This window comes from Streptomyces sp. NPDC006925 (assembly GCF_042869575.1).
GTDB lineage: Bacteria > Actinomycetota > Actinomycetes > Streptomycetales > Streptomycetaceae > Streptomyces.
In genome coordinates, this window is record NZ_JBIAGB010000001.1 from 441125 (window position 1) to 550752 (window position 109628).

Sequence of the window (109628 nt, forward strand, 5' to 3'; positions counted from 1 at the left end):
GACGGCGCAGCGCGCCTACCCGGCCACGCCCCGGACGCCGGACGACACCTGGTGGCTGCCGGCCCACCTCGGCGGCAGCGCACCCACACCCGCGCAGGCCCGCACGCAGTGACCGGGTGACCGGCCCGGCGCACCGCATGGTCCCCGCCACCGGGGCCGCCATGGGGGCGCCCCGGCTCTCGGGGCGCCCCCGGCTACGGCGTTCGTGCGGACGGTCCGGACCGCGGAGCGGCCTCCCCCGCCCGCGCCGGGCCGGCCTCGTCGCTCGGCGCGGGGCCGGCGACCGGGGCCGCGTCCGCCACTGCGAGGCGCCGCGAGCGGAGCTGCCGGGCCCGGTCGAGGAGGATGAGCGGCACGGCGGCCGCGGCGAGGGCGGCCCCGATCAGGCAGACCGACGTGAGGGCGGCACCCCGCGCGAGCGAGGCGGCGGCGAGGACGGGGGTGATGCTGATGCCCAACTGGAAGGCCGAAACGGTGGTGGCACCGGCGAGGGTCGGCGCCTCTGCCGCGATGGCGAAGACCCGTCCGTAGAGAGCGGGGTTCAGGACGAACGCGGCGATGCCGGCCAGGAAGACCGTGGGCACCACCGCCCACACCCGGTGGATCGCGGCGACCATCACAACCGACAGGAGCACGGTCGCCGAAGCGCCGGTGAGGAGCGCCAGGTGCGGGCGCCGGTCGGAGACACGGCCGCCGATGGACAGACCGACGAAGGCTCCGAGTCCGAACAGCGCCAGGACCCCCGGGACGGCCGCCTCGGAGAGAGCGGTGATGTCCTCGAGCATCGCCGCCAGGTAGTTGAATGTGATCATGTAGGCCGCAGTGGTGAGGATCGTGATCCCGTAGATGCCCCACAGCGCCGGTCTCCGCATCGTGGCGAGCTCCCGCGGCACGCTCGGCCCGGCGGACCGCTCGGTGCCCGGAGCGGCGGCGGGGAGTCCGGACAGGCAGCCGAGGATCCCCGCGGCCGTCAGGGCCACGACGGCCCAGAAACCGCCGCGCCACTCGGTGAAGTGGCTGAGCAGCGTGCCCGCGGGACCGCCGGCGACCATGGCCACGCTCAGCCCGCTGACCACGACTCCGGAGGCGCGGGCGTTGCGGTCCGGCGTCACCAGGCTGATCGCGGTGGCCGACGCGACGGCGAAGTAACCCGCGTAGGCGATGCCCGAGAGCACCCTGGTGACCAGCAGGACGCGGTAGTCGCCCAGCAGTCCGACGGCGACGCAGCCGGCGAAGACGCTCTGGGTCACCACCAGCGCGGTGCGGCGGGGCCAGTGCAGGCTGAGCACGGCGAACGGCGGTCCGCCGACCACCACACCGAGCGCGAACGCGGTGATCAGGAAACCGGCCGAGGAGAGCGTGATGTCCAGGTCCTCGGCCACCGCCGGCAGCACGCCGGCCATCAGGAACTCCGCGCTTCCCATCGCGAACAGGCTGAAGCCCAGCAGGTACACGCCGAGGGGCAGCCTGTCGTGGCGGCCGGTGCGGGAGGTCTCCACGGTGCCCGCCATCAGAGCGCACCCCCCGGGGCCGGCTGCTCGCCCTGGACCGCGGCGGACAGCTCCCGCTCGAGGAGCCAGGCGCTCATGTTGATGGCGGCGGTCGAGCCGGCCCCCGCGGCCGTGACGACCTGCGCCCGGGGATTGACCACGTTCCCGGCCGCCCAGACCCCGGGGACGTCCGTGGCGCCCTGCGCGTCGACGGCGACGAGCCCGCTCACCGGGTCCCTGCCCGCTCCCAGCATGGCCAGGATCGCGTCGTGCGGCGCGGGGCTGGGCGCCACGAAGATCGCCTCGCACACGACGGACTCGCCGTCGTCCAGCTCGATGGCGACCGCGTCCCCGTCCCGGGCACCGGCGGGTGCTCCGACTCGCGTGACGCGCCCGTCGACCAGGCGCACCCCGTACGCCGTGAGGCGCTGCCGCTCGGCGGCGCCGACCTCGACGCCGTTGACGCAGAACGCCACCGTCGGGCTGTAGCGGCGCAGCAGCGCGGCCAGATGTACCGACACCGCCGCCATCGGGCTGCCGAGCACGGCGAGAGCGCGTCCCCGTACTTCGTAGCCGTGGCAGTGCGGGCAGTGGTGCACCTGGGATGCCCACCGCTCGGACAGTCCGGGGATGTCGGGCAGCTCGTCGGTCAGCCCGGTGGCGACCAGCACCGACCGGGTGCGCACCGCGTGCTCGTCCCCGAGCCGCAGCTCGAACGTCCCGTCCGGGGCGCGCCGCGCCCCGGCCACCGATGCCCGCAGGAGCGTCCCGCCGTACCGGCCGAACTCGCTCTGCCCGGTCGCGACGAACTCCCCCGGCGCCATGCCGTCCCGGGTCGGATACCCGTGCATGTGGTCGGCGGGCCCGTTGCGGGGAGCGCCGCCGTCGACTGTCAACGTCGCGAACCGCGCCCGTGCGAGCACGATCCCGGCCGCCAGACCGGCGGCCCCGCCGCCGATGACGACGGCGTCCCAGGTACTTCCTGCAGCGGTTGCTGCGTCCATAACGGATCACCTCCACCGACAGAATCGGGAGGACGTTCCACTTTCGACAAAGTCTCTTGCCGATTCCGGGACACATTGGTTTGACTGCGTCCATGGACCCGCAACCCAGCGTCGGCGCCGTGCTCGAACAGATCGCTCCCCGGCTGCGACGCGCCCGCCAGAAGAAGGGCGTCAGCCTGGCCGATCTGGCGCGCGCCACCGGCATCTCGACGAGCACGCTGTCGCGGCTGGAGTCGGCGCAGCGCAAGCCGAGCCTCGAACTGCTCCTGCCGATCACCGGTGCGCTCGGCATCCCGCTCGACGAGGTCGTGGCCGCGCCCCGGATTCTCGACCCTCGGGTACCGCAGCAGCCCACCAAGAAAGACGGCCGGGTGCTGATCCCGCTGTCGCGGCAGCAGGGAGAACCCCGCGCTTACAAGATGACCATCCCCGGGCACGACGATCAGCCCCATCTGCGGACCCACGCGGGCCACGAGTGGCTCTATGTGCTCCGCGGGCAGCTCCGCGTCCGACTGGGCGACCAGGACTTCGTCGCGGGAGCGGGCGAAGCGGCCGAGTTCGACTGCCGGATTCCGCACTGGTTCGGCGCGGCCGGACGCGGGGACGTCGAGGTGCTCAGCCTCTTCGGAAAGCAGGGGGAGCGCATCCACCTGCGCACCCCGCGCCGCTGACGCGGGAGCCCGTCGTGTGTCCGCCCGGGCGGCGCTCGCAGGGGAGAGGCCGGCGGGAGGCCGCGGGCGGAGCGGCAGCGGGCCGCCCATGACTCCCCTCCCGTGGGAGCGGGGAGGCCCGCCCCCGCCGCCGGGCTAGAGCGCCGTGTCGAGCAACTGCCACAGCCGCGCCGGACCCGTGGCCTGCCGCAGTGCCCGCACCACCACCGGGTGCGGCGCGGCGTAGAGCACCGGGTAGTCGCACTCCCCCTTCTCCTGCCACACCGGGAAGGCGAGCTGTTCGCGGTCCAGCCTGAACTGGGCGTTCACTCCCGGCTTGTTGCCCCGCGCGTCCTGCCGCACCCAGTGCCGCGAGCCGGGGAGCCGCACCGCGATCAGCCCGTGGAGGACGTTCAGCTTCTGGTAGCAGAACCCCGCGGGGACGCCCTCCGCACGCAGCAGGGCGACCAGGGCGTGGGACTTGGCGTGGCAGATGCCGACCCGCTGGGCGAGGACGTCCGAGGCCCGCCAGGTGATCCGCCAGTCCTCGACGTCGGCGGAGTGCGGGATGGTGTCGCGGACGAATTCGTAGGCGGCACGGGCGTACGCGGCCGGATCGCCGTCGGTGCCGGAGCGCAGCCGTGCCGCCGTCTCCCGCACCAGGGGATGGGTGTGGTCGACGACGTCGTCGGCGGCGAGGTAGGCGGAGTCGTCCGCGGTGACGGGGGTGAGCTTCATGCCGCGCCAGGGTACGGCGCGGCCCGCCGTAACTCAATACAATTACGACGGGCCGCATAAATATTCGGGCGAGTATGCGGGAAGTCCGGTGCGCTAGCGCCCCATCTCCTCGCGGAGCGCGGCGAGAAAGCCGTCCACGTCCTGCTCTGTGGTGTCGAACGCACACATCCAGCGCACCTCGCCCACCGCCTCGTCCCAGAAGTAGAAGCGGTAGCGCTTCTGCAGGCGTTCGCTCACCTCGTGCGGCAACCGTGCGAAGACGGCGTTCGCCTGCACCGGGTAGCGGATATCCACACCCGACACCTCACGCACACCCGCCGCCAAGCGCTGGGCCATCGCATTGGAGTGCCGTGCGTTGCGCAACCACAGGTCACCCGAGAGCAGGGCCTCCAACTGCACCGATATGAAGCGCATCTTGGAGGCGAGCTGCATCGACAGCTTGCGCAGATGCTTCATATGGCGGACCGCGTCCGGATTCAGCACCACGACGGCCTCGCCGAAGAGCATGCCGTTCTTGGTGCCGCCGAAGGAGAGGATGTCCACACCCGCCGCGTTGGTGAACGCCCGCATCGGGACGTCCAGCGCCGCCGCCGCGTTGGCGATCCGCGCCCCGTCGAGGTGGACGAGCATCCCCCGCTCGTGCGCGTGGTCGCACAGGGCGCGGATCTCCTCCACCGTGTAGAGCGTGCCCAGTTCGGTGTTCTGGGCGAAGGAGACCACCTGCGGCATGGCCCGGTGCTCGTCGTCCCAGCCGAACGCCTCCCGGTCGATCAGCTCCGGGGTCAGCTTGCCGTCCGGCGTGGGTACGGTGAGCAGCTTGAGACCGCCGACCCGCTCGGGCGCCCCGCACTCGTCGACGTGGATGTGCGCGGTGTCGGCGCAGATCACCGCGCCCCACCGGTCGGTGACGGCCTGCAGCGCGACGACGTTGGCGCCGGTCCCGTTGAAGACCGGGAACGCCTCGGCGCGCGGCCCGAAGTGGCTGCGTACGACCGTCTGGAGGTGCTCGGTGTAGTCGTCGGCGCCGTAGGCCGACTGGTGCCCGCCGTTGGCCAGCGCCAGCGCCGCGAGGATCTCGGGGTGCGCGCCCGCGTAGTTGTCGCTGGCGAAACCGCGGATCTGAGGGTCGTGGCGGCGCTTGGCGTCGGTGCCCGGCGACTCCCCGGGGCGGCCGGGTCGGTTCAGGGGTTGGGCGTCAGCCACAGGCGGGTTCCGTTCAGCTCTTCGGCGGGCTCGTTCCAGGTGCCGGCGACGGCCTCGGCGAGGTCCTTGACATCCGTGAAGCCCGCGAACTTCGCGTTCGGCCGGTCGGCCCGCATCTGGTCGTGCACCAGCGCCTTGACCACCAGGATGACAGCGGCGGCCGACGGTCCGCTCTCGCCCCCCGCCTTGCGGAAGGAGTCGCCGAGCGCCAGCGTCCACGCCTCGGCCGCTGCCTTGGAGGCGGCGTAGGCGGCGTTGCCGGCGGTCGGCTTGCTGGCACCCAGTGCGCTGATCAGCAGGAACCGGCCGTCACCCGCGCGCTTGAGTGCGCCCTCGAAGGCCAGGGAGGTGTGCTGGAGGGTGCGCACCAGCAGGTTGTGCAGGGTGTCCCAGTCGGACAGGTCGGTCTCGGCGAACGAGGACGAACCACGCCAGCCCCCGACCAGGTGCACCAGGCCGTCGATCCGGCCGAACTCCTTCTCCGTCTTGTCCGCCCAGGCCCGGGTCTCCTCCAGGCTGAGCAGGTCGACGGTGTCGCCCGTCACGGTGGCTCCCCCGTGCGCGAAGCGCGCGGCGTCCACGGCCTGGGCGAGGCGCTCCGCGTCCGCGTCGCAGGCGACGACGGTGGCACCCTCCTCCGCGAGCCGCAGCAGTGTCGCCTGCCCGGCGGGACCGGCCGCCCCGGCGACCGCGACCACCCGGCCCCGGAGGCTGCCCTCGCCGTTCCCCTCGTACCCGCGCCGTGTCGTGCTGTCCGTCATCTCCGTCGCCTCCTCGTGCTCCTGCCCACCGCTGCGCCCCTGGGGTGACCCGCTCACGCGGCGGCCCGGACCGGGCCGTGCGCGGTGATGCCCTCGGTCGATGCGATCACACCGCGGAGCTTCTTCGCGAGGGCTTCGTAGAACATGCTGAGCGGAAACTCGTCGGGCAGCACCTCGTCGACCAGCTTGCGTGGCGGAAGGGTCAGATCCAGCGCGTCGGGGCCCTTGGCCCAGGTGGAGCCGGGGTGCGGGGCCAGGTAGCGGGAGACCAGCTCATACGCCTTGAACCAGTGGACGATCTTGGGCCGGTCGATACCGGCGCGGTAGAGCTCCTCGATCTCCTCGCGCAGCGCGACGGTGACCCGGCGGGCGAGGTCCCAGTCGATGGAGAGCTTGTTGTCCCGCCAGCGCAGCGCGTCGTGCTGGTGGAGATAGGCGAACAGGAGCTGCCCGCCGAGGCCGTCGTAGTTGCGCCGGCGCGCTCCGGTGACCGGGAAGCGGAAGAGCCGCTCCAGGATGACGGCGTACTGCACGTCCCGGCCCTGCGGCAGGCCGTCGCCCTCGAGCTTGACGGCCTCGTGGAAGGCGGTCAGGTCGCAGCGCAGCTCCTCCAGGCCGTACATCCAGAACGGCTGCCGCTGCTTGATCATGAACGGGTCGAACGGCAGGTCGCCGTGGCTGTGGGTGCGGTCGTGCACCATGTCCCACAGGACGAAGGTCTGCTGGCAGCGCTCCTGGTCGGCCAGCAGATCGCGGGCGTCCTCGGGCAGCTCCAGGCTGGTGACCTCGCAGGCCGCCTCGACGACGCGGCGGAAGCGGGCCGCCTCACGGTCGCAGAAGATGCCGCCCCAGGTGAAGCGCTCGGGCGCCTCGCGGACGGCGATGGTCTCCGGGAAGAGCACGGCGGAGTGCGTGTCGTAGCCCGCGGTGAAGTCCTCGAAGGTGATCCCGCAGAAGAGCGGGTTGTCGTAGCGGGTGCGCTCCAGTTCGGCCAGCCAGTCGGGCCAGACCATGCGCAGGACGAGCGCCTCCAGGTTCCGGTCCGGGTTGCCGTTCTGCGTGTACATGGGAAAGACGACCAGGTGCTGGAGGCCGTCGGCGCGGTCGGCCGCGGGCTGGAAGGCGAGCAGCGAGTCGAGGAAGTCGGGCACGCCGAAGCCGTCGTCGGCCCAGCGGCGCAGGTCGGCCACGAGGGCGCGGTGGTAGTCGGCGTCGTGCGGCAGGAGCGGGGAGAGCTCCTGCACGGCGGCCACCACCCGGTCCAGCTCGGCCCGGATGTCCGCCCGGGCAGGAGCGCCCTCGGCGTCGAAGTCGATCGAGCCGTCCTTGGACTGGGCGGGCCGGACCGCCTCCACGGCGGCCTTCAGAACCGACCAGGCGGGGTGCGCGGCCACACTTTCGGCGGCTCCGCCCGAGGACGGCGAAACACCGCCCGGTGCGGGCGCGGGCGAAAGAATTTCCGTCATGTTGACCCCTCCACAGGAGAAACTCGCGTAGGAGAACCGTATCCGGACGGGCGTCCGCACTCAAGGGGAGGATGCAGAAGAATATCCTGCACGAACCCGGGGTAGACCGTTATTTTTTCGGCGCAGCGCCGGTGACGCCGCCGCCTTTCCCAGTTCCCTCCGCTGGGCGCGGTATGCGGACCGCCGCCGGAGCGGTGCCCGCGGCGGGTGGCCGCGGCGGGTACCCGCGGCGCCCGTGGGGCGGGGCCCGGGAGCGTCCGGCCCGCGGCGTCGTCCGTGCGAAGGGGCGCGGTCCCCGGGACGGGCGGCCACGGGACGGCGGCAGGACGGGCGGAGCTGCGGAGCCCCTCGGCGACACCCGCCGGCACCGCCGACGCCCCCGAGGTGGGCCGGGCACCCGACGCGCGGACCTGCGGACATGACCTAGGGTGGCGGCCACCGCCGTCCCCGCCGAAAGCGAGAGCGCCGTGCCACTGCTGACCGTCGGACACCGCGGAGTGATGGGCGTCGAGCCCGAGAACACGCTGCGCTCCTTCGTCCGCGCCGAACGCGAAGGGCTCGACGTCCTCGAACTCGACCTGCATCTGAGCAGCGACGGCGAACTGGTGGTGATGCACGACGCGGACGTGGACCGCACCACCGACGGCAGCGGGCCGATCGGCGGCCTCACCCTGGCCGAGCTGCGCCGGCTGGACGCGGGGCGGGGCGAGCGGGTGCCGGTCTTCGACGAGGTCGTGGACGCGGTGTCCAGCCCGCTGCAGGCCGAGATCAAGGACCGGGCCGCGGCACGGGTGCTCGCCGAGACGATCAGCAAGCGGGACCTGCACGACCGGGTGACCGTCATCTCCTTCCACGCCGAGGCGCTGCGCGAGACCCGCGAGCACCTGCCGCAGATGCCGCTGGTGCTGGTGGCCGGGCGCTCCTCGCCGACGGCCCCGGAGCGCGCCCGGGAGCTGGGCGCGGGGATGGTCTCGCTCGAGCTGCGGCACCTGGAGGCCGACATCGTCGAGCGGGCGCATGCCGCCGGGATCCAGGTCATCAGCTGGACGGTCAACACCGAGGCGGAACTGGCCCGCGCCCGGGAGCTGGGGCTGGACGGCGTCGTCACCGACCTGCCCGCGATCGGGCAGGCGGCCCGGCACCCGCTCGGCGGGGGACCGTACGGTGATCCGGCGCCCGAGGGCGCCGCCTCCTGACCTCGCGGCCTGCCACGTGCGAGCCGGCCCCGGCCCGGTCCGCACACGGTCACGGTACAGCCGCGCGGGGGTTCACTCCAGCGGCTTGACCAGCAGCTCGAAGGCCAGATCGGGCCGCTGCGGCAGACCGAACCGCTCGTCCCCGTAGGGGAAGGGGCTCAGCTCCCCGGTGCGGCGGTAGCCGCGCCGTTCGTACCAGGCGATCAGCTCCTCGCGCTGCCGGATCACCTGCATCCGCATCCGCTCGGTGCCCCACTCGGCGCGGACCGTGCGCTCCGCCTCGGCCAGGACCGCGCGGCCGACGCCGCCGCCCTGCAGCAGCGGACTGACGGCGAACATGCCGAAGTACGCCTCCGCGCCGTGGTGTTCGAGCTGGCAACAGGCGACGAGAGCGCCGTCCCGCTCGACGACCAGCAGGATGCTCTTCGGGTCGCGGACGACCGCGGCGACACCCTCCGGGTCGGTGCGCTGTCCGTCGAGCAGATCGGCCTCGGTGGTCCAGCCCGCCCGACTCGCCTCGCCCCGGTACGCGGACTCCACGAGTGCGGTCAGAGCCGGGATGTCCGCCTCGTCGGCACGCCGGAAAGTCAGGGGCAGCCCGCCCCGCTGTGCGGTGTCACTCATGTCAGCCGACTCTATCCGGAGCACCGCGGAACTAGAGTGCGGGCATGGTGCATGTACTGAGCAGCCGGGTATTGCTGCGGCCCACCGATCCGGACAGGTCGCGGGCCTTCTACGGGCGGACGCTCGGCCTGGAGATCGCCCGCGAGTTCGGCACCGGACCGGAGCGGGGCACCGTCTACTTCCTGGGCGGCGGCTTCCTGGAGGTCTCCGGGCGCAGCACGGAGCCGCCCTCCCGCACCCTCCAGCTCTGGCTCCAGGTCGCCGACGCGGCCGCGGCGCACGAGGAGCTGCGCGCGGCGGGCGCGGAGATCCTGCGCCCGCCCGTCCAGGAGCCCTGGGGCCTGATCGAGATGTGGATCGCCGACCCGGACGGGCACCGGCTGGTCCTGGTGCAGATCCCGGCCGACCACCCGCTGCGCCACCGGCCCGGCATCTGAGCCCTCAGGGACCGCGCGACGACCCGGCGGCCGGCAGCAGCCCGGCGAGCACCGCGACGCCCTCGGCGACGGACTCGCACACCGCAGACGAACCGGCCTGGTGGCGGCCCTGGCCCGCACGCTCGGCATCCTGCCGCAGGCGCAGGCGACGCTCTGCGGCCTGGCCGCGCTGCCGCACCAGCGCGGTGGCCTTCCAGGACCTCAAGTACGCGGACGCGGCCTGTCTGCTGCGGAGTGCGCGTGGGGGCACGTTGCGGGACACCAGCACGCTGAGAGCGCCGGACGAGCCGAGGGGGGGCGCTCCGCGCCCGGCGTCCCGGATGACCGGGTCCGCCGTTCTGCTCAACTGCTCAATCCGAAGCTGACGCTGCTGGTCTTCGCCGGCTACGGGCTGGCGACCCCGCGGCCACGCGCGACCACCTCGTCTCCCGGGCCCCTGGTGGTCCGGTGGCTGCGCCGCTCGTCCGCGGGTCGGGCGTGGTCCGGACGGCGACGGGTCAACGGATCGGCATGCCTGAGAGCGCTTCGTGGCGGGTTCAGCCGATGAGGTCGATGGTGCGGAGGTAGACACGTCGGATGGGCGGCGCGTCAATGATCAGGAGCGTGACGGAGGTGAATCGGAGGGTGAGGGTGCGCTCGACGTCTGCGGGGTTGTCGCCGTTGACAGGCTGGGTGGCGCCGTAGGGGTCCTCGATGGTGTCGAAGAGGGCGAGGTCGAGTTCTTCCCTGGCGTCGGTAGGGAGGCTGTCCCAGACGGCGGCGACGGCCGCGTTGGAGTGACGGAGCTTGTACACCCCGTAGAGGTTGTCAGATCACGCGGCTCCGCGTGACCGGATTCGGGCAGCTTCTGCGAGGACCTGGGCGGTGACGTCGACGGATCCTTCAGCGGGGCCTTCGCCGCGTTGCTCGCGGGCGATGATGTCCTGGTTCTCGGTGAAGGCTGCCTGCCGGTTCTTCGCGATGCTCTCCCACTTGGCGAAGACGTGCAGGAGCTGATGCGCGGGGGCTTCGTTGATCTCGCCGAGGAAGCGTTGTGCCAGGTCGGGGTCTCGGAGGGCGTCGCGGATGCTTTCGATGGTCCACGGCTGGTCACTCATGCCGACCCCTTCGTACTCAGACCCGCGGTACTCGACGCGCTAGCCAGGTGACTGTGAGCGATCAATATCCATTGGTCGCAGTGACACGACATTAGCGCGGGGACGGCGGCCGGCGCACAGGTGTGGGCACATGCGTCGAGACATCCTCCATGTTTTCGGCCGAGAGTTCCCGCGAAGCAAGTGCCGAGAGTTCCCGCGAAGCAAGTGCTGAGGATTCGCGCTCCGGTTCGCAGGCAGATCCGCGCGATGCCGGCGCCGTCGACGGTGGGCTGGGGTTCGCCGGATCCGTTGCCGTTGGTGAGGAGTGCTCCTGGCAGGCGGCGCGGGTGGCGGGCCGCGGGTCGCGGGTCGGCGGCTTCGAGGGCGCTCGGGACGTGGCCGGGCTGGTCCGTCCGCGCCGTGCAGGTCCCCCGGATCGACCGCCTCCGGGGGACCTGCACGGGCTGACTGGTCCATGCAAGTCCCCTTGCACGGACGCTTCAGCGGATCGGCATGCCCGCGAGGGTGCGGGCAATGACCAGGCGCTGGATCTCGCTGGTGCCCTCGAAGATGGAATAGATGGCCGCGTCCCGGTGCATCCGCTCCACCGGGTACTCGCGGGTGTAGCCGTTGCCCCCGAGGAGCTGGACGGCCTGCGCCGTCACCTTCTTGGCCGTCTCGCTGGCGAACAGTTTGGACATGGAGCCCTCGGCGGACTCGAACCTGCGGCCCGTCACCCCCATCCAGGATGCGCGCCACACCAGGAGCCGGGCGGCGTCGATGCTGGTGCGCATGTCGGCGAGCTGGAAGGCGACGCCCTGGTTGTCGATGATCGGGCGGCCGAACTGCTCGCGTGTCCTGGCGTAGTCGAGCGCGACCTCGTAGGCGGCGCGCGCGGTGCCGACCGCCATGGCGCCGACCGCGGGGCGGGACGCCTCGAAGGTGGCCATGGCCGCGTTCTTGACCCGCTCGCCGCTGCCCTTCCTGGCCCGCTCGCGGGCGCGGGCGAGGCGCTCGTCGAGCTTCTCCTTGCCCCCGAGGAGGCAGTGGCCGGGCACCCGGACACCGTCGAGGACGACTTCGGCGGTGTGCGAGGCGCGGATGCCGTGCTTCTTGAACTTCTGGCCCTGCGAGAGTCCCGGGGTGCCGGGCGGGACGATGAAGGAGGCGTGCCCCTTGGATCCGAGGTCGGGGTCGACGCTGGCGACCACCACGTGGACGTTGGCGATACCGCCGTTGGTCGCCCAGGTCTTGGTGCCGTCGAGCACCCATTCGTCGGCGGCCTCGTCGTACTTCGCGCGGGTGCGCATGGCGGCCACGTCCGACCCCGCGTCCGGCTCGGACGAGCAGAAGGCGGCGACCTTCACGTCCGCGGCATCGCCGTACATCTGCGGCACCCAGGTTCCGATCTGCTCCTCGGTGCCGTTGGCGAGCACGCCGACCGCGGCGAGACCGGTGCCGACGATGGACAGCGCGATGCCCGCGTCGCCCCAGAACAGCTCCTCCATCGCCATCGGGATGCCGAGGCCGGTGGGATCGAAGTACTGCTGGGCGTAGAAGTCGAGCGAGTAGAGGCCGATCTTGGCCGCCTCCTGGATGATCGGCCAGGGGGTCTCCTCGCGCTCGTCCCACTCGGCGGCCGCGGGGCGCATCACGTCGGCGGCGAATCCGTGGAGCCAGTCGCGGACTTCCTTCTGGTCGTCGTTGAGATCCAGTGCGAACTCGGTCTCGGCCATCGTCGGGGTCCTCCGCCTGTAGAGGTTCGTTACCATCGGTAATCCGCAGTCTGTTACCCGTGAGTAGGGGCTGTCAACTCCCGCTCACCACCGCATCCGTGCACGTGAGGGTGTTACGTTTCGGCGCGGCAGGAGCAGCGGACAGGGGCGGGGAGAAGCACCATGGGGACCACACCGACAGACCGGACCGCAGACCGGACCGCAGACCGGACCGACCGGTCCGAGAACACCGGGCAGCGCCGCCGGGAGCTGCTGGAGGCCGCAGAACGGGTCGTGCTCCGCGAAGGCCCCGGGGCCTCCATGAACGCGATCGCCGCCGAGGCGGGCATCACCAAGCCCATCCTCTACCGGCACTTCGGTGACAAGGGCGGCCTCTACCGCGCGCTCGCCTCCCGGCACACCGAAGCACTGCTGACCTCGCTGCGGGCCGCGCTCGACGCGCCCCGGGAGCGGCGCGAGCGCGTCGAGGCGACCCTGGACACCTATCTGGCCGCCATCGAGGCACACCCGCAGGTCTACCGGTTCCTGATGCATCCGGCGGAGGGCGGCTCGTCCGGCGGCGAGCGGGGGTTCGACGTGGGCCAGCACTCGGCCCCGCTGCTGCGGCAACTGGGCGAGGAGCTGGGCGAGGTGATCGCCGAGCGGCTCGACCTGGGTCCGGAGAGCGAGGAACTGGCCCGGGTGTGGGGGCACGGCATCGTCGGCATGATGCACGCCGCCGGGGACTGGTGGCTGCGCGAGAAGCCCTGCGACCGGGCCCTGCTGGTGCGGCACCTGGCCGATCTGCTGTGGGGCAGGCTGGCCGCGGCGGGCGACCGGGTGGGAAGCGCCCGGTTCTGACCGCCGCGCGGCCGTCCGGCTCCGAGCCGGAGCGGGGCCGCTTCGGGGACGGCCCGCTCCGGGGACGGCACCTCTGCGCGACGAGCCGTCAGCCGCGGCCCGGTTCCTCCGCAGCCGGGCGCGACCACGGCGCCCTGCGCACCGCCCGCAGCGTACGGCGCCGGGCCGGCCCGGTGAGCCGCTCGGTGTAGATGCGGCCCTCCAGGTGGTCGCACTCATGCTGGAGGCAGCGGGCGAAGTAGCCGGTCCCCTCGATCCGCACCGGAGCCCCGGTCAGGTCCTCGCCCTCGACGACGGCCAGGTCAGCGCGGGGAGTGCGGGCCTCGAGGCCGGGCAGCGAGAGGCAGCCTTCGGGACCGCGCACGGTCACCCCCTCGACACGCACCAGCCGCGGATTGATCACATGGCCCCGATGGCGTCGGTCCTCGTCGTCGGGGCAGTCGTAGACGAACACCCGCAGCGGCACCCCGATCTGGCAGGCGGCCAGCCCGACCCCGCGGGCCGCGTACATCGACGCGTACAGGTCGTCCACCAGCGCGGGCAGCGCCCGGCGGGCGTCCCCGTCCACCGGGCGGCCGGGGGTGTGCAGCACCGGGTCGCCGTAGGTGCGCAGCGGATGCACCGCACCCGTACTGCCGGGAATGGGGCCGCGTCGCATGCCCGCCAGCCTACGCCGGAGCCCGCGGTGCCGATCTTCCCAGGGTGGCGCGGTCAGGGGTGCGGCCGGATCTCGGTAGGCTTCTCTTCTACGCGAGGGGCAAGGAGGTTCACACACATGGCAGGCAACACGGAGCCGCTGTCGCCGCGGTCCCGGCTGGCCGTGACGGCGGGCAAGGCGGCCGCGGCGGTGTCGCGGGCTGCGGGCCGCGGCAGCGGGTCGGTGATCGGCGGCAAGGTGGCGCTCAGACTCGACCCCGACCTGCTGCAGCGGCTCGCCCAGCACCTGGACGTGATCCTGGTGTCCGCCACCAACGGCAAGACGACGACCACCCGGCTGATCGCCGAGGCGCTGCGCGCCAACGGCGAGGTGGTCTCCAACGCGCTGGGCGCCAACATGCCTGCCGGTATCACCTCGGCACTGGCCGGCGGCTCCAGCGCCCGCTACGGCGTCATCGAGGTGGACGAGAAGTATCTGTCCGGTGTGGCCAAGGACGTCACCCCCAAGGCCATGGCGCTGCTGAACCTCTCGCGTGACCAGCTCGACCGCGCCGGTGAGACCCGGATGCTCGCCGAGCGCTGGCGCGAGGGCCTCTCGGGGCAGCAGGCAGTGATCATCGCCAACGCGGACGACCCACTGGTGGTCTGGGCCGCCTCCTCCTCACCCAATGTGGTGTGGGTCGCCGCGGGCCAGGAGTGGAAGGACGACGCCTGGTCCTGCCCGGCATGCGGCGGGGTGATGCAGCGTCCCGGCGACGACTGGTTCTGCGCCGAGTGCGGCTTCCGCCGCCCGACGCCGACCTGGGCGCTCTCCGGCGACCAGGTCCTGGACCCGCACGGTGCGGCCTGGCCCATCCACCTCCAGCTCCCGGGCCGCGCCAACAAGGCGAACGCCGCCACCTCCGCGGCCGTGGCCGCCGCCTTCGGGGTGCCCCCGCAGGTCGCGCTGGAGCGGATGTACGCCGTCAAGGCCGTCGCGGGACGGTACGACGTGGTCCAGTACCAGGGCCGGGACATGCGGCTGCTGCTGGCCAAGAACCCCGCGGGCTGGCTGGAGACCTTCTCGCTGATCGACCCGCCGCCCACCCCGGTGATCCTCTCGGTGAACGCGCGCAGCGCCGACGGCACCGACACCTCGTGGCTGTGGGACGTCGACTACGGGCGGCTGGCCGGGCACCCGATCTGCGTCATCGGCGACCGCAAGCTCGACCTCGCGGTCCGGCTGGAGGTCGCGGGTGTGGACTTCCAGGTGTGCGAGAGCCCCGAGGACGCGGTGCGCCGCTGCCCGCCCGGGCGGATCGAGACGATCGCGAACTACACCGCGTTCCAGGACCTGCGGCGCGCCGTCGGCAACTGATCACCCGTATCTTGGGGACTCGGGCCTCGCACGCCCGACCCATTCGACCCGCTCAAGGAGACTGGCGGCATGAGTGACACGAGTCTGCGTCTGGTATGGGTCTACCCGGACCTGCTGAGCACGTACGGCGACCAGGGCAACGCGCTCGTGGTGGAGCGGCGGGCGCGGCAGCGCGGGCTGGACGTCCAGCGGCTGGACGTCCGTTCCGACCAGCCGATCCCGACGTCCGGCGACATCTATCTGATCGGCGGCGGTGAGGACCGTCCGCAGCGGCTGGCGTCCGAGCGGCTGCTGCGGGACGGCGGGCTGAACCGGGCCGTGGACAACGGCGCCATCGTCTTCGCGGTGTGCGCCGGATACCAGATCATGGGCCACGAGTTCGTGAACGACCTCGGGGAGCGCTCCGCGGGGCTCGGGCTGCTGGACGTGGTCAGCGGCCGCGGCGAGGCCGAGCGGTGCGTGGGCGACGTCCTCGGCGACGCCGACGAGCAGCTGCGCCTCCCCCAGCTCACCGGCTTCGAGAACCACCAGGGCGTCACGCACCTCGGCCCCGGGGTGCGCCCGCTCGCCCGGGTACAGCTCGGCCACGGCAACGGGACCGGCGACGGGACGGAGGGTGCCTGGCGGGACACCGTCTTCGGGACGTACCTGCACGGTCCGGTGCTGGCCCGCAACCCGCAGATCGCCGATCTGCTGATCAAGCTGTCGCTCGACGTGAACGCGCTGCCCCCGACCGACGACACCTGGTACGAGGCACTGCGCCAGGAGCGGATCGCCGCGGCGACACAGCCCGCCTGACCCGCGCCCGGCGCTGCCGGCCGGAATGCGGTGCCGACCCGCCCGTGTCGGCCGCCCCCGTGCGGGCGGCCGACACGGGCGGGTTCTAGTCTGGTGCGGGCTTATCGGTCGGTTGCGGGAGAGTTCGGATGGATCACGGCGAGCACGGCATGACGATGGACCTGCCACCGTTCACGGTGGCGCGGGGGCTGGAGTTCACGGGTGAGCCCTTCTTCCTGGTCGGCTGTCTGCTCGCGCTCGCGCTCTACGGCTGGGGTGTGGTGCGGCTGCGCCGCCGCGGCGACGCCTGGCCGGTGAGCCGTACGGTGGGCTTCGCGACGGGTGTGGCGACCGTGGCGCTGGTGATGTGCACGGGGCTCAACGACTACGGCATGGTGCTCTTCAGCGTGCACATGGTGCAGCACATGGTGATCAGCATGCTCTCGCCGATCCTGCTGCTGCTGGGCGCGCCCGTCACGCTCGCACTGCGCGCCCTGCCCTCGGCGGCACGCAGCCAGGGGATGCGCCGGGGCCCCCGGGAGGTGCTGGTGGCCCTCCTGCACAGCCGCTACGTGCGGGTGATCTCCCATCCCGCGTTCACCATCCCGCTGTTCATCGCCAGCCTGTACGCGCTCTACTTCACCCCGCTGTTCGACCTGCTGATGGGCTCCATGGCCGGGCACATCGCGATGATGGTGCACTTCCTCGCGGTGGGGCTGGTCTTCTTCTGGCCGATCATGGGCGTGGACCCGGGCCCGCACCGGCCCGGGTACGTGATGCGGATGCTGGAGCTGTTCGCGGGGATGCCGTTCCACGCCTTCTTCGGGATCGCGCTGATGATGGCGTCCGAACCGATGACGGAGACCTACGCGGACCCGCCCGCCTCGCTGGGGGTCAGCGCCCTCGCGGACCAGAACGCGGCCGGTGGCATCGCGTGGGCGTTCAGCGAGATCCCCTCGGTGCTGGTGCTGATCGCGCTGGTCTTCCAGTGGTACGTCACCGAGCAGCGGCAGGCCCGCCGCCGTGACCGCCGGGCCGACCGGGACGGCGACAAGGAGCTGGCGGCCTACAACGCCTACCTCGCCGCGCTGCAGACCAAGGGGTGACCACGCGGGCTCCGGGGGTCGCCTCTCGGGGCCGCACCCGCGTTCCCGGGCCGGAGGCCGGAGGCCGGAGGGGGCGGGGCCGACCGTCCCGGGGGCGCGGTGGCGCACAGGGCCCCGAACGGGTGACGATGGAGGTCGACCGCGGCCCCTGTGCGTGCGCGCCGTGCATCCCGGGGCCGCCGGGAGGAGGCGGTTGTCATGGCTGGGTTGACGCGGATGCCGGTGTCCACGAAGGCGATGACCGTGTGCACGGTCGTGGGCCTGGTGGTGGTGACGGCCTACACCGCGGCACTGGGGAGCAGCGGATGGCTGTGGTTCTGCTGGGTGGTGCTGGGACTGGTCACCCTGGGTGTGTTCGCGACCCGGGACTGAGCCGGGGCCCCGGTGGGCGAAGACCGCGGCCGGGCCGCGGGCTGCCATGGCCGAGCCCGGCGCCCGACGGCCTGGCCACAGCGGCCTCCGGATGAGCGGCCACCGGGTGAGGCCGCACGGGGAGCGGGCCGCCCGGATCACGGCCCGTCCGGACGCGCATGCCGGACCATCCCGGCTCCGGAACGAGTGAACGAGTGAACGAGTGAGAGGCCGGGCCCGCACCCTCTCGGCAGGGTGCGGGCCCGGCCTCTCGCACGTCGCGGGCGACCGACCGTCCGTCGGCGCCCGCCGCCACGGGCCGCCGGTCAGCCCCCGGCGGCGAACTCGGCCAGCAGCGCGTTGTCGAATGCCTTGAGGTCGTCCGGCTTGCGGCTGGTGATCAGCTTGTTGGCGCCGCTGTCGCAGACCTTGACCTGCTCGTCGACCCAGGTGCCGCCCGCGTTGCGGATATCGGTGCGCAGGCTGGGGTACGAGGTCAGGGTGCGCCCGCGCACCACGTCGGCCTCGATCAGGGTCCAGGGGGCGTGGCAGATCGCGGCCACGGGCAGCCCCGCGTCGAAGAACCCCCTCACGAACCCGACGGCGTTCTTGTCGGTGCGCAGCAGGTCCGGATTGGCGACGCCGCCGGGCAGCACGAGCCCGTCGAAGCGGGTCGGATCGGCCTGGGAGACGAGTTGGCCGACGGGGAAGGTGTCGGCCCGGTCCAGATGGTTGAACGCCTGGACGGCCTCCCCGCGGGTGGAGAGCAGGACCGGTGTGCCGCCCGCCTGCTCGACGGCCTCCCACGGGTCGGTCAGCTCGATCTGCTCAGCGCCCTCGGGCGCGACGAGAAAGGCCACTCGCACGTGCCTCACGTCCTTTCCGTCGTCTCCGTCGTCTCTCACGTGCGTCTCCGGGTCCCCCGCCGAGCGGACACCTATGCCTCCGCACCCTGAATCCGCGCCGTCCTCCGGTGGCGCCGAGCCGGCCCCGGGACCGCCGGGAGGGACCGGAGGGAGGGACGTCAGCCGATCTCCCGCTGCCCGCTTCCGGGTGCTCCCGCTGCGTCGCCCGCCTCGGGGTCGTGCTGCTTCCCGGACGGCAGCACCGGGTGGCGCCCCAGAATGAAGACTCCGACGACCACCGCCAGCAGCCCGATCACCTCGCCGGCCAGCGCACCCGGCGTGAGCCGGATGGAGTCCCCCAGGAAGCCGATCCCGCAGGCGATCCCGGCCAGCGGTTCGGCCGCCGTGAGAGACGGCAGCGACATCCGCAGCGGGCCGCCCTCGAAGGCGCTCTGCACGAGCACCAGGCCGACCACGGCCAGCCCGACGATGGTGTAGGCCTGCCAGCTCAGCAGCACACCGATCACCCCCGACGCGCTGTAGATGTCGCCGACTACCCGGGTCAGGGCGTCCTGCAGACCGTAGAGCGCCCCGGCGGCGGCAGCCAGCAGCGGCGGCTCCTTGAAGAGTTCGAGATGCCGCGCGATGAGCACGAGGACGAGCGCGATCCCGGCGAGACTGCCGAACACCAGCCAGTGGCGCAGGGCACTGGCCTGGTACTCCGTGCCCTCCGGCCGGCCCGCCACGATGAAGGCGGTCACTCCCCCGCTGAGCAGCACCACCCCGGCCCAGCCCGACCACCCCAACCGCTGGCTGCTCAGCCGCCGCGCGAACAGCATCGCGAAGAGCAGGTTCGTGGCCAGCAGCGGCTCCACCGTGGACAGATGCCCCTTCATCAGGGCGAACGCGCTGGTGAGCTGGCCGACGACCATGCTGCCGATGCCCAGCAGCCAGCGCGGCACCCGCACCAGGTCCAGGAGCAGCCGGAAGGAGAGCACATCGGCGGTGGGTGCACGGGCGGCGGCGTCCTGTTGCAGCACGAAGCCCAGGCCGAGGAAGCAGGCGGCGACCAGCCCGTAGACGTAGACAGCCACGGGACGCCCCTTTCCACCGACCGGACGGTACGCGTGCCGGTCGACTGCGCTCGCACGCGCGCCCGCCCCTTCGCCCGGGAACAGCGCCGCCGAGACTAGGCGCCCGCACGGGGCGACACCACGCCACCCGCCCCGGTGGCGGGCGGCACGCCCCCTAAGCATGAAAGTCCCAGGTCCGAATGGCGCTTCACCGCCCGCCGGAGCAGCGCCCCGTGGTGCACGACGGGCAGCCGCCGCGCGCCGCGCACCTCCGGCCGTGCCGTCATCCCGCCGCCGCGCGCACCTCCGGGTGGGAGCCCGGCAGAGCCGGCCCCGTTCGCCGGCCGGCCCCGTTCGCCGAGCCCGGGCCGAGGGCGGCTGTAGCCCCGGCGAGGATGCTGGCACCCGGAGCCTCGGGCCGAAGGGACCACCGACCATGACGGGAGCCGGGAAGTGAGAGCGGAACCGTTTCCTCGGGAGCGGCGGCACACCGCGTACTTCCTGCGGGGGGTCCGTGCCTGCGCCCCGGTCTTCCTGGGAGCGGAGGTCGACATGACCGCCGTGCGGCACCACCGGAAGGCCGGTGCCGCCGGTGACCCGGGCGGGAGCTACTCGACCGTCACCTACGTGCTGTACACGGCGGCGCGGGTGCTGGCCGCCCATCCCGAGGCGAACGCCGCACTCCGCGGCGGCCTTCGGCCCCGTGTCGCCCACTACGGCACCGTGGCCGCGAAGCTGGCGTTGGACAAGAGGATGGGCGGGCGCCGCGTCGTCCTCTCGGCGGTGCTGCCGGACGTACACCTGATGAGCCTGCGGGACATCGCTCAGAGCACGGCTCGTTTCCGCGACGGCGACCCGGATGCGATGCCGGAGTTCGCGGGGGTACGGATCCTGCAGCGGCTGCCGGGGCCGCTGGGGCGGCTCGCCCACCGGGCGGGAACGCGGCCGTTGCGCCGCCGCCTCGCCACCACCGGCACGTTCTCCGTCACCTCCCTGGGACACCGGCCCCTCACCTGGTTCCACTCCGTCGGCGGCACCACGGTCACCCTGGGCCTGGGCGCTGTCGCCGACCGCCCGGTGGTGCGCGGCGGCGCGGTCACCGCGGCGCCTGTGCTGCCGCTCTCCCTCACCTTCGACCACCGGGTGATCGACGGGGCCGAGGCGGCGGATGTCCTCGGCGAGATCAAGCACGCATTGGAGAACTTCGGCCGGTCCGGCACGGACGGTGGTGGCTCCGTGGGAGGAAGGGGACCCGGGTCCGGCCCGGCGGGCCTCGCCCGTCGGTGTCCGTGAGGCTCACGTCCGGTGGGACCCGAGCGTGCTCATCGGGGGCGGAACGGAGGGGGTCGACCTGTCGGCGGCGGAGTTCGGCACGGCCGGGGGCGCCGTCGGCCGGGAACGTGCGGTGCCCCCGTCGGCGGCGGCAACTCCCCTCTCGTACCCCCCGGTTGGTCACGCCCTCTAGGCTGGGAGGCGAGAGCGTCCGATCTGCCCATGACACCCACACCTTCCGACGGAGCGCGTATGACCACGGCGTCCGGCAACGCGACCGGCCACACCTCCTCCGGCGGTCCGCGCGCCGGTGGCACCGACCGCTGGCTGCGCCGCATGGCCGCCGCACCGAACGCCCGTACCCGGCTGATCTGCTTCCCGCACGCCGGAGGTTCGGCCGGTTTCTTCTTCCCCCTCCTGAAGTCCCTGCCGGGCACCGTCGAGGCGTACGCCGTGCAGTATCCGGGGCGCCAGGACCGGCTGGCCGAACCGAGCCTCACCTCGGTGGACGAGCTGGTCGACGCCGTCTGTGAGGTTCTGCCGCAGGAGCCCGCGATGCCCTTGGTGCTGTTCGGGCACAGCATGGGTGCGACTCTCGCCTTCGAGGTGGCGCGGCGCCGGGAGCGGTCGGGATCCGGGTCCCCGCTGGGGCTGATCGTCTCCGGCCGCCGGGCGCCTTCCCTGCAGCGCACGGAGACCGTCCATCAGCGCGACGACGAGGGTCTCGTCGCCGAGATCCGCCGGCTGAGCGGCACGGACGACTCGCTGCTGGACGATCCGGAGATCCGCAGGATGTTCCTGCCCGCCCTCCGTGCCGACTACCGGGCGATCGAGACCTACCGCATGGCGCCCGGACCTCCGCTCCGGTGTCCGCTGAGTGTCTTCGTCGGGGACGCCGACCCCCGTGTCTCCGTCGCCGAGGCGGAGGCGTGGCGCGGGCAGGCGGGCGGTGAGATCTCTCTCCAGGTCTTCCCCGGCGGTCACTTCTACCTCAGCGACCGGCCGGAGGAGTTCTCCGACCGCCTCACCACGGAGCTGACCAGGTTCTGCGGGCCCGTCGCCGGGGGCCGCTGAGCCCCCGGAGCGAAGGCCCGGCGTGAAGTCCCGGAGTGGACGTGCCCCGGGTGTGTACGGGGGTGGCTTCGGTGCGGAGATGCCGGTCCCCCGGGATCGGCGTCGACCGGACGCCTCTCTCCGCAGGCGCTACCATCGTCCCCGATCACACCAACTGATCGTCAGTCAGAAGAGTCGGTGAGGAGTCAGTATGCGTCCGATCGGATCCGGTCGCGGACGGTCAGCCGCCCGCTGCGCCTCGACTCCCCCGCGGACCGGTCCGACCTGCGGAAGACCCTCCGCTGCGCCGAACCGGCAGAGTCAGAGGTGACCCCTTGTTCTATTACGTACTGAAGTACGTGCTGCTGGGGCCGCTGCTGCGGCTCGTGTTCCGGCCCCGGATCGAGGGCCTGGAGAACGTGCCCGACGAAGGGCCCGCGATCGTGGCGGGGAACCATCTGTCCGTCTCCGACCACTTCGTGATGCCGGCGATCCTCCGGCGCCGGATCACCTTCCTGGCCAAGGCCGAGTACTTCACCGGGCCGGGACTCAAGGGCCGGCTGACCGCCGCGTTCTTCCACAGCGTGGGCCAGATCCCGGTCGACCGCTCCGGAAAGGGCGCCGGACAGGCGGCCATCGACGAGGGGCTGGGAGTGCTGGGCAAGGGCGAGTTGCTCGGCATCTATCCGGAGGGCACCCGCTCCCACGACGGACGACTCTACAAGGGCCGGGTCGGGGTGGCGGCGATGGCGCTCGGCGCCGGGGTGAAGGTGATCCCGTGCGCCATGGTGGGCACCTTCGAACTCCAGCCGCCGGGTCGCAGACTGCCCCGCATGGGGCGGGTGACCATCAGGTTCGGCGAGCCGCTGGACTTCTCGCGGTTCGCCGGAATGGAGCACGAGCGCGCAGTGCTGCGGGCGGTGACCGACGAGATCATCCACGAGATCATGCAGCTGTCCGGCCAGGAGTACGTGGACATGTACGCCCCCGACGCGAAGGCGGCGCAGGCCGGGGACGGGGCCCGCGGCAAGCAGCCCGGGAGCGGCCGGCAGCGCTGAGACCCGGGCCCCCGCGCGGCGGCGTCGCGGCTTGGACCGCCCCCGACGCGCCGTCACCGCGCCCGGCTCGACGACCCGTTCGAGGTGGCCCGCGGGTCGGACCGCAGGCCGGGGCCCGGAGCCGTCCGGGCCGCCGGTCGGGCCCCGCAGGTCCCGCTGCCGCCGAGGATTCGCCGTCACGCCGTATCGGGGGCGAGCGGCGCGGGACCGGGCGAGGCCGGGCGACACCGGTCGGGCCGGGCCGGATCCCGGATCCGGCCCGGCCCGCACGCGGGATCGGACTGTCGAACACGCCGTCAGCGGCGGACCGCCCCGGCGCCGGCGCCGAGATCCGTCAGGGGACCATCGTGGGCACTGCCGCGGCCTCGGCCTTCGCCGCCGCCTTGGCAGGGGACTTGACCGGCTCCGGGGTCGCGTGCGGAGCGCAGGTCACATCCTTGCGGTCGACGGTTCCCTCCAGGAGGTAGGCGTCGACGCGCTCGTTGATGCAGGGGTTCTTCAGGTTGGTGATGCCGTGCGAACCCGCGCCCTTCTCGGTGATCAGGCGGGAGCCCTTGAGCCGCTTGTGCAGCTCGACACCGCCCGGGTAGGGCGTGGCGGCGTCCCGGGTGGCCTGGACCATCAGCACCGGGTAGGAGGTCTTGGCGCGGATCTCCAGCGGCCGGTGCTGCTTGACCGGCCAGACGGCGCACGGGTAGTTCATCCACGCGTTGGCCCAGGTGAGGAAGGGATACTTCGTGTGCAGCCGGGTGTTGTCCCGGTCCCAGGTCCGCCACCTGCTCGGCCACTTGGCGTCGTTGCACTCGACGGCGTTGTAGACGGCGTTGCCGTTCTCGCTCGCCTTGTTGCCCGCGACGTCCGACATGTCCGGTGCCCCGGCCTCGATCAGCGGCTGCTCGTCGCCGTTGAGGTAGGCCGACCACACCGAGGCCACCCGGGCCCAGGCCGAGTCGTAGTACGGCGCGCTCTGGAAGACGCCGAGCAGTTCGGCCGGACCGACCTTCCCGCCGATGGGGTGCTTCTTGGCGGTGGCGCGCAGCTCCCGCCACGCCGCCTCGACCTTCTCGGGCGTCGAGCCGATGCCGTAGACGTCGTCGTGCTCGGCCACCCACTTCTTCCAGTCGTTCCAGCGGGTCTGGAAGGCCACGTCCTGGTCGAGGTTGACGTCGTACCAGATCTTGCGCCGGGACGGGTTGACGATGCTGTCGGTGATCATCCGGCGGATGTGGCGGGGGAAGAGTTCGGCGTAGACGGCGCCCATGTAGGTGCCGTAGGAGACGCCGAGGTAGTTGAGCTTCTTGTCGCCGAGCGCGGCGCGGATCACGTCCAGGTCGCGCGCGGCGTTGGGCGTCGTGAGCTGCGGCAGCAGCTCACCGCTGCGCTCCTGGCAGCCGTCGGCGTACTCCTTGGCGAGCTTGCGCTGGGCCCGCTTGTCGGCCTCGCTGTCCGGGACCGGGTCCGCCTTGGGTGCCTTGACCCACTCCTGCGGGTCGGCGCAGGAGACGGGGGCCGAGTGCCCGACACCGCGCGGGTCGAAGCCCACGAAGTCGTAGGCGGTGGCGGCCTTCGCCCACAGCGGGTTCTTGTCCGGGATCCGGGCCGGGAAGTACAGTCCGGAGCCGCCGGGGCCGCCGGGGTTGTAGACGAGGGAGCCCTGCCGCTTCGCCTTGCCGCCGGTGCTGCGTGCCCGGTCGACGGCGAGCCGGATCTTCTTGCCGTTCGGCTTGGCGTAGTCGAGGGGAACGGTGACCCAGCCGCACTGGACGCCGTCCCTGATGCCCCAGTCCGCGGGGCAGTCCTTCCAGTCGATACCGGCGCGCGCGGCCCGGGCCGCAGCCTTCCTGACGCCGCGCGCCTCGGCGGCGCCCGCGTGCTTGCCCGAGCGGGCCTGCGGGCCGCTGCTGCCCTCCGCGACGGCGGACGGCACGGATATGAGCCCGGCCGTGAGGGCTCCGGCGGCGATGGTGCCGGCGGCGGCTATGGCCGCCTTCCGTCTGTTCACGTGTTCCCCTCCGGGTACTGCCGACAGTGACGGCGGTGGTCGTGGACCACGACAGTGATGGGCGACCACGGTGGTGGTCTTCAGAGGGATCCTTCATCCTCGTCGGCGGTAGGGGACAGGGCGCCGGATCGTTCTTTACCAAGAAGTGAACGTCAGTGCGGAATCGAGGACACGGCGCAGCCGGAGCGCGTCCGGCGCGACTGCGGTGACCAGCACGGCGGGCCCGGCCAGCGGGGTGACGACCGCCGACTCCCCCGGATTCCAGGCCAGAAGCGGCTGCTCCTTTGCCTCCTCCGCGCCCACCAGCAGGAGTTGGCCCACCGCCCGGCATCCGCCCAGCACGGCGCCGCCGTCCCAGCCCGGAGCTCCCGGCCCCAGGTCCAGCTCCTGGTCGAACAGCGGGCGTCCGCCGTACCGCACGGTGACGCGGCTGCCGAGCCGTCCGGGCTCCTCCCCGGCGCGTCCCAGGACCTGTTCGTCCCGCACCACCAGGCGCCCGCCCCGCGCCACCTCGGCCCGCAGGTGCTGGCGCAGCCCGCTGCCGCGTACGGAGACCAACTGCTCGGGCAGCCAGTGGAGTCGGCCCCCCTCCCCCACTTCGAGCCGGATGTCGTAGCGGGCGGGCTCCGCCGTACGCCCCGGCAGCGCGAGCGTGGCGGCACTGCCGTCCACCCGCAGCGCGGCGCCCGCCTCGGCGCGGACCTCCAGGGCCAGCCGGTCCCCGCTCAGCGGCGCGCTCATCGCACCGACCAGCGTGACCCGGGCGGCGGCCGGGTCGGCCGAGCGGGTGCGGCGCGGCGCGAGGGGACCGGACCCGCTGAGCAACGGCAGCGCGGTGCCGCCGCGTCCGTCGGGTACCGCGGTGATCCGGGCGCGGGCGCTGACGCTCGCGGCGGACCCGGGCGCGGCTGCGGCCACCGTCATACCGGCAGCACGGCCGAGTCCGAGGCGGCCGCCCGCTCCGCCGTCGTCCAGCCGGCGCACTGCTCGCGCACCCAGTCCGCCAGCGGCAGCACGCCGGGCTCGGTGCGCAGCGACTGGAAGAGCACGGGCAGTGCGCCGCGCTGCTGCTCGGCGTCCCGCGCCATGCCCGCCAGGTCGGAGCCGACGTACGGCGCGAGGTCGGTCTTGTTGACGACCAGCAGGTCGGCCGTGGTGACACCCGGACCGCCCTTGCGGGGGATGTCATCACCACCCGCGACGTCGATGACGAAGATCTGCACATCGACCAGGCCCTTGGAGAAGGTGGCGGTGAGATTGTCACCCCCGGACTCGACGAGCACCAGGTCCAGCGGGCCGGCCTCGTCTTCCAGGTCCTCGACTGCTTCCAGGTTGGCGGAGATGTCGTCCCGGATCGCCGTGTGCGGGCAGGCTCCGGTCTCCACCGCGGTGATCCGCTCCGGCGGCAGCACGGCCTCGCGGAGGAGGAAGGCGGCGTCCTCTTTGGTGTAGATGTCGTTGGTGACGACGGCGAGCGAGAACCGGTCGCGCAGCGCGCGGCACAGCGCCGCGACGGTGGCGGTCTTGCCCGAGCCCACCGGTCCGCCCAGCCCGACGCGCAGGGCGCGGCGGCGGCCGTCGGGCAGGGTCGCCGAGGCGGTGTGGCGCTCTGGGCCGGGTGTGGCGTGGTCGAGATGCACGGGCTCCTCCTGGGGTCGGTGACCGGTCTGCGGTGACCGGGGGTCGTACTCGGCCGCCGACGACCGTCGGGCGGCCGTGGGCGGGCGGGGTCGGGGGCACGGGAGGGGGCCGGGGTCAGGAGGCGAAGAGGCGGACCTGCCAGGCGGCGTGCTGCTCGGCGGTGATCTCCAGCAGCGGCGCGGAGGCGGCGGGCAGATCCTCGACCGGCCCCTGGGCCGCGGCCTCGGCGCGCCGGGCCACCTCGTCCGCGGCGGGCGCGAGCCGGGCCAGTACCGCGGTCGCCTCCAACGGGTCGAGGCTGAGCAGCCGGACCACCGCGGTCGCCGGGGAGCTGATGCTCTCGTACGCCGCGGCATGCGCCGCGTCCAAGGGGGCGAGCCCCGCCGAGCGGGCGGCGAGTCCCAGCACGACGGGCTGGTGCGCGCCCTTGGGGCGGGCGGCGGCCAGCGCGTCCAGGTCCGGCCCGGGCCAGCTCGCCCGGGCCGCACGCATCAGCTGGCGGCCCAGTCTGCGGGCGGTGCGGCGCAGCGCCGCGGAGGGGGTGCGCGCGTCGGCCGCCTCGTCCAGCGCGAGCGGATCCCGCCCGGCAGCGGCGGCAGCGGCCAGGGCCGCGGCGGTCAGGCCGGTGGTGTGCAGCCGTCCGCGGCAGAACTGCTCCAGGTCGGACGCGCCGCGGACCCGTCCGGCCCGGACGGCCGCCTCCGCCCCGCCGGAGTGTGCGTGCCCTCCGGCGGGGAATCTGCCGTCGGCGAGCACCAGCAACGCGGCAGCACCGCTCATTCCGCAGGCCTCCACTTGTGCTCCGGGGACGCCGCTCGGCGCGGCTCCCTGCTGTCCGGTTCCCCGGTGTTCCGGCGGCGCGGGGACGGGAATGACGTGCGCCGACGGTGCCGGTCCCGTCCCCCGGCCCGCTTCCGGCCCCCGGCCCGGGCGGTGGACGGCGAGCGGCCCACGGGTCAGAACAGGAAGTAGCGCTGGGCCATGGGCAGGGATGCGGCAGGTGCCGGGTCGACCGGGGTGCCGTCGATGGTGACGGTGAAGGTGTCCGGATCGACGCGTACGTCCGGGCGGGCGTCGTTCTGCCGCATGTCGGCCTTGGTGACGGGACGGGTGTCGCGGACGGCGACGAAGCGCTTCGCGAGGGGAAGCCGGTCCGGCAGCCCGTCGTCCAGGGCGGTCTGCGTCACGAAGTTCACGGAGTTCGCACCGGGAGCGCGCCCCGTCCCGCCGAACATCCGCCGCGGCAGCACCGGCTGCGGGGTGGGGATGGAGGCGTTGGCGTCCCCCATCTGCGCGGAGGCGATCTGCCCGCTCTTGAGGACGAGTTGCGGCTTGACCCCGAAGAAGGCCGGGTCCCACAGCACCAGGTCGGCGAGCTTGCCCGGCTCGACCGAGCCGATCTCCGCGTCCATGCCCTGTGCGACCGCGGGGTTGATCGTGTACTTGGCCACGTAGCGGCGGGCGCGCAGGTTGTCGGCGCGGGTGTCGCCCGCGAGGGCGCCGTACCGCTCCTTCATCACATGCGCCGTCTGCCAGGTGCGCAGCACCACTTCGCCGATGCGGCCCATCGCCTGCGCGTCGGAGGAGATGATCGAGATGGCGCCGAGGTCGTGGAGCGTGTCCTCGGCGGCGATGGTGCTGGGCCGGATGCGGGACTCGGCGAACGCGAGGTCCTCGGGCACGGCCGGGTTGAGGTGGTGGCAGACCATCAGCATGTCGAGGTGTTCCTCGATGGTGTTGACGGTGTGCGGCCGGGTCGGATTGGTGGAGGAGGGCAGCACGTTGGGCTCGGCGACCACGGTGATGATGTCCGGCGCGTGCCCGCCGCCGGCGCCCTCGGTGTGGTAGGCGTGGATGCCGCGTCCGCCGATCGCGGCAAGGGTGTCGCCGACGAACCCGGCCTCGTTGAGGGTGTCGGTGTGGATGGCGACCTGGGCGCCGGTCTCGTCGCAGACCGACAGGCAGGCGTCGATGGCGGCGGGGGTGGCTCCCCAGTCCTCATGGATCTTGAATCCGACGGCTCCGCCGCGGAGTTGGGCGAGCATGGCGGCGCGCGAGACGGTGTTGCCCTTGCCGAGCAGTCCGACGTTGACCGGCAGCCCGTCCATGCCCTCCAGGGTGCGGGCGGTGTGCCAGGCGCCCGGGGTGACGGTGGTGGCCTTGGAGCCCTCGGCCGGTCCGGTACCGCCGCCGACGAGCGTGGTGATTCCGGCGGCGAGCGCCTCGTCGGCGAGCTGCGGGCAGATGAAGTGGACGTGCGCGTCGATGGCGCCGGCGGTGAGGATCCTGCCGTTGCCCGCGATGATCTCGGTTTCGGGGCCGATGACCAGATCGGGGTGGACGCCGTCCATGGTGTCGGGGTTGCCGGCCTTGCCCAGGGCGGCGATCCGTCCGTCGCGGATACCGACGTCGGCCTTCACGACACCCCAGTGGTCCAGGACGAGCGCACCGGTGATCACGGTGTCGGGAGCGCCCTCGGCGCGGGTGGTGAGGGCCTGGCCCATGGACTCGCGGATCACCTTGCCGCCGCCGAAGACCGCCTCGTCGCCCGCGCGTCCGGGCCCGCCGCACAGGTCGTCCTCGATCTCGACGAGGAGCGAGGTGTCGGCGAGCCGTACGCGGTCGCCGGTGGTGGGGCCGAACAGGTCGGCGTAGGCGGCGCGGGAGAGTTCACGCATCGAGGGGGCCTCCCGCTGTCGAGCGCAGTCCGGCGACGATCCGCCGGCCGCCGAGGGGCACGAGTTCGACCTCGACGGGGATGCCGGGTTCGAAGCGGACGGCGGTGCCCGCGGCGATGCCGAGGCGCCTGCCCCAGGCGGCTCCCCGGTCGAACTCCAGCCCGGGGTTGGCCTCGGCGAAGTGGTAGTGGGAGCCGACCTGGACGGGCCGGTCGGCGGCGTTGAGCACGGTCAGCCGGGTGGTCTCGGCGCCTGCGTTGAGGGGCACCGGTTCCTCGGCGAACCGGATCTCTCCGGGGATCATGGTGTGGCGACTCCTCGCGCGGTCAGGAGCGGTCAGGAGCGCTCAGGAAACAGGGTCGTGCACGGTGACGAGCTTGGTGCCGTCCGGGAAGGTCGCCTCGACCTGGACGTCGTGCAGCATCTCCGGGATGCCGTCCATGACGTCCTCGCGGGCCAGGACCGCGCGCCCGGACTCCATGAGTTCGGCGACGCTCCGGCCGTCGCGGGCACCCTCGAGCACGTGCGCCGTGATGAGGGCGACGGACTCGGGGTGGTTCAGCCGCAGTCCGCGCTCTCGGCGGCGCCGGGCGACGTCGGCCGCGACGTGGATGAGCAGCCGCTCCTGTTCGTGCGGGGTCAATTGCATCGTCTCCACCTCACCGTCGTCACCGGGCCCGGGAATGCCCTGGTCGCTCGCGGCGACGACCACGCCCGATAGGTGTATCACACATACGATTGTGTGCCGCCGACGGACCCGGAGATTACGGCAGCGCCGTTTCGGCGGCGTTAACCCACTTCACCTCCGTCAACTTCCCGGCCGCGGAACGCCCCGGCGGTGCTCGCACCCCGGACACTCGGCCGACGCGTCGACCTGCGCCGTGCAGGGCCGCGCAGGGCCGAGCAGGGCCCGCTCGAACCGAGCAGGAGCCTCGCGGTCGACGCTTGCACCTGCCATGACCCCAGCAGCAGGACGCCGGATCCGCGGACGGGGCGGACCTACACCCTCCGGTTTCCGCAACCCCTCGTCCGATATGCGCTCTTGACGGGGACGACGCCTCCCCCTGAGTCTCATGTCCACGTCACATCGCACCACTTCGTATCGCCGCTCCGGGCGATACCCCGCCGACTCGGCGGTCCCCCACACCCCCACACATCGGAGCTCACAGTGATACGCGGACACCGCAGACCGCAGCACCGTGCCGCCCTCGCCGCCGCGGCGAGCGCCGCACTGGCACTCACCCTGCTCGGCGCGGCCGACGGGACGGCACTGGCCACTCCCGACGGCGCCGGAGCACGGGCCGCCGAGGCGCCCGACATCGACGTCGCCGCCGTCCAGCAGGACCTCCGGGACCTGCAGTCGGTCGCCGAGGCCAACGGCGGCAACCGGGCGCACGGCAGCCCCGGCTACCGGGCCTCGCTGGACCACATACGCACGAAGCTGGACGCCGCCGGATTCGAGACCACCGTCCAGGAGTTCACCAGCGGCGGGGAGACCGGCTACAACCTGATCGCCGACTGGCCCGGGGGCGACACCGGGTCGACCCTGATGACCGGCGCCCATCTGGACTCGGTCCGCTCCGGACCCGGCATCAACGACAACGGTTCGGGTTCCGCCGGGATACTGGAGACCGCGCTGGCCGTCTCCGCCGCAGACCTGAAGCCCGCCAAGCACCTCCGGTTCGCCTGGTGGGGAGCGGAGGAACGGGGGCTGGTCGGCTCGGGCCACTATGTCGACAGCCTCTCGGCGGGCGAACTCGGCAAAATCGACACCTATCTGAACTTCGACATGATCGGCTCACCCAACGCGGGCCACTTCGTCTACGAGGACGACGCCGGCGTCGAGTCGGTCTTCGCCGACTGGTTCAGCTCGAAGGGCATCGAGACGGAGGCGTCCGAGGAGACCAACGGGCGCAGCGACCACGCCTCGTTCAAGAGCGCGGGCGTCACCGTCGGCGGCACCTTCACCGGCGCGGGCGAGCGCAAGACCCAGGCGCAGGCGGACAAGTGGGGCGGCACGGCGGGTCAGCCGTACGACCCGTGCTACCACTCGGCCTGCGACGACACCTCGAACGTCGACGAGAAGGCACTCGACCTGCACAGCGACGCGATCGCCCACGCGGTCTGGGAGCTCAGTTCCTGACGCACGCGGTCCGGGAGTTCACCTCCCGGCCGACGCGGTCCGGGAGTTCAGCTCCTGACCCACGGCCCGTACGGGCTCACCTTCCCTGGCCCGGCCGCCGGTCTCCGGCGGCCGGGCCGCGGTGCTCCGCGGCGATGCCGAACCGCCGCGTCTCACCGGGCACCGCCGCCCCACCCGTCTCCCGGATCCCGGAGACGGTGCTGATGATCTCCTCCGGCGCCTGCTGATCCTGGTCGGCGGCCTCCAGACGCTCCAGGTCCGCGGCCGAGACCAGCGCCGCGAGCGGCTTCCCGTGCCGGGTGACCACCACCCGCTCCTCGCCGTAGACGACCCGATTGATCAGCTCCGCCAGTTCGGCCCTCGCCTGCGTCACCGGAATCTCGTAAGCCATGCCCGCCATTCTAGGGCCGCCCACAGAACCGCAGGTCAGAGCGGATGCGCGGCAACACGGGGGCGATCCGCCGCCAGGCGGGCCGGCCCCGAGGACCGGGCCGGGCGCTTCGCCCGCAGCGGAATGCGCCCTGGACAGAGGGCCGTTGGAGCCCGTTCATGGCACGCTGCTCACCGTACGTTCTGTACAACCTGTACGTTTCTCGTGTGAGAGTGGAGAGCGACGCCATGCGGAACCAGCCACCAGCACCGACAGCCCGGTACGTCCTGCCGGAGTTCACCGAGCGCACCAGCAGCGGGACGCGGACGATGGACCCGTACGCGAAGCTGCTCCAGGAGCGGATCGTCTTCCTGGGCAGCCCGATCGACGACACCTCCGCCAACGACGTGATGGCGCAGTTCATCCACCTCGAACACGCCGCGCCGGACCAGGACATCTCGCTGTACATCAACTCACCGGGCGGCTCGTTCACGGCGATGACCGCGATCTACGACACGATGCGGTTCGTCAGCTGCGACATCGAGACCGTGTGCATGGGGCAGGCGGCCTCGGCCGCCTCCGTGCTGCTGGCGGCCGGAACCCCCGGCAAGCGGCTCGCGCTGCCGGGCGCGCGCATCCTCATCCACCAGCCGTCGCTGCACGAACCCGTGCGCGGGCAGGCCGACGACCTGGAGATCCAGGCACGGGAGATGGCGCGCACCCGCGAACTGCTGGAGGAGCTGTACGCGCGCCACACCGGCCGGCCCCGCGACCGCATCAGCCAGGACCTCGAACGCGACACGATCCTCACGGCGACGCAGGCCGTCGACTACGGCCTCGTCGACCGGCTGACCGCCACCCGGAAGCCGGCCCTCTCCCCGGTGCGGCGGTGAGCCGGGGTGCCCCGCGAATGGCCGCCGGGCCTGCCGCCGCTGCCCGCGCTGACCCGCGCCGAGGGTGAGCTGGTGGACGCCTATCTGGAGGCGCTCGACCTGGTCGGCCGGATCAACCCGGCGCGCGCCACCGACACCTACGGAGCGCTGCGCGCCGCGCAGGGCCTGGTCAGCAAGGCGGTCCGACTGCGGGACGCGCTGGCGCTGATGCACGAACGCGGCGAGAGCACGCTGCACGCCGGGACGCTGGAGCGGGCGCTGCGCGTGCTGGAGGGCGACCGGCGCGCGGAGCGGGTTCTGCTCCCGGCGCCGGAGCCGGACGAGCCCGGCGGCTGAGGCACCCGGCGCCCGCGGACCCGCGTCCGGCACCGGCGGCACCGGCGGCACCGAAAACCGGATGACGGCCGGGGCCCCGATGGCTAGGGTCCCGATCATGAACTCGGCTCTGCTGACTGTCTCCCCGCCCCCCGCGTAGGGCGGGCGGCCACATGCGACTGCCGCGGCGGACGGACGACCTCCGCCGCGGGGTCGGTGGTGCCCGCGAACGGGTCCATCCACCGACCTCTCCTCACGCGGAGCACTGTCGTGTCGACTTCTTCCGCCGGTTCCACCGGCTCCTTCGGCCTGCCCGTCGGGCAGGGCCTGCTCTTCCTCGCCGCCGCCGGTGCCACTTGGGGCACCACGGGCGCGGCAGTCGATGTCCTCCACTCCTCCAGCGACCTGGGGCCGCTGGCGATGTCCTTCTGGCGCTACGTCGGCGGGCTGGCCCTGCTGCTCGTGGGCCGGGCGCTGCTGCGGCGGCGGCCGGCCCGTCCCAGCCGTCCGAGCAGTGACACGCCCGAGCGCGGCCGGTCCCGGTACGTGCTGCGGCTGTCGACCGGGCTGTGCATGGCGCTCTTCCAGACCGCCTACTTCGCCGCCGTACCGGCCACGGGTGTGGCCGTAGCGACGATCGTGACGTTGGGCGCGGCACCGGTGTTCGTGACACTGGGCGCCCGGATCGTGCTGCGGGAGCGGCTGGGCCGGGGCGGGACGTGCGCCGTCGCGGCCGCACCCGCCGGGCTCGCCGTCCTCGTACTGGGCGGGGGCGGCGGCGAAGTGCGGCCCGCCGGTGTCGCGCTCGCCCTGCTCTCCGCGGTCTCCATCGCGGTCTCGGTGCTGCTGGCCCGGTGGGTGGGCAGTAGCGGTCTGCCGGAGAGCGCTTTCACCCTCACCGCGTGGTCGCTCGGCGTCGGCGCGGTGGCGCTGCTGCCGTGCGCGGCCGTGGAGGGAGTGCTGCCGCACACCGGGGAACCGCTCCGGGTGGCGCTGCTGCTCCTGTACGTGGGAGCGGTGCCGACGGCGCTGGCCTACCCGCTCTACTTCGCGGGTGCGGCCGTCGTCCGGGCGGCCACGGCCTCGGTGGTCATGCTGATCGAACCCCTCAGCGCGACCGTCCTCGCGGTGGGACTGCTCGGGGAGCGGCTGACCGTGCCGATGCTCCTGGGCGCCTCGGTACTGCTGGCCGCGGTGGTGCTGCTGACCCGGGCTGAGAGGGCATGCACCGCCTGCTGAGCGCCCGCTGCTGACGCGGCGCTACGCTCCGGTGGATGGACGCGCTGGCGAAGATCCTCGAGTCGGCCGCACGGGGCGGATTCCCGCCGCCCGACGGCGGACTGACCGTGCTCCCGCAGCCCTCGCCCCGGGACGCGGGAGTACTGGCACTGACCGGGCACACGGTCGTCTTCGCCGACGTGCCGCCGGAGTGGGTGCGGCGCCAGGTGCCGCCCGGTGACCTCGGCGCACCGATGGGACTGCCGTTCCTCAGCTCGCTGTGCGGCAGGACCGGCCGGGAGGCGGGCGGCATCGACGTGCTGCTCGTCCTCCCGCCGGGCACCGACCCCGCACCGCGGCGCGAGGAACTGCGGGAGATACGGAGCCCGGTCGAGACGCCGGATCCGGCGCATCCCCGGGTCGCCGACGCCCTGGCGCACCGTTCGCACGTCCGTGCCTGGACGACGGCCGACGGGGGCGCGCTGGTGACCGGAACGGGCGTGGCCGGGCGGTGGGAAGTGGCCGTCCAGGTCGAGGACGCGGCGCGTGGCGCCGGGCTCGGTCGTGCGCTGGCGGCCGCGGCCCGGGCCCTGGTGCCGCCGGACGAGGCACTGTGGGCGCAGGTCGCGCCCGGGAACGCGGCGAGCCTGCGGGCGTTCCTCGCCGCGGGATTCGTCCCGGTCGGTGCGGAGGTGCTGCTCCGGCCGACGGGCGACGGTGCCGGGACCGCCGGGTGACGAACCCGCCGGGCGCGTCTGCCGATTCCGCCCCGCGGCGGCTCATCCCGTCGGCAGTGGCAGCCAGGGAATCTCGACCCAGATGGTCTTGCCGCCGTCGGGCGCGGGTGCGACACGCACGCTGCCGCCGGACTCGGCGGTCAGCGTACGGATGATGACCAGTCCCCTCCCGTGGTCCTGCCGTGCCGCAGCAGGGAGCCGCCGCGGCCTGCCCGGATGGCTGTCGGTGACGCCCAGGCGCAGCCGTTCGGTCTCCTCCAGCCGCAGGTCGACGGTGAAGGTGGGCGATCTGCCGAAGGTGTGCTGGACGGCGTTGGTGGCGAGTTCGGAGACGATCAGGCGGAGCACGTCCATGGCGTTCGCGCCGTCGGGCAGCCCCCACGCGCGGAGCGCGTCGGTGACATGTCTGCGCGCGGCCGTGACGGAGGCCGGCGCACTCGGCAGGGTGATCGTCGCTTCCTGGTGGTCCGCCATGGCGAGGCCGTCCCTTTCCGGGGCCGTTGGCTCCTCCGTCGCGCGGCGGCGGGCTCGTTCTGCGCCCGCCCGGGAAGCGCGCGGAGCGCCCCGGGAACCGCTGCGCGACAGCGTGCCACTCCGTAGGGCGCCGTGCGCCCGATCGCCCTGCTTGCCGGGAGTTGTGTCGCCCGAAGCGGTGAACTCTGCCGCGCCCGGCCCAAGGGAGCCCCGCGGAGGGCGTATCCCGGTGCCCGCACGGGGTGGGCCCGGGGTGGGCGTGCGGGAACCGCGGGCGCAGCAGGCGCCCGGGGAACCCCGGGCTCAGCCGGTACGCGGCGCCGCGGCGATCACCGTGTCGGCGGCGTCGGCGAGCACCTGCTCGGCCAGGTCGCCGCGGGCGGTCAGGCGCAGCCGCGAGATACCGTCGGGCACGGACGGGGGACGGAAGCAGCCGACCTGGATGCCCGCGGCGCGGCAGGCGGCCGCCCACTCCACCGCGGCCTGCGGCGAGGGTGCGCGTACCGAGACGACGGCGGCGTCCGGCCGGGTGGCCTCCAGTCCGGCGTCGGTCAGCCGGGCGTGCAGTTCGGCGGCGGCGGCCCGGGTGCGGGCCGCGCGTTCGGGCTCCGCGCGCAGCAGCCGCAGGGCGCCGAGCGCGCCGCCCGCCGCTGCGGGGGCCAGCCCGGTGTCGAAGATGAAGGTCCGGGCGGTGTTCACCAGGTGCGCGATCACGTGCGCGGGGCCCAGGACCGCACCGCCCTGGCTGCCCAGCGACTTGGACAGGGTGACGGTCGCGACCGTGCCGGGCGTGCCGGCCAGCCCCGCCGCCCGAGCGGCGCCCCGGCCGCCGTCGCCCAGTACGCCGAGACCGTGCGCGTCGTCGACGAGCAGCCCGGCTCCGGCCGCCGAGCACACCCCGGCCAGCTCGGTCAGCGGTGCCGCGTCACCGTCGACGGAGAAGACGGAGTCGGTGACCACCAGCGCGGGTCCCTCCGCCGCCTGCCGGGTATGCCCCGCCAACTCCTTGGCCACGGCTTCCGGATCGGCGTGCGCGGCGACGGCGGTGCGGGCACGGGAGAGGCGGCAGCCGTCGATCAGCGAGGCGTGGTTGTGGGCGTCGGAGACCAGCAGCCCGCCGCCGTCCGGCGCGTTGGTGAGCGCGGTGACCGCGGCGAGGTTCGCGGCGTACCCGGAGGAGAAGACGAGTGCGGCCTCGAAGCCGCAGAAGTCCGCCAGCTCGGACTCCAGCCGGGCGTGCAGTTCGGTGGATCCGGTCACCAGGCGGGAGCCGCTCGCTCCGGCGCCCCAGTGGCGCGCCGCCTCGGCCGCGGCATGGACGACGTCCGGGTGCCGGGAGAGGCCCAGGTAGTCGTTGCCCGCGAGGTCCAGCAGCGGAGAGTCGGCGGGCCGGGGCGCAAGGGTGCGCAGCAGTCCCGCCGCGCGGCGCCTGCGGAGTGCCTCGGCGGTCCACGCGAAGGGGTCCTGGGACATGGGAGCTCTCTTCGGTCACCCGCGCCGCCGCGCCGGGCGGCGGGAGTGCCTGGCGGGTTGCGCGGCCTGGATGTTTGTAGGCAGTCAATAGAACCTAACCTGCCATAACGCCGGTCGACGTGTGACAACATCCACACCTCGCTCAAGCGGTCTTGTAGGCTTCCTCCATTACCGAGCAGGGGCGCATGGGCAAGGATCGTGCCCATGGACGACCTGCTGAACTCACTGGTGAACAAGGGGCTCCGCGGCGAGACGCCCACCCGGGACGAAGCACTCGCGGTACTGCGGACCACCGATGACGACCTGCTCGACGTGGTGGCAGCCGCCGGTAAGGTGCGCCGCCACTGGTTCGGGAAGCGGGTGAAACTCAACTACCTGGTGAACCTCAAGTCGGGGCTGTGCCCGGAGGACTGCTCCTACTGCTCCCAGCGGCTCGGCTCCGAGGCCGGGATCCTCAAGTACACCTGGCTCAAGCCCGAGGAGGCCGCCGAGGCCGCCGAGGCCGGGGTGCAGGGCGGCGCCAAGCGGGTCTGCGTGGTGGCCAGCGGCCGCGGCCCCACCGACCGCGACATCGACCGGGTCTCCAAGACGATCGGGGCCATCAAGGAGCGGAACGAGGGCGTCGAGGTGTGCGCCTGCCTCGGTCTGCTCTCCGACGGCCAGGCGGAGCGGCTGCGCCAGGCGGGGGCCGACGCCTACAACCACAACCTCAACACCTCGGAGTCCACCTACGCGGACATCTGCACCACGCACACCTACGAGGACCGGGTGGAGACCGTCAAGCAGGCCCGGGGTGCCGGGCTCTCGCCCTGCTCCGGTCTGATCGCGGGCATGGGCGAGACGGACGAGGACCTGGTCGAGGTGGCCTTCTCACTGCGCGGGCTGGACGCGGACTCGGTGCCGGTCAACTTCCTGCTGCCGTTCGAGGGCACGCCGCTGGCCGAGGAATGGAACCTCACTCCGCAGCGGGCGCTGCGCATCCTGGCGATGGTGCGGTTCGTGTGCCCGGACGTGGAGGTGCGGCTGGCCGCCGGGCGCGAGGTGCATCTGCGGTCGCTGCAGCCGCTGGCGCTGCACCTGGCCAACTCCCTCTTCCTGGGCGACTACCTCACCAGCGAGGGGCAGGCGGGCAAGGCCGATCTGGAGATGATCGCGGACTCCGGCTTCGAGGTGGAGGGCGCGGAGACGACCACGCTGCCCGAGCACCGGCGCGAGGAGTCCGGCTCCGCCCCGCACGAGCGGGTCGCGGTCCGGCTGCGGGGCACGGGGACGGAGCTGCCGCCCAATGCGTGAGAGCACCGCCCCGGCGGCGCCCGCCGGACCGGGCGCCGCCATCGAGGAGCTGGTCGCACTGGACCGGCAGCATGTGTGGCACCCGTACGGGCCGATGCCCGGGACCGCGGACCCGCTGGTGGTGGAGTCCGCCGCGGGTGTGCGGCTACGGCTGGCCGCACCCGCGCACGGGCAGCGGGAGCTGATCGACGGCATGTCGTCCTGGTGGTCGGCCGTCCACGGCTACCGGCACCCGGTGCTCGACGAGGCCGTCAGCGACCAGCTCGGCCGGATGAGCCATGTGATGTTCGGCGGGCTGACCCACGAGCCCGCGGTGCGGCTGGCCGCGCGGCTGGCCGAGGTGGCGCCCGGCGATCTGGAGCACGTCTTCCTGTCGGACTCCGGTTCGGTCGCGGTCGAGGTCGCCGTCAAGATGTGCCTGCAGCACTGGCGTTCGCTGGGGCGCCCGGAGAAGCGGCGGCTGCTGACCTGGCGCGGCGGCTACCACGGGGACACCTGGCAGCCGATGTCGGTGTGCGACCCGGAGGGCGGGATGCACCACCTGTGGTCCGGCGCGCTGCCGGTGCAGGTGTTCGCCGACCCGCCGCCCGCCGGCTTCGCCGCGGAACCCGACCCGGCCTACGTGGCGCATCTGCACGAGCAGATCGGGCGGCACGCGCACGAGTTGGCCGCCGTCGTCGTCGAACCGGTGGTGCAGGGCGCCGGCGGGATGCGGTTCCACTCGCCCGGGTACGTCCGGGCGCTGCGCGAGGCGTGCGACGCGCACGGCGTGCTGCTGGTGCTGGACGAGATCGCCACCGGCTTCGGCCGCACCGGGGAGCTGTTCGCGGCCGACCACGCCGGGATGGTCCCCGATGTGATGTGTCTCGGCAAGGCGCTGACGGGCGGATACCTGTCGATGGCGGCCACGCTGTGCACGCCGCGCGTGGCGGAGGGGATCGCGCGCGGCTCGGTACCGGTGCTGGCGCACGGTCCGACGTTCATGGGCAACCCGCTGGCGTCCGCCGTCGCGGGCGCCTCGCTGGACCTGCTGCTGTCCCAGGACTGGCGGGCGCGGGTGCAACGGGTGTCCGAGGGGCTGCGCACCGGGCTGGCGGAGGCCGCGGAGCTGCCCGGGGTGCGGGAGGTGAGCGTGCTCGGCGCGATCGGGGTGCTGCGCCTGGACCACGAGGTGGACGTGGCAGCCGCGAGCCGGGCCGCGGTGCGTGCCGGGGTGTGGCTGCGGCCGTTCCGCGACATGGTCTACGCGATGCCGCCGTACATCACCGGCGACGAGGACGTGGCACGGATCGCCGCCGCGATGTGCGCGGCGGCCCGGGAGGGATGAGATGCGGGGTGAAGCGGACGTGCCGGTCGCACGGGGTGTGCTGTGCGTCTCCGGAGCCGGTACGGAGATCGGGAAGACGGTGACCACCGCGGCGGTGGCGGCGTGCGCGCTGCGCGCCGGCCGTTCGGTGGCCGTGCTCAAGCCGGCGCAGACGGGCGTGGCGGCCGGCGAACCGGGCGACGTGGCGGAGGTGCTGCGGCTGACCGGGGGGGTGGCATCGGCACCCGGCGCGGTGAGCGGCGCCGAACTGGCCCGCTATCCGGAGCCGTTGGCGCCGGAGACGGCGGCCCGGCGGGCGGGGATGCCGTACGTGTCGGCCGGGGACGTCGCCGAGGCGGCCGGGAAGCTGGCCGCCTCGCACGACCTCGTCCTGGTCGAGGGCGCGGGCGGGCTGCTGGTGCGGTTCGACGGCGCGGGCTCGACGCTGGCCGACGCCGCCCGGCTGCTGGCCGCGCCGGTGCTGGTGGTCGTCCAGGCGGGGCTGGGCACGCTGAACACGGCGGCGCTGACGGCGGAGGCGCTGCGGGCCCGCCGCGTGGAGTGTGCGGGGCTGGTGATCGGCAGCATGCCGGGGGCACCGGGCCTCGCCGAGCGGTGCAACCTGACCGACCTGCCCCGGTACACCGGGCTGCCGCTGCTGGGCGCCGTCCCCGAGGGGGCGGGCTCGCTGCCGCCGTGGCGGTTCGGTGCCCAGGCGCCGGGCTGGCTGGCGCCCGAACTGGGGGGTGACGCCCATGCCGCGGCGCCGGGCTGAGCGCCGCCGCCGGTCCCTCACAGGGTCCAGGTGCGCAGCTCGGCGGAGATCGCGGCCAGGTCGGCGGTGCCGTCCTTGACGAGCCGGGCCAGGTCGCGTATCCGCTCGGGAGAGGTGACGACCTTGAGTCCGCAGGCGACGAGGTAGCCGTAGGCCACGGCGGAGGCGAACAGGGCGTTGGAGCGCTCCAGGGCCGGTACGTGCAGCAGGAGTTGCAGCAGCGCGGCGGCGCGGTCGTGCGGTTCGGGGTAGACGGGGCGGCCGAAGACGGCGGCCTCGTGGCGGCTGACGGCGGCGACGAGCGCGCCGTAGTCGGTGACCCGGGGGTCGCCCGGGGTCTTCTGCTCGGCGAGGATCAGCAGCCAGGCGAGATCGACGCGGACGCTCACGCCGCGGGCGGGCTTCCGGCCCCGCTCCCCGGGGCCCGCTCACCGGCCCCGGCCGCGTCGAGTTCCTCGGCGAAGACGGCCGCGTAGCTCTTCATGAAGTCGGCTGCCGCGTCCACGAAGGAGCGGCCCACCTCGGCCGCGTCCCGCTGGACCAGTTCCTCGATGTACCGGTTCACGCTCACGCCGCGGGCCAGCGCCCGCTCCCTGGCGGCCTGCGCCGTGCCCTCGTCCACCCGGACGTTCAGTTGCGTCTTCGCCACACCACCACGCTAGCACCGTTCCGCTAGCGGTGAACAGGCGTACGACCCGGGCGCGGGGTACTGGAACCCCGGCCCCGGGCCCGCCTCACCGTGCCGGGCCCCTTCATGGACACGTTCGCTCCGGTGGTGGAAGCACTTCGGCGGAAGCTGAACCCGGCGCCGCCGACCGGCCGCCGACCGCCTGCCCACCAGGCGAAACGGCGTGGCGGCCGGGAGCGGCCCGTGCTGGGATGCGGGCCATGACAGAACTTGCGATACGGGCGGCGGCCGCGTCCGACATCGACCGGGTGCTGGCCTTCTGGCAGGAGGCGGCGGAGGGCGCCAGCGTCAGCGACGACCGGGACGGGGTGGCCCGGCTCCTCGCCCGGGACCCGGAGGCCCTGCTGCTGGCGGAGCAGGACGGACGGCTGGTCGGCACGGTGATCGCCGGGTGGGACGGCTGGCGCTGCTCCCTCTACCGGCTCGCGGTGCTGCCCGCGCGGCGGCGGCAGGGCGTCTCCCGGGCCCTGCTGGCCGCCGCCGAGGAGCGCTTCGCGGCGCTCGGCGGGCGGCGCGGCGACGCCATGGTGTTGGACGCGAACGAGCGGGCACACCGGGTCTGGCAGGCCGCCGGTTACGCTCCGCAGCCGCAGTGGAGCCGCTGGGTCAAGCCGCTGGCCGTCTGACCGCCGGCGCCCGCGGGCGGGAACCGGGGAACCGGCCGGCCCGTTTACGCTGTACACGAAGCCGGGCCCGCACTCCCGCGGGCCCGGCACAGTCATCGGATCCGAAAGGTGTGAGCGTCCGCCCATGGGCGACCCTCCCAGTAGCAGCCTCCGACGTCGCGCGTACCGGCCACCGCTGTCCCACGATGGGAAGGAGGTGAACGGTCGATGACGGAAGTTTTGCTGCTGCTCGTGGCACTGCTGCTGTCCCTGGCCTGCGGCGGATTCGTGGCCGCTGAGTTCTCCCTGACCACCGTCGAGCGCAGCGAGCTGGAGCGGTCCGAACAGCGCGGCGACCGGGGTGCCAGGAGCGCGCTGGCGGCCGTACGGTCCCTCACCTTCCAGCTCTCCGGGGCGCAGCTGGGCATCACCGTCACCAATCTGGTCGTCGGCATGCTCGCCGAGCCGTCCGTGGCCAAGCTGATCGCCGGACCGCTGCGCTCGCTCGGCGTACCGTCCTCGGCCTCCTCCTCCGTCGCCCTGGTGCTCGGTACCGCGCTCTCCACGGTGGTGCTGATGGTGATCGGCGAGCTGGTGCCCAAGAACTGGGCGATCTCCCGGCCGCTCCCGGTGGCCCGGGCGGTGGCGACACCGCAGCGGGCCTTCTCGGCGGCCTTCCGCCCGCTGATCCGCCATCTGAACAACACCGCCAACCGGGTGCTGCTGCGGATGGGCCTGGAGCCCACCGAGGAACTGGCCTCGGCCCGTTCGCCGCAGGAGCTGGTGGCACTGGCACGGCACTCCGCCAAGGAGGGCGCACTGGAGGAGGACACCGCCGACCTGTTCGTGCGCACCCTGCATCTGGCCGAGCTGACCGCAGAGAACGTCATGACGCCGCGCGTGCAGGTGACCTCGCTCGAGGTGCAGGCCACCGTGGAGGACGTCGCCAACGCCACCCGCGCCACGGGGCTCTCCCGCTTCCCCGTCTACCGGGGGAACCTGGACACCGTCGTCGGCATCGTCCGGATCAAGGACGTGCTGGCGGTACCCGCCGCCGAGCGGCGGCTGCGGCCGGTGACCGATCTGATGCGGGAGCCGCTGCTGGTTCCCGAGTCGCTGACCGTCGACCGGCTGCTGGACCAGCTCTCCGGCGGCGACCGCAGCATCGCGGTCGTCATCGACGAGTACGGCGGCACGGCCGGCGTCGTCACACTGGAGGACATCATCGAGGAGGTCGTGGGCGAGGTGCGCGACGAGCACGACCCGCTGGAGACCCCCGACCTGGCCCCCGCCGGGGAGGACGCGGAGGGCCGGCCCGTCTACGTCGCGGACGGCGCCGCGCGCACCGATCAGCTGCAGGCCATCGGGCTGCGCACTCCGGAGGGCCCCTACGAGACGCTCGCCGGGCTGATCGCCACCGAGCTGGGCCGCATCCCGGCCGCCGGGGACGCCGTGTCGGTCGGCGGCTGGGAGCTGACGGTCATGGACGCCAGCGGCCGCCGCGCCGCGCAGGTGCGGCTGTACGGGCCGAAGCCCGGTGAGGACCCGGCCGGGTCCGAGACCGGCGACCGGGCGGAGGCGCAGCGATGACGGTGCTCCAACTGCTGATCGGGCTGCTGACGCTGGTGGCCAACGCGTTCTTCGTGGGCGCGGAGTTCGCGCTGATCTCGGTGCGTCGCGCACAGATCGAGCCGCTGGCCGAGGAGGGCGACAAGAAGGCCCGCAAGGTGCTGTGGGGCCTGGAGCACGTGGCGCAGATGCTGGCCGCGGCGCAGCTGGGCATCACGCTGTGCACCCTGGTGCTCGGTGTGGTCGCCGAGCCCGCCATCGCCCACCTGCTGGAGCCGGTCTTCCACGCGGTGGGTGTCGGGGACGGCGTCGCGCACGGCGTCTCGTTCGTGATCGCGCTGTCGCTGGCGACGTACCTGCACATGCTGCTGGGCGAGATGGTGCCCAAGAACATCGCGCTGGCCGGGCCGGAGCGGACGGCGCTGCTGCTGGGGCCGCCGCTGGTGGCGCTGTCGCGGGCGCTGCGTCCGGTGATCTTCGCGGTGAACTCGTTCGCCAACGCACTGCTCAAGCTGATCCGGGTCGAGCCGAAGAGCGAGGTCGAGGCCGCGTTCTCGGACGACGACCTCGCCCAGATGGTGGCCGACTCCAGTGAGGCCGGGCTGCTGGACGACCGCTCGACCGAACGGCTGCGCGACGCACTGGAACTGGGCAGGCGGCCCATCGCCGAGGTGGCGCAGCCGCTGCACAAGGTGGTGACGGCGGGCCGCGGTGTGACCCCCGAAGGGTTGGAGAACCTGTCGGCCGAGTCCGGGTTCTCCCGGTTCCCGGTGGTGGACGACGACGGGCGGGTGCTGGGTTATCTGCACGTCAAGGACGCGCTGGACGCCTCGCCCCGGGAGGCTGCGTTCCCGCTGACGGCGATGCGTCCCATCGCCCGGGTGCGGGCCTCGCTGCCGCTGGACGATGTGCTGGGGGCCATGCGCTCCAGCGGAACCCACCTGGCGGCGGTCACCGGCCCGGACGGGCGGGCGACGGGTGTGGTGACCATGGAGGACGTGCTGCGCGAACTGGTCGGTCAGGCGTAGCAGCAGCCCGCCGACTCGTAGGCCCGTCGGCCCGTTGCCCCGGGGACACCGCAAGGTCGTTGCTCGGGGCAACGGGCTACCATGGGCGACCGTGACCAGTGCCGCTCCCGCCTCGCCCGCGGAACCCGCCCGCCCGCCGGCCGCCTTCCGCTCGTTCGTCGCCCTGGGCGACTCGTTCACCGAGGGGATGTCGGACCTGCTGCCGGGTGGCGGCTACCGCGGCTGGGCCGACCTGCTCGCGGCCCGCCTCGCGGCCCGGGAGCCGGAGTTCCGCTACGCCAACCTCGCGGTGCGCGGCAAGCTGATCGGGCAGATCACCGCCGACCAGGTCGCCCCCGCCGCGGCGATGGAAGCCGACCTGGTGACCCTGGTGGGCGGTCTCAACGACGTACTGCGGCCGGGCTGCGACACCGCGCGGGTGTGCGCGCTGCTGGAGGAGTCCGTCGCCACCCTGGCGCCCGCCTGCGGGACGCTGGTGCTGATGCGCAGTCCGGGGCGCCGCGGACCGGTGCTGGAGCGCTACCGGGCCCGGATGGAGCAGCTCTTCGGCTTCATCGACGAGCTGGCGGACCGGCACGGCGCACTGGTGGTCGACCTGTTCTCCTCGGAGGCGCTGGGCGACCCCCGCATGTGGGCCGACGACCGGCTGCATCTGACGGCGGAGGGGCACAGCAGGGTGGCCGAAGCGGTCTGGCAGCGGCTCGGACTGCCGCCCGGAAGCGACTGGAACACTCCGCTGCCGCCCGCCGCCGCACCGTCGTGGACCGCACGCCGCGCCGCGGACGCGCGCTTCGCCAGGGTCCACCTGCTGCCCTGGATCGGGCGGCGGCTGACCGGCCGCTCCTCGGGCGACGGCCGCGCCCCCAAGCGCCCGGAGCTGACCCCACTGGCCTGCGACGACACCGCCGGCTCCGGGGCCGCCCTCCCGCCGCCCCGGAGCGCCGGGGACCACGCGGCCCCGTAGACTCGGGCGGCGTGAGTGACAAGCCGCGCATCCCGAACGTCCTGGCGTCCCGCTACGCCTCCCCCGAACTGGTCCGCATCTGGTCCCCCGAGTCGAAGATCGTGCTGGAGCGGCGGCTGTGGCTCGCCGTGCTCAAGGCGCAGCGGGACCTGGGCATCGCCGTGCCCGAGGAGGCGCTGGCCGACTACGAGCGGGTGGTCGAGAACGTGGACCTCGCCTCGATCGCGGAGCGCGAGAAGGTCACCCGGCACGACGTGAAGGCGCGCATCGAGGAGTTCAACGCGCTGGCCGGGCACGAGCACGTGCACAAGGGCATGACCTCGCGGGACCTGACGGAGAACGTCGAGCAGCTCCAGATCCGGCTCTCCCTGGAGCTGGCCCGCGACCGTACCGTGGCCCTGCTGCAGCGGCTGGGCGCGCTGGCGGGCGAGCACGCGGCGCTGGTGATGGCGGGCCGCTCGCACAACGTCGCGGCACAGGCCACCACTCTCGGCAAGCGGTTCGCGACCGGGGCCGACGAGCTGCTGGTCGCCTTCGAACGGGTGGAGGAGCTGCTGCGCCGCTATCCCCTGCGCGGCATCAAGGGGCCGGTCGGCACCGCGCAGGACATGCTGGACCTGCTCGGCGGGGACGAGCAGAAGCTGACCGACCTGGAGCGCAGGATCGCCGAGCACCTCGGCTTCGGCCGGGTGTTCACCTCCGTCGGACAGGTCTACCCCCGCTCGCTGGACCACGAGGTGGTCGGCACGCTGGTACAACTGGCCGGTTCCCCCTCGTCGCTGGCCAGGACGATCCGGCTGATGGCCGGCCAGGAGCTGGTGACCGAGGGGTTCAAGGAGGGGCAGGTCGGCTCCTCGGCCATGCCGCACAAGATGAACACCCGCTCCTGCGAGCGCGTCAACGGCCTCATGGTGACCCTGCGCGGCTACGCCTCCATGGCGGGCGAGCTGGCCGGGGACCAGTGGAACGAGGGCGACGTGTCCTGCTCGGTGGTGCGCCGGGTCGCGCTGCCCGACGCCTTCTTCGCGTTCGACGGGATGCTGGAGACGTTCCTGACGGTGCTGGACGAGTTCGGCGTCTTCCCCGCCGTGGTGGCCCGGGAGCTGGACCGCTACCTGCCGTTCCTGGCGACGACGAAGGTCCTGATGGGCGCCGTGCGGGCCGGGGTCGGCCGGGAGGTCGCGCACGAGGCGATCAAGGAGCACGCGGTGGCCGCGGCCCTGGCGATGCGCGAGGGGGCGGAGCACAACGAGCTGCTGGACAGGCTCGCGGCGGACTCCCGCATCCCGCTCGACCGCACCGCGCTGGACGAACTGATGGCGGACCGGCTGTCGTTCACCGGCGCCGCGGCCGCGCAGACCGCGGAGATCGTCAGCCGCATGCAGGAGGTCGCCGCGCTGCACCCCGAGGCCGCCGGCTACCGGCCCGGAGCGATCCTCTGACTCCGCGGTTCACCGCCCGGCAGCTGGAGGCGGCCCGCGGCAAGCTGGTGCCGGACGTGGCGGCCGAGGGGCTGCGGGTGCTGTTCTGCGGTATCAACCCCGGGTTGCTCTCCGCCGCCACCGGCCACCACTTCGCCCGCCCCGGCAACCGGTTCTGGCCCGCGCTGCACGCCTCCGGGTTCACCCCGCGGCGGCTGCTCCCCGAGGAGGAGCGGGAGCTGCTCGCCCACGGGCTGGGCATCACCAACGTCGTGGCCCGTGCCACGGCACGCGCCGACGAGCTGACCCGCGCGGAGTTCACCGAGGGCGGGCGGCTGCTGGAGGCGAAGGCGGCACGGCTGCGGCCGAAATGGCTCGCGGTGCTGGGCGTGACCGCCTACCGCGCGGCCTTCGACGCCCCGGGCGCTGCGGTGGGACCGCAGGAGCGGCTGGTGGGCGGCGTGCCGGTGTGGCTGCTGCCCAATCCCAGCGGGCTCAACGCGCACTACACGCCGTCCGCGCTGGCCGAGAAGTTCGGCGAGCTGCGGGCGGCGTCAGCCGAGGACTGACGGTGCGCTCCTGCCCCGCTCCCCCGCGGCCGCCAGGAGCTGCAGCGGGAGGTCCTCGCCGCGCCGGGCCAGCCCGACGCCCACCCAGCGGTCCCCCACCGTCCACACGGCCAGCTCGGCCACCCGCCAGCACACCGTCCGCTCCGGCTCGGGCAGTGCGGCGCCCTGCGCGGCGGCCAGCAGGTGGGGGCCGAGGTCGACCGTCTCCGGCTCGCCCCACTGGCGGGACAGCAGGACGATCAGTGCTTCGTGGTCGGCGCGGACCTCCTGCTCGGCCTCCAGGAGTTCGACCGGGTCGCCGTCGGAGTCCGGATCCGCGGTACGTAACACGGCGGTCCGGGCGGCGGGTTCGGCCTGCAGCCGGCCGAGGGCGGCAAGGTGGTGCGCGAGGTGCATAGGAGCAGTCAACCTTCCGGCACTGACAGCCGGTTGGGCGGCCCGGCCGCCGCGGGCCGCCGCGGGGTCGCGGCACAGGGGAATCGCCCCTCGGAGCGGCCCCCGCTCGGCGCGGTGCGGCCGCCGCTCGCCGTGCTTCCCCGCACCGGTTACGATCCGCACCACACGCACAGGCAGGGAGGCGGAGCGTGAGCAAGCTGACCGGACGGGACCCCTCCCTGCTGCGGCGGATCAACTCCACGGTGGTGCTGCGGGCGCTGCGCGGGACGACGGCTCCGGCGGCGCTGACCCTCACCGAACTGGTGCAGGCCACCGAGTTGTCCCGGCCCACGGTCGAGGGCGTGATCGAGGATCTGATCGAGGCGGGGCTGGCCGCCGAGGCCGCGGACGCGTCGGCGCGACCGGGCGGCACGGCGCGCCGGGGGCGACCGGCGCGGAGCTTCCGGTTCCGCGCGGAGGCGGGGCAGCTGCTGGGCCTGGAGATCGGGCCGCACCGGGTGGCTGCCGTCCTCTCGGATCTGACCGGCCGGCTCACCGGCTCCCTGACCCGCGAGGTGGACGAGACGGCGGAGGCCGAGGCGCGGCTGGAGCGGATCCGGGGCACCGTCGCCGAGCTGCTGCGGCGGACCGGCACCGCCCGGGACGCGCTGCGCGCGGTCGGCGTGGGCACTCCGGGCATCGTGGAGGCGGACGGCACGGTGCGGCTGGGCACGGCACTGCCCGGCTGGACGGGGCTCGCGCTGGGCGAGCGGCTGCGCCGCTCGTTCCGCTGCCCGGTGCTGGTGGAGAACGACGCGAACGCCGCGGTGCTGGCCGAGCACTGGAAGGGTGCGGCGCGCGGCGTGGACGACGTGGTGATGGTGCTGGCCGGGCTGAGCCCCGGTGCCGGCTCGCTGATCGGGGGGCGGCTGCACCGGGGCTTCGGCGGTGCGGCCGGGGAGATCGGGGCGCTGCACCTGCTGGGCCGGGAGGTCACACCCGAGCGGCTGCTGTCCACGACCGACGAGCCGCTGCACCCGCTCGACGAGGCGGCCGTGGCCCGGGTGTTCGCGGAGGCCCGGGTCGGGGACGGCCGGGCGCGCAGGGCCATGGACCGCTTCCTCGCCCGGCTGGTGCACGACGTGGCGGCCCTGGTGCTGGCGCTGGACCCGGAGCTGCTGGTGGTCGGCGGCTGGGCCTCCGGACTGGACGGCGTACTGGACCCGCTGCGCGCCGAGTTGGAGCGCTACTGCCTGCGCCCGCCGCGGGTGGCGCTCTCCCGGCTGGGGGACACGGCGGTGGCGACGGGGGCCCTGCGGGTGGCCCTGGACCGCACCGAGAGCGAGCTGTTCACCGTGGAGGGCTCCGGGACCGCCGGTTGAGTGCCGCACCCGCGCTCGCTTCGCTCCGGCGGTCCGGGTGCCCGGGTCAGCTCGCCAGGACCGGGACCGGGTCGGTGTCGCTGAAGGAGAGCCGGCAGGTGTCGGCCCGGTAGGTCGCGACGGAGACGGCTGCGGTGCGGCCGTCGGACAGATAGCGCGTCGTGACGACCAGCACGGGCGCGCCGGGCAGCCGGTCGAGGCGGCGGGCGTCCTCGGCCCGTGCGGAGCCCAACTCGACCGTGCGGTCCTGCCCTCCGAAGGGGAGCCGGTGCAGCTCGCGCAGCACCGTGCGGGCGCGCGCCGCCTCGGATCCCTCGCCCGCGGGCACGGGGGGAACCGAGGTGGTGGGGACGTAGAGCACTTCGGAGGCGACCTGCTGGCCGCCGGTCGTCCGGCTGCGGAGCACCGCGTGCACGGGTGCGTCGGCCGCCACACCGAGAGTGCGGGCCACCGCGGCGGGGGCCGGGCCCTCGATGTACTCCTCGGCGTGCCAGGCGTCGCCCGGGGCGCCCGGCCAGGTGTGCGGGCCGGACTCGGAGCCGACGTCGACCCCCATCCGGGGCGGTGCGACCGTGGTGCCGACGCCGCGGCGGCGCTGCAGGCGCCCTTCCAGTTCGAGCTGCTCCAGGGCCTGGCGGAGCGTCGCGCGGGCGACTCCGAAGCGGGCGGCCAGTTCGCGCTCGTTCGGCAGGATCTCGCCGACCGCGAACTCCGAGTCGAGTGCCTCGGAGAGCACCGTCCTCAGCTGCCAGTACTTCGGCTCCGGCACCGTCTCCAACTGCGTGGTCCCCACCCTTGCCTCCGCAATCCCCGTACACCCGACGGACGGTGTGCGGCCGGTGTTTATGCGTCCTTGTTTTTTAAAGGTCCTTGCGTATGCCTCCCGACCTTAGGACGCCCCCCACCCTTGGTCAAGACCAATGCCCCGGGGGCGGCCCCTTGCCGCCCGACCCGTCGACTGCGATGATCGATCATCGATCACTGTCGGCCGCCGACGCCCGGAGGACCCATGCCGCGCCCCCGCACCCCCGCCTCGCTGCGACGTGTCACCGTCGTCACCGGTGCCGGACGCGGCATCGGCGCCGCCACGGCGCTGCGGCTCGCGCGGGACGGCCACCACATCGGCGTCAACTACGTGGCCGACGAGGAAGCGGCAGCACGTACCGCGGAGGCCGTCCGGGCCGCCGGACGCGAAGCCGTCACCGTCCGGGCCGACACCGGCGACCCGGACGCGGTGGACCACCTGTTCGACACCGTGCGGGACGCCCTCGGCCCCCTGACCGGACTGGTCAACAACGCCGGTGTCTCCGGACCGCTCGGCAGGTTCACCGAGACCTCGCCCGAGGTCATGCGGCGGGTCGTGGACGTCAACGTGACGGGAGCACTGCTGTGCGCGCGGCGCGCCCTGCGGGAGATGTCCACGGCCCACGGCGGGCAGGGCGGCGGAATCGTGAACATCTCCTCAAGCGCCGCCACTCTCGGCTCCCCCGGCGAGTACGTGCACTACGCGGCGTCGAAGGCCGCCGTCGACGCCATGACCGTGGGCCTGGCGAAGGAGTTCACCGGCGAGGACGTACGGGTCAACTGCGTGCAGCCGGGATCGGTCCTCACCGAGATGCACGCGCGGATGGGCGACCCGGACCGGGCGTGGAAGAAGGCCGAGATCACCCCGGCCCGGCGCCCCGGGGAACCGGAGGAGATCGCCGACGCCGTCGCCTGGCTGCTCTCCGACGAGGCGTCCTACGTCTCGGGGGCGGTCCTCAGAGCAGCAGGCGGCCTGTGAGGCCGGGCTCCTGCCCCGCCCCCGCCAGGTGAGCGAGCTTGGCCGGATTGCGGAGCAGATGGACCGTCCGCACCAGTCCGTCGGCCACCTCCAGGGAGAAGACCGTGTCCGGCCGTCCGGCGACCGTCAGCAGCACGGCCGGACCCCCGTTGAGCTCCAGGAAGCGGACCTCGAAGGCCGTATCCCGCATCCCCTCCGGGGCGACGGCGGCCAGGAACCTGCTGATCCGGTCGGCACCGACCACGACCCGGCGCGGCGCCTTGGCCGCCCCTCCGCTGTCGGCGACGAGCCGCGCGTCGGGCGCCAGCACCGAGACCAGTCCCCGCACATCGCCCTCCGCCGCGGCTCTCAGGAACCGCTCGGTCAGCTCCCGGCGCAGCGCGGGGTCGACCTCGAAGCGCGGCTTGCGCTCGGCCACATGCCGCCGGGCCCGCCCGGCGAGCTGACGCACGGCTGACTCACTCCGCTCCAGCGTCCCGGCGATCTCCGTGTACGGGAAACCGAACGCCTCACGCAGGACGAACACCGCGCGCTCCAGCGGCGAGAGCGACTCCAGCACCACCAGCACCGCCAGCGAGACCGACTCGGCCAGCATCGCGCGCTCGGCGCCGTCCGGGCCCTGCGCCGCCGGGCCCGGGCCGGTGAGCACCGGCTCGGGCAGCCAGGAGCCGACGTACGCCTCGCGCCGGGACTGCACCTGGCGGAGCCGGTCGATGGCCAGCCGTGTGGTGACGCGCACGAGGTACCCGCGCGGCTCGCGCACCTGCGCGCGGTCGGCCGCCGCCCACCGCAGCCACGCCTCCTGCACCACGTCCTCGGCATCGGCCACCCGGCCCAGCATCCGGTAGGCCACGCCGTCGAGCACCGGGCGGTGTTCCTCGAAGACCTCGGTCGCATCAGCGGTCACCGCGCCATCATGCCACCGGGGGCCGGGCCGCAGGACACGGGGCTTCCCTGGACGGACGCTTGCTGACATCGTGTCAACGAGTCGCGGCGGCGCACGCCCCCGGGCCGGGGCGCCGCACCGCCGACATGCCGCGCAGCACCGCAGGAACCAGGAGTTGCCATGCCCGCCGTCTTCACCCCGCAGACACCCTCAGGCGCCCCAGCCTCCGTGGTCGAGGTCCCGGTGGCCGGAGGACCACCGGTCGAGATGGCCTACGAGCGGCGCGGCTCGGGCGAGCCGATGCTGCTGCTGCACGGCATCGGCCACCACTGGCAGGCCTGGGAGCCGGTGCTGTCGGTGCTCGCGGGAAGCCACGAGGTGATCGCCCTCGACCTGCCCGGCTTCGGCGCCTCCCAGCCGCTGCCCGACGACGCCTCCTACGGGCTGGGCCGGGTGGTGCCGCTCCTCGCCGCGACCTGCACGGCCCTGGGAGTCGAACGCCCCCACGTGGTGGGCAACTCGCTGGGCGGACTGCTGGCCCTGGAGCTGGGCCTGCACGGCGCGGCACGTTCGGTCACCGCGCTCTCCCCCGCGGGCTTCTTCACCCGCCCCGAGCGGCTGTACGCCTACGCGGTGCTGCGCGGCATGCGGGCCGGGGCGCGAGCCCTGCCCGACCCCGCGCTGGAGGTGCTGGCCCGCACCCCTGCCGGGCGCGCCGCCCTGACCGGCACCATCTACGCGCGGCCCGGGCGGCGTCCGGCCGACGCCGTGGTGGCCGAGACCCGCGCGCTGCGGCAGGCGGCGGGCTTCGCCCCGGTACTGGCCGAGGGCCGCCGCCCCGCGGCGCGCTTCGACCAGGACCTCGGGGACCTGCCGGTGACGATCGGCTGGGGCGACCGGGACCGGCTGCTGCTGCGCCGCCAGGGCGTCCGTGCCAAGCGTGCGATGCCCGGCGCGCGCCTGGTGCGGCTGCGCAACTGCGGCCACGTACCGATGAACGACGACCCGGCCGCCGTCGCCCGCGTCGTCCTGGACACGGCCCGGCACGCGGACCGGCCGGGAACGGTTCGCAGCCGCACCTGAGCCCGGGCGCACGGCATCGGTTCGGTCCTCCGCCCGGCGCCCGCGCCGTCGTTTCCCGTCCGCCCCCCCGGGGGGGGGCACTGGGGGCGGACCGCCTCGTACCCGACAGCACCCGGCCGACGCGGGCGGATGCGAGGCTGTGGCCATGACTCTTCCCCCCGCATCCGGCGGCGTCGCGACCCGGACCGCGCGCCCCGAGGACTACGACGCGATCATCGCGGTGGCGGACGCCTGGTGGGGCAAGCCGGTGACGGGCCTGCTCCACCGGCTCCACCTGGACCACTTCCACGGCACCAGCCTGATCGCCGAGGGCCCGGGGGGTGAACTCACCGGTTTCGTCATCGGCTTCCTGTCCCCGTCCCGCGCCGACGAGGCCTACATCCACTTCACCGGGGTCGCCCCGGCGGCGCGGCGCACCGGGCTCGCGAGGTCGCTCTACGAGCAGTTCTTCGCCTGCGCGCGCCGGAACGAGCGCAGGGTCGTCAAGGCGATCACCTCGCCGCAGAACAGCCGCTCGATCGCCTTCCACACCGCGATGGGCTTCGCGTGCTCGGAACCGATCGCCGACTACGACGGCCCGGGGCAGGACCGCGTCGTACTCGCCCGCCGCCTGTGACATGGCGCCGCGCGGGCAGCCGGACCCGCACCTGCGCGGGTCCGGCGGAGGCCGTCAGCTCAGCGCCGTCTCGATGCGCAGCTCCAGCGCGCCCGCCTCGCTCTCCCGCTCGGCGACGGTCCCGTGCGGGTCGGGGCGCCCGGCCGGATAGGCGGCCCGCACCCGGGTGAGCCGGGTGACGGCCTGGTCGTAGCGGCCCAGGTCCACCTCGAGTGCGGCAGCCCGCAGCTCCGCGCTCGTCGCCTCGTGCAGACCGGCGTCGCCGCAGGAGTGGAAAGCCGCCACGGCACGCTCGGCGTACTCGACGCCCCGGGCGTAGCAGTCCAGCGCGGAGGCGCCCAGCTCTCCGGGGGCCGGCACCGGCACCGGCTCGACCAGCAGTTCGGCCGTCTGCCGGTAGGTGTGGCCGACCTCCAGACGGAGCCGGAGGCGCTGCTCCTCGTCCCGGGGGCCCTCCTCGGAGCGCAGCACCCGGGCGATCTCCTCCTGTGCCGCGGCCATGAACCCCAGCGCCTCCTCGACCGGCGCACCCGACTCCATGGCCAGCCAGCCCCGGGCGTGCAGCGTACGGATCACCGCATGCGGATCGCCCAGCTCCCGCCACAGCTCCTCGGCCCGGCCGTACAGCTCGCCCGCCGCGGTGTGCCGGCCGCAGGCACGGTGGGTGTCGGCCGCCAGGTGGGTGACGACGGCGCACCCGTGCCGGTCCCGCCACCGGTGCGGCAGCTCGGCCGCGCGGCGGAGCAGCCCGGCGGCGGCCCGCACCTGCTCGGGGCGGGTGCAGGACTGGCCGAGCCAGACGCACGCCTGCACGAGGCCCGGTTCGTCCTCGCGCTCCAGCAGGCCGCCGAGGGCCTCGACCAGGACGGCGGCCGCCTCGTCGGTCTCCTCCAGGACGAGCAGGCAGCCGCCGAGCCGGAGACCGGCCCGGGTGGCCTCCGCGGGGCTGCCCGAACCGGCCAGCGCGTGCGCCGCGTGCCGGAGCGATTCGGCCTCCTCGGCCAGCAGGCCCTGGGCCGCGTGCACGTCGGCGTGCAGCAGGTGCAGGCGCGCCAGGTCGGCGGACGGGCGCACGGCAGCGCCCGGCCGGTCCTGCAGGGCGCCGCGCAGCACCTCGGCGGCGCGCTTGTGGTCGCCGGTCTCCATCAGCAGTCGGGCCAGGGCCAGTTCCGGTCCGGTGGCGGACCACGGTCGGCCCGCCTCGTGGAAGAGGTCGGCGGACTCGGCCAGCAGTTCGCCCGCGCGCACCGCGTCGCCGCGCCGGGCTGCCAGCATGCCCCGCGTCTCGACGGCCTCGGCGATCCCGGCCCGGACAGCGGGCTCGCCACGGTCCCGCAGCGCGTACGCGACCAGGTCGGCAAGTTCCGCGTCGAGCGCGTCAGCCGCCGGGCCCAGCGGGTCGGCCGCACTCTCCGGACGCGCCGGCCCGGCCGCGTACTCCGCGTCGGCGGCCGGCGGCCGGTTGGCAGGGTTGGCCGCGTCGAAGGGGGTGCCGCCGCCGTTTCCCCCGTCGTCCTGCGCCCCGCCGAGGTCACGTGCGCGCACCCGGGCCCGGACCAGCAGCACGGCGGTGGCGTGCCGGGTGCCGACGCGCCCCGCGGCGTGCAGATGCTGGGCCTCGGCGCACAGTGCGTCGAGGGACTCGGGCGGCACTGCTGCCCCCTCGGGAGCGCGGGAGGCGGCGGAAGCGGCCCGCGCGCGGCACACCAGGGCTTCGCCGGGCAGGTCGGCCCCGGCGAAGAGGCTGGCGGCCTCCGCGAATCCGGCGGCACCGGCCGCCGGATCGGTCCGCGCCGCAGCTCGGGACCTGTGGTCGAGGAGTTCGGCCCGCGACACGTGGTCGAGCCGCTCCCCCGTACGGGCGGCGGCAGCAGCCGCCGCGGCCCACCGCGCGGCCGCCTCCGGGTGGCCGACGGCGCTCAGCCGCCGCGCCTGGGCCAGCAGCCGTTGCGCGTCCGGCACACCGGCGCCGGGCCCCGCACCGGCCTGCGGCCGGGGCTCGGTTCCGCGTCCCGTATCCGGCCGGCTCCCGGTTCCTGCCCCCGCGTCCGGCACCCGCTCCGTGCCGCTTCCCGCACCGGGCTCCGGCCTGCGCGGCGCCGCGCGGGCCGCGGGCGGCGCGGGGAACGCGACGGCGCCGACCCCCAGCGGCAGGTGCGGGACCAGCGGCCGGGCGGCGAGTCGGCGGCGCACCGCCGCGCGGTGCCCGCTGGTGCCGGCGCGCCGGTCGAAGCGTTCTGCGGTGTCCAGGGCCTGCGCGGCGGCATATTCCCGCAGGGACTCTGCGCTCCAGTCCCGTCCCGGAGGGCCGGGGACCGGCAGGGCGGTGTGCCCCAGGTCGCCGAGCCGGCGCATCAGCAGTGCGACGGCGGACATCCACGCCTGGTGGCCGGGCGCGTCCTGCTGCTCCTCCCACCGCGTCCCGTCCTGTTCGGCGAGGATCTCCAGGCCACGCGGCTCGTTGCCGGTGCGGGCGCAGAACTCCAGGTGCCGGGCGAGTGCACCGCGCCCGGTCGGCGCCTCCCGCACCAGCAGGCAGCCCGCGAGATGCCGGCTCCGCGCCTCCGCGGCGCGGCCCAGGCGCAGCAGCGGCCCCAGGGAGGCGGCCAGCAGGTAGGGGCGCCGGTCCGCGCAGGCGTACTCGCCGCGCAGCACCGGTTCCCACATCCGCAGCGCCGTCTCGTCCTGGGCTGCTCCGGCGCCCGGTGCCGCGGCCTCGGCCTCCTCGGCGCGCACGGCGTACGCGTGGCCGCGCCAGGCCAGTTCGCAGCCCGCGCAGTCGGCGCTGCGGTCGCGTTCCGCCTCCAGCCAGGCGCTGTAGGCGCGCGCGGCCCGCTGCCGGTCATCGAACCGCTGCGCGACCAGGAACTCGCGCGCGTACACGGCGCGCCGGGACAGCCCGGCGCGGTCGTGCTCGCGGGCCAGCAGGGTGAGCCACTCCTCGATCTCCGCCACCGGGACGGCCGGGTCGGCGACCAGGTCCGCCACGGCCCAGCGGAGGGACCACAGCAGCGCGAAGGCGTCCTCGGAGTCGAACGCCTCCGGGTCCTCGTCCCGCAGCCGCAATGCCTGGGCGACGGGGGCGGGAGTGGTGCGGGCCGCGGTCCCGAAGGCGCGGCTGGCGGCCAGGTGCAGCAGCGCCGCGCCCAGGGCGGACCGGCCCTCCCGGGTGCCGGCCTCCGCGGCCGCCTCGGCCTGCGCGACCAGTTCCTCGGCGCGTGCGACGCGTTCGGGCCCGTGCGGGGCCAGGCCGCTCGCCCGGATGTCCGTACGAAGCTCGGCAGGCGTACGGCTGGTGGTCATCGGGCCTCCTGGGCCGGGGTGGAACGGGTCGGGCGGGATGCGGGTGGAGTTGTCCGTGAAGCGGCAATCCTAGGCTGCGGTGAGCGGCCGGACACACGCAGTCGCGTGCCGCCTCTTCTGTCCGGTGTGGCACCGGTGTTCACTGGGGCTTCGGATGTACGGCAGACGGGAGGAGCAGACACACCACGGGAACGGGATACAGCTCGCCCGGGTGACGGGCGGCGCGCGGCGCCGCGGCGGATCTCCGGGGCGCGGGAGTGGTCCTCCGCTCCGCGGCCGGGGCCCGTCTCCGTCCCACGCTCCGAAGGCGCACACTCGCAACCTCTCGAGGAGGCCCGCACATGGCACAGGACGATCCGACCGGCAGCCGCCCCGCACGACGGGCCCTGCTGCGCGGCACGGCGGGCGCGGCGCTGTCGCTGCCGCTGCTGGGCCCCGCCGCCCCCGCGCAGGCGCGGCGCGGCAGGCCGTCCGCGGACTGGGGCGTGCAGACGGGCGACGTGACGGCGTCCTCCGGTCTGGTGTGGGTGCGCGCGGACCGCCGTGCGCGGATGGTGGTGGAGACGTCCGCGACCGAGAGCTTCCGCAGCCCGAAGCGGTGGTGGGGCCCGGTGGTGGGGCCGGAGACCGACTTCACCGGACGCACCGCGCTGCACGGGCTGCCCGCGGGCGAGCAGATCCACTACCGGGTGCTGCTGGCCGACCCGGACGATCCGCGGCGCGCGGGCCGGCCGGTGCACGGAACTTTCCGCACGGCACCGGCGCACCGGCACGACGTGCGCTTCCTGTGGTCGGGCGACCTGGCCGGGCAGGGCTGGGGCATCAACCCCGACCGGGGCGGATATCCGATCTTCGACCGGATGCGGCGGCTGGATCCGGACTTCTTCCTCAACAGCGGCGACACGATCTACGCCGACTCCCCCATCCAGGAGCGGGTGGAGCTGCCGGACGGCAGCATCTGGCGGAACGTCACCACCGAGGAGAAGTCCAAGGTGGCCGAGACGCTGGCGGAGTTCCGCGGCAACTTCCGCTACAACCTGCTGGCCGGAAACCTGCGCAGGTTCAACGCGCAGGTTCCCTCGATCGTGCAGTGGGACGACCACGAGGTGCTCAACAACTGGTACCCGGGCGAGCTCCTGGACGACGACCGCTACACCGAGAAGGACGTCTCCACTCTCGCGGCGCGCTCGCTGCGGGCCTTCGGCGAGTACTTCCCGGTCAGCACCCTGCCGCCCGGTGACGAGGACGGGCGCGTCCACCGAGTGGTGCGGCACGGTCCGCTGCTGGACGTGTTCGTGCTGGACATGCGGGCCTACCGGAACGCGAACTCGCCCGGCCGCAGCCCCGACGACCGCCAGGGCATTCTGGGCGAGCGGCAGTTGCGGTGGCTCAAGCGGGAGCTGTCGCGCTCGCGCGCGGTGTGGAAGGTGATCGCCTCGGACATGCCGTTGGGGCTGGTCGTGCCGGATGGCGGAACCGACTACGAGGCCGTCGCACAAGGTGATCCGGGCGCCCCGCTGGGCCGGGAGCTGCAGATCGCCGAACTGCTGCGGCACATCAAGCACCACCGCGTCACCGGAACGGTGTGGCTCACCACGGACGTGCACTACACCAGCGCGCAGCGGTACGACCCCGGCCGCGCCGCCTTCGCCGACTTCGCCCCGTTCTGGGAGTTCGTCTCCGGGCCGCTGAACGCGGGCGGTTTCGGAGCGCTGAAGCTGGACGGCACCTTCGGGCCCGAGCAGCGGTTCATCCGGGCCCCGGAGCGCGCCAACACTCCCCCGAGCGAGGGAGGGCAGCACTTCGGGCAGGTGGACATCGACGGCTCCACCGGGGAACTCACCGTGCGGCTGCGCGAGGAGAGTGGGGCGGTGCTGTTCACCAAGACGCTCCGGCCCGGCCGGGTGGGCCAGTGAGCCGGGCCGGGTGACGCGGTGACCGCACCGCGGGACGAGTACAGCTACACGCCGGTCGGCCGGACCGCGTACCGCGTGACCCCGCCCGGGTTCCGCGCACTGCGGGTCCGCACCCCGCTGGGCACCGGCGGGGCCGTCTTCGCGGCGGCCTCGCGGGCGCTGCTGGAGTGGCGCATGCACCGTGCGATGGGGGTCCGCATCGAGGCGGAAGCCGATCGCGCCGCACCCGGGGTGCGGGTGACGGTCGGCCTGGGCGTGGGAGCGCTGCGGGTGGGCGGACCGTGCCGGGTGGTGTGGGCCGTCGAGGAGGAGCGGCGCGCCGGATGGGCGTACGGGACGCTCCCGGGCCATCCGCAGCGCGGCGAAGAGGCCTTCCTCGTCGAACAAACGGCCGACGGCACCGTCCGGCTGACCGTGCGGGCCTACAGCGTGCCCGCGGTGTGGTGGACGCGGGCGGCGGGACCCGTGCTGCCGGTGTTGCAACGGAGCTACGCACTCCGGTGCGGACAGGTGCTGCGCAGGCTGGCCCGGGAGTGACCGGCGCGCTCCGCGGGATCGGCCCCGAGAGCCACGGTCGTGGCCTCGGGGGCGTACCGAGGGCCGCCGCACGGCCTGCCGCAAACGGGACTTTTGCTCGGCATGCGCTCTTTTTACGCACCTGTCATATGCCGTTCGTGGTCAGGCAACGACCGTCCGCGAGGATGCTCGTATGGCTGATGACCCTGCCGCGAAGAAGACGGACACCACCACCGGCACGGCGCCCCGCCGGCGGCGCGCGGCGCCGGCCGCACGACGCGGTCTGCGGGCGTGGCGCGTCCGGCCGGGCCGCGGCGGACGGGGGCTCCGGAGCGCCGCGGCGGCCGTGCGACGGTCCACCGGCAACGCCACCGCGCTGTGGCGGGTGCGCACGACCGTGCGGGACGAACCCGGCACCCTCGCCCGGATCTGCGGCGCCCTGGCAGCGGGCGGCGTCGACATCCTCACGCTCCAGACCCACCCGCTCGGCGACCGCACGGTGGACGAGTTCCTGCTGCGCACCTCCGACGCGGTACAGCCCCGGGAGCTGGCCCGGCTGCTCTCCGAAGCAGGCGGCACCGGCACCTGGGCGGAGCGGGCCGACGCACACGACCTGGTGGACACCCCGACCCGGGTGCTCAACCTGGCCACCAGGACGGCCCTGGACACGGCCGAACTCCCGTCGGCCCTGCGGGCGCTGCTGGGCCGCTGCTCGATCCGCTCGGTCCCCGGCGACACGCCCGCGGAAGGGGCGCTGGAGGGTACGCTGCTGCGCCTGCCCGACCCTGCCGGAGGAGAGATCGTCGTGGAACGGCACCATGTGCCCTTCACCCCCACCGAGTTCGCGCGGGCCCACGCGCTGGTGGAGCTGGACGCCCGGCTGGGGCGCCGCACCCCCGGGGAGCGGCACGCGCTGACGCTGCCCGGCGGCCGGTCCGTCACCATCCGCCGCGCCGACGAGGGCGATCTGGAGGCCGCGCTGGCCATGCACGCCCGCTGCTCGAAGCAGACACTCACCCAGCGGTACCACGGCCCCGTCAAGTACGCCGACCGCTATCTGCGACACCTGCTCTCCCCCCGGTTCGGCCGCACCCTGGCCGTGGAGTCGCCCGCGGGCGAACTGGTGGCGCTCGGGCACCTGCTGTGGGACGGCGACGAGACCGAGGCTGCGCTGCTGGTCGAGGACGCCTGGCAGCACCGGGGCATCGGCGCCGCCCTGCTGCGGCGGCTGACCGACATGGCCCGCGAGGCCCGCTGCGAGAGCGTCTACGCGGTGACCCGGTCCTCCAACACCGGCATGGTCGCGGCGATGCGCGGACTGGGGCTGCCGCTCGACTATCAGATCGAGGAGGGCACGCTGGTGGTGACCGCGACCCTGGCACCCGCGGCGGTCGCGCCCCACTGAGCCCCGGCCCCGCCGCGGTGCCCGCCGGCCGCACCCGCGCGCCGGCTCGGTGCCCCACCGGGTCGGCCCGGTGCTGACGGAAGGGGTACCGGCGTACGAGGATGGGCCCATGTCCGATGCGATCAACACAGCGACCCCCGGCCCCCTGCCCCGCCAGGTGGCAGACACCTACGTCGACGCAGTCGTCGAACTCGACCCGCTCACCGGCACCTACCTCGGGGTGCCCGAGTGCCACGGCAGGCTGCCGGACTTCTCCCCCGCAGGTCAGGAGGCGACGGCCGTCCTGAGCCGCACCACGCTGGAGGAGCTGACCGCGGCGGAGGCCCGGCCGGGCGCGGACAGCGACGAGGAGCGGCGCTGCGCCCGGCTGCTCCGCGAGCGGCTCACCGCCGAGCTGGCCGTCCACGAGGCCGGCGAGGGACTGCGCGCCGTCAGCAACCTCAACTCGCCGCTGCACGCGGTGCGCGGCATCTTCACGGTGATGCCCTCCGAGACGGAGGAGGACTGGAAGGCAGTCGCCGCCCGGATGCGGGCGATGCCGGTCGCGCTCGACGGATACCGCGCCTCGCTGGCCGAGGGGCTCGCCCGGAAGCTGTACGCCGGGCCCCGCCAGGTCGCCACCGTGCTGGAGCAGCTCGCGCAGTGGCTGGGCGAGAAGGACGCGGAGGACGACCGGGGCTGGTTCGCGGAGTTCGCCGGCGGCTGCCCCGACACCCTCCGGCCGGAACTGGGCGAGGCCGCCGCCGAGGCCACCCGCGCCGTCGCGGAACTGCGCGACTGGCTGCGGGACGTGTACGCGCCGGGTGTCGCCGGAGCACCGGAGACGGTGGGCCGCGAGCGGTACGCGCGCTGGGCGCGCTACTGGAACGGCGCGGACCTGGACCTGGAGGAGTCCTACCGCTACGGCTGGCAGGAATTCCACCGGCTGCTGGCCGAGATGCGCACCGAGGCGGAGAAGATCCTGCCCGGCGCCCGGACCCCCTGGGAGGCGCTGCGCCACCTGGACACCCATGGCGAAGCCGTGGAGGGTGTCGACGAGGTCCGCGACTGGCTCCAGGCGCTGATGGACGAGGCGATCGCCGAGCTGGACGGCACGCACTTCGAACTCGCCGAGCCGGTACGCCGGGTGGAGGCCCGCATCGCCCCGCCCGGCAGCGCGGCCGCGCCGTACTACACCCAGCCGTCGCTGGACTTCTCCCGGCCGGGCCGCACCTGGCTGCCGACCATGGGCGAGACCCGGTTCCCGGTCTACGACCTGGTCACCACCTGGTACCACGAAGGCGTACCCGGACACCATCTGCAGCTCGCGCAGTGGACGTACGTCGCCGACAAGCTCTCGCGCTACCAGACGACCGTGGGCATGGTCAGCGCCAACGCCGAGGGCTGGGCGCTGTACGCCGAGCGGCTCATGGACGAGCTGGGCTTCCTGACCACGCCGGAGCGGCGGCTGGGCTATCTGGACGCGCAGATGATGCGCTCCACCCGGGTGATCGTCGACATCGGCATGCACCTGGAGTTGGAGATCCCTGCCGACTCGCCCTTCCACCCGGGTGAGCGGTGGACTCCGGAACTGGCCCAGGAATTCTTCGGCATGCACAGCGGGCGCCCTGCGGACTTCGTGGAGAGCGAACTGGTGCGCTACCTGGGGATGCCGGGGCAGGCCATCGGCTACAAGCTGGGCGAGCGCGCCTGGCTGGAGGGCCGCGCGGCCGCGCAGCGCGCACACGGCGCCGCCTTCGACGCCAAGGCCTGGCACATGGCGGCCCTCTCGCAGGGCTCCCTCGGACTCGACGACCTGGTGGCGGAGCTGTCCGCGCTCTGAACCGCCGCGCGCGCTGCCGGACCGGCCGTGGGGCGGGTCCGGCAGCACCGCCGGACGGCCGACCGGTCGGGGCGCGGGTCCTGGTCGTCCGCGCGGGGCCCGGCCGCCGTCCGGGCCGGTCAGGTGTCGGCCGGGGCGGCCCGGTGGCGCAGGGTGGAGCCCGCGCGCGCCTTGACGACCTCCAGCTGGGCGGGCACCCGGCGGCGCAGATCGGCCACGTGGCTGACGATGCCGACACAGCGGTCCCGCTCGCGCAGCGAGTCGAGGACGTCCAGCACCTCGTCCAGCGTCTGCTCGTCCAGACTGCCGAAGCCCTCGTCGATGAAGAGGGTCTCCAGCCGAGTGCCGCCGGCCTCCTCGGTCACCACATCGGCCAGCCCGAGGGCGAGGGCCAGCGAGGCGAAGAAGGTCTCACCGCCGGAGAGTGTCGCGGTGTCCCGCTCGGCACCCGTCCAGGCGTCCACGACGTGCAGCCCGAGCCCGGATCTGCCCCGCCCGCCGGACCGTTCGTCGGAGTGCACGAGCGTGTAGCGGCCGCCGGACATCCGGCCGAGCCGCGCCGAGGCCGCGGCGGCGACCTGTTCGAGCCGGGCGGCCAGCACATAGGACTCCAGCCGCATCCGGCGCTCGTTCTCCGGTGAGGTGCCGGCGGCCAGCCCGGCCAGCCGGGCGACGCGCTCGTAGGAGCCGCGCAGCGGCGCCACCCGCCGGACCCGGTCGGCGGCCCGCTCACCCAGGCCGTCCAGCGCCTCCACCCGGCCGCGCGCGGCGTGCCGTTCGGCGTCCGCGGCCCGGAGCCGTTCCTCGGCGGCCTCGGCGGCGGCCCGTGCCGCCTCCGGCTCCGCGGCCGGCCGGTCCGCGGCCGCGGCCAGCTCGGGGTCGGCCAGTTCCTCCGCGGCGGCGGCCTCCTCCGCCTGCCGGCGCTCCAGCCGGGTCCGCAGCTCGCGCTGCCGGGGCTCGGGCAGTACCGCGCCCTCCGCCTCCTCGGGTGCGGCGAAGCCGGCGCGGCCGACCGCCTCCGACCGCTGCGCGGCGGCCTCGGTGAGCCGTTCGGCGGTGCGGGCGGCTGCGCGGGCTGCCTCGGCGGTGCGGGAGAGCAGACCGACCCGGCGTTCCAGCTCCGCGCAGCGGGCGGCGACGCTGGGTGCCGCGCCGCGTGCTCTGCTCAGCCGCTCGGTGAGCGCCGCCAGTTCCCGCTGCAGCGCCTCCCGGGTCGAGGTGCGCGCGGCGGCCCGGCGCTCGGCTTCCTGGCGGGCCGCGCTCCGCTCGGTGTGCTCCCGCTCGGCGGCGGCCAGCGCCTCGCGGGCCTCATGGGCGCCGGACGCCTGGGTGCGGGCCCGGGCGTGCTCCTGCTCCAGGGCGGTGACGGCACTGGCCAGTTGCTCGGTGCCGCCGTCGGCCGCTGCCCCGGCTCCTTCCCCGGTTGCTTCGGCCGCCGCTTCGGCTGCCGCCTCGGTGCGGCTGTCGCGCAGCGCGGCGAGCCGCTGCTCGGCCGAGCGGTGGTGCTCGGCTGCCCGCTGCGAGCGGGCGAGCGCCTCCTCCTCTGCCGCCCGGTCCACGTGGCCGGGCTCCGCGCGGGCCGGATCGGGATGTTCGGTGGCGCCGCACACGGCGCAGGGGGTGCCCGCGGCCAGGTTCGCGGCGAGCTCCGCCGCGATGCCGCGCAGCCGCCGCTCCCGCACCGCGAGCCAGTATTCCTTGGCGTCGGCGGCCTCCTCGCGGGCCCGGCGCCGCACCTCGTCGGCCGACTCGATCTCGATGTCCAGCCGGTCCCGGCGGTGCGCAGCCTGCAGGCGGGCGCGGGCGGGGTGCAGACGGCCCGCCAGGTGCTCGGCACGGGTGGCGGCCTCCAGTGCCTCGGCCACCCGCCGTTCGAGGCCGCGCTGCTGCTCCTCCCAGCCCCCCAGCCACTCCCCCGTCTCGCGGAGGAGGTCGTCGTCGGTCCGGGACTCGGCGTCCAGTCGGTGCAGTTCGGTCTCGATCGCGGCGGCGCGCGGTTCCTCCTCGCGGGTGACCCGCAGTGCCCCCAGTTCCTGCCGCAGTTCACCTTCCAGCGCTGACAGCCGGTCGGGGCCGGCGTCGGCGAGAGCGTCCGGGAGGTCCGCACGCGCCTCCCGTTCCGCGGCTCGGGCCCGGGTGTGCTCCTGCTGTGCGGTGCTGTGCAGCCGCAGGGCGGGCAGCACCGTGTCGGCGGCCTGCGCCCGCTCCAGCAGCTGCCGCTCCGCGTCCCGCTCCGCGGTGCCCGCCGCCAGTTCCTCGGAGCGCTGCCGGGCATGCGCGAACTGCTGCTGCGCGCGGGCCAGGTCCCGGACCTCTTCCAGCTCCCGGACGGCCTCCGTGTGGCGTGCCCGAGCGGTGTCGGCGGCGAGGGCCGCGCCGGCGTGGCGTTCCCGCGCGTGGGTCCGGGCCTGCGCCGCCCAGACCAGGACGGAGTCTGCGAGACCGGGGTCGCCGGGGGCGAGCCCGTCGCGCGCGGGGGACTCGGCGGGCGGCGCCGCCCGGCCGCGGGCGCCGCCGCGGGCCCGCGCGCTTCCGCCGCCGCGGGCGTCCGGCGCCGAGCCGCGGGCCGAGCCGGTGCGCTGGCCGGGGAGCGGGTCGGCGGCAGGGGTGTCCGCGGGACCTTCGGCGAGCTCCGCGGGGTCGCCGACGGCCTGCCGCATCCGGTGGGCGAGGGCCAGCAGGTCCTCGTCGGCGGCGACGACCTGGCGCTGGGCGGTCTTGCGCATCCGTGCGAGTTCTTCCTCGACGGCGGCGAACCGGCCGGTGTCGAAGAGCCGACCCAGCAGCTTGGCCCGGTCCTCGGCACCCGAGCGCAGGAACCGGGCGAAATCGCCCTGCGGCAGCAGCACCACCTGACAGAACTGGTCCTTGCTCATGCCCAGGGCCTGCCCGATCTCCTCACCGATCTCCTGGTGGGAGCGGCTGAGCCCCTGCCACTCGCCCGCGGCCGGGTCCCAGGCGCGCAGTTCGCAGCGGGCGCGTTCGCGGGTGAGGCCGGTGCCCCGGGCCTTGGGCCGCAGCTGCTCGGGGGCGCGGGTGACCTCCAGCCGCCGGCCCGCCACGGTCAGGTCGAGGACGACCTGGGTCCGCACGCGCGGGTCGGCGTGGTCGCTGCGCAGGGTGCCGCCGGGCTGCTGGCGGGCGCCGGGCACGCCGCCGTAGAGCGCGAAGCAGACGGCGTCCAGCACCGAGGTCTTGCCCGCGCCGGTGGCTCCGTGCAGCAGGAACAGCCCGGCCGAGGAGAGCGTGTCGAAGTCGACGGTGTGCGTGCCGCCGAACGGGCCGAAGGCGGTGAGGGACAGCCGGTGGAGCCTCAACGGGTCACCGCCCGCACACCGTGCTGACCCGGGCGCCGGCCGTCGGCCGGGGGCCGCGCCGCACGCGGGGCGGCAGCGGCGTCCGGCTCGGCCTCGACGACCCGGACGGCCTCCAGCGCCTGCCCGAGCATCTCACGCTCCTCGGGCGCCGCCTGCTGTCCGGGGCGTACATGGCCGACGAAGTCCTCGGTGATCTGCCGGTCGGTGCGCCCGCTGAGCCGTGCGGCGTAGGAGCGGGCGTCGCCGTCCTCCTCCCTGTCGGGTGCGAAGACGAGACTGACGGTGTGCGGGAAGCGCGCGGTCAGCCGGGCCATCGGGTCGTGCGGGCGGGCCGCGTCGGTGAGCGTGGCCTCCACCCAGGAGCCGGTGTGCTGCTCGAGGGCCGGGTCCTCCAGCAGCTCCGCCAGCCTGCCGCGCAGCCGGGCGAGCGGCCGGGGGACGGGGCAGGGCAGCCGCTCGGCCGCCGGTTCGCCCGAGGGGCCGAGTTCGACCAGCCACATGGACTTCCGGTGCCCGGCCTCGGAGAACGAGTAGGCGATCGGGGTGCCGGAGTAGCGGATCCGCTCGGAGAGGGTCTGACAGTTGTGCAGGTGGCCGAGCGCGACGTAGTCGACCCCCTCGAAGACCGAGGCGGGCACCGAGGCGACACCGCCGACGGTGATGTCCCGTTCGCTGTCGCAGACTTCGGCGCCGGTCACGAAGGCGTGGGCCAGCACGACGGAGCGCGTCCCGGCCGGACGGGCGGCGAGGTCGGCGCGGATCCGGTCCGTCGCGGCGCGGAGCACGGCGGTGTGGCCGCCGCTCTTGGCACCGAGCGTCTCGCGCACCAGCGAGGGCTCCAGGTAGGGCACTCCGTAGACGGCCACCGGACCGCCTCCGTCGGCGGGTTCGAGGAGTACGGGAGTGCCGCACTCGCGGGGGTCGGTGCGCAGGTGGACCCCGGCGCGGCCGAGCAGTTTCGCGCCGACCCCCAGCCGGCGTGCCGAGTCGTGGTTGCCGGAGATCATCACGGTGGGCACGCCGAGGTCCGCGAGGCGGGAGAGCGTCCGGTCGAACATCTCGACGGCGGCGAGGGAGGGGACCGCGCGGTCGTAGACGTCGCCGGAGACCAGCACGGCGTCCACCGCCCGCTCCTCGACGGTGGCGACCAGGTGGTCCAGGAAGGCGTGCTGGGCGTCGAGGAGGCTCACGCGGTGGAAGCTCCGGCCCAGATGCCAGTCCGAGGTGTGCAGCAGACGCATGGTCAACGACCCTAAGGCCCACCACCGACAGTGCGGGCCCGCGGGCCCGGGGGGGGGGGGGGGGGGGGGGGGGGGGGGGGGGGGGGGGGGGGGGGGGGCGGGCCGCGCGCGCCCGCCCCCGCCCCCGCCGCCCCGCGCGCCCCCCGCCCCCCCCCCCCCCCCCCCCCCCCCCCCCCCCCCCCCCCCCCCCCCCCCACGGCTCAGACCGTACCGAACGCCTCGCCGCCCACCTCGACTCGCGCGCTGCCCGCCGTCGCGTCCGCCAGCCAGCTGCGGAAGTCGGCCAGGTCGGCGTCGGGCAGACCGATCTCGATGGCGACCTCGGCGCCGTAGCGCACTTCGCGCACCTCCCGCCCGGTGGCGCGCAGTTCGTTCTCCAGGCGTCCGGCGCGCTCGTGCCCGACCGTGACCGTCAGCAGCCGGAAGCGGCGTCTGGTGACGGTCCCCACCGCGTCCAGGGCCTCGCCGACCGCACCTCCGTAGGCGCGGATCAGGCCGCCGGCGCCCAGTTTGACGCCGCCGAAGTAGCGGGTGACGACGGCGACCGTGTACCGCACCTCGCGCCGCAGCAGCATCTGGAGCATCGGCACTCCCGCGGTGCCGCCCGGCTCACCGTCGTCGTTCGCCTTCTGGATGCCCGCGTCGGCTCCGAGGACATAGGCCGAGCAGTTGTGGTTGGCACCGGGGTGCTGCCTGCGGATCCGGGCGATGAACTCCTGGGCCTCGGCTTCCGTGGCCGCGGGCGCGAGGGCGCACAGGAAGCGGGAGCGGTTGACCTCGGTCTCGTGCACGCCCTCCCCGGCCACGGTGACGTACTCCGCGGGCCCTGGCTGCCGCTCCTGCTGTGCGTGCTGCTCCTGGTGCATCCCGCCAGCCTATGGCCGCAGCCGCGGGAATCGGCGGGGGGTGCTGTCCGTTGTCCCGAGGAGCTGGTCTGCCGCAGAGGAGAGAGTGATGTACGGCGATACCGGGACGGTGCGGGAGATTCTCACCGAGCTGGGTGACACCTGGGCGGTGGTGGGGCTGTCGCAGAACACCTCCCGACCCGCCTGGGGGGTGGCCGAGGTGCTGCAGCGATTCGGCAAACGGGTCGTTCCGGTCCACCCGAGCGCGGAGACCGTGCACGGCGAGCGCGGCCACGCGACGCTCGCGCAGATCCCGTTCCCGGTGGACGTGGTGGACGTGTTCGTCCGCTCCGAGCTTGCGGGACAGGTGGCCGACGAGGCGGTGGCGATCGGTGCACAGGCTGTCTGGTTCCAGCTCGGCGTGGTGGACGAGGCGGCCTGGGAGCGCACCCGGGCGGCCGGACTCCGGATGGTGATGGACCGGTGTCCGGCGATCGAGATCCCGCGGCTGGGGTGAGCACGGAGCCGACCGCCGCACGGGAGCGGTCGGCGCCCCGCCGGCGGGAGCGACGTGGCAGACACCCGGACCACCGGCGCGGCCGTCCGGTTCAGCGGGGCGCGGGGACTGCGACAGCCATGGTCATCTCGACGTTCTCCGGCCCGTCGTTGCGGTAGCCGTGCGGGACGTGGGACTCGAAGCACGCGGACGTCCCGGCCGGCACCGTGTAGGGGTCGCCGTCCACCTCGAGGGTGAGCGTGCCCGTCGTGACGTGCACGAGTTCCGTGGTGCCCAGCGGGTGCGGATCGGAACTGCTGGCGTCTCCCGGTGCCAGCTTCCAGTGCCACAGCTCCAGCGGACCGGGCGCCTCGGTGCCCGCGAGCAGGGTGCTGTGGCTGCCCGCCTCGGTGGACCACAGCCGCACCGCCTGCTCCGGCGGCACCAGGCGGACCTGCGGCTCCTGGTCGAAGTCCAGGAGTGAGGTGATGCTGACGCCGAGTGCGTCGCCGATCTTGACGACGGTGCCCACGCTGGGGTTGGTGCGGGCCTGTTCGATCTGGATGAGCATGCCCCTGCTGACACCGGCCCGCGCCGCGAGGGCGTCGAGGGTGAAGCCGCGCTCGGCCCGCAGATGTTTCAGGTTGCGGGCGAGCGCCTGCGTGAGGTGGTCGAGGTCCGTCACGGTGTTCCGCACCATCCAAAATATTAAATGACAGAGTGCATTGCGATGTACTACGGTGTGCTGGACTTGAGCGTTCACCACACTGTACTGCGAGGGAATTCGCCATGACCGCTGTCTTCGCGCTGGCCACCAGCCTCCTGTGGGGGCTGGCCGACTTCGGCGGCGGGCTGCTCAGCAAGCGACTGCGCGAGCTGACGGTGGTGGTCGTCTCGCAGGGCGCGGCCTGCCTGGTGCTCGGCGTCATCGTGCTCGCCACCGGCGCCTGGGGCGAACTGGACGCGCGCCTGCTGTGGTGCGCGGTGGCGGCCGGGGCCATCGGTCCGGTGTCGATGCTGTGCTTCTACCGGGCGCTGGCCGTCGGCCCGATGGGAGTGGTCTCCCCCGTCGCCACCCTCGGCAGCGTCGCCGTGCCGGTGGCCGTCGGCATGGCCCTGCACGGCGAACGGCCGGGCCCGCTCCAGGCCCTGGGCACCCTGGTCGCCGTCACCGGAGTGGTGCTGGCCGGCGGCGTGGGCGGCGGAGGCACACCCGTGCAGCGGCGCACGGTCCTGCTCACCCTCATCGCGGCCTTCGGCTTCGGCGCGACGATGAGCCTGGTCGCCGAGGCGTCCACGACGCTCGCGGGGCTCTTCCTGACGCTGTTCGTGCAGCGGGTGGTCAACGTCGTCGTGGGCGGCGGAGCGCTCTGGGCCTCGGTGCGGCGCGGCACACCGGCGCTCCCCGAGGAGGGCCCGCGGGCGGTGTGGGCTGCGCTGCCCGCGCTGACCTTCGTCGGTCTGGCCGACGTCGCCGCCAACGGGACGTACGCGGTCGCCGCGCAGCACGGCCCCGTCACGGTGGCCGCCGTCCTCGCCTCGCTCTACCCCGTCGTCACCGCGCTCGCCGCACGGAGCGTGCTCCAGGAGCGACTGCGCGCGCTGCAGACCACAGGCGCCGGGCTGGCGCTGCTGGGCACGGTCCTGCTGGCCTCGGGCTGACCGGAGCACCGGCTCAGCCGCCGGACGACGAGCCGTCGGACGGCTCGGCGTCCGGCGCGGCAGGCAGGTCGGCGAGGGCGACCAGCTCCTGCGGACTGACGCCCTCGGGAACCGGCACCGGCGGCGGGGTGCGCAGCGGCGGCTGCCACCCCTGCTCCGGGTCCAGCCGACGGACCACCCTGGCCGGGGCACCCGCGACCACGGAGTGATCGGGTATCTCACCCCGCACCACGGCCCCCGCCGCGACCACCACGTTGCGCCCCAGCGTCGCACCGGGCAGGACGACGGCCCCCGCGCCGATCCAGCTCCCCGCACCGATCTCCACCGGTGCGGTGCGCGGCCACTGCTTGCCGACGGGCAGCTCCGGGTCGTCGTAGGAGTGGTTGGTCGAGGTGATGTAGACGTACGGGCCGCAGAACACGTCGTCGCCGAGACTGACCCGGGTGTCCGCGATGATGTGGCTGCCCCGGCCCAGCACCACACCGTTCCCCAGCCGCAGCACCGTCTCCGGCCCCAGCTCCAGGTCCGGCATCATCCCCGCCGTCAGCGTGACGTCCTGGCCGACGATGCAGTGGTCGCCGAGCTCGATCCACGGCGTCCCGAAGAGCGTCCCCTGCGGAAAGGCGAGCCGTGTCCCGGTCCCGATACGGCGGAACGCGTACGGCCCCGGGCGCCGCGCGGTGACGGCCCCCGCCTGCCGGGCCCGGCGCCAGAGGCCGTGCACGGCGCGGGAGGTGAGGGAGGAGAACGTGTTCCTGAGGGATGGCACGCCGTCACCGTAGCGCCCCGGCACCGCCGCGCCCCGGTGAGGTTCCTCACCGGTAGCTTCGAGCGACGCTCCCGCCGGGCGCGGGGTTCGCAACCGCCGCGAGCAGGGGCGCGCCCGGTCGCCGAACCGCTCAGGGGGCGGCCGGCCGTTCCCCGGCGGTTGCCCCGCGGTGCTGCTCGGCCAGGTCCACATAGCCGAGCGCGTTGAGGCGCACGCCCTCGAACTCCTCGTCCGTCAGCTGCCGCCGCACCTTGCCGGGCACCCCGGCCACCAGCGAACCGGGCGGCACGACGGTCCCCTGCGGCACCAGGGCCTGGGCCGCGACGAGGGAACCGGCACCGATGCGGGCGCCGTTGAGGACCGTGGCGCCCATGCCGATCAGCACGTCGTCCTCGACCGTGCAGCCGTGCAGCACGGCGTTGTGGCCCACGGTGACCCGGGCGCCGACCTCGACGGGGAAGCCGGGATCGCCGTGCACGGTGCAGTTGTCCTGCACATTGCTTCCCTCACCGAGCACGATGGGGGCGGCGTCGGCCCGCAGCACGGCGCCGTACCACACGCTCGACCCGGCCGCCAGGGTGACGTCGCCCGCGATCACCGAGGTCGGCGCGTTGAACGCCGTGGGATCCAGCTGCGGTTCGTGCCCGCCGACCGTCACGATCAGCCCGTACTGTGTCACGCTGCTCTCCACTCCGGATGTCTCGCCGGCCGTTCCCGCTCAGTCGCCGACCGGGGCCGACGGGGTGCCGTCGCGCTCGGACCGGCGGGGGTCGCCCTCCGCGGCGGGCGCGTGGTCGTCCTCCCGCGCGGCGGCGCGCTCGGACCGGTGCTCCTCGACCGCTTCGGCGGCCATCTTCGCGGCCCGGCGCTTGACGATCACCATGGAGGCGAGACCGATCAGCACGGCGGCCACCAGCCCGAGCCAGGAGAAGCGCTTGAGCCACGCCTCGGCGACGATACCGACGTAGTAGATGACCGCGGTCGTGCCGCCGGCCCACACCACACCGCCCAGGACGTTCGCGGTCAGGAACTTCCAGTACGGCATCTTCAGCACGCCCGAGAGCGGCCCCGCGAAGATCCGCAGCAGGGCGATGAAACGGCCGAAGAAGACGGCCCACATGCCCCACCGCTGGAAGGAGCGCTCGGCGGTGGCCACATGGCCGGGACCGAAGTGTTTGGGGAACTTCCCGCCCAGCCAGTCCAGCAGCGGCTTGCCGCCTCTCCGGCCGATGGCGTACCCGATCGAGTCACCCACGACGGCACCGACCGTGGCGCAGGTCCCCAGGATCAGCGGATCGATGTGCCCCTGCTGCGAGGAGAGCAGCGCGGAGCTGACGAGGACGATCTCTCCCGGCAGCGGGATCCCCAGGCTCTCCAGCCCGATGACCACCCCCACCAGGAGGTACACGCTGACGGCCGGAACGCTCTCCAGCCAGTCCTGGATGTGCAACTGCGGCTTCCTCTCATGACATCGGAGCACGAGCTGCCATGACGGCACGAATTCGGAAGCCTACTCGACCGCGGGCCGGCCCGCGTCCACTGCCTCGCGCGCCGCTCCCCTGCCGGAGGGCACCGGGACCGGACCGGCGGCGCGGAGCGGCGTCAGTCGTTGGGCCGCAGGGTCCACACGACGGTCATCTCGCTGGTGACCGCGCCGTCGGGGCGGCGGAGCGCGACCCGGACCGGGAACTCGGGGCGCTCTCCCCGGTCCAGCTCGGCGATCACCTCGGCGGCCGGGCGGCCGAGCTCGGCGGTGGCGGTGACCACCCCCTTGGCGATCTTCTTGAAGTCCATCTCGGCGCGTACCGGCAGCGGGACGGCGCGGGAGAGCTGGTCGGCGAATGCGGCCAGGGTCACCGCGCCGGTCGCGGACTCGGCAAGCGTGAACATCGCGCCGGCGTGCGGGCCGCCCACGTGGTTGTGGTACTCGCTCTGGTCGGGCAGGGAGACGACGACCCGTTCCGGCGAGGTCTCCAGGTACTCGAGGTTGAGCGTGCGGGCCATGGGCACGGAGGCCCGCATCAGCTCGCCGATGTCCGGCTGCGACTGTGTGGTCATGGCCGCACGTTACCACTCGGTAACTCGGGGCGGGAGAATCGTTCCTTCCCGCTTCGGCCCCATTCGTGTAGCGGGTCCGTACCGATCCAGGACCGCGCCGTGGCCGACGCGGAGACCGCACCATAGGGTTGTCGGCCATGTGGCCAGGACAGCAGCCGCCCGGGGGCGAGCAGAACCCGCAGCAGCCGAACCCGTACCAGCAGCCCGGGTACGGGCAACCGAACCCGTACCAGCAGCCCGGCTACGGGCAGCAGCCGCCGGGCCAGCAGCCCGGCCAGGGGCAGCAGCCGGGCCCGTCGGGCTATGGCCAGCAGCCCGGACAGGCTCCCCACCCCTATGGTCAGCCGGGCGGCCCGGGGCAGTCGGGACAGTGGGGCCCGGGGACCATGCCCGGCAGCCCGCAGTCCCCCAAGGGCGGAGGCGGCGGAGGCGGCCGGAACAAGACGATCGCCATCGCGATCGTCGCCGCTGTGGCGGTCATCGCCGCGACGGTGGCCGGGGTCCTCGTCCTCGGCGGCGACGACTCCGGCGGGGGCAAGAAGAACGAGGCCGACAAGACCTCCTCGCCCTCGGTGAAGACGAAGCCGGAGAAGAGCGAGAAGGGCGAGCCGGGAGGCGGCGGCGCCTCCAAGGACCCCTCGGACCCGGTGGTGGAGGGGTGGCAGACCGTCGTCAACCCGAAGTGGTACTCCGCCTTCGACGTCCCCGACAACGACGACTGGACCCTCGCGAGCACGGGCACCATCACCGGATTCGAGGACGACAAGGGCAAGGTCCTGGTCGCCATGTCGGCGCCCGCCTACTACAAGGACGACTGGTGCAAGCGCAGCAGCCGCGCCGGCGTCGGCACCAAGGGCGCGCAGGGTTCCAAGGACACCAAGGAGGCGGCGCGGATCGCCGCCGGCAACTTCGCACTGGCCGGCTACGACCAGAAGCAGAAGGGCACCCTCAAGGTCTCCAAGCCCAAGCCGTTCAAGAACGACCACGGCATCAAGGGTCACACCGTCACCGCCAAGATCACCGGAGCCCCGAAGGAGGACAAGTGCTCCACCAGCGCGGGCAAGGTCGTCACGGTCTCCTGGATCAACAGCAACGGTGACCTGGCGATCTGGGTCCTCTACACCGACGCCGGCGTCAAGGACGAGGTCCCGGACGCGACCATCAAGAAGATGACCGGCAGCCTCCGCGACTACGACGGCGGCGGGGACGAGCCCCGCGGCTGACCCCGCCCCCCGGACCACGGGAACCGGACGGCGACGGCGCCCTCAGCCCAGGCTGAAGGCGCCGTCCGGCGGTTCGGGGGACGGCACCGCCTCGCCGTCCTCGACAGCGCGCACACCCCGCGTGAAGTGCTCCAGCGCCGTGCCGTGCTCCACCCGGGCCGGGAACGGATCGGCCGAGCAGCGGCGGGCCAGCTCCGCGAGCGGCTGCTCCGCGTGCGAGGCGAGCAGCAGGATGTTGCCGAACCGGCGGCCGCGCAGCACCGCGGGCTCCGCGACGAGCGCGAGCTGCGGGAAGACCGCGGCGAACGTGGCCAGTTGGGAGGCGAGGAAGCGGAACGGCGCGGCGTCGGCGAGGTTGGCCACGTACAGACCGCCGGGACGCAGCACCCGCGCCGCCTCGCGCGCGTACGGCAGCGTGGTCAGGTGCGCGGGCATCCGCGAACCGCCGTACACGTCGGAGACCAGGACATCGGCACCCGCCGAGGCCGAGGACTCCAGCACGGCCCGCCCGTCGGCCGCCTCCACCGCGACCTCGGCACCGGCCGGGAGCGGCAGCTGCTCGGTGACGAAGGCGGTCAGCTCCGCGTCCGGTTCGGCCACCCGCTGCCGGGAGCCGGGACGGGTCGCGGCGAGATAGCGCGGCAGGGTGAGCGCTCCCCCGCCGAGGTGGAGCACGTCCAGCGGCGCTCCGGGCGGCGCGGCGAGGTCCAGCAGATGGCCGACCCGGCGCGCGTACTCGAACTCCAGATGCCCGGGTTCGTCGAGGTCGACGTACGACTGCGGGGCACCGTCCAGCGTCAGCAGCCAGGCCCGGTCCCGGTCGATGTCCGGCAGCAGCTTGGCCGTGCCGCCCGCGACGGTTCGGATGCGGGGTATCTGCTCCCCGTCGGCGTCGGTCTCCACCCCTCCATTGTGCGGGCCCGCCGCGGCCTCAGCGCACCCCGGTCCCGGGGTGCCGGGGCCGCGGGGCACGTTCCGGCAGCGGCACATAGGTGTCGACGGCATCCAGCAGCGCCTCGATCGAGCCCGTCCAGCGCGGATCGCCCTCGAGAGCACGGCGGGCGGAGACCCGGACGGCCGGGAGGTTCCCCCCGGCGAAGCCGTGCGCCGCCAGCAGCGCCCGCACCTGGTGCTCGACCCGTTCGCTCACTTCGTCGCTGCCCGCCTCGGCCATGGTGAGGGCGACGACCAGATGGACCAGGCCGCCGCGGCGCGCGAGCGCGAGCTGCTCGGCGGTTCCCGGACGCACGCCCTCGCGCACGGAGACGACGAGCAGCGCGCCGTCCAGACCGGTGCGGACCCCGGAGGCGTCCGCACGCCCCCGGACCGACGCACCGGCGCCGCGGCGCGGAACGGTGCCGGACACCACGCGCGGGGCCGGATCCAGGACGGTGTAGTGCCGGGTGTCGGTGGCGTACCGGAAGCATCGGAAGCGCTGCCTGCGGGCCGGCGGGTATCCGTCCGGGCGGACGGCGGCCGCCTCCGATCCCGGCCTGCGGGGAGCCGCCCCGGGCCCGCGGGCGGCCAGCGCGACGGCCAGTGTGGTCTTGCCGTGCCCGGAATGGCCCAGCGTGCCGATGGTGAGGTGGGGGACGGGGAACGGGGCGGTGCGCGGGTGGCTGAGGCCGGACATGGGTGCCCTCCTGGACCGGTACGGACGAGTCGGGACCCCGGAAAGCAGCCGACCCTCCCCTGTGGGGTCCTCGGCCGGTCCGGGAGGGTCAGCGTCGGCGGGGGCGGCCGCCGGGCGGAACGGAGTGGACGTGCGCGCCCGCCGTCGGCAGGAGGGCAGCCCGCGCGGCGGCCGCCACCGCGGCCGGAGCACAGAGAAGGGGCAACCCGGGCACCCCGAGATCATCGCCCGTTCAACCACCGCCCGTCGAACGGATTTCGGCCGCCTCCGCAGGGCGGCCTTCCGGCCCTGGTGGAAGCGGACATGGCCACCCGGGGAACAGCGCTGCGGAACGGCACCTTTCGGGCATTCCGCAAGGCTTCGAACGGCGGGGGAACCGATTCGTCGGTTACGCTCCCAGCGTGCCCGTCCCCGCCACGCAGCCAGACGGACTCCCCGGCCGTCTCACCCGGACGCTGCTCTCGCCATGGTCCCGCCTCGCCCTGCTCGCCGCACTGCTGTGCGCGGCCGCGACGGCGATGCTGCTGTACGAGCCCCAGCGCCTGCTCGCCCAGGGCTGGCCCCCCGAGATCGCCGGAGGCGCGGCCGTCGCCCTCTTCGGCGCCGCCTACGGAGTGTGCACGGCGGCCTTCGTCCCGCGCCCCGTGCTCAACGTGGCTGCCGGTGTCCTCTTCGGGGCGCAGGCGGGCACCTTCTCGGCGACGGCCGGCACGGTGATCGGCGCGGGCATCGCGTTCGGGCTGGGCCGGATGCTCGGCCAGGACGCCCTGCGCACCCTGCTGCGGGGCCGCTGGCTGTCGTCCGCCGACCGGCAGTTGAGCCGGCACGGCTTCCGCTCGATGCTGATCATCCGGCTGCTGCCGGGCGTGCCGTTCGCGGCTTCGAACTACGGTGCGGCCGTCTCCCGGATGCGCTGGCTCGCCTTCCTGAGCGCGACCGCGCTCGGCTCGGTGCCCAACACCGCGGCCTATGTCATCGCCGGGAGCAGCGCCGCGACTCCGACCTCGCCGGTCTTCCTGGCCTCGTTCGCCTTCATCGCGCTCTCCGGGCTGGCGGGCGCTGTGATCGCCTGGCGCAAGCGCGCCCAGTTGCGGGGCACCGCTCCGGGCGGGGACACGGCCCCCGGGTCCGCACTCGCACACGAGGCCCGCGCCCCCGCCGCCGCTCCGGCACCGGTCCCCCGCCCGTGACCCCGACTACCACAGGGACGAGCTCCGCAGCAGATGTCTTGGTTTGAATCCTTCGTCCTCGGACTCGTCCAGGGACTGACCGAGTTCCTCCCGATCTCCTCCAGCGCCCATCTGCGGCTGGTCGCCGCCTTCGCGGGGTGGCAGGACCCCGGCGCGGCCTTCACCGCCGTCACCCAGATCGGCACCGAGACCGCCGTCCTGATCTTCTTCCGGAAGGACATCGGCCGGATCCTCGCGGCCTGGTTCCGCTCCCTCTACAGCCCGGCGGCCCGCAGCGACCACAACGCGAAGACGGGCTGGCTCGTCATCGTCGGCTCCATTCCGATCGGAGTGCTGGGGCTGACCTTCAAGGACCAGATCGAGGGCCCGTTCCGCGACCTGCGGCTGATCGCGTCGACGCTGGTGGGCCTCGGCATCGTGCTGGGCATCGCCGACCGGATGGCGGCCCGCGACACCAAGGGCGGCCGCCACCGGGCACGGCGGGAGCGGAAGTCCCTGGAACAGCTCACCGTGCGCGACGGCCTGCTCTACGGTTGCGCGCAGGCGCTGGCACTGGTACCCGGAGTGTCCCGGTCCGGCGCCACCATCAGCGGCGGACTCTTCATGGGCTACCGCCGCGAGGCCGCGGCCCGCTACTCCTTCCTGCTGGCCGTACCCGCGGTCCTGGCCTCCGGGCTGTTCGAACTGGCGGACATCGGCGAGGGCCACGTCTCCTGGGGGCCGACCCTCTTCGCCACCGCACTGGCGTTCGTGGTGGCCTATGGCGTCATCGCCTGGTTCATGCGCTTCATCTCCACCCGCAGCTTCATGCCGTTCGTCATCTACCGGATCCTGCTCGGAGTGGCCCTCTTCGCCCTGATGGCGGCGGGCGTCCTCAGCCCGCACGCGGGCGAGTCGGTGGGCTGAGCGCCCCGCGGCCCGCGCCCCGTTCCCCGGGCCTGGGCCGAGGAGTCCGGGGGCCGGGCCGGAAGGCTCCCCGAGCACCCGTCGGCTCAGCCGCGGCGCCGCTGGTGCTCCTTCGCCCGCCTGCGCCGGAGCACCAGCAGATCGACAGCCGCGATCAGCGCCAACGCGGCGCACAGCGCCGCGAGCACCATCAGGACCCGGTCGCTGGGGGTGCTGTGGCTGCCCGAGGCCGCGGCCCACCAGGCGAACAGCGCGGCGGCCGCGGCGAAGAACGGCACTCCGACGGACGACAGCAGAGTGCGCAGCCACAGGTCGCTGCGCGCGGTCACCGGTTCCGTGCCGGAGCGGGAACGCCGGGAGCGGCGGTCGTCGTTCCGGTCGGGCCCGGGCTGCGGTGGCTGGGACACGGGGAACTGCCTTTCGCCGGTGTGCTCCCCCATGATTCCCGCCGCGCCGCGGAATCCTCGTGCAGGCGCGCCAGGCGCCACCGGTCACAGCCCCGGCAGCACGTCCTGGTCGACCTCGTGCCGGGGCGGTTCGGGAGCGGTGCGCAGGGACAGCTTGTGCCGGCAGTCGGGCCCCAGGCCCCAGAGCCGGGAGGCGCGGTCGCGCAGCGGCTGCCCGCACATCCGGCACAGCACCCGTCGTCCACCGACGGGTTGGCTGTCGGGGAGCACCACCGCCTCGGCGCGTTCGCCGCGCTCGCCTCCGCCGCCGTGCGGCTCCTCCTCCGCGGCCATCCGCGGCCCCCTTCCGCTCCGTCCGGGCGGTTCCCCGCCGGCCCGCACCGTACCAACGCACCCACCCGTGCGGAGCAGGCCGAAGTGCGGGTGGCGGCGTGCACGCCCACGGTGGGCGTGGAGACAACAGCCACCTCTCTCGGGAGAGCACATGCGTATCCGCACCGCCCTCGTGGTCGGCGCGCGCTCGGCGCCACCGCACTGCTCGGCTCCACGGGAACCGCCGTCGCCGGCGACGATCCGGTGGTGCGAATGAGCGGCACGTCGCCCGGCGTCCTCTGCGGCGACGACGTCCAGCTACCCGCGAAGGTGGGTGCGCACGTCTGCGGCGATCCGCTGCTGAGCCCGGCGGCGCAGAACCACCGCAAGAACCACTGTTAGGTCCCACCCGAGCAGCATCAGCACGTCGGCCGACGGACCCCGCCCCGCACCGCGCGGAGGCGGGGTTCCGTCGGTTCGCGGGGAGCGATCCGCCCGCTGACCGGTTGTGCCGTCGGGGATCCGGACTGCCACACTTGCGGTATGGACAACTTCTACCGTGGTCCCGCGACCTTGCTGACCGGGGCCGCCGAGGTGCCGGTCGACGTAGCGCTGTTCACGGAGACCACCGGCCCCGGGACCGCGTGGTCCGGCACCATGAGGCCCGAGGGCGACCAGCGACTGTGGACCGAGCTGGAGGGCGACACGGCCCGGCTGCGGCTGGCGGACGGCCGCGTCTGCCGGGTCACTGTGCTCGGCAGCGGGTTCGGTCCGGTCGAGGTCTCGGGCGAGGGCCCGTTCCCCGCGGAGCCCTGACGGGCGGTCTTCCGCGGCCCGCCGCCGGCACCGCGCCGATGTGACGGCCCGGAGGAACGCCGGCACGGGGCGGCCGGTCCGGAGCCACGTACGACCCGACCGGCCGCAGTGGCCCGTGCACCGTTCGGCGGGCCGGGCGGCCCCGACCGGTGCCTCCCGGGTCCTACCGGGCCGCCTCCGGCAGACCGGGCGTCCACCGGGGGATATCACCTGGCAGGGGGAGACGGGGCCGTGCCGTACTCCGCTGGTGGTACATCAAGACGGTGCCGGCAGGTGACGACAGGCCGTCAGGAATACGGAACCGTGGAGGGCATGAACGCGATGCCCGACCGGTGCTGCACGGAGCGGATATGAGCGCACTGACCCTGGCGGTGCTGCTCTCGCTGGTATCCGCGGTGAGCTACGCACTGGCCGCGATCGTGCAGGAGAAGATCGCCACGTCGACCGAGCCGAGCCGATGGAGGCTGCTGCGCTCCGGGATGTGGTGGACCGCAGCGGCCCTGCAGGGGGCGGGAGCACTGCTGCACGTGGCGGCGCTCGCCCAGGGGCCGCTGACCGTCGTTCAGCCGCTGGGCGTCCTCACGCTCGTACTCGCCGCCCCGCTGGCGGCGCTTCTGGGGCGGCGGCCGGTGACCCCCTCCGCATGGCGGGGCATCGTGCTGGTCTCGGCCGGTCTGGTCGGCATCCTGCTGCTGACCGGGGACACGGGAGTGAGTTCCCTCGACAGCGGCGGCCAGTTCCTCCTCGCGGGCTGCGTCCTGGGCCTCGTCGCCCTGCTGGCGGGCACGGCGGCAGCGGTACGGCGCACGGTGCACGGCCGCCCCGGCGGTCGGCTCGGCGCGCTGCGGAGCATGGCGCTGGCGCTGACCGCCGGGGTGGCATACGGCGCGGCTTCGGTCTTCGTCAAATCGCTCGCCGAGGGCTGGGCCTCGGCTCCGCTCTCCGTCTCCGTGCCGCTCGCGGGCCTGACGGTGGTGCTGGCAGCCACCGGGCTGGCGAGTTCGCAGGCGTCCTACCGGGACGGCGGGCTGGCGACACCGCTGGCGACCGCCACCGTGGCCAACCCGGTGGTCGCCGCGGCGGCCGGGATACTGCTGCTGGAGGAGAGCTTCCGGTACGGCGCGACGGGCACGGTGCTGGCGCTGGCCGCGGGGGCGCTGGCCACCTGGGGGCTGGTCGTCCTGACGTCCGACAGCGCGCGGCAGGCACGCGCGGAGGGGGCCGGGCAGTCCCACCGCGCGTCCCGGCCGGGAACGACCGATGGATCGGATCGCACCGACCGACCGGATCGCACCGACCGACCGGATCGCACCGACCGACCGGATCGCACCGACGGACCGGATCGCGGGCCGGCAGCGGAGTCCGCGGTGCTGCGGACGTCGGAGGCGGAGGTGCACACCGTCGTCCCCGGCCCCCGCACTTCACCGGCGCATCCGGCCGGTGGCCGCACCGTGACCCTGTCCGCACGGTGACCCTGTCCGCACGGTGACCGGAGTGCACCGGCCGGGCGGCATACGGCACCCGGCCGAGGCCCGCAGCCCGTAGGGACGCCCGCAACCCGACGCCCACACCCTTGCGGCCCCTCGCCCCGGCGGGGACCACGCCGGGGCGGGCGGACCACGCCCGGCACCGGCCCGTCCGGCTCCGGGCGGCGCGGAGGGCCACGCCGCGCCCGCCCGGGTACGCCCCTCGCCACCGCGCGCGCCCTCCCGCACACTGGTGATCGGACCACCGGACGAAGGAGGGCGCCCATGCCGCCGTGGCCGGCGTCCCGCTGGGCCCGTCGGGTGCTGCCGCCGGTGGCGGGCGCGCTGCCGGTGCTGGCGTTCCCCGCGCCCGGGCTGTGGTGGCTGGCGTACGTGGCGCTGGTGCCGTGGCTGCTGCTGTTGCGCGCTGCGCCGTCGGGCCGCGCCGCCGCGCTCGCCGGATGGTCGGGCGGCACGGGGTTCATGCTGGCGATGCACCACTGGCTGATGCCGAGCCTGCATGTGTTCATCGTCCTCCTGGCCGCGCTGCTGGGGCTGTTGTGGCTGCCCTGGGGCTGGCTTGTGCACCGGCTGCTGGGCGGCGCTCCCGGCGCCGGTCGGCTGGCGGCGGCCGTGGTGCTGGTCCCGTCGGGCTGGCTGCTGGCCGAACTGGTCAGGTCCTGGGAGTACCTGGGCGGTCCGTGGGGGCTGCTGGGCGCGAGCCAGTGGGAGGTGCGGCCGGCCCTGCACCTGGCCTCCGTGGGCGGCGTGTGGCTGGTGAGCTTCCTGGTGGTGGCCGTGAACACCGCGCTGGTCGCGCTGACGGCGCTGCCGCGTGCCCGGACGGCAGCGCTGCTGGCGCTGGTGTCCGTCGCCGCCGCCGGCACGGCCGCCTGGGTGTGGGCGCCCCGGCCCGAACCGGCGGGCCACGCCCGGATCGCCGTCGTGCAGATCGGGGAGACGCAGTCGCGGCAGGAGCGGTTCGCGCGCGGCGAGGAGCTGACCCGCCGGCTGGCCGGCCGCGATCCGGACCTGATCGTGTGGGGGGAGAGCAGCGTCGGCTACGACCTGGCCGGCCGTCCCGGGTTGGTGCGCCGGCTGTCCGCGCTCTCCCGGCTGACGGGGGCTCCGCTGCTGGTGAACGTCGACGCGCGGCGCAGCGACCGGCCGGGCATCTACAAGAGTTCGGTGCTCGTGGACGAACGGGGACTCACCGGGCAGCGCTACGACAAGATGCGGCTGGTGCCCTTCGGCGAGTATGTCCCGGCCCGGTCGGTGCTCGGCTGGGCGACGTCGGTGGGCCGTGCGGCGGGCGAGGACCGCAGGCGCGGCGAGGAACCGGTGGTGATGCGGGCACACGGACTGCGGTTCGGGCCGCTGATCTGCTTCGAGACGGCCTTCCCCGACATGAGCAGGCAGCTGGCCGCCGAGCACGCCCGGATGGTGGTGGCGCAGTCCTCGACCTCCTCCTTCCAGCACAGTTGGGCGCCGCAGCAGCACGCGTCGCTGGGGGCGCTGCGGGCGGCCGAGTCGGGGCGCCCCGTGGTGCACGCGACGCTCACCGGGGTGAGCGCGCTGTACGGCCCCGGCGGCGAGCGGGTGGGGGACTGGACGGGCGTCGGCACCAGCGCGGCGCGGCTCACCGAGGTGCCGTTGGCCTCGGGGACGACGCTCTACGTACGCTTCGGCGACTGGACGCTACGGCTCGCGCTGACCGCGCTGGCGGCCTACGGCGTGGTGGAGGGGGCGCGTGCGGCACGCGCGCGCGGGGCGCGGAGCCGCTCGCAGCTCAGCGGGACTGCTCCAGTGCGTCGTTGACGACGCGTTCGCACAGCTCGTGGGTGCGCAGGGCGTCCTGCGCATCGAGGGTCCTGCCGTCCCGCACGGCCCCGAGAAAGGCGAGCACGCACTGCTCGATGCCGCGCTGCCGGGCGACGGGCACCCAGTCGCCGCGGCGGCGGACGCTGGGCTGGCCCTTGTGGTCGACGATCTCCGCCAGGTCGCGGACCTCGCGCTTGGCGTCCTGGCCGGAGACCTCCAGGACCTCCTGGGCCGAGCCGGAGAGCCGGTTCATGGCGCCGAGTGCGGTGAAGCCGTCACCCGCGAGCTGGAGCACGACGTGGTGCAGCAGCCCGTCGCGGACCCGGGCCCGCACGTCGATGCGGTCCGGCTCGCCGGGGACCAGGAAGCGGAGCGTGTCGACGACGTGGATGAAGTCGTCGAGCACGGTGCGGCGGGGGTCCTCGGGCAGGCCCACCCGGTGCTTCTGCAGGAGGATCAGCTCTCGCGGGTGCTCCAGGCACTGCGCGTACCCGGGGGCGTGCCGCCGGTTGAAGCCGACCGCGAGGCCGGTGCCGCGGCGCTCGGCCAGCTCCACCAGGGCCCGGGAGGTGGCGAGCTCGTAGGCGAGGGGCTTGTCGACGAAGGTGGGCACGCCGGCCTCCAGCAGCCGCCGGACCAGCTCCGGGTGCGCGCTGGTGGCGGCGTGCACGAAGGCGGCGTCCGGCCTGGCGGCGAGCAGTCCGTCCAGGCCGGTGTGGCGGTGGGCGGCCGGGACCCGGTAGGCGTCCCCGACGGCGCCCAGGGTGGCCGGGGTGCGGGTGACCAGATGCGGCTCCAGGCCGGGCTGGGCCATGAGTACCGGCAGGTACGCCTTTCCGGCGATGTCGCCGAGTCCGATCACGCCGATCCGCACGGGCTCTCCCTCGCTACTGCGGTGCTGACTGTGACTGGGCAGCATACGTGCGAGGCGGCCGGGCTGCCGCGGGCTCCACCTCGAACCACGCACGCACCCGGGCGGCCCTGCTGGAGGCGGCCGTGCGGCGACTGACGGAGCTGGAGGGCTCCGTGCTGCACACCGCGGAGATGGCGGTGGCGGCGTCCGCCGGGGCGGACGAGGGGCCCGAGCCGCTCGCCGGCCGCGCTGCACCGCCATCTGACCCGGCACCGCGTCCTGCTGGTGGCCCGCTACGAACTGGCGCTGGAGGCCACCCGCCGCCCGGAACTGCGGGCGCACTACGACAGAACCGGGCTGAGCGACTTCGCCGGGCCGCTGCGCGCGCTGCTCGCGGCGGCCGGCTCCCGCACCGCCGAGCGGCACGCCCTCTCACTGCTGGCCTGGTGCGACGGCATCCTCTTCACCTGTACGGCGGGCACCTTCAGCAGCACCGTCCCCACCGAGGAGGAGCTGCGGGAGAGCGCGCGGGAGATCCTCACCGGCATACTGGCACCGCGCGACTGACACCGGCACCGGCCACCGGCGCGGCGGAACCGCCCCCGCAGCTGCGGCGACCAGGATGGCCGCATGACCACACACGAGGACCAGCCGGCCGGCGGGCTGCGGACCGCGCCCCAGGAGGGCGCGGCCGGCGCCGGGCAGCCCCAGGGACCGCCGGTCGGCGCGGTGAGCGGGCTCCCACTGCCCCAGGGCGACGGGACCGAGCGGCAACTGCTGGAGCAGTGGCTGGACTTCCAGCGCGCCACGCTGGCCGCCAAGTGTGCCGGGCTCGGCGACGAGCAGCTCAGGACCGCCTCCGCCCCGCCTTCCGGGCTGACGCTGCTGGGACTGGTGCGGCATCTGACCAAGGTGGAACGGCACTGGTTCCGGTCCGTGTTCGGTGAGGCGGACTCCGAACCGCTCTACTCCTCGAAGGACGCACCCGACGGCGACTTCGCGGTGGCGGACGCCGAGAGCGGAGCGCGGACGCTGGCCGTCTGGCGGCATGAGGTCGACCGCGCACGCAGGTCCGCGGCCGCACGCTCCCTCGACGACACGGGAACCAGCCCGTGGCGGCCGGCCTGGACCAACTCCCTGCGCTGGATCCATCTGCACGTGATCGGCGAGTACGCGCGGCACAACGGCCACGCCGATCTGCTGCGGGAGCGCATCGACGGCAGGACCGGCTTCTGAACGCTCCCCGATCACTCCTGAGGGGGCTTCCGCACCGCGACCCGGGTGGGAAGAGTTGCCCGAGTGTCACGAATGACGAAAGCCATGGCCCTCCTGGGAGTGGCGCTCTCGACCACCACCGGGTGCGTCACCGTCCAGGGCGATCCCGGTGAGGCCGGCGACAAACCCGCAGCCCAGCACTCCCATCCGCCCCGCGGCGGGGCCGTACCCACCCGCCGTCCGGTGCGGTCCCCGGCGAAGGAGGCGCTGTCCCAGCTGCCGCGCCGGGGAGCCGGACCTGCCCCCTCCCCCGGTGCACAGCCCCCGCGAAGCGGCGCACCCGGCAACCGCGAGGACGCGCACCCGACGGGCACGGCAGGGCACCCGGGTCAGCGGTCCGCGCATCCCCGGCCGGGGCCCGGCGCGCCGGGCCGGGCCCCGGCGCCGGTCATCGGCGGCGGGACGGGCCGCGGCCACGACGGCTCCGGGCCACGCGAGCGGCACCGGCGCGGTAACCACCCGCCGCGTCCGGACAGCGCCGTCTGCGAGCTGGGCGAGTCCTACGGCCGCTGGGACGCGGACAGCGCGCAGGCGCGCATCTGCCGCTCCCAGTACGGGAGGTGAACCCGGCCCCGCGCAGGCCCGCCCGGCGGAACGAGGCAGGCACCGCCCCACCGCGGACCTCCGCGGCACTCGGTCACCCGCCCGGCCGCGCCCGGGAGTGAACCCTCGGCCCAGACGCCGCCTGGGGAGGTATTCGCTCCGGCACGGCACCAGCGGACCCGCGCCGGGGTGCGAGCGCCACGTCGAAGCGCGGACGCCAGGCCAGGGAGCGCAGACTCCTTGCCGGGCGGCGACCGCTCCGCCAGGAAGGGAGGAGCCCCGCTCCGGCAGGCGGCCCGCCCTATACCTGCGGGTCCGTGCCGCCGTCCGGGCCGTCGGCTTCGCCCGGGCGCCCGCCCGGTGATGCGGCGCCGTCCGCGATCCGCTTCTCCAGACGTTCGACGGCGGCCAGGAGGCCCTGCCGGTACGCGTCCGCGGGGAGCGCGTCGAGCCTGCTCCGGGCCTGCTCCAGCTCGCTCCGGGCCGCCGCCTCCTCGCCCAGCTTGACGTGGTCGGCGGCGAGGTCGAGGTACAGCGAGGGATACAGCGAACGGACCGCCGACCGGTGCTCGTCCCGACCGGCGCCGTCCTGCTCCAGCGCGTCGGCCGCCGCGAGGGCGCGCAGATCCCAGGCGAGCTCGTCGACGGGGTCGTCCTGGGTGTCGGCCATGTAGTGCGCGATCGTGCAGCGGTGGAACAGATCGGCGTCCATGTCGGTTTCCGTCCACAGCGCGGCGAAGCGGTTCCGGGCCTCCTCCCGGTCGCCACCACGGTGCAGCATGATCGCCTGGCCGATTCTGACCATCGTCGCGTGCTCCGCGCCCTGGGGCGCGTCCTGCTGGGGCTCCGCCACGAGGGGGCTCCTCCCGTTCGCCGAGTACTGAGGACACGACGCTAACGGCCGCCTCCGACAATGGCGCTCACCCCGGGCGGAGCCCCGCGTGGCTCAGCTCCGAACGGGGATGCGCCAGTTGACCGGCGTGTGGTCCTGGGCCGCGACGGCCTCGTCGATCTGGGTGAAGGGCCGGGATCCGAAGAAGCGCTTCGCCGACAGCGGTGAGGGGTGGGCGCCCTGCACCACCGCGTGCCGCTCGGTGTCGATGAGCGGCAGCTTCTTCTTCGCGTGATTGCCCCACAGGACGAACACCGCCGGGTCGGGCCGGTCAGCGACGGCGCGGATGACCGCGTCGGTGAACTTCTCCCAGCCCTTGCCCTTGTGCGAGTTGGCCTCGCCCTCGCGCACGGTCAGCACCGCGTTGAGCAGCAGCACACCCTGCTCGGCCCACGGCATCAGATAGCCGTTGTCGGGCACGGGGTGGCCCAGCTCGTCCTGCATCTCCTTGTAGATGTTGCGCAGCGAGGGCGGAGTGCGGACCCCCGGACGGACCGAGAAGCACAGCCCGTGCCCCTGACCCGCGCCGTGGTAGGGGTCCTGGCCGAGGATGAGCACCTTCACCTGCTCGTACGGGGTCGCGTCGAGGGCGGCGAACACCTCCTCGCGGGGCGGGTAGACCGGTCCCCGCTCCCGCTCCTCCTCGACGAACTCCGCCAGCTCCTTGAAGTAGGGCTTCTCGGTCTCCTCACCGAGGACGCCCTGCCAGGACCGGGGCAGCATTTCCTTCACGCGCTGTTACCTCCGCTGCGGTGGTGCATTTCCGTGTGCTCACTGACCGCACCGAAGGTACCGCCCCGCACCGACAGCGCGGGACGGCCTCGGAACAGCGCGGGACGGCCCCGGAACACCGCGGGACGGCCCCGGCAACACCTCTCCCCCGGCACGCCGCGCCTCCCCACGCCTCCGGTGTGCGCCCCGGCAGCTCCCGGTGCGCGCCGACCTCCCTGCCGGCCCCGGAGCACTCCGCCGCGGGCGGCTACCAGCTCGACTTCTTGTACAGCTCCCAGACGCGCATGATGACCGAGGCGTCGACGGCCCACTCGACCCCCGCGACATCCTTCTCGGCGGCGATGTAGACCTTGCCCTGCCACAGCGGCAGCAGCCGCACGTCCTCGGCCATCTCCCGCTGCACCTTGGCGAACGACTGGCCGGCCGCGCCCCGGTCGCTCTGCCGACGCGAGTACGGCAGCAGCTCCTCGGTCAGCTTCCGGTTCCTGTAGGGAGTGCCCATCGCGTTCTTGTCCCCCACGAAGGGGGTGATGTAGTTGTCCGCGTCGGGGAAGTCGGCGGACCAGCCGCGGCCGAAGACCGGGTACTGCCCCTTGAGGTAACCGTCCTGGAAGTTCTCCCAGGAGCGCGACCGCAGCGTGATGTCGAACAGACCGGAGCCCTCCAGCTGCTCCTTGAGTTCGGCGAACTCCCGGCTCGTCGAATCGCCGTACCGATCCTCGGCGTACCAGAGGGTGAGCTGCACCTTGTCGGTGATGCCCGCGTCCCGCAGTATGGCGCGCGCCTTCCCGCGGTCGGGCTCCCCGTAGCGGTCGAGGTAGGCGTTGGTGTGCCCGGTGATGCCCGTCGGGACCATGGAGTAGAGCGGGTTCGCGGTCCGGTCGTAGACCTCTCGCACCAGCTTCTTGCGGTCGACGAGCTGGGCGACGGCGCGGCGTACCGCGGGTTTGGCGATCTGCTCGTTTTTCGGGTTGAAGACCAGGAAGTGCACCTCGGAGCCGGTGATCTCGCTCAGGTCGTAGGAGGTGTCACCCGTGGTGGCGGCCTCCTGGAACTCCAGCACCTGGTCGGGGGTCAGACCTCGGTAGGTGAGGTCTATTCGGCCGTGCTTGAGGTCGCCGACCATCTGGGTGGACCGCTTGTAGTAGCGGATGGTGACCGCGTCGTTCCGGACCTTGGCGGTGCCCTTGTAGCGGTCGTTCCGGACGAGCACGGCCCGCTTGCCGGGCTCGTAGCTCTTGAGCTCGTAGGGCCCCGAGCCCGTCACCTCGTTGCCAGGACGCAGGCTCGCGCGGGGGTAGTCGTCGGGGTCGACGAGGGAGGTGGCGGGAGTGGAGAGGATGAAGGGGAAGGTCGCGTCGGACTTCCTGAGCCGGAAGACCACCACCCGGCTGCTCTTCATCTCGACCTGCTCCAGATTGGCCAGCAGCGCCGCCGGGCCCTTCGGCGACTCGATCGAGGTGATGCGGTCGAAGGAGTGCTTCACCGCCTGGGCGTCCAGCTTGCGGCCGCTGGAGAACTGCAGCCCCTTGCGCAGCTCGCAGCGGTAGATCCGGCTGGCCGAGTCGGTGAACCCGCAGTCCTCCGCGGCCTCGGGCTCCGGCGTGGTACCGGTGTTCGGGATGGTCATGAGGGTCTGGAAGACGTTCCGGTACAGCTCCCAGGAACCGTCCCAGGCAGCAGCCGGGTCCAGGGAGCTGGGGGCGCTTGTGGTGCCGACCACGATCTTGTGCTCCTCGCCCCCGTCGCCCCCGGAGAGCGCGCTGCACCCCGCCAGGAGTACGAGGGAGAGCATGGTCGCTGCGACTTTCAGCAGCCCATTCCGGTCGAACACGTGCGCGCTCCTCAGTCGGCGGTGCCTTACCTCTGGTGCGGTGCCCACGGGGTGCGTCCACGCTCCGACGTCACCCGACTACGGGAAAACGTTTGGACATTACCCCAGCCACAACCGTGACGGAGCAGAACGAACTGTCCGGGTGCCGGGACTTGGAGTCCGACACCCGGACATAAGAGCCATAGGCCGCTCGGTGCGCGAAACCGCTGCACCTGTCCGACGTCCGCACGGGCGCGCCTATTGTGCTATTCGACACCCGCGTTGAGGAAGAGACCGCCGTCCACTGTCAGCGTCTGCCCGGTGATCCAGCCCGCCTCCTCGGAGGTGAGGAACGCCGCAGCGCCGGCCACGTCCGAGGGCGCGCCGAGCCTGCCCATCGGATAGCGGGCGGCCGCCTCCTCCTCACGCCCCTCGTAGAGCGTGGCGGCGAACCTCGTCTTGACCACGGCGGGCGCCACCGTGTTGACCCGTACCGCCGGCGCGAACTCGTGCGCCAGCTGCTGGGTCAGGTTGATCATGGCGGCTTTGCTCATCCCGTACGCACCGATGAACGGTGAGGCCGAGAGGCCCGCGATCGAGGCGACATTGACGATCGTGCCGCCGTGCTCCTGCTGCCATGCGGCCCAGGTGCGCTGCGCAAAGCCGAGCGCCGAGATCACGTTGGTCTCGAACACCTTGCGTGCGACGCCCGGGTCCAGCTCGGCCATCGGCCCGAACACCGGGTTGGTGCCCGCATTGTTGACCAGGTGGTCGACGCGCCCGTACGCCTCCATCACACCGTCGACGACGACCGCCTGGTGCTCCAGGTCGTGCGCCTTGCCCGCGATCCCCATGGCCCGGTCGGAACCGAGCCGCTCGACCGCCTCCTTGAGCGCGTCCGCGTTCCGCCCGGTGATGCACACCCGGTCGCCGCGCGCCACGAGCGCCTCGGCGATTCCGTAGCCGATGCCTCGGCTGCCGCCCGTGACCAGGGCGACCTTCCCGCTTTCGGGCTGTCCGCCCGCGTTCTGCTCCGTCATGCGATCCACTCCTCGCCGGCCGTCAGTTGAGGGGTCCGCCGGCGACATACAGCACCTGGCCGGAGACGAAGCCGGCCTTCTCGTCGACGAAGAAGGCGACCGCGTTGGCGATGTCGGCGGGCTCCCCCACGCGCTGGACCGGGATCTGGCCGGCCGCGGCGGTCTTGAACTCGTCGAAGCCCATACCCACGCGCTCGGCGGTGGCGGCGGTCATGTCGGTCGCGATGAAGCCGGGGGCCACCGCGTTGGCCGTGATGCCGAACTTGCCCAGTTCCTTGGCGAGGGTCTTGGTGAAGCCCTGCATGCCGGCCTTGGCCGCGGCGTAGTTGATCTGGCCGCGGTTGCCCAGCGCGGAGGACGAGGAGAGGTTGACGATGCGCCCGAACCCGGCGTCCACCATGGACTTCTGGCAGGCTCGGGACATCAGGAAGGCGCCGCGCAGATGCACGTCCAAGACCGTGTCCCAGTCGCTGTCGCTCATCTTGAACAGCAGGTTGTCGCGCAGCACCCCGGCGTTGTTCACCAGGACCACGGGCGCCCCTAGCTCCTCGCAGACGCGGGTGACCGCGGCCTCGACCTGCCCGGAGTCGGAGACGTCGCAGCCTACGGCGAGCGCCTTGCCGCCCTGCTGGGTGATCTGCTCGACGGTCGGGGCGCAGGCGGCCTCGTCGAGGTCGAGGACGGCGACGGCGTGGCCCTCCTCCGCGAGGCGGACGGCCGTGGCCGCGCCGATCCCTCGGGCGGCGCCCGTCACGATCGCGACTCGCTGCTCGGTGCTGGACATGCTGGTGTCTCCTCGGCCTGAATGGGTGAGCAACCGCTTAGTACCTCTGGCAGTCGTGACGCTATGAGGCACGACAGGCCCTGTCAACGGCGCCAAGTGCGGGATCGGCACCGAAGCCGCCCCCGCACCCGGCTCAGCGCACCAGCAGATCCAGCAGGCGCTCGCTCTCGGCTTCCGGATCGGCCGTCAGCCCGGTGTGCACCGGCCCGGGCTGGACGACCGTGCTGCGCGGTGCCACCAGCCACCGGAAGCGCCGCCCCACGTCGTCCCCGGCGGCCTGCCCGGCCCGGGCACCGCCGCCGCACACGCACTCCACGGCGTGCAGCGCCGCGCGGACACCGCGTACATCGGCACACGGATCGAGGGCGAACAGCCGGTCCTCGTCCAGATGGGTGCGGGCCCCCAGATAGGAGCGCGCGCGGCAGTAGACCAGCACACCAGCGTTGATCGACTCACCGCGCTCGATGTGGGGAACGACACGCAGCAGGGCGTACTCGAAGACGTCGAGATCGCCGCGCTGGGCCGGCTCCGCAGGCATCCGCTTCACTTGGCACCGCCGCCTTCCCCGGTGAGCCACCCCGGCGCTCGCGAGGGTCCGTCCTTGCTCGGCTCGCCGAGCGTGATCCGCTCATGGATCGTACGGGCGCGGGAGGCCAGGACCTCGGTGTACGCGGCCCGCACCGCGTCCGGGTCGGCGAATCCCGGTTCGTCCGCGAGCCACTCGTCGGGGATCTCGGCTACGCACTCGGACAGCAGTTCCTCGGTGACGCGGGGGGCCAGCTCGGCCGCGGCCTCCTCGGTCCGCGGGACGAAGGGGGCCAGCGCGTGGTCGGAGGCGTCGTAGGAGCGCTCGGCGGCCGCCCGCGCGGTGGGCCAGTTGTGGTGGAAGACGAGTGTCGCGCCATGGTCGATCAGCCACAGATCACCGTGCCACACCAGCATGTTGGGGTTGCGCCAGGAGCGGTCGACATTGCCCACGAGCGCGTCGAACCACACCACCCGTCCGGCTTCCTCGGAACTCACCTGGTAGGCGAGCGGATCGAAGCCCAGCGAGCCGGGCAAGAAGTCCATCCCCAGGTTGAGGCCGCCGCTCGCCTTGAGCAGCACCTGCACCTCCTCGTCCGGCTCGGACAGCCCGATCACCGGGTCCAGCCACGCCCGCACCAGGTCGGGCACCCGCAGCCCGAGCCGCAGCGCGAGCCGACCGCACAGCACTTCGGCCACCAGCGTCTTGCGGCCCTGTCCGGCGCCGACGAACTTCATGACATAGGTCCCCAGATCGTCGGCCTCGACGAGTCCGGGGAGCGAACCGCCCTCTCTCAGAGGCGTGACATAGCGCGTGGCTGTGACTTCGGGGAGCATTTCGCCAGGCTATACGGCCGTGCCGACCCTGAGATCGGCAGCGGGCCGCCGCACCGCTACGGGCCGGCGACCTGTCTTCCCGCTCTGCGGAAGCCCCGGGGTGTCAGTCGGCTGAGAGCGCCTCGAGAAGCCGGCCGGTCTCGGCGTGCGGCAGGCTCCTGGCGACATCGGCCACCGCGATCATCCCGACCAGGCGGTCTCCGTCGATGACCGGGACCCGACGAACGCCGTGCCTGCTCATCGTGGCGAGTACCTCGCTCGTGTCGTCGTCCGCGCCGACGGTGACGGCCTCGGCCTGGTTGAGGCTGCCGGCGGGCATCTCGGCGGGCTTGCGGCCTTCGGCGAGGACCTTGGTGACGAGGTCACGATCGGTCACCACGCCCTTGATCTTGTTGTCCTTGCCGCAGATGGGAAGGGCACCGACGCCGAGGCGGGCCATCAGCCGGGCCGCGTCGCCGGCGGTCTCGTCGCTCTGTACGCATTCCGCGCCGGGAGTCATCATCTCTCGTGCCGTCGTCATCTTTCCTCCTCGGGTGCCCTGACCGGACGGGAGGTGCAGCCACCGTCCGGGATCGGGGGCTCAGGGCCGTCCGCACCGGCGGGTTTCACACGTTCCGCCGGTCAAACCCCGCAGCCGACGGGCCCGCGCCGGTGCGCGTACCGGCCGGAGCGGGCCCGCCCACGCTGGTCAGAAGCGGTGCCGGCCGTGCCGGAGAGGTTCCGATGGTTCGGCTGCGGTGTCCGGTGCGGCCGGTGAACGCCCGGAGGCCCCGTCGGAGCGCTCGGGACGCTCGCCCTGCGGATCCCCTCCGGTGGGCTCGGCTCCGGCGGCCAGTTCGTCGAGCCGCGCGGTCAGGAAGTGCACGACCTGTGTCCGGTTCGCGTGGGCCCGCTCGTGGTCGAGAAGCCGCTGCACGTCCTCGCCGGACAGCGGTCGGATGCGGTGCTCGACGGCGCCCGCGGGGAGCTGGTCGAAGTCCGGCAGGGGCAGGGGCTTGTCCTGGGAAGCTGACATGGGTTGCGCTACCTCCGGGCGGGAGACGGTTCTGCTTCCGAGTCTCCCGACAGATCCGGCGTCCCGCAGCGCGGGAGCGGCGCTCCGTGCGATTCCGGGTCCGCCCGTGCCATTCAGGGTCCGCCCGTGCCATTCCGGGTCCGTATCACGTCCGGTGCCCGGCTGCCGGGGGTCCCGGGCCGAGACGACGGCGCAGCTGCGGCCGCCGCCCCGGCTCACGGGCCCGGTCTCAAACGGCGGCAGGAGCCCGGTGAGCGCGCGTCCGCCGGGTGCCGTGCTTCCGCTCCGCGACGTGGCGCTCCAGCATGCGGTCCGCTGCGGAGAGGGCCTCGGCGAGGGACCGGGTGTCCGTGGTCACGCAGAGGGTGTACGCCAGGTCCTCCACAGCTTCGCGGGTCGCCGGGGTGGGAGCGGTTTCGTGCTGTGTGCGGGCGTCGGCGTAGCGGGCGAGGAGGAGCCGGAGCGTCTTCTCCGCTGGGTGCAGCACTGGGGGTCCTTTCCGGGAGCAGGCGGGCCCGGGCACCGATTCCGGAATCCTCACGTGTGGAGTCCGCGGTGGCCGGATGCACGCGCCATGGCCGTTGCCGTGCCGTTCCGGCCGGCGTTCGACGGCCTCGGGTACCCGGAGTCCCCTCCGCCACACCGGTAGTTCTGCGCCGCGGTGGCGACGCCTGATGCGGGGCGTCCGCGGGACGAACGCAGCAGGCACTCGACTCTGCACCGGCCTCGCCGCGTGGGACCGAGCGCAGCGGCGGGAGGATTCGGGGGCCGTCGGCCCTGCCGTCTGCGTTGCCGTCTGCGTTGCCGAAGGAGGACGCCCCTTCCCCTCGCCCGTCCCGCACCCGTCCTGCTCAGTCCTGCGGGAGGAGTTGGGCGGCGACCGCCGTGATGGTCTCGACGGCCTGTGCGAGAACGGGATTTCCCCGGGCACCGAGTCGGGTGACAGCCATGATGCGGCGCGCCGGGGCCGGTTCCCCGCGCAGTGGGATCCGGGCGACGGGCGAGTCCTCGCGCAGTCGCGCCAGGCGCGGCACCAGGATCACGCCGAACCCGTGCGCGACCAACGCCGTACCGGTGTCCCACTCGTCCGCGTAGTGGGCGATGTCGGGTGTGAAGCCCGCACTCATACAGGCCGCGAGCACGAGCTGGTGGTAGGTCGTACCCGGGCTGCCCACGATCCACTGCTCCCTGGCGGCATCGGCCAGCGTGACCCTCCGGCGCTGCGTCAGGGGGTGGTCGTGGGGGACGACCAGGTCCAGCGGATCCTCCAGCAGCGGCCGCTGGTCGAAGCGCTGATCCGTCATGGGCGGCGAGTCCGCCGTGACGACGAGCAAGGCCAGATCGGCCTCTTCCGCGAGCAACAGGTCGAAGCAACGATCCGGCTCTGCCTCGACGATGCGCACCCTCATGTGCGGGTGGGCATCGCGCAGTCCGGCGGCGGCGGGCGGCAGCAGACTGCTGGCGGCGGTGGAGAAGCCGCACAGCGTGACCGGGCCGGTGGGCTCGGTACCGACAGCGGCCAGTTCGGCGCGGGCGACTTCCCACTGCTCCTGGAGGCGCTCCGCATGGCGCAGCAGGATGCGAGCGGTGTTCGTCAGGCGGATGCCGCGGCCCTGCTGGACCACGAGTTCCTCGCCCACCGCGGCGGCGAGCTGACGCAGCTGGTAGGAGACCGCTGAGGGCGTGTAATGCAGGGCCTGGGCGGCGGCGGTCACCGTGCCGTGCTCGGCGACCATCTGCAGAATCCGGAGCCGGGAGTCAATCATGCAAAGAGTTTGCATGATTGGGCGCGAATTCGTTTGATTCCCCTTGTGTTTCCCGGCCTGCACACTGGCTTGCGTGACTGATCAGCGTCTTTCCCCGGGCAACAGCGCCCACTCGGAACCGGCCCCCGCCTCCCCACCCGCCGTACAGTCCATCCGAGGGCGGCGGCTGCCGGAGGGCCGGGATGACCGGCGGACGGTGCGGACCACCGGACTCCTCGTGGTGGTGCTGACCGCGGGCGCCTATCTGCCCGGCCCGCTCTACCCGGACTACCAGCGCCTCTTCGGCTATGACGACCTGGTCATGACGCTGCTCTTCGCGACGTTCGCGCTGGTGAGTGGACCGACGCTGCTGCTGTGCGGGCCGGCCGCCGATGTCGTGGGCCCCCGGCCGGTGCTGCGGTCGAGCGTGCTGCTGGCCGCCGTCGGCTCCGGCTGCTTCCTCCTCGCCCTCGGCCCCGCCTGGCTCTTCGCCGGACGCGTGAGCCAGGCGCTGGCGCTGGGGGCCGCGACCGGCGCCGCCCAGGCCCTCATCACCCGGCACCAACACCCCTCAGCCCGTGTCGGCGGGCCTTTGCTGGCCGGGCTGGCCTTCGCGGCAGGCACCGCCGCGGGCCCCGCCGTCTCGGGGGTACTCGCCCAGTACGCGCCGGCCCCCCTGGTCACCCCCTACCTGCTGCACCTGGCGCTGCTGGCCCGGGTCTGGCACCTGATGCGCCGGAACATACCCGAGCCCGATCCGGGGGCCTCCGCGGGAGCCCGCCGACGGTGGCGCCCGGCCCGCCCGCAACTGCCCTCCGCCCTCCGGCCGTTGTTCGTCGCAGCGGGGCTGGCCGGGTTCCTCGCCTGGGCCGTCGTCGGCATCTACCTCGCGCTCCTTCCGGCGCTGCTCGCGCGTACCTCGCGCGGAGCGGGCCCGGCCCTGGCGGGAGGTGTGGTGGCGGCAGTTCTGGTGTGCTCGGTGCTGACGCAGTGCGCCGGGGCGCGCCGCTCGGCACGCTCGGCCCGGTTCGCCGGTCTCGCCGCACTGACCGTGAGCCTGGTGCTCCTGGCCACCGGCGGTGCCGCGTCGCTCCCCGCAACGCTCGTCTCCGCCCTGCTCGCCGGCTCCGGACACGGGCTGGCCGTCGGCGGGGCCGCCCGCGCGGTGGACGCGCGGACACCTCCCGGACACCGCGCCGGGATCGCGGCCGCGCTGTACCTCCTCTTCTACGCGGGGTCCGGAACCCCGGCCGTCGCCGTCGGGCTGATGTCCACGCACATGCCGCTCACTGCGGCGGTGACCGTGCTGAGCTGGGCCGGTGCCGCCCTCGGCGCGGTCGTTCTGTTCGCCACCTGCCGCCTGCCCGTCCCGATGCGACGAGACGGGCGGGCGACGCACTCCGCCGCGCGCGTCCCTCGCCGGGTCTTCCCGAGCGGCCTTCCGGCGCGTGGGACGGGGACGTCTGCACCGGCCCGGCTGCGCGGCCGCCGCCCACGCCCGTCGCCGCGTTCCTCCGTCGGCCCGGCGGACGTTCGTCCCCCGGGCCGACGGCCGGTCCCTCCTGGCCCGCATCGGCCGACAGCGCAGGAACACCCCTCCGGGACGTGGCGGAACCGCTGAACCGCATGAGGGCGACACGGGCAGAGCCACCGCCGGAGTCGGAGAGGGCACGCTCACCTCCGGAGTGCCGGCGCCCGGGACCGGGCGCGGATGGGCCGGGGACTCGCGGGGGCGCACTACCCAGGCGGGGGGCTCTGCGCCTAGGCTGGCGGGGCAGCTGGTTCGTCCCGTCCGCCAGGCGGGACGTCGTAAGAGGGAACCCGGTGGAAGTCCGGGACTGCCCCGCAGCGGTGAGTGGGAACGACAGCCGTCACACGCACTGGACCCGACGGTCCGGGAAGCGACGGCCAGTAGGAGCCCGCCGGGAGACCGGCAGGCGCGCCCGCGAGTCCGAAGACCTGCCCGTTGCCCGCACACGCCCATGTGTGTGCGGACATTCCGGTGACCTCGAGGGCGGGTCGGCGCAGAAATCCCGGTGGACGGACGCAGCCGCGCTTCCGTCGCCCACCGGTGTTCCGTCACCTTCGCTCCTCGTGCTCGCCGGGATCCCGACGAGACATCTCGCGAAGGAGATCTCCGTGACAGCGAAGTCCGCAGCCGCGGCAGCAGGAGCCACCGTCCACGGCTACCCGCGCCAGGGCCCGAACCGGGAACTGAAGAAGGCCGTCGAGGGCTACTGGAAGGGCCGCGTCACCGCCGCCGGCCTCCGGCGGACCGCGAAGGACCTGCGCGCCGCCAACTGGCGGCAGCTCGCCGAGACCGGCATCCACGAAGTGCCCACCGGCGACTTCTCCTACTACGACCACATGCTGGACACCAGCGTCATGGTCGGCGCGATCCCGCCACGGCACCGCGCCGCCGTGGCGGCCGACACGCTGGCCGGCTATTTCGCGATGGCCCGCGGCACCCAGGACGTGGCACCGCTGGAGATGACCAAGTGGTTCGACACCAATTACCACTACCTCGTCCCCGAGCTCGGTCCGGACACCGTTTTCGCGGCCGACGCCACCAAGCAGGCCGCCGAGCTCAAGGAAGCCCTCGCGCTGGGGCTCGCCGCCCGGCCCGTACTCGTCGGCCCGGTCACCTACCTCCTGCTGGCCAAGCCCGCCCCGGGCACCGTCGCGGACTTCCAGCCGCTGAGCCTGCTGGAGCGGCTCCTGCCGGTCTACGCCGAACTCCTCGCCGACCTCCGCGCTGCGGGCGCCGAATGGGTCCAGCTGGACGAGCCCGCGCTGGTCCAGGACCGCACCCAGCAGGAGCTGGCCGCTGCCGAGCGGGCCTACCGCGAACTCGGCGGACTCACCGACCGGCCGAAGCTGCTGGTCGCCTCCTACTTCGACCGGCTCGGCGACGCGCTGCCCGTGCTGGCGAAGGCGCCGGTCGACGGCCTCGCGGTCGACTTCACCGAGGCGGCCGCGGCCAACCTCGACGCGCTCGCCGCCGCCGGGGGCCTGCCCGGCAAGCGCCTGGTGGCCGGCGTCGTCAACGGCCGCAACATCTGGATCAACGACCTGGAGAAGTCCCTGACCACCCTGGGCACCCTCCTCGGTCTCGCCGGCCGGGTGGACGTGTCGGCCTCCTGCTCGCTGCTGCACGTGCCGCTGGACGTGCAGGCCGAACGCGACGTCGACCCCGAGGTGCTGCGCTGGCTCAGCTTCGCCCGGCAGAAGACCGCCGAGATCGCCACCCTCGCCAAGGGCCTGGCACAGGGCACCGACGCCATCGGCGCCGAACTGGCCGCAAACCGCGCCGCCCTGGCCTCCCGCACCAACTCCGCACTCACCCACGACCCGGCGGTACGGGCCCGGGCCGCGGCTGTCACCGAGGCCGAGACCCGCCGCTCCCCGTCCTACGCCGATCGCACCTCGGCCCAGCGCGCCCATCTGGGCCTGCCGGTGCTGCCGACCACCACCATCGGCTCCTTCCCGCAGACGACCGAACTGCGCACCGCCCGCGCCGACCTGCGCGCCGGGCGCATCGACACCGACGCCTACGAGGAGCGGATCAGGACCGAGATCCGCGACGTCCTGGCCTTCCAGGAGAAGGCCGGCATCGACGTGCTGGTGCACGGCGAACCCGAACGCAACGACATGGTGCAGTACTTCGCCGAACAGCTCACCGGCTACCTGGCCACCCAGCACGGCTGGGTGCAGTCCTACGGCACCCGCTACGTCCGCCCCCCGATCCTGGCCGGCGACCTCTCCCGCCCCGAGCCGATGACGGTGCGCTGGACGCAGTACGCCCAGTCGCTGACCGAACGCCCCGTCAAGGGCATGCTGACCGGCCCGGTCACCATGCTCGCCTGGTCCTTCGTCCGCGACGACCAGCCCCTCGGGGACACGGCACGCCAGGTCGCCCTCGCGCTGCGCGACGAAGTGGGCGACCTGGAGGCGGCCGGCACCTCGGTCATCCAGGTCGACGAACCCGCACTGCGCGAGACCCTTCCGCTGCGCGCCGCCGACCGCGATGCCTACCTGGCCTGGGCGACCGAGGCGTTCCGCCTCACCACCGCCGGAGTACGGCCCGACACCCAGATCCACACCCACATGTGCTACGCCGAGTTCGGCGACATCGTGCAGGCGATCGACGATCTGGACGCCGACGTCATCAGCCTGGAGGCCGCCCGCTCCCACATGCAGGTCGCCCACGAGCTGGCCGAACACGGCTACCCCCGCGAAGCCGGCCCCGGCGTCTACGACATCCACTCCCCCCGCGTGCCCGGTGCCGAAGAGGCCACAGCCCTGCTCCGCAGGGGTCTCGAAGCCATCCCGCCCGAGCGGCTGTGGGTCAACCCCGACTGCGGCCTCAAGACCCGCGGCTGGCCCGAGACCAGGGCTTCCCTGGAGAACCTGGTCGCCGCCGCACGAACGGTTCGTGCGGAGCTGCCGCACCGCGCGTCCTGATCCCGGTCCGCGGGCCGGAGCGGCCAGGTCGCGGCCGCTCCGGCCCGTGGGCCCGCACATGTCCCGGCGCGCCGCGAGGAGGGGCAGGATGGTCCCGAAGCCGCGAAGAGCGCAGCCGCAGGGCCAGTGCGCACCACAGACGAGGAGTTCCCCCATGACCGCCGAGCAGCGCTCCGTCCTCCGCACCGTCCGCCGGGCTCTCACGAGCGTGCCGGCGCTCCTCTACCTCACGGTGTGCGTGGGCCTGATCGGGTGGGCTGTCGCGGTCACGGCGTGGGACGAGAGCGGGGAGTCCATGGCCGGGGTGATCCCCACGTTCGCGACCCTGCCGCTCAGCCTGATCGTGCTGGCGCTCCCGCTGCCGGACGGACCGTGGGGGTTCGTCCCGCTCCTGCTGGGGTGCGCGCTGGTGAACGCCGTGCTCATCGGCTGGTGCGTACGCGCTCTGACGGGACGGTCCGGCTCCGCTGCGCGTTCCGGCTCCCGGACCTGACCGGGGCGGGTTCCTGTCCACGGCCCGGTCCCCGGCAGGCTCCGGCCCGACACGGCCGGGGACCGTCCGCGGCCGGGCGGGCCGGGGTGCTCAGCTCTCCCAGCGCGCCCGCACCTCCGCGGCCGTCGTGACCGTGGCGACGAGGGCGAGGGTGTGCCGGAGCAGCGCGCGGGTGTAGGCGGCGGGCACCCCGGCGATGGCGTCGGCGGGCACCACGGCGGTGTACCCCAGGTTGACGGCGTCGAAGACGGCGTTGGGTATCGCCACGTTGGCCGAGACGCCGGTGACCACCAGCGACCGCACGCCCGAGTTCCGCAGCAGGGCGTCCACTTCCGTCCCGGCGAGCGGCGAGAGGCCGTGCAGCCGCCGTACGACGAGGTCCTCGTCCGCGACCGGGATCGGTTCGGCGACCCCTACGGCGGGCGAGCCGGTCAACTGCCGTACCGGGAGCCGTTCCGCGGCGCGGAGGAGCCGCGCGTTGCGCCCGGCTCCCCTGCCGTCGGGGCGGCGCTCGGCGACGGCGTGCAGCACCTGGACACCTCTGCGGTGCGCCGCGCCGACCAGCTGGGCGATCCGGTCCAGGGCTCCCGAGCTCCGTGCCTGGTGGGCGAGTTCAGGCAGGGCCGCGTCCTCCCCGACGACGCCCCGCTGGCATTCGACGGTCAGCAGCGCGGTGGTGGCGGGGTCGAGTTGCGCGGTGAGCCGGTCGGGCGCGGACATCCGGGCTCCCTTCCGTTCGGAGCGGCCCGACGTCGCGGGCGCATGGGGTCGGCACGTCCGAGCGTCCGCAGGGTAGGGAGCATTGCGCCCGACGGGAAGAGCCCTCATGCTTTCGCTGACGCACAATCAGACGGCGTGTCGCGGCCCCGGGAGACGGACGGGCAGCTGCGCAGCGGCCCGGAGGGCGGAACGGGATGGCCGAGGACGCAGCACCGCAGCGGCGGGGACGCCGGATCATGATGGACCCCGGGGAGCGGGACGCGTTTCTGCGCACGCAGCGCACCTGCCGGGTCGGCACGGTGAGCCGGCAGGGCGCGCCGCACGTGGGGGCGCTGTGGTTCTGCTGGGACGGCCGGGCGCTGTGGCTGTACTCGCTCACCCGCAGCCGGAGGTGGGCGCAGCTTCGCCAGGACCCCCGGATCGCGGTGCTGGTGGACGACGGCGAGGACTACGGTGAGCTGCGCGGCGTGGAGCTGTCGGGTCGTGCGGAGCCCGTCGGGGAGGTCCCCCGCGGGGGAGCGGCCTGTCCGGAGCTGGCCGAGGCGGAACGGCTGTTCTGCGCCAAGTACTTCGGTCTGCCGCAGATGCCGCACGACGGGCGGCACGCCTGGCTGAGGCTGGTGCCCGCGGCGGTGGTCTCCTGGGACTTCCGCAGGCTGTGATCCGGGCAGCCGGGCGGGACCGCGCCGACGGGTGCGCCGCGTCAGTCGAAGCGCCCTCCACCGGTCGGGCGCAGCGCGGCGGCGACATCGGCGGCGACGCGTTCGATGTCGGCCGGGGAGAGCGGTGAGACGGTCAACCGCAGCCCGGGCGGCGACGCGAGCCGGAACCGGGCGCCCGGGGCCACCGCCCAGCCCGCCTGGAGCAGCCGGGCCACCGGACCGGTCTCGTCCGGCACCGGCACCCACACGTTCATGCCGCTGCGCCCGTGCGCGGCGACGCCCCGGGCGGCGAGCGCGCCGATGAGCGCGGAGCGCCGCGCGCCGTAGGAGCCGGCCACCTGCTCAGTGCGGGTCGCCCCGGTCTCCCACAGGTGTGCGACGGCCCGCTGGAGCAGTTGGCTGACCCAGCCGGGGCCGAGCCGCTGGCGGCCGCGGACCCGGTCGACGGTGAGCGGGTCGCCGGTGAGCACGGCGAGCCGCAGATCGGGGCCGTATGCCTTGGCGGTGGAACGCACCAGGGCCCAGTGGTGCGTGGTGCCCGCGAGCGGATGCAGTGGCAGGTCGACGATGCCGTGGCCGTGGTCGTCCTCGATCAGCAGCGTTTCGGGGCGGGCGGCCAGTACGGCGCGCAGTTCGGCGGCGCGTGCGGCCGGGACGGCGGCGCCGGTCGGGTTCTGGGCGCGGTCGGTGACGAGCACTGCCCGCGCACCCTGTTCCAGGGCCCGCTCCAGGTCGGCGGGGAGCGGCCCGGAGTCGTCGACGGGGACGGGCATCGGGCGCAGCCCCAGTGCGGGTACGAGGTCGAGCAGGCTGCCCCAGCCGGGGTCCTCGACGGCGACCGCGTCCCCGGGGCGCAGATGTGCCGTCAGTACGCGTTCGATGGCGTCGAGGGAGCCGGAGGTGACGGCGAGCGGCCCAGCCGGCACGCCGTCGGCGTCCAGCGCCGCCCGGGCGAGGGAGGCGAAGCCGGGGTCGGTGTCGGGAGCCCCGTAGAGCACGGGAGCGCGTGCCGCGCGGTCGGCGGAAGCGGTGAAGGCGGCGGTGAGCGGGGGCAGCAGCGCGGGGTCGGGGTTGCCCGTGGAGAGGTCGACGCCGCCGGGCGGCGGCTCGACCCGTACGGACTCCCGGGGTGCGGTGGCGGGGCGCTGCCGTACCCGGCTGCCGCGCCGCCCGGCGGTCTCGATGACGCCGCGGTCGCGCAGCGTGCGGTAGGCAGCGGCCACGGTGTTGGGGTTCACGCCGAGCGCGGTGGCCAGTTCCCGCAGGGGCGGCAGCGGGTCGCCGGGCGCGAGCGCGCCGCGGCCGACGCCGCGCTCCACGCTGTCCGCGATCTCCGCTGCGCCCCGGCCTGTGATCCGATAGTCTCCTAGCACAAAATCTATTATGCACTAGTGCAATGAGGAGAATGCCGTGACCGGCTCACAGTCCGAACCGACAGCCGAACCGATGACCGACCCGGCAGCCGAGCCGAAGACGTATCCCCCGACCGCGCGCACCACCGGCACCCGGGCACGCGAGCGGATGGGCTACGACCGGGAGACGGTGCACGCCGTCCTCGACGCGGGCTACCTGTGCCACCTCGGCTTCGTCCGCGACGGAGCGCCCGTCGTGCTGCCCACGCTGTACGCGCGCGTGGGGGAACGGCTGTACGTGCACGGCTCCACGGGGTCCCGCCCGCTGCGGGAGGCCGGACAGGCGGACGCGGGGGTACCGGTGTGCGTGACCGTCACGCACCTGGACGGACTGGTGCTGGCCAAGGCGGCCTTCCACCACTCCGTGAACTACCGCTCCGTGGTGGTGCACGGGCTCGCGTATCCGGTGACCGACCACGAGGAGCGGCTGCTGGCCCTGGACGCGATCGTGGAGAGCGCCGTCCCCGGCCGGGCGGCGGACTCGCGCCGGGCCAACCCCAAGGAACTCGCCGCGACCGCCGTCGTCCACGTGGACCTGTCGGAGGTGTCGGTCAAGTCCCGCAGCGGCGGCCCGGGCGACGAGCCGGAGGACCTCGCTCTGCCGCACTGGAGCGGCGTCGTCCCCGTCTCCCCCGTCCACGGCGCTCCGATACCGGCCGAGGACCTGGCTCCGGACATCCCCGTCCCCGGCTACCTCACCGCACGCTGACGTCCAGTGCCGCGTCCGCGGGACCGCCGGAGCCGGCGACCGGCGGTGCCGCGGCCCGCGGCTTGGGGGTGGAGCGCTGCGCGACGAGAGCGCCCAGCAGCACGAAGGCACCACCGGCCAACTGCACGGCGCTCAGCTGCTCCCCGAGAAGCACCCAGGCGAACACCGTCGCGACGACCGCCTCCAGGCAGGCGACCACACCGGCCACCGGCGGCGAGAGCCGCCGCACCGATACCACTCCGGTCAGATACGCGGTGGCGGTGGCCACCAGCACGATCCAGGCCAGCAGCGCGAGCCCGTGCACCGCGGTGCCGTTCAGCGGAGCACTGTCCGCCAGCACACTCCAGTCGGTGTGCCAGGGCCGGGCCACGACGGTCAGCGCCAGGGCACCGATCAACAGCCCGTAGGCGATGACACCCGCCGGGTCGGCGGGCGGCCGGGCGGCGTGCTCGCCCTCGGCGGCGCTGCCGTGGTCCGAGAGCACGAAGTAGCCCACCTGGCAGCAGGCGGCGCCCAGGGCGAGCAGCAGGCCGAGCCCGTCCAGCCGCAGCCCTGCCCACACCTCGACGACGCAGCTCAGTCCGCCGACGGCCAGCACCATGCCGACGGCGGCGGCCCGGGTCACCGCGCGGCGCTGCACGAACCGCACCCACAGCAGCACCAGCGCTGGGGCCAGGTACTCGATCAGCAGCGCGACACCGACCGGGATGCGGGAGAGCGCGGTGAAGTAGCACGCCTGCACACCCGCGACAGCGAGCAGTCCGAATCCCAGCAGCAGCCAGGGCCGTTCGCGTACCAGCGCCCGGTGCCGCCAGGCCAGCGGCAGCAGCACGAGCGCACCACCGGCCGCCCGCAGCCAGGTGACGTGGAGCGGTTCCATCCCGGCTTCGATGAGCGGTTTGGCCGCTACTCCCGAGCTGCCGAACGCGAAGGCGGAGACCACAGCGAGGGCGAGGCCCGAGGTGGGCGCCCGGGAGGTATCCATGGAGGAGTGGGTGCGCATCGGCGCATCATCTCAAGCACCGACAGGAGTGTCATCCCAGATGCCCCTGACAGTGCCCGATCGGGCAGGACACCTCGCCGAGCGGATCCGGATACCGGACGCCGACGGGCGGAAGGGCAGCTGCGGGCAGGAGACCGGCCGGCCACGGCGATCGCACAGTACCCCTCGGCGGACGGACCGGCGCTCCCCCGGCGGACCGCCGCAGCCTCGGGCGGGAAGCGGTCGGGAGCCCCGGCGGGCGGACCGGAACCGGCGGGCGGCTCACACGTCCGCGGCGACGCCGGCCCGGTCGGCGAGCCGCACGACGTCGACCCCCGCGCGCCGCAGCACCTCAGCACCCCGGCACTCCGGGTCGGCCAGCACACCCGCGAACAGGTCGACGGCCTCGGTCCGCGCATTTCCCAGCCGCCGGGCACGGCGGGCCGCGAGTTCGAGCGCTGCCTGCGCGCTGGGCGACCAGCCGGGCACCCCGCCGGGCTGCTCGCAGACGGCGGGCACCGCTCCGGAGTCCTCCACGGCGCTCTGCCAGCGCAGGCCGTAACCGATGCTTCGCTGGACGAGATAGCCGAGCAGCCTGCCGAGCTGCGCGCCACCGCCGTCCAGCAGCTCCCAGGTGCCGCTGTCGGACTCCAGCAGACTGTGCAGCAGGTGCGCCGTGTCGATCTGCCGGTCCCCGTCACGCGCCGCACGCCGCCGGGCTGTGGCGATCACTTCAACCAGCGCGTCACCGGCCGGCGGGTCGACCAGGGTGTCGATCCCCGCTTCGGCCGAGGCGCTGGGCGGTGTAGGACTGTGCACCGAACCACCACATCACACGCGCCTGTGCAGTTCGTCAGCGTGCCGTGGCATATGCCAGTCCGCCTGCAGGTGTGCACGGACGCCGCCGTCTCCTCCCTGGGAAGGAGACGGCACCCCCGACCCCCTGGGGGTCCGGAGTCGCCGCGGCCGCCCGCCCGGGGTTCAGTCCTCCTCGGCCAGGATCAGATACAGGCTCTTCCTGGCGTCGTTGACCACGCGGAGCGCCTTCTGGCGCTGCTCCTCCGTCCCGGTCGCCCACACCTGCTGGAAGGCGGCCGCCAGCCCTCCGGCCGCGGTGCGCACCTCCTGCAGGGCCTCCCAGTCGGCACCGCGCCCCGCTTCCTCCCAGGGCGCCTCGGCGCCGGCCTCCGCCTCGGCGGTGCCCGCCTCGGTGAGCGAGAAGAGCTTCTTGCCGCCCTCGCTCTCGCTGGCGATCAGCCCCTCGTCCTCCAGCAGCTGCAGCGTCGGGTAGACGGAACCGGGACTGGGCTTCCAGGCGCCGCCACTGCGTTCGACGATCTCCCGGATCATCTCGTAGCCGTGCATGGGGCGGTCCTTGAGCAGCGCCAGGATCGAGGCCCGCACGTCACCGCGCCGCGCCCGGCCCCGGGGACCGCCACGGCCGCGGCCCCCGAACGGACCGCCGCCGAAGGGCGGCCCGAACGGTCCGAAGGCGGCCCGGCCGCGCCCCGACCCGTGGCCACGGCCGCGGCCGTGCCCGTGCGGACCGCAGGGCCCGGCACCGGGCCCCTCGGCGCCGCGGCCGGGTCCCGGACCGTACCGACGGGGAGCCTCGCCCTGCTGCCTTTCGTAGGGATACATCGCTGACTCCTTCGTAACACTTCTTCGACTTTTCGCGATGCCTCGACGATATATCGGAACCGGTCGCATGGCAAGCCTTTCGTCGCGGCGGACGGCCGCGTCGCACGGGCGGACCGGCGGCCCGCCCGCGCAGCACTCTCCGTAAGCTGGGCGCCGGGGGGCGGCAGGCGCTTCCCGCGCCCGGTCAGGAGTCCCCCGCATGCACACCACCGCCGCCCCGGCGAGCCGCGTCCGGATCCCGGCACTCGCCACCGCCCTGCTGCTGTGGGCCGCTCTGAGCGGCTGCGGAGCGGGCCAGGGCGACGACGGCACCCCCGCACCCGGCCGCAGCTCCGCCGCCGCACGCCCGGCGCCGCCGCCCGCGCACGCGGGCTTCGACTACCAGATCGGGGGCGCCTACCCGCCGCCCGACGGGGTGCGTGTGCTCTCCCGGGACCGCGCGCACGACCCCGCACCGGGGCACTACAACGTCTGCTACGTCAACGGCTTCCAGGCCCAGCCCGACGCGCTGGACTGGTGGCAGCGGCACCATCCCGACCTGGTGCTGCGGACCGGGAGCGGGAAGCCGGTGCTGGACACCGACTGGAACGAAGCGCTGCTGGACACCTCCACCGCCGCGCACCGCGAGGAGCTCGCGGGCATCGTCGGACGCTGGATCGACGGCTGCGCCGAGAAGGGGTTCCAGGCGGTCGAAGTGGACAACCTCGACTCCTACGAGCGCTCCGGCGACCGGCTCAGCCGGGCCGACAACGCGGCGTTCGCCGCGCTGCTGACCCGGCAGGCGCACCGGAGCGGACTGGCGGCCGGGCAGAAGAACGCACAGGAACTGCTGCCGCGGCGCACCGCGATGGGCTTCGACTTCGCGGTGACGGAGGAGTGCGGGCAGTACGACGAATGCGACCGCTACGCGGAGGCGTACGACGACCGGGTGCTGGACGTCGAGTACACCGCCGAGGGACTGGCAGCGGCCTGCCGCACGTGGGGCGAGCGGCTGTCGGTCGTACGGCGGGACCTGGACGTCCGTCCCGCGGGCGAGGACGGGCACCGCTACGAGCGGTGCTGATCCGCACACGCCCCGGCGATTCCGGGCCGGACCCCGTCCGCGGTAGCCGTGGTGCGGCCCGCGGCGGGACCGCCGGGGCTGGCGGCCCCGGGCCGGTCGCGCTCGGGCACGGCAGAGGCCCACCGCCCTCCGCCCCGCCGGAGTTCTGCAGGGGCCGCGCCGCCCGGTCGACCGCTTCCGCGCACCCCACCGGCGCTCCCGGTCCACCCGCCGCGCATTGGCCCTGCATCCGCCCGGCTCCGCCCCGTACCGTCCCCCGGCATGAGACTGCGCACCGTCGACGCCTTCGCCGTCCGCCCCTTCACCGGGAATCCCGCCGCCGTCGTACTCCTGGACGCGGCCGCGTTCCCGGACGACCCCCGCCTCCAGGCACTCGCCGCCGAACTGAACCTGTCCGAGACCGCCTACGCACACCCGCTGACCGACGCCGACGACGCCGACTGGGCGTTGCGCTGGTTCACGCCGACGACCGAAGTCGACATGTGCGGACACGCCACGCTCGCCGCCGCCCATGTGCTGGGCGACGACGGCCTGCTGGACGAGGGCGGGCGGGTACGCTTCCGGACCCGCAGCGGCGTCCTGGGCGCCTCGCGCGACGCAGACGGCAGCCTCACCCTGGACTTTCCGACCGCCGCCCCGGTACCCGTCCCGGTCCCGGACAGCGCCCGGGAGGTCTTCGGCGCCGCCCCCCTGGCGGCCTGGGACACCGGCCCGCTGCAGATGCTGGTCCTGGAGTTCGCCGACGAGCGCACGGTGCGCGACCTGGCACCCGACCCCGCAGCGGTCGCCGCCCTCCCCGCCCCGACCGTGGTGGTCACGGCGGCGGCACCGGCCGGCTCCGGGAACCGGGAGCCGGGACACGACTTCGTCTCCCGGGTCTTCGCCCCCGCGCAGGGCCTCCCGGAGGATCCCGTCACCGGCAGTGCGCACACCGCGCTCGCCCCGCTGTGGTCGCAACGGCTCGGCCGCGCCACCCTGACCGGACTTCAGGTGTCGCGGCGCACCGGCGAGGTGCGCACCACGCTGCGCGGCGAGCGCACCCTGCTGACCGGGCGGGCGGTCACCGTGCTGGACGCGGAGCTGCTCACCGGGCTTTGACATCCTCTCCCCGCCGGACCGAAGCCCTGTGGTGAAGCGAATAGCCCCGGTAGCGGTGGGAGCAGCGGCGTCACGAGGCCCGCGCTGCGCGGCTTCAGGGCGTGGGCAGCCAGTCGACCCGCCCCGCGAGCAGCGCGTAGCCGACGAAGGCCACGACGTCGATCAGTGCGTGGGCCGCCACCAGCGGCCCCACGCGGCCCCACCGCCGGTAGAGGAAGGCGAAGACGACGCCCATCGCCAGATTGCCGAAGAATCCTCCGATGCCCTGGTAGAGGTGGTAGGAGCCGCGCAGCACCGCGCTCGTGCCGAGCGCGGCGAGCGGCGACCAGCCGAGCTGGTCGAGCCGGCGCAGCAGGTATCCGACGACGACGACCTCTTCCAGCACCGAGTTCTGCACCGCGGACGCGACCAGCACCGGATACTTCCACCACACGTCCGGCAGCGACTCCGGCTCCACGGTGAGGTTGAACCCCCCGGCCTGGGCCAGCAGATAGAGCCCGATCCCGCAGCCGCCGATGCCCGCGGCCAGAGCGGCGCCCCGGCTCAGGTCGAAGAGGGGTCTGCGGCGGTCGAGGCCCAGCACCCGCAGCCCTCCCGCACCCTCCCGCGCCAGGAGGTGGGCGACCAGGGCGACGGGCACCAGCGCGGTGGCGATCCCGAAGAGCTGCCAGGCCAGGTCGAGCCAGGGCCGTCCGGGCGCCTGCGAGGAGTTGAGCCGGGCCGCCTGGTCGGCCAGCCCGCCCGGCCGCGTCAGCGCGCCGACAAAACTGATCAACGAGGAGACGGCGCTGGCTCCCAGCGAGAGCGCGAGGACGAGCAGCAGTTCGGTGCCGAGCACCTGCCGCGGCAGCCCACCCGCGGGGGCGGGCCGCGGCTCCTCAGGCACCTGTGCGCGCACGCGAACCTCCCGTTGCCGACGCCGGATCCATCCTTGTCCCTCCTGTCGCACCACCGGCGGCTCCGCCACCGCCCCGGCGCGCCGCGACCGCACCGTCGGCGGCCGGGCCTCATGGCGCCGTCCGCGGGCCGCGCCGGGGCACGGCAGCGGGAAGCGGCGCGCGCAGCGGCCGGAGGGACGAGGCGCCCCGGGGGGCGGCGCCGCCCTCCGCCGTTGCGGCAGGGCACCTGCCGGGCGTACTCCGGTGCGCTGCCACGTCACAGCTTGCCCGACGGCCGGGGCGGGTCCGGTGTGCGGGGGCCCTGCGCACCGGTACGGACGACGCGACCGGGCCCGCGCCGGGTGCGGCGCGGGCCCGGTGGGCCCGGAGGCCCGGTGAGGCGGGGTGCTGTCGGGGCGAGGTGTCGGGACGGGTGCCGTCGGGTCCGGGGACCCGTGCCGGACTCGGCGCGCGCACGACGGGCCCGCTGCGGTTGCCGCGCCCGCGCCGGGCACGGCAACCGAGCTACGGCCCGTTCTCCCAGGTGTGGACGGCCGCTCCGGACGCAGCCCGGTCGCAGTAGCCGCGGGCCATCGCGGCCAGCGCCTTCTCCCGGTCCAGGCCGGACTCCAGCGCGCGGTGGTACGCGGCCGCCTGCCAGGAGGCCCCGTTGACGCGCAGCCGGCAGCGCTCCTCGATCACCGAGAGATAGCGGTCGCGGTCGGCCGGCTCCACGCCCCACGCATCGAGCCCCGCGGCGGCCAGGGGCAGCAACTCGTCGCGCACCAGCCGGACGGCGGGCTGCCGGCGCAGTCCGGTGCCCCGGCCCGAGCGCGGCCACCACAGCTCGGCCTCGATCCCGTACCGGCACGCCGCGTCGAAGTTCCGTTCGGCGTACTCGAACGGCAGCCGGTTCCAGACCGGTCGCGGCTCGTCGGCCAGCGCGCGCACCAGCCCGTAGTAGAACGCGGTGTTGGCCAGCACGTCGGTCACCGTCGGTCCGGCGGGCAGCACCCGGTTCTCCACCCGCAGGTGCGGGGCACCGTCCACGACCCCGTAGACCGGCCGGTTCCAGCGGTAGATCGTGCCGTTGTGCAGCGTCAGCTCCGACAGGGCCGGCACCCCGCCGGAGGCGAGCACGCGTGGGGGGTCCTCCTCGTCGCAGATGGGCAGCAGGGCGGGGAAGTAGCGCAGGTTCTCCTCGAACAGGTCGTACGCGGAGGAGATCCAGCGTTCCCCGAACCAGGTGCGCGGGCGGACGCCTTGGGCGA

General features: G+C 74.0%; 114 protein-coding genes and 1 riboswitch (2 of these 115 running past the window's edge). Of the genes, 53 read left to right on the forward strand and 61 right to left on the reverse strand.

Going from position 1 to position 109628, the window contains the following annotated elements; genetic code table 11:
• On the forward strand, nt 1-112 hold the 3' end of the coding sequence (locus ACFYNS_RS02010; RefSeq protein WP_360294452.1) for a lysophospholipid acyltransferase family protein. 608 nt of this gene lie to the left of the window's left edge; only the last 112 of its 720 coding nucleotides appear in the window; the start codon falls outside the window, past its left edge; its stop codon occupies nt 110-112.
• Nucleotides 113-194: 82 nt separating this feature from the next.
• On the opposite strand, the gene ACFYNS_RS02015 is transcribed toward ACFYNS_RS02010, so the two are convergent.
• Together ACFYNS_RS02015 and ACFYNS_RS02020 are read right to left on the reverse strand one after the other, a co-directional pair.
• A complete protein-coding gene (locus ACFYNS_RS02015; protein WP_388600125.1) occupies nt 195-1511 on the reverse strand; it encodes an MFS transporter in 1317 nt (438 codons plus the stop codon).
• Nucleotides 1511-2494 carry an NAD(P)/FAD-dependent oxidoreductase gene (locus ACFYNS_RS02020; RefSeq protein ID WP_388600127.1) on the reverse strand — a complete coding sequence of 328 codons (984 nt, stop codon included), beginning with the start codon at nt 2492-2494 and terminating at the stop codon, nt 1511-1513. Before ACFYNS_RS02020 ends, ACFYNS_RS02015 begins: the two co-directional genes overlap by 1 nt.
• A gap of 92 nt (nt 2495-2586) precedes the next feature.
• Here ACFYNS_RS02020 and ACFYNS_RS02025 point away from each other — a divergent pair, with 92 nt between their 5' ends.
• Nucleotides 2587-3165 (forward strand): XRE family transcriptional regulator, encoded by a 579-nt coding sequence (locus ACFYNS_RS02025; protein ID WP_360294443.1) that lies wholly within the window; start codon nt 2587-2589, stop codon nt 3163-3165.
• Nucleotides 3166-3300: 135 nt separating this feature from the next.
• On the opposite strand, the gene ACFYNS_RS02030 is transcribed toward ACFYNS_RS02025, so the two are convergent.
• From ACFYNS_RS02030 to ACFYNS_RS02045, 4 genes are all read right to left on the reverse strand, one after another.
• Nucleotides 3301-3882 carry a transglutaminase family protein gene (locus tag ACFYNS_RS02030; RefSeq protein ID WP_388600131.1) on the reverse strand — a complete coding sequence of 194 codons (582 nt, stop codon included), beginning with the start codon at nt 3880-3882 and terminating at the stop codon, nt 3301-3303.
• 93 nt (nt 3883-3975) lie between these two features.
• On the reverse strand, nt 3976-5085 hold the full coding sequence (locus ACFYNS_RS02035; protein ID WP_388600134.1) for a threonine aldolase family protein: 1110 nt from the start codon (nt 5083-5085) through the stop codon (nt 3976-3978).
• A complete protein-coding gene (locus ACFYNS_RS02040) occupies nt 5064-5846 on the reverse strand; it encodes an SDR family NAD(P)-dependent oxidoreductase (protein WP_360294435.1) in 783 nt (260 codons plus the stop codon). Before ACFYNS_RS02040 ends, ACFYNS_RS02035 begins: the two co-directional genes overlap by 22 nt.
• A gap of 53 nt (nt 5847-5899) precedes the next feature.
• Nucleotides 5900-7312, reverse strand: coding sequence for a DUF6421 family protein (locus tag ACFYNS_RS02045; protein WP_360294432.1), 1413 nt, complete (start codon nt 7310-7312; stop codon nt 5900-5902).
• A 467-nt stretch (nt 7313-7779) separates the two neighbouring features.
• Here ACFYNS_RS02045 and ACFYNS_RS02050 point away from each other — a divergent pair, with 467 nt between their 5' ends.
• On the forward strand, nt 7780-8508 hold the full coding sequence (locus ACFYNS_RS02050; protein WP_360294429.1) for a glycerophosphodiester phosphodiesterase family protein: 729 nt from the start codon (nt 7780-7782) through the stop codon (nt 8506-8508).
• A gap of 72 nt (nt 8509-8580) precedes the next feature.
• Here ACFYNS_RS02050 and ACFYNS_RS02055 read toward each other — a convergent pair whose 3' ends face one another.
• Complete coding sequence (locus ACFYNS_RS02055; protein WP_388600136.1) at nt 8581-9132, reverse strand: GNAT family N-acetyltransferase; 552 nt, start codon at nt 9130-9132, stop codon at nt 8581-8583.
• 44 nt (nt 9133-9176) lie between these two features.
• Here ACFYNS_RS02055 and ACFYNS_RS02060 point away from each other — a divergent pair, with 44 nt between their 5' ends.
• Nucleotides 9177-9569: a VOC family protein gene (locus tag ACFYNS_RS02060; RefSeq protein ID WP_360294423.1), complete on the forward strand. Its 393-nt coding sequence runs from the start codon at nt 9177-9179 to the stop codon at nt 9567-9569.
• A gap of 4 nt (nt 9570-9573) precedes the next feature.
• Here the strand turns inward: ACFYNS_RS02060 and ACFYNS_RS02065 are convergent, their stop codons facing one another.
• The 4 genes from ACFYNS_RS02065 to ACFYNS_RS02080 all read right to left on the reverse strand — a co-directional run bounded on the left by ACFYNS_RS02065 (nt 9574) and on the right by ACFYNS_RS02080 (nt 12381).
• Complete coding sequence (locus ACFYNS_RS02065; protein ID WP_388600138.1) at nt 9574-9915, reverse strand: hypothetical protein; 342 nt, start codon at nt 9913-9915, stop codon at nt 9574-9576.
• 190 nt (nt 9916-10105) lie between these two features.
• The gene (locus tag ACFYNS_RS02070; RefSeq protein ID WP_360294417.1) at nt 10106-10363 is read right to left on the reverse strand and encodes a hypothetical protein; all 258 of its coding nucleotides are present in this window, start codon (nt 10361-10363) and stop codon (nt 10106-10108) included.
• Between the two features lie 18 nt (nt 10364-10381).
• Complete coding sequence (locus ACFYNS_RS02075) at nt 10382-10666, reverse strand: hypothetical protein (RefSeq protein ID WP_360294415.1); 285 nt, start codon at nt 10664-10666, stop codon at nt 10382-10384.
• A 479-nt stretch (nt 10667-11145) separates the two neighbouring features.
• A complete protein-coding gene (locus tag ACFYNS_RS02080) occupies nt 11146-12381 on the reverse strand; it encodes an acyl-CoA dehydrogenase family protein (protein WP_388600141.1) in 1236 nt (411 codons plus the stop codon).
• 162 nt (nt 12382-12543) lie between these two features.
• Here ACFYNS_RS02080 and ACFYNS_RS02085 point away from each other — a divergent pair, with 162 nt between their 5' ends.
• The gene (locus tag ACFYNS_RS02085) at nt 12544-13221 is read left to right on the forward strand and encodes a TetR family transcriptional regulator (RefSeq protein ID WP_388600143.1); all 678 of its coding nucleotides are present in this window, start codon (nt 12544-12546) and stop codon (nt 13219-13221) included.
• An 88-nt stretch (nt 13222-13309) separates the two neighbouring features.
• On the opposite strand, the gene def is transcribed toward ACFYNS_RS02085, so the two are convergent.
• Nucleotides 13310-13879, reverse strand: coding sequence for a peptide deformylase (gene def / locus ACFYNS_RS02090; RefSeq protein WP_388600145.1), 570 nt, complete (start codon nt 13877-13879; stop codon nt 13310-13312).
• A gap of 117 nt (nt 13880-13996) precedes the next feature.
• On the opposite strand from def, the gene ACFYNS_RS02095 reads away from it, so the two are divergent.
• The 4 genes from ACFYNS_RS02095 to ACFYNS_RS02110 all read left to right on the forward strand — a co-directional run bounded on the left by ACFYNS_RS02095 (nt 13997) and on the right by ACFYNS_RS02110 (nt 17490).
• Nucleotides 13997-15235 (forward strand): MurT ligase domain-containing protein, encoded by a 1239-nt coding sequence (locus ACFYNS_RS02095; RefSeq protein WP_360294403.1) that lies wholly within the window; start codon nt 13997-13999, stop codon nt 15233-15235.
• A 69-nt stretch (nt 15236-15304) separates the two neighbouring features.
• On the forward strand, nt 15305-16033 hold the full coding sequence (locus ACFYNS_RS02100) for a type 1 glutamine amidotransferase (RefSeq protein ID WP_019357313.1): 729 nt from the start codon (nt 15305-15307) through the stop codon (nt 16031-16033).
• A gap of 128 nt (nt 16034-16161) precedes the next feature.
• Nucleotides 16162-17118, forward strand: a complete 957-nt coding sequence (locus ACFYNS_RS02105) for a cytochrome c oxidase assembly protein (protein ID WP_360294400.1) — start codon at nt 16162-16164, stop codon at nt 17116-17118.
• A 198-nt stretch (nt 17119-17316) separates the two neighbouring features.
• Entirely contained in the window at nt 17317-17490 is a 174-nt protein-coding gene (locus ACFYNS_RS02110; RefSeq protein WP_158687595.1) for a hypothetical protein, read from the forward strand.
• Nucleotides 17491-17795: 305 nt separating this feature from the next.
• Here ACFYNS_RS02110 and ACFYNS_RS02115 read toward each other — a convergent pair whose 3' ends face one another.
• A complete protein-coding gene (locus tag ACFYNS_RS02115) occupies nt 17796-18335 on the reverse strand; it encodes a type 1 glutamine amidotransferase domain-containing protein (protein ID WP_360294398.1) in 540 nt (179 codons plus the stop codon).
• Nucleotides 18336-18493: 158 nt separating this feature from the next.
• The gene (locus ACFYNS_RS02120; RefSeq protein ID WP_360294396.1) at nt 18494-19408 is read right to left on the reverse strand and encodes a DMT family transporter; all 915 of its coding nucleotides are present in this window, start codon (nt 19406-19408) and stop codon (nt 18494-18496) included.
• Nucleotides 19409-19840: 432 nt separating this feature from the next.
• On the opposite strand from ACFYNS_RS02120, the gene ACFYNS_RS02125 reads away from it, so the two are divergent.
• The 3 genes from ACFYNS_RS02125 to ACFYNS_RS02135 all read left to right on the forward strand — a co-directional run bounded on the left by ACFYNS_RS02125 (nt 19841) and on the right by ACFYNS_RS02135 (nt 22770).
• A complete protein-coding gene (locus ACFYNS_RS02125; RefSeq protein ID WP_360294393.1) occupies nt 19841-20680 on the forward strand; it encodes a 2-oxo acid dehydrogenase subunit E2 in 840 nt (279 codons plus the stop codon).
• 231 nt (nt 20681-20911) lie between these two features.
• Entirely contained in the window at nt 20912-21733 is an 822-nt protein-coding gene (locus ACFYNS_RS02130; RefSeq protein WP_388600148.1) for a thioesterase II family protein, read from the forward strand.
• A 314-nt stretch (nt 21734-22047) separates the two neighbouring features.
• On the forward strand, nt 22048-22770 hold the full coding sequence (locus ACFYNS_RS02135) for a lysophospholipid acyltransferase family protein (protein WP_360294387.1): 723 nt from the start codon (nt 22048-22050) through the stop codon (nt 22768-22770).
• A gap of 334 nt (nt 22771-23104) precedes the next feature.
• On the opposite strand, the gene ACFYNS_RS02140 is transcribed toward ACFYNS_RS02135, so the two are convergent.
• The 7 genes from ACFYNS_RS02140 to ACFYNS_RS02170 all read right to left on the reverse strand — a co-directional run bounded on the left by ACFYNS_RS02140 (nt 23105) and on the right by ACFYNS_RS02170 (nt 29740).
• A complete protein-coding gene (locus tag ACFYNS_RS02140) occupies nt 23105-24772 on the reverse strand; it encodes an alpha/beta hydrolase (RefSeq protein ID WP_388600152.1) in 1668 nt (555 codons plus the stop codon).
• A 135-nt stretch (nt 24773-24907) separates the two neighbouring features.
• Nucleotides 24908-25696 carry an urease accessory protein UreD gene (locus ACFYNS_RS02145; RefSeq protein WP_360294382.1) on the reverse strand — a complete coding sequence of 263 codons (789 nt, stop codon included), beginning with the start codon at nt 25694-25696 and terminating at the stop codon, nt 24908-24910.
• A complete protein-coding gene (gene ureG, locus ACFYNS_RS02150) occupies nt 25693-26412 on the reverse strand; it encodes an urease accessory protein UreG (protein WP_388600155.1) in 720 nt (239 codons plus the stop codon). The genes ACFYNS_RS02145 and ureG overlap by 4 nt, the downstream gene beginning before the upstream one ends.
• 115 nt (nt 26413-26527) lie before the next feature.
• A complete protein-coding gene (locus ACFYNS_RS02155) occupies nt 26528-27193 on the reverse strand; it encodes an urease accessory protein UreF (protein ID WP_388600158.1) in 666 nt (221 codons plus the stop codon).
• A 176-nt stretch (nt 27194-27369) separates the two neighbouring features.
• Nucleotides 27370-29091 carry an urease subunit alpha gene (locus ACFYNS_RS02160; protein ID WP_360303467.1) on the reverse strand — a complete coding sequence of 574 codons (1722 nt, stop codon included), beginning with the start codon at nt 29089-29091 and terminating at the stop codon, nt 27370-27372.
• The gene (locus ACFYNS_RS02165) at nt 29084-29395 is read right to left on the reverse strand and encodes an urease subunit beta (RefSeq protein WP_360303469.1); all 312 of its coding nucleotides are present in this window, start codon (nt 29393-29395) and stop codon (nt 29084-29086) included. The genes ACFYNS_RS02160 and ACFYNS_RS02165 overlap by 8 nt, the downstream gene beginning before the upstream one ends.
• Before the next feature lie 42 nt (nt 29396-29437).
• Nucleotides 29438-29740: an urease subunit gamma gene (locus ACFYNS_RS02170; protein WP_360303475.1), complete on the reverse strand. Its 303-nt coding sequence runs from the start codon at nt 29738-29740 to the stop codon at nt 29438-29440.
• 519 nt (nt 29741-30259) lie between these two features.
• On the opposite strand from ACFYNS_RS02170, the gene ACFYNS_RS02175 reads away from it, so the two are divergent.
• A complete protein-coding gene (locus ACFYNS_RS02175; protein ID WP_360303471.1) occupies nt 30260-31234 on the forward strand; it encodes a M28 family metallopeptidase in 975 nt (324 codons plus the stop codon).
• A 76-nt stretch (nt 31235-31310) separates the two neighbouring features.
• On the opposite strand, the gene ACFYNS_RS02180 is transcribed toward ACFYNS_RS02175, so the two are convergent.
• Nucleotides 31311-31625: a type II toxin-antitoxin system Phd/YefM family antitoxin gene (locus tag ACFYNS_RS02180; RefSeq protein ID WP_388600159.1), complete on the reverse strand. Its 315-nt coding sequence runs from the start codon at nt 31623-31625 to the stop codon at nt 31311-31313.
• Nucleotides 31626-31852: 227 nt separating this feature from the next.
• Here ACFYNS_RS02180 and ACFYNS_RS02185 point away from each other — a divergent pair, with 227 nt between their 5' ends.
• The 4 genes from ACFYNS_RS02185 (at nt 31853) to ACFYNS_RS02200 (ending at nt 34767) form a co-directional block, all read left to right on the forward strand.
• Nucleotides 31853-32497: an ATP-dependent Clp protease proteolytic subunit gene (locus ACFYNS_RS02185; protein WP_360296758.1), complete on the forward strand. Its 645-nt coding sequence runs from the start codon at nt 31853-31855 to the stop codon at nt 32495-32497.
• Between the two features lie 6 nt (nt 32498-32503).
• The gene (locus ACFYNS_RS02190) at nt 32504-32833 is read left to right on the forward strand and encodes a hypothetical protein (protein WP_360296687.1); all 330 of its coding nucleotides are present in this window, start codon (nt 32504-32506) and stop codon (nt 32831-32833) included.
• Nucleotides 32834-33082: 249 nt separating this feature from the next.
• Nucleotides 33083-34051 carry an EamA family transporter gene (locus ACFYNS_RS02195; protein WP_360296690.1) on the forward strand — a complete coding sequence of 323 codons (969 nt, stop codon included), beginning with the start codon at nt 33083-33085 and terminating at the stop codon, nt 34049-34051.
• A gap of 35 nt (nt 34052-34086) precedes the next feature.
• A complete protein-coding gene (locus ACFYNS_RS02200) occupies nt 34087-34767 on the forward strand; it encodes a GNAT family N-acetyltransferase (RefSeq protein WP_360296693.1) in 681 nt (226 codons plus the stop codon).
• Nucleotides 34768-34809: 42 nt separating this feature from the next.
• On the opposite strand, the gene ACFYNS_RS02205 is transcribed toward ACFYNS_RS02200, so the two are convergent.
• Complete coding sequence (locus ACFYNS_RS02205; protein WP_360296696.1) at nt 34810-35241, reverse strand: ATP-binding protein; 432 nt, start codon at nt 35239-35241, stop codon at nt 34810-34812.
• Between the two features lie 303 nt (nt 35242-35544).
• Nucleotides 35545-36714 (reverse strand): 8-amino-7-oxononanoate synthase, encoded by a 1170-nt coding sequence (locus tag ACFYNS_RS02210; RefSeq protein WP_388600161.1) that lies wholly within the window; start codon nt 36712-36714, stop codon nt 35545-35547.
• A 204-nt stretch (nt 36715-36918) separates the two neighbouring features.
• Here ACFYNS_RS02210 and bioB point away from each other — a divergent pair, with 204 nt between their 5' ends.
• Genes bioB through bioD form a run of 3 tightly spaced genes read left to right on the forward strand, consistent with a single transcriptional unit; the run spans nt 36919 to nt 40088 of the window.
• Nucleotides 36919-38007 (forward strand): biotin synthase BioB, encoded by a 1089-nt coding sequence (bioB, locus tag ACFYNS_RS02215; RefSeq protein WP_360296702.1) that lies wholly within the window; start codon nt 36919-36921, stop codon nt 38005-38007.
• Complete coding sequence (locus ACFYNS_RS02220; RefSeq protein WP_388600164.1) at nt 38000-39334, forward strand: adenosylmethionine--8-amino-7-oxononanoate transaminase; 1335 nt, start codon at nt 38000-38002, stop codon at nt 39332-39334. Before bioB ends, ACFYNS_RS02220 begins: the two co-directional genes overlap by 8 nt.
• A gap of 1 nt (nt 39335) precedes the next feature.
• Nucleotides 39336-40088, forward strand: a complete 753-nt coding sequence (gene bioD, locus ACFYNS_RS02225) for a dethiobiotin synthase (RefSeq protein WP_360296707.1) — start codon at nt 39336-39338, stop codon at nt 40086-40088.
• A 17-nt stretch (nt 40089-40105) separates the two neighbouring features.
• Here bioD and ACFYNS_RS02230 read toward each other — a convergent pair whose 3' ends face one another.
• On the reverse strand, nt 40106-40477 hold the full coding sequence (locus tag ACFYNS_RS02230; protein ID WP_360296710.1) for a fic family toxin-antitoxin system, toxin component: 372 nt from the start codon (nt 40475-40477) through the stop codon (nt 40106-40108).
• Nucleotides 40474-40737 (reverse strand): toxin-antitoxin system HicB family antitoxin, encoded by a 264-nt coding sequence (locus tag ACFYNS_RS02235; RefSeq protein WP_360296713.1) that lies wholly within the window; start codon nt 40735-40737, stop codon nt 40474-40476. Before ACFYNS_RS02235 ends, ACFYNS_RS02230 begins: the two co-directional genes overlap by 4 nt.
• A 239-nt stretch (nt 40738-40976) precedes the next feature.
• Here ACFYNS_RS02235 and ACFYNS_RS02240 point away from each other — a divergent pair, with 239 nt between their 5' ends.
• The 6 genes from ACFYNS_RS02240 (at nt 40977) to mug (ending at nt 46932) form a co-directional block, all read left to right on the forward strand.
• Nucleotides 40977-41402 carry a GNAT family N-acetyltransferase gene (locus ACFYNS_RS02240; RefSeq protein ID WP_360296716.1) on the forward strand — a complete coding sequence of 142 codons (426 nt, stop codon included), beginning with the start codon at nt 40977-40979 and terminating at the stop codon, nt 41400-41402.
• Between the two features lie 207 nt (nt 41403-41609).
• Nucleotides 41610-42971, forward strand: coding sequence for a hemolysin family protein (locus ACFYNS_RS02245; RefSeq protein ID WP_360296719.1), 1362 nt, complete (start codon nt 41610-41612; stop codon nt 42969-42971).
• Nucleotides 42968-43978, forward strand: coding sequence for a hemolysin family protein (locus tag ACFYNS_RS02250; protein WP_360296722.1), 1011 nt, complete (start codon nt 42968-42970; stop codon nt 43976-43978). Before ACFYNS_RS02245 ends, ACFYNS_RS02250 begins: the two co-directional genes overlap by 4 nt.
• Before the next feature lie 91 nt (nt 43979-44069).
• Nucleotides 44070-44942 carry an SGNH/GDSL hydrolase family protein gene (locus ACFYNS_RS02255; RefSeq protein WP_360296725.1) on the forward strand — a complete coding sequence of 291 codons (873 nt, stop codon included), beginning with the start codon at nt 44070-44072 and terminating at the stop codon, nt 44940-44942.
• A gap of 11 nt (nt 44943-44953) precedes the next feature.
• Complete coding sequence (gene purB, locus ACFYNS_RS02260; protein WP_388600169.1) at nt 44954-46384, forward strand: adenylosuccinate lyase; 1431 nt, start codon at nt 44954-44956, stop codon at nt 46382-46384.
• 47 nt (nt 46385-46431) lie between these two features.
• A complete protein-coding gene (gene mug / locus ACFYNS_RS02265) occupies nt 46432-46932 on the forward strand; it encodes a G/U mismatch-specific DNA glycosylase (RefSeq protein ID WP_360296731.1) in 501 nt (166 codons plus the stop codon).
• On the opposite strand, the gene ACFYNS_RS02270 is transcribed toward mug, so the two are convergent.
• Entirely contained in the window at nt 46918-47328 is a 411-nt protein-coding gene (locus ACFYNS_RS02270) for a hypothetical protein (RefSeq protein WP_360296734.1), read from the reverse strand. The genes mug and ACFYNS_RS02270 overlap by 15 nt on opposite strands.
• Nucleotides 47329-47516: 188 nt before the next feature.
• On the opposite strand from ACFYNS_RS02270, the gene ACFYNS_RS02275 reads away from it, so the two are divergent.
• A complete protein-coding gene (locus ACFYNS_RS02275; RefSeq protein WP_360296737.1) occupies nt 47517-48689 on the forward strand; it encodes an ROK family protein in 1173 nt (390 codons plus the stop codon).
• 46 nt (nt 48690-48735) lie between these two features.
• Here ACFYNS_RS02275 and ACFYNS_RS02280 read toward each other — a convergent pair whose 3' ends face one another.
• Entirely contained in the window at nt 48736-49482 is a 747-nt protein-coding gene (locus ACFYNS_RS02280) for a GntR family transcriptional regulator (RefSeq protein WP_360296740.1), read from the reverse strand.
• A 216-nt stretch (nt 49483-49698) separates the two neighbouring features.
• Between ACFYNS_RS02280 and ACFYNS_RS02285 the strand changes: the two genes are divergently transcribed.
• The gene (locus ACFYNS_RS02285) at nt 49699-50472 is read left to right on the forward strand and encodes an SDR family oxidoreductase (protein ID WP_388600173.1); all 774 of its coding nucleotides are present in this window, start codon (nt 49699-49701) and stop codon (nt 50470-50472) included.
• Here the strand turns inward: ACFYNS_RS02285 and ACFYNS_RS02290 are convergent.
• A complete protein-coding gene (locus ACFYNS_RS02290) occupies nt 50450-51379 on the reverse strand; it encodes an RNA polymerase sigma-70 factor (protein ID WP_388600176.1) in 930 nt (309 codons plus the stop codon). The two genes, ACFYNS_RS02285 and ACFYNS_RS02290, sit on opposite strands and share 23 nt — an antisense overlap.
• A gap of 159 nt (nt 51380-51538) precedes the next feature.
• On the opposite strand from ACFYNS_RS02290, the gene ACFYNS_RS02295 reads away from it, so the two are divergent.
• Both ACFYNS_RS02295 and ACFYNS_RS02300 read left to right on the forward strand, forming a co-directional pair.
• Nucleotides 51539-52441 (forward strand): alpha/beta fold hydrolase, encoded by a 903-nt coding sequence (locus ACFYNS_RS02295; protein ID WP_388600178.1) that lies wholly within the window; start codon nt 51539-51541, stop codon nt 52439-52441.
• Between the two features lie 145 nt (nt 52442-52586).
• Nucleotides 52587-53057 carry a GNAT family N-acetyltransferase gene (locus tag ACFYNS_RS02300; RefSeq protein WP_360296752.1) on the forward strand — a complete coding sequence of 157 codons (471 nt, stop codon included), beginning with the start codon at nt 52587-52589 and terminating at the stop codon, nt 53055-53057.
• A 54-nt stretch (nt 53058-53111) separates the two neighbouring features.
• Here ACFYNS_RS02300 and ACFYNS_RS02305 read toward each other — a convergent pair whose 3' ends face one another.
• The gene (locus ACFYNS_RS02305; RefSeq protein WP_388600181.1) at nt 53112-56360 is read right to left on the reverse strand and encodes a hypothetical protein; all 3249 of its coding nucleotides are present in this window, start codon (nt 56358-56360) and stop codon (nt 53112-53114) included.
• Nucleotides 56361-56701: 341 nt separating this feature from the next.
• On the opposite strand from ACFYNS_RS02305, the gene ACFYNS_RS02310 reads away from it, so the two are divergent.
• From ACFYNS_RS02310 to ACFYNS_RS02325, 4 genes are all read left to right on the forward strand, one after another.
• Nucleotides 56702-58276 (forward strand): alkaline phosphatase D family protein, encoded by a 1575-nt coding sequence (locus ACFYNS_RS02310; protein ID WP_388600183.1) that lies wholly within the window; start codon nt 56702-56704, stop codon nt 58274-58276.
• An 18-nt stretch (nt 58277-58294) separates the two neighbouring features.
• The gene (locus tag ACFYNS_RS02315) at nt 58295-58813 is read left to right on the forward strand and encodes a DUF1990 domain-containing protein (protein ID WP_360303220.1); all 519 of its coding nucleotides are present in this window, start codon (nt 58295-58297) and stop codon (nt 58811-58813) included.
• A gap of 172 nt (nt 58814-58985) precedes the next feature.
• The gene (locus tag ACFYNS_RS02320) at nt 58986-60197 is read left to right on the forward strand and encodes a GNAT family N-acetyltransferase (RefSeq protein WP_360303222.1); all 1212 of its coding nucleotides are present in this window, start codon (nt 58986-58988) and stop codon (nt 60195-60197) included.
• Between the two features lie 109 nt (nt 60198-60306).
• Nucleotides 60307-62019: a DUF885 domain-containing protein gene (locus ACFYNS_RS02325; protein ID WP_360303224.1), complete on the forward strand. Its 1713-nt coding sequence runs from the start codon at nt 60307-60309 to the stop codon at nt 62017-62019.
• A gap of 119 nt (nt 62020-62138) precedes the next feature.
• Here the strand turns inward: ACFYNS_RS02325 and ACFYNS_RS02330 are convergent, their stop codons facing one another.
• The 3 genes from ACFYNS_RS02330 to ACFYNS_RS02340 form a co-directional block, all read right to left on the reverse strand.
• A complete protein-coding gene (locus ACFYNS_RS02330; RefSeq protein WP_388600186.1) occupies nt 62139-65336 on the reverse strand; it encodes an AAA family ATPase in 3198 nt (1065 codons plus the stop codon).
• Complete coding sequence (locus tag ACFYNS_RS02335; RefSeq protein WP_388600189.1) at nt 65333-66577, reverse strand: exonuclease SbcCD subunit D; 1245 nt, start codon at nt 66575-66577, stop codon at nt 65333-65335. Before ACFYNS_RS02335 ends, ACFYNS_RS02330 begins: the two co-directional genes overlap by 4 nt.
• A 200-nt stretch (nt 66578-66777) precedes the next feature.
• Nucleotides 66778-67443: a YigZ family protein gene (locus ACFYNS_RS02340; protein ID WP_388600191.1), complete on the reverse strand. Its 666-nt coding sequence runs from the start codon at nt 67441-67443 to the stop codon at nt 66778-66780.
• An 88-nt stretch (nt 67444-67531) separates the two neighbouring features.
• On the opposite strand from ACFYNS_RS02340, the gene ACFYNS_RS02345 reads away from it, so the two are divergent.
• The gene (locus tag ACFYNS_RS02345) at nt 67532-67939 is read left to right on the forward strand and encodes a CoA-binding protein (RefSeq protein ID WP_388600194.1); all 408 of its coding nucleotides are present in this window, start codon (nt 67532-67534) and stop codon (nt 67937-67939) included.
• Nucleotides 67940-68030: 91 nt separating this feature from the next.
• Here ACFYNS_RS02345 and ACFYNS_RS02350 read toward each other — a convergent pair whose 3' ends face one another.
• Nucleotides 68031-68618: an XRE family transcriptional regulator gene (locus tag ACFYNS_RS02350; RefSeq protein WP_360300028.1), complete on the reverse strand. Its 588-nt coding sequence runs from the start codon at nt 68616-68618 to the stop codon at nt 68031-68033.
• An 89-nt stretch (nt 68619-68707) separates the two neighbouring features.
• On the opposite strand from ACFYNS_RS02350, the gene ACFYNS_RS02355 reads away from it, so the two are divergent.
• Nucleotides 68708-69580, forward strand: coding sequence for a DMT family transporter (locus tag ACFYNS_RS02355; protein ID WP_360300025.1), 873 nt, complete (start codon nt 68708-68710; stop codon nt 69578-69580).
• Nucleotides 69581-69593: 13 nt separating this feature from the next.
• On the opposite strand, the gene ACFYNS_RS02360 is transcribed toward ACFYNS_RS02355, so the two are convergent.
• The 4 genes from ACFYNS_RS02360 to ACFYNS_RS02375 all read right to left on the reverse strand — a co-directional run bounded on the left by ACFYNS_RS02360 (nt 69594) and on the right by ACFYNS_RS02375 (nt 72407).
• Nucleotides 69594-70349: an acyltransferase gene (locus ACFYNS_RS02360; RefSeq protein ID WP_388600197.1), complete on the reverse strand. Its 756-nt coding sequence runs from the start codon at nt 70347-70349 to the stop codon at nt 69594-69596.
• 130 nt (nt 70350-70479) lie between these two features.
• Nucleotides 70480-71028 (reverse strand): gamma carbonic anhydrase family protein, encoded by a 549-nt coding sequence (locus ACFYNS_RS02365; RefSeq protein ID WP_360300019.1) that lies wholly within the window; start codon nt 71026-71028, stop codon nt 70480-70482.
• A gap of 39 nt (nt 71029-71067) precedes the next feature.
• Complete coding sequence (locus tag ACFYNS_RS02370; RefSeq protein WP_360300017.1) at nt 71068-71799, reverse strand: DedA family protein; 732 nt, start codon at nt 71797-71799, stop codon at nt 71068-71070.
• A gap of 152 nt (nt 71800-71951) precedes the next feature.
• Nucleotides 71952-72407: a DUF4442 domain-containing protein gene (locus tag ACFYNS_RS02375; RefSeq protein WP_360300014.1), complete on the reverse strand. Its 456-nt coding sequence runs from the start codon at nt 72405-72407 to the stop codon at nt 71952-71954.
• Nucleotides 72408-72544: 137 nt separating this feature from the next.
• Between ACFYNS_RS02375 and ACFYNS_RS02380 the strand changes: the two genes are divergently transcribed.
• Complete coding sequence (locus ACFYNS_RS02380) at nt 72545-73630, forward strand: hypothetical protein (RefSeq protein WP_360300011.1); 1086 nt, start codon at nt 72545-72547, stop codon at nt 73628-73630.
• 42 nt (nt 73631-73672) lie between these two features.
• Here ACFYNS_RS02380 and ACFYNS_RS02385 read toward each other — a convergent pair whose 3' ends face one another.
• Nucleotides 73673-74533, reverse strand: coding sequence for a spermidine synthase (locus ACFYNS_RS02385; RefSeq protein WP_388600200.1), 861 nt, complete (start codon nt 74531-74533; stop codon nt 73673-73675).
• A 28-nt stretch (nt 74534-74561) separates the two neighbouring features.
• Entirely contained in the window at nt 74562-75263 is a 702-nt protein-coding gene (locus ACFYNS_RS02390) for a GTP-binding protein (protein ID WP_388600202.1), read from the reverse strand.
• Nucleotides 75264-75664: 401 nt separating this feature from the next.
• Here ACFYNS_RS02390 and ACFYNS_RS02395 point away from each other — a divergent pair, with 401 nt between their 5' ends.
• On the forward strand, nt 75665-76453 hold the full coding sequence (locus ACFYNS_RS02395; RefSeq protein WP_388600205.1) for a TVP38/TMEM64 family protein: 789 nt from the start codon (nt 75665-75667) through the stop codon (nt 76451-76453).
• 33 nt (nt 76454-76486) lie between these two features.
• Nucleotides 76487-77359 carry an undecaprenyl-diphosphate phosphatase gene (locus ACFYNS_RS02400; RefSeq protein ID WP_388600207.1) on the forward strand — a complete coding sequence of 291 codons (873 nt, stop codon included), beginning with the start codon at nt 76487-76489 and terminating at the stop codon, nt 77357-77359.
• A gap of 86 nt (nt 77360-77445) precedes the next feature.
• Here ACFYNS_RS02400 and ACFYNS_RS02405 read toward each other — a convergent pair whose 3' ends face one another.
• Entirely contained in the window at nt 77446-77766 is a 321-nt protein-coding gene (locus ACFYNS_RS02405) for a DUF6343 family protein (RefSeq protein WP_388600210.1), read from the reverse strand.
• Nucleotides 77767-77850: 84 nt separating this feature from the next.
• On the reverse strand, nt 77851-78099 hold the full coding sequence (locus tag ACFYNS_RS02410; RefSeq protein ID WP_360299994.1) for a DUF6011 domain-containing protein: 249 nt from the start codon (nt 78097-78099) through the stop codon (nt 77851-77853).
• A 252-nt stretch (nt 78100-78351) separates the two neighbouring features.
• On the opposite strand from ACFYNS_RS02410, the gene ACFYNS_RS02415 reads away from it, so the two are divergent.
• The 4 genes from ACFYNS_RS02415 to lnt all read left to right on the forward strand — a co-directional run bounded on the left by ACFYNS_RS02415 (nt 78352) and on the right by lnt (nt 82178).
• Complete coding sequence (locus ACFYNS_RS02415; RefSeq protein WP_360299991.1) at nt 78352-78480, forward strand: chaplin family protein; 129 nt, start codon at nt 78352-78354, stop codon at nt 78478-78480.
• Between the two features lie 141 nt (nt 78481-78621).
• A complete protein-coding gene (locus ACFYNS_RS02420; RefSeq protein ID WP_360299988.1) occupies nt 78622-78894 on the forward strand; it encodes a hypothetical protein in 273 nt (90 codons plus the stop codon).
• 350 nt (nt 78895-79244) lie between these two features.
• On the forward strand, nt 79245-80366 hold the full coding sequence (locus ACFYNS_RS02425; protein WP_388600215.1) for a DMT family transporter: 1122 nt from the start codon (nt 79245-79247) through the stop codon (nt 80364-80366).
• 279 nt (nt 80367-80645) lie between these two features.
• Nucleotides 80646-82178: an apolipoprotein N-acyltransferase gene (gene lnt, locus ACFYNS_RS02430; protein ID WP_388600217.1), complete on the forward strand. Its 1533-nt coding sequence runs from the start codon at nt 80646-80648 to the stop codon at nt 82176-82178.
• Here lnt and ACFYNS_RS02435 read toward each other — a convergent pair.
• Nucleotides 82150-83055 (reverse strand): Gfo/Idh/MocA family oxidoreductase, encoded by a 906-nt coding sequence (locus tag ACFYNS_RS02435; protein ID WP_360303499.1) that lies wholly within the window; start codon nt 83053-83055, stop codon nt 82150-82152. The two genes, lnt and ACFYNS_RS02435, sit on opposite strands and share 29 nt — an antisense overlap.
• Before the next feature lie 264 nt (nt 83056-83319).
• Here ACFYNS_RS02435 and ACFYNS_RS02440 point away from each other — a divergent pair, with 264 nt between their 5' ends.
• From ACFYNS_RS02440 to ACFYNS_RS02450, 3 genes are all read left to right on the forward strand, one after another.
• Entirely contained in the window at nt 83320-83601 is a 282-nt protein-coding gene (locus tag ACFYNS_RS02440; protein ID WP_388600219.1) for a hypothetical protein, read from the forward strand.
• A gap of 63 nt (nt 83602-83664) precedes the next feature.
• Nucleotides 83665-84270, forward strand: a complete 606-nt coding sequence (locus ACFYNS_RS02445) for a DinB family protein (RefSeq protein WP_360303495.1) — start codon at nt 83665-83667, stop codon at nt 84268-84270.
• A 72-nt stretch (nt 84271-84342) separates the two neighbouring features.
• Nucleotides 84343-84873, forward strand: a complete 531-nt coding sequence (locus ACFYNS_RS02450; protein WP_388600222.1) for a hypothetical protein — start codon at nt 84343-84345, stop codon at nt 84871-84873.
• Nucleotides 84874-85153: 280 nt separating this feature from the next.
• Here the strand turns inward: ACFYNS_RS02450 and ACFYNS_RS02455 are convergent, their stop codons facing one another.
• The 11 genes from ACFYNS_RS02455 to ACFYNS_RS02505 all read right to left on the reverse strand — a co-directional run bounded on the left by ACFYNS_RS02455 (nt 85154) and on the right by ACFYNS_RS02505 (nt 94256).
• Complete coding sequence (locus tag ACFYNS_RS02455; RefSeq protein WP_388600224.1) at nt 85154-85705, reverse strand: hypothetical protein; 552 nt, start codon at nt 85703-85705, stop codon at nt 85154-85156.
• A 93-nt stretch (nt 85706-85798) separates the two neighbouring features.
• A complete protein-coding gene (locus ACFYNS_RS02460) occupies nt 85799-86467 on the reverse strand; it encodes a uracil-DNA glycosylase (RefSeq protein ID WP_388600294.1) in 669 nt (222 codons plus the stop codon).
• A 256-nt stretch (nt 86468-86723) separates the two neighbouring features.
• Entirely contained in the window at nt 86724-88310 is a 1587-nt protein-coding gene (locus ACFYNS_RS02465) for an ABC transporter substrate-binding protein (RefSeq protein ID WP_360298405.1), read from the reverse strand.
• 245 nt (nt 88311-88555) lie between these two features.
• On the reverse strand, nt 88556-89329 hold the full coding sequence (locus tag ACFYNS_RS02470; RefSeq protein ID WP_360298402.1) for an SDR family oxidoreductase: 774 nt from the start codon (nt 89327-89329) through the stop codon (nt 88556-88558).
• A 22-nt stretch (nt 89330-89351) separates the two neighbouring features.
• A complete protein-coding gene (gene fabG / locus ACFYNS_RS02475; protein ID WP_360298399.1) occupies nt 89352-90113 on the reverse strand; it encodes a 3-oxoacyl-ACP reductase FabG in 762 nt (253 codons plus the stop codon).
• Nucleotides 90114-90246: 133 nt separating this feature from the next.
• Entirely contained in the window at nt 90247-90651 is a 405-nt protein-coding gene (locus ACFYNS_RS02480; RefSeq protein WP_360298396.1) for a DUF3037 domain-containing protein, read from the reverse strand.
• Between the two features lie 5 nt (nt 90652-90656).
• On the reverse strand, nt 90657-91475 hold the full coding sequence (locus tag ACFYNS_RS02485) for a HipA family kinase (RefSeq protein WP_360298393.1): 819 nt from the start codon (nt 91473-91475) through the stop codon (nt 90657-90659).
• A 103-nt stretch (nt 91476-91578) separates the two neighbouring features.
• Complete coding sequence (locus ACFYNS_RS02490; RefSeq protein ID WP_360298391.1) at nt 91579-91995, reverse strand: CBS domain-containing protein; 417 nt, start codon at nt 91993-91995, stop codon at nt 91579-91581.
• 168 nt (nt 91996-92163) lie between these two features.
• Nucleotides 92164-92490, reverse strand: a complete 327-nt coding sequence (locus tag ACFYNS_RS02495; RefSeq protein ID WP_360298388.1) for a hypothetical protein — start codon at nt 92488-92490, stop codon at nt 92164-92166.
• Between the two features lie 229 nt (nt 92491-92719).
• Nucleotides 92720-92977 (reverse strand): DUF5133 domain-containing protein, encoded by a 258-nt coding sequence (locus tag ACFYNS_RS02500; RefSeq protein WP_388600229.1) that lies wholly within the window; start codon nt 92975-92977, stop codon nt 92720-92722.
• A 364-nt stretch (nt 92978-93341) separates the two neighbouring features.
• Nucleotides 93342-94256: a LysR family transcriptional regulator gene (locus tag ACFYNS_RS02505; protein ID WP_360298382.1), complete on the reverse strand. Its 915-nt coding sequence runs from the start codon at nt 94254-94256 to the stop codon at nt 93342-93344.
• 73 nt (nt 94257-94329) lie between these two features.
• Between ACFYNS_RS02505 and ACFYNS_RS02510 the strand changes: the two genes are divergently transcribed.
• The 3 genes from ACFYNS_RS02510 (at nt 94330) to ACFYNS_RS02520 (ending at nt 99192) form a co-directional block, all read left to right on the forward strand.
• Complete coding sequence (locus tag ACFYNS_RS02510) at nt 94330-95856, forward strand: MFS transporter (RefSeq protein ID WP_388600231.1); 1527 nt, start codon at nt 94330-94332, stop codon at nt 95854-95856.
• Between the two features lie 141 nt (nt 95857-95997).
• Nucleotides 95998-96217, forward strand: a riboswitch (cobalamin riboswitch).
• Between the two features lie 157 nt (nt 96218-96374).
• Nucleotides 96375-98699 (forward strand): 5-methyltetrahydropteroyltriglutamate--homocysteine S-methyltransferase, encoded by a 2325-nt coding sequence (gene metE, locus ACFYNS_RS02515; RefSeq protein ID WP_388600234.1) that lies wholly within the window; start codon nt 96375-96377, stop codon nt 98697-98699.
• Nucleotides 98700-98853: 154 nt separating this feature from the next.
• Complete coding sequence (locus tag ACFYNS_RS02520) at nt 98854-99192, forward strand: SCO4225 family membrane protein (RefSeq protein ID WP_360298376.1); 339 nt, start codon at nt 98854-98856, stop codon at nt 99190-99192.
• A 90-nt stretch (nt 99193-99282) separates the two neighbouring features.
• Here the strand turns inward: ACFYNS_RS02520 and ACFYNS_RS02525 are convergent, their stop codons facing one another.
• On the reverse strand, nt 99283-99912 hold the full coding sequence (locus ACFYNS_RS02525) for a cysteine hydrolase (protein WP_360298373.1): 630 nt from the start codon (nt 99910-99912) through the stop codon (nt 99283-99285).
• Nucleotides 99913-100106: 194 nt separating this feature from the next.
• Here ACFYNS_RS02525 and ACFYNS_RS02530 point away from each other — a divergent pair, with 194 nt between their 5' ends.
• A complete protein-coding gene (locus ACFYNS_RS02530) occupies nt 100107-100574 on the forward strand; it encodes a pyridoxamine 5'-phosphate oxidase family protein (protein WP_360298370.1) in 468 nt (155 codons plus the stop codon).
• Between the two features lie 41 nt (nt 100575-100615).
• Here ACFYNS_RS02530 and ACFYNS_RS02535 read toward each other — a convergent pair whose 3' ends face one another.
• Nucleotides 100616-101947 (reverse strand): aminotransferase class I/II-fold pyridoxal phosphate-dependent enzyme, encoded by a 1332-nt coding sequence (locus ACFYNS_RS02535; RefSeq protein ID WP_388600239.1) that lies wholly within the window; start codon nt 101945-101947, stop codon nt 100616-100618.
• Between the two features lie 73 nt (nt 101948-102020).
• Between ACFYNS_RS02535 and ACFYNS_RS02540 the strand changes: the two genes are divergently transcribed.
• Entirely contained in the window at nt 102021-102695 is a 675-nt protein-coding gene (locus ACFYNS_RS02540) for a pyridoxamine 5'-phosphate oxidase family protein (RefSeq protein ID WP_388600295.1), read from the forward strand.
• Here ACFYNS_RS02540 and ACFYNS_RS02545 read toward each other — a convergent pair.
• From ACFYNS_RS02545 to ACFYNS_RS02555, 3 genes are all read right to left on the reverse strand, one after another.
• Nucleotides 102682-103698: a DMT family transporter gene (locus ACFYNS_RS02545; protein WP_388600242.1), complete on the reverse strand. Its 1017-nt coding sequence runs from the start codon at nt 103696-103698 to the stop codon at nt 102682-102684. The genes ACFYNS_RS02540 and ACFYNS_RS02545 overlap by 14 nt on opposite strands.
• Before the next feature lie 261 nt (nt 103699-103959).
• Entirely contained in the window at nt 103960-104496 is a 537-nt protein-coding gene (locus ACFYNS_RS02550; RefSeq protein WP_388600245.1) for a Clp protease N-terminal domain-containing protein, read from the reverse strand.
• Between the two features lie 162 nt (nt 104497-104658).
• Entirely contained in the window at nt 104659-105318 is a 660-nt protein-coding gene (locus ACFYNS_RS02555) for a PadR family transcriptional regulator (protein ID WP_388600247.1), read from the reverse strand.
• A gap of 199 nt (nt 105319-105517) precedes the next feature.
• Between ACFYNS_RS02555 and ACFYNS_RS02560 the strand changes: the two genes are divergently transcribed.
• Together ACFYNS_RS02560 and ACFYNS_RS02565 are read left to right on the forward strand one after the other, a co-directional pair.
• Nucleotides 105518-106381, forward strand: coding sequence for an endo alpha-1,4 polygalactosaminidase (locus tag ACFYNS_RS02560; protein ID WP_360303626.1), 864 nt, complete (start codon nt 105518-105520; stop codon nt 106379-106381).
• A gap of 261 nt (nt 106382-106642) precedes the next feature.
• A complete protein-coding gene (locus ACFYNS_RS02565) occupies nt 106643-107479 on the forward strand; it encodes a PhzF family phenazine biosynthesis protein (RefSeq protein ID WP_388600250.1) in 837 nt (278 codons plus the stop codon).
• 94 nt (nt 107480-107573) lie between these two features.
• Here the strand turns inward: ACFYNS_RS02565 and ACFYNS_RS02570 are convergent, their stop codons facing one another.
• Complete coding sequence (locus ACFYNS_RS02570) at nt 107574-108377, reverse strand: CPBP family intramembrane glutamic endopeptidase (protein WP_360303630.1); 804 nt, start codon at nt 108375-108377, stop codon at nt 107574-107576.
• A 505-nt stretch (nt 108378-108882) separates the two neighbouring features.
• On the reverse strand, nt 108883-109628 hold the 3' end of the coding sequence (locus tag ACFYNS_RS02575; RefSeq protein WP_388600251.1) for a glutamate--cysteine ligase. It continues 751 nt past the right edge of the window; only the last 746 of its 1497 coding nucleotides appear in the window; its start codon lies off the right edge, out of view; its stop codon occupies nt 108883-108885.

What these genes read in the sequence shown, in the direction of transcription:
- ACFYNS_RS02205 (WP_360296696.1), bottom strand. Translation starts at nt 35,241, where the DNA reads ATGGCGGACCACCAGGAAGCGACGATCACCCTGCCGAGTGCGCCGGCC.
- ACFYNS_RS02045 (WP_360294432.1), bottom strand. Translation starts at nt 7,312, where the DNA reads ATGACGGAAATTCTTTCGCCCGCGCCCGCACCGGGCGGTGTTTCGCCG.
- ACFYNS_RS02490 (WP_360298391.1), bottom strand. Translation starts at nt 91,995, where the DNA reads ATGACGACGGCACGAGAGATGATGACTCCCGGCGCGGAATGCGTACAG.
- ACFYNS_RS02340 (WP_388600191.1), bottom strand. Translation starts at nt 67,443, where the DNA reads ATGCACCAGGAGCAGCACGCACAGCAGGAGCGGCAGCCAGGGCCCGCG.
- ACFYNS_RS02425 (WP_388600215.1), top strand. Translation starts at nt 79,245, where the DNA reads ATGAGCGCACTGACCCTGGCGGTGCTGCTCTCGCTGGTATCCGCGGTG.
- ACFYNS_RS02075 (WP_360294415.1), bottom strand. Translation starts at nt 10,666, where the DNA reads ATGAGTGACCAGCCGTGGACCATCGAAAGCATCCGCGACGCCCTCCGA.
- ACFYNS_RS02250 (WP_360296722.1), top strand. Translation starts at nt 42,968, where the DNA reads ATGACGGTGCTCCAACTGCTGATCGGGCTGCTGACGCTGGTGGCCAAC.
- bioD (WP_360296707.1), top strand. Translation starts at nt 39,336, where the DNA reads ATGCGGGGTGAAGCGGACGTGCCGGTCGCACGGGGTGTGCTGTGCGTC.
- ACFYNS_RS02285 (WP_388600173.1), top strand. Translation starts at nt 49,699, where the DNA reads ATGCCGCGCCCCCGCACCCCCGCCTCGCTGCGACGTGTCACCGTCGTC.
- ACFYNS_RS02555 (WP_388600247.1), bottom strand. Translation starts at nt 105,318, where the DNA reads ATGTATCCCTACGAAAGGCAGCAGGGCGAGGCTCCCCGTCGGTACGGT.
- ACFYNS_RS02495 (WP_360298388.1), bottom strand. Translation starts at nt 92,490, where the DNA reads ATGTCAGCTTCCCAGGACAAGCCCCTGCCCCTGCCGGACTTCGACCAG.
- ACFYNS_RS02105 (WP_360294400.1), top strand. Translation starts at nt 16,162, where the DNA reads ATGGATCACGGCGAGCACGGCATGACGATGGACCTGCCACCGTTCACG.
- ACFYNS_RS02355 (WP_360300025.1), top strand. Translation starts at nt 68,708, where the DNA reads ATGACCGCTGTCTTCGCGCTGGCCACCAGCCTCCTGTGGGGGCTGGCC.
- ACFYNS_RS02350 (WP_360300028.1), bottom strand. Translation starts at nt 68,618, where the DNA reads ATGGTGCGGAACACCGTGACGGACCTCGACCACCTCACGCAGGCGCTC.
- ACFYNS_RS02450 (WP_388600222.1), top strand. Translation starts at nt 84,343, where the DNA reads ATGACGAAAGCCATGGCCCTCCTGGGAGTGGCGCTCTCGACCACCACC.
- ACFYNS_RS02155 (WP_388600158.1), bottom strand. Translation starts at nt 27,193, where the DNA reads ATGAGCGGTGCTGCCGCGTTGCTGGTGCTCGCCGACGGCAGATTCCCC.
- fabG (WP_360298399.1), bottom strand. Translation starts at nt 90,113, where the DNA reads ATGTCCAGCACCGAGCAGCGAGTCGCGATCGTGACGGGCGCCGCCCGA.
- lnt (WP_388600217.1), top strand. Translation starts at nt 80,646, where the DNA reads ATGCCGCCGTGGCCGGCGTCCCGCTGGGCCCGTCGGGTGCTGCCGCCG.
- ACFYNS_RS02415 (WP_360299991.1), top strand. Translation starts at nt 78,352, where the DNA reads ATGAGCGGCACGTCGCCCGGCGTCCTCTGCGGCGACGACGTCCAGCTA.
- ACFYNS_RS02130 (WP_388600148.1), top strand. Translation starts at nt 20,912, where the DNA reads ATGACCACGGCGTCCGGCAACGCGACCGGCCACACCTCCTCCGGCGGT.
- ACFYNS_RS02165 (WP_360303469.1), bottom strand. Translation starts at nt 29,395, where the DNA reads ATGATCCCCGGAGAGATCCGGTTCGCCGAGGAACCGGTGCCCCTCAAC.
- ACFYNS_RS02055 (WP_388600136.1), bottom strand. Translation starts at nt 9,132, where the DNA reads ATGAGTGACACCGCACAGCGGGGCGGGCTGCCCCTGACTTTCCGGCGT.
- ACFYNS_RS02445 (WP_360303495.1), top strand. Translation starts at nt 83,665, where the DNA reads ATGACCACACACGAGGACCAGCCGGCCGGCGGGCTGCGGACCGCGCCC.
- ACFYNS_RS02325 (WP_360303224.1), top strand. Translation starts at nt 60,307, where the DNA reads ATGTCCGATGCGATCAACACAGCGACCCCCGGCCCCCTGCCCCGCCAG.
- bioB (WP_360296702.1), top strand. Translation starts at nt 36,919, where the DNA reads ATGGACGACCTGCTGAACTCACTGGTGAACAAGGGGCTCCGCGGCGAG.
- ACFYNS_RS02305 (WP_388600181.1), bottom strand. Translation starts at nt 56,360, where the DNA reads ATGACCACCAGCCGTACGCCTGCCGAGCTTCGTACGGACATCCGGGCG.
- ACFYNS_RS02240 (WP_360296716.1), top strand. Translation starts at nt 40,977, where the DNA reads ATGACAGAACTTGCGATACGGGCGGCGGCCGCGTCCGACATCGACCGG.
- ACFYNS_RS02460 (WP_388600294.1), bottom strand. Translation starts at nt 86,467, where the DNA reads ATGCTGCCCCGGTCCTGGCAGGGCGTCCTCGGTGAGGAGACCGAGAAG.
- ACFYNS_RS02470 (WP_360298402.1), bottom strand. Translation starts at nt 89,329, where the DNA reads ATGACGGAGCAGAACGCGGGCGGACAGCCCGAAAGCGGGAAGGTCGCC.
- ACFYNS_RS02270 (WP_360296734.1), bottom strand. Translation starts at nt 47,328, where the DNA reads ATGCACCTCGCGCACCACCTTGCCGCCCTCGGCCGGCTGCAGGCCGAA.
- ACFYNS_RS02485 (WP_360298393.1), bottom strand. Translation starts at nt 91,475, where the DNA reads ATGCTCCCCGAAGTCACAGCCACGCGCTATGTCACGCCTCTGAGAGAG.
- ACFYNS_RS02095 (WP_360294403.1), top strand. Translation starts at nt 13,997, where the DNA reads ATGGCAGGCAACACGGAGCCGCTGTCGCCGCGGTCCCGGCTGGCCGTG.
- ACFYNS_RS02210 (WP_388600161.1), bottom strand. Translation starts at nt 36,714, where the DNA reads ATGTCCCAGGACCCCTTCGCGTGGACCGCCGAGGCACTCCGCAGGCGC.
- ACFYNS_RS02480 (WP_360298396.1), bottom strand. Translation starts at nt 90,651, where the DNA reads ATGCCTGCGGAGCCGGCCCAGCGCGGCGATCTCGACGTCTTCGAGTAC.
- ACFYNS_RS02380 (WP_360300011.1), top strand. Translation starts at nt 72,545, where the DNA reads ATGTGGCCAGGACAGCAGCCGCCCGGGGGCGAGCAGAACCCGCAGCAG.
- ACFYNS_RS02540 (WP_388600295.1), top strand. Translation starts at nt 102,021, where the DNA reads ATGACCGACCCGGCAGCCGAGCCGAAGACGTATCCCCCGACCGCGCGC.
- ACFYNS_RS02525 (WP_360298373.1), bottom strand. Translation starts at nt 99,912, where the DNA reads ATGTCCGCGCCCGACCGGCTCACCGCGCAACTCGACCCCGCCACCACC.
- ACFYNS_RS02520 (WP_360298376.1), top strand. Translation starts at nt 98,854, where the DNA reads ATGACCGCCGAGCAGCGCTCCGTCCTCCGCACCGTCCGCCGGGCTCTC.
- ACFYNS_RS02310 (WP_388600183.1), top strand. Translation starts at nt 56,702, where the DNA reads ATGGCACAGGACGATCCGACCGGCAGCCGCCCCGCACGACGGGCCCTG.
- ACFYNS_RS02420 (WP_360299988.1), top strand. Translation starts at nt 78,622, where the DNA reads ATGGACAACTTCTACCGTGGTCCCGCGACCTTGCTGACCGGGGCCGCC.
- ACFYNS_RS02185 (WP_360296758.1), top strand. Translation starts at nt 31,853, where the DNA reads ATGCGGAACCAGCCACCAGCACCGACAGCCCGGTACGTCCTGCCGGAG.
- ACFYNS_RS02410 (WP_360299994.1), bottom strand. Translation starts at nt 78,099, where the DNA reads ATGGCCGCGGAGGAGGAGCCGCACGGCGGCGGAGGCGAGCGCGGCGAA.
- def (WP_388600145.1), bottom strand. Translation starts at nt 13,879, where the DNA reads ATGCGACGCGGCCCCATTCCCGGCAGTACGGGTGCGGTGCATCCGCTG.
- ACFYNS_RS02180 (WP_388600159.1), bottom strand. Translation starts at nt 31,625, where the DNA reads ATGGCTTACGAGATTCCGGTGACGCAGGCGAGGGCCGAACTGGCGGAG.
- ACFYNS_RS02030 (WP_388600131.1), bottom strand. Translation starts at nt 3,882, where the DNA reads ATGAAGCTCACCCCCGTCACCGCGGACGACTCCGCCTACCTCGCCGCC.
- ACFYNS_RS02545 (WP_388600242.1), bottom strand. Translation starts at nt 103,698, where the DNA reads ATGCGCACCCACTCCTCCATGGATACCTCCCGGGCGCCCACCTCGGGC.
- ACFYNS_RS02020 (WP_388600127.1), bottom strand. Translation starts at nt 2,494, where the DNA reads ATGGACGCAGCAACCGCTGCAGGAAGTACCTGGGACGCCGTCGTCATC.
- ACFYNS_RS02100 (WP_019357313.1), top strand. Translation starts at nt 15,305, where the DNA reads ATGAGTGACACGAGTCTGCGTCTGGTATGGGTCTACCCGGACCTGCTG.
- ACFYNS_RS02400 (WP_388600207.1), top strand. Translation starts at nt 76,487, where the DNA reads ATGTCTTGGTTTGAATCCTTCGTCCTCGGACTCGTCCAGGGACTGACC.
- ACFYNS_RS02040 (WP_360294435.1), bottom strand. Translation starts at nt 5,846, where the DNA reads ATGACGGACAGCACGACACGGCGCGGGTACGAGGGGAACGGCGAGGGC.
- ACFYNS_RS02025 (WP_360294443.1), top strand. Translation starts at nt 2,587, where the DNA reads ATGGACCCGCAACCCAGCGTCGGCGCCGTGCTCGAACAGATCGCTCCC.
- ACFYNS_RS02335 (WP_388600189.1), bottom strand. Translation starts at nt 66,577, where the DNA reads ATGCGTCTGCTGCACACCTCGGACTGGCATCTGGGCCGGAGCTTCCAC.
- ACFYNS_RS02145 (WP_360294382.1), bottom strand. Translation starts at nt 25,696, where the DNA reads ATGACGGTGGCCGCAGCCGCGCCCGGGTCCGCCGCGAGCGTCAGCGCC.
- ACFYNS_RS02220 (WP_388600164.1), top strand. Translation starts at nt 38,000, where the DNA reads ATGCGTGAGAGCACCGCCCCGGCGGCGCCCGCCGGACCGGGCGCCGCC.
- ACFYNS_RS02300 (WP_360296752.1), top strand. Translation starts at nt 52,587, where the DNA reads ATGACTCTTCCCCCCGCATCCGGCGGCGTCGCGACCCGGACCGCGCGC.
- ACFYNS_RS02060 (WP_360294423.1), top strand. Translation starts at nt 9,177, where the DNA reads ATGGTGCATGTACTGAGCAGCCGGGTATTGCTGCGGCCCACCGATCCG.
- ACFYNS_RS02530 (WP_360298370.1), top strand. Translation starts at nt 100,107, where the DNA reads ATGGCCGAGGACGCAGCACCGCAGCGGCGGGGACGCCGGATCATGATG.
- ACFYNS_RS02320 (WP_360303222.1), top strand. Translation starts at nt 58,986, where the DNA reads ATGGCTGATGACCCTGCCGCGAAGAAGACGGACACCACCACCGGCACG.
- ACFYNS_RS02390 (WP_388600202.1), bottom strand. Translation starts at nt 75,263, where the DNA reads ATGTCCGGCCTCAGCCACCCGCGCACCGCCCCGTTCCCCGTCCCCCAC.
- ACFYNS_RS02245 (WP_360296719.1), top strand. Translation starts at nt 41,610, where the DNA reads ATGACGGAAGTTTTGCTGCTGCTCGTGGCACTGCTGCTGTCCCTGGCC.
- ACFYNS_RS02565 (WP_388600250.1), top strand. Translation starts at nt 106,643, where the DNA reads ATGAGACTGCGCACCGTCGACGCCTTCGCCGTCCGCCCCTTCACCGGG.
- ACFYNS_RS02080 (WP_388600141.1), bottom strand. Translation starts at nt 12,381, where the DNA reads ATGGCCGAGACCGAGTTCGCACTGGATCTCAACGACGACCAGAAGGAA.
- ACFYNS_RS02085 (WP_388600143.1), top strand. Translation starts at nt 12,544, where the DNA reads ATGGGGACCACACCGACAGACCGGACCGCAGACCGGACCGCAGACCGG.
- ACFYNS_RS02160 (WP_360303467.1), bottom strand. Translation starts at nt 29,091, where the DNA reads ATGCGTGAACTCTCCCGCGCCGCCTACGCCGACCTGTTCGGCCCCACC.
- ACFYNS_RS02560 (WP_360303626.1), top strand. Translation starts at nt 105,518, where the DNA reads ATGCACACCACCGCCGCCCCGGCGAGCCGCGTCCGGATCCCGGCACTC.
- ACFYNS_RS02345 (WP_388600194.1), top strand. Translation starts at nt 67,532, where the DNA reads ATGTACGGCGATACCGGGACGGTGCGGGAGATTCTCACCGAGCTGGGT.
- ACFYNS_RS02295 (WP_388600178.1), top strand. Translation starts at nt 51,539, where the DNA reads ATGCCCGCCGTCTTCACCCCGCAGACACCCTCAGGCGCCCCAGCCTCC.
- ACFYNS_RS02170 (WP_360303475.1), bottom strand. Translation starts at nt 29,740, where the DNA reads ATGCAATTGACCCCGCACGAACAGGAGCGGCTGCTCATCCACGTCGCG.
- ACFYNS_RS02015 (WP_388600125.1), bottom strand. Translation starts at nt 1,511, where the DNA reads ATGGCGGGCACCGTGGAGACCTCCCGCACCGGCCGCCACGACAGGCTG.
- ACFYNS_RS02375 (WP_360300014.1), bottom strand. Translation starts at nt 72,407, where the DNA reads ATGACCACACAGTCGCAGCCGGACATCGGCGAGCTGATGCGGGCCTCC.
- ACFYNS_RS02200 (WP_360296693.1), top strand. Translation starts at nt 34,087, where the DNA reads ATGGACGCGCTGGCGAAGATCCTCGAGTCGGCCGCACGGGGCGGATTC.
- ACFYNS_RS02110 (WP_158687595.1), top strand. Translation starts at nt 17,317, where the DNA reads ATGGCTGGGTTGACGCGGATGCCGGTGTCCACGAAGGCGATGACCGTG.
- ACFYNS_RS02505 (WP_360298382.1), bottom strand. Translation starts at nt 94,256, where the DNA reads ATGATTGACTCCCGGCTCCGGATTCTGCAGATGGTCGCCGAGCACGGC.